General features: G+C 45.2%; 114 protein-coding genes, 1 pseudogene and 1 riboswitch (2 of these 116 only partly in view). Of the genes and pseudogenes, 55 read left to right on the top strand and 60 right to left on the bottom strand.

What is annotated here, in order from left to right:
- From glgB to VEA_RS20540, 3 genes are all read left to right on the top strand, one after another.
- Window positions 1–1884, top strand: the 3' portion of a protein-coding gene (glgB, locus tag VEA_RS20530; RefSeq protein ID WP_230198158.1) for a 1,4-alpha-glucan branching protein GlgB. Its footprint begins 312 nt before the window's first position; the window shows 1884 of its 2196 coding nt (coding positions 313–2196); the start codon falls outside the window, past its left edge; its stop codon occupies window positions 1882–1884.
- Between the two features lie 151 nt (window positions 1885–2035).
- On the top strand, window positions 2036–2713 hold the full coding sequence (gene mtgA, locus VEA_RS20535; RefSeq protein WP_006740807.1) for a monofunctional biosynthetic peptidoglycan transglycosylase: 678 nt from the start codon (window positions 2036–2038) through the stop codon (window positions 2711–2713).
- 180 nt (window positions 2714–2893) lie between these two features.
- Complete coding sequence (locus tag VEA_RS20540) at window positions 2894–4954, top strand: alpha-amylase (protein ID WP_006740806.1); 2061 nt, start codon at window positions 2894–2896, stop codon at window positions 4952–4954.
- A 67-nt stretch (window positions 4955–5021) separates the two neighbouring features.
- On the opposite strand, the gene VEA_RS20545 is transcribed toward VEA_RS20540, so the two are convergent.
- Window positions 5022–5738: a DsbA family protein gene (locus VEA_RS20545; protein ID WP_006740805.1), complete on the bottom strand. Its 717-nt coding sequence runs from the start codon at window positions 5736–5738 to the stop codon at window positions 5022–5024.
- Between the two features lie 96 nt (window positions 5739–5834).
- The gene (locus tag VEA_RS23645) at window positions 5835–6122 is read right to left on the bottom strand and encodes a hypothetical protein (RefSeq protein WP_006740804.1); all 288 of its coding nucleotides are present in this window, start codon (window positions 6120–6122) and stop codon (window positions 5835–5837) included.
- Window positions 6123–6570: 448 nt separating this feature from the next.
- On the opposite strand from VEA_RS23645, the gene VEA_RS20550 reads away from it, so the two are divergent.
- The 4 genes from VEA_RS20550 to VEA_RS20565 all read left to right on the top strand — a co-directional run bounded on the left by VEA_RS20550 (window position 6571) and on the right by VEA_RS20565 (window position 9449).
- The gene (locus VEA_RS20550; RefSeq protein WP_006740803.1) at window positions 6571–7308 is read left to right on the top strand and encodes a nucleoside recognition domain-containing protein; all 738 of its coding nucleotides are present in this window, start codon (window positions 6571–6573) and stop codon (window positions 7306–7308) included.
- The gene (locus tag VEA_RS20555; RefSeq protein WP_005396746.1) at window positions 7308–7775 is read left to right on the top strand and encodes a YjiG family protein; all 468 of its coding nucleotides are present in this window, start codon (window positions 7308–7310) and stop codon (window positions 7773–7775) included. Before VEA_RS20550 ends, VEA_RS20555 begins: the two co-directional genes overlap by 1 nt.
- Before the next feature lie 9 nt (window positions 7776–7784).
- On the top strand, window positions 7785–8909 hold the full coding sequence (locus VEA_RS20560) for a M20 family metallopeptidase (protein ID WP_006740802.1): 1125 nt from the start codon (window positions 7785–7787) through the stop codon (window positions 8907–8909).
- Window positions 8910–9074: 165 nt separating this feature from the next.
- Window positions 9075–9449 (top strand): YkvA family protein, encoded by a 375-nt coding sequence (locus VEA_RS20565; RefSeq protein WP_005396742.1) that lies wholly within the window; start codon window positions 9075–9077, stop codon window positions 9447–9449.
- Window positions 9450–9553: 104 nt separating this feature from the next.
- Here VEA_RS20565 and VEA_RS20570 read toward each other — a convergent pair whose 3' ends face one another.
- The 5 genes from VEA_RS20570 to VEA_RS20590 form a co-directional block, all read right to left on the bottom strand.
- Window positions 9554–10858: a dicarboxylate/amino acid:cation symporter gene (locus VEA_RS20570; protein ID WP_005397791.1), complete on the bottom strand. Its 1305-nt coding sequence runs from the start codon at window positions 10856–10858 to the stop codon at window positions 9554–9556.
- Between the two features lie 390 nt (window positions 10859–11248).
- A complete protein-coding gene (locus VEA_RS20575) occupies window positions 11249–12526 on the bottom strand; it encodes a DUF1835 domain-containing protein (protein ID WP_006740801.1) in 1278 nt (425 codons plus the stop codon).
- A 366-nt stretch (window positions 12527–12892) separates the two neighbouring features.
- Window positions 12893–15058, bottom strand: coding sequence for a polysaccharide biosynthesis tyrosine autokinase (locus VEA_RS20580; protein ID WP_006740799.1), 2166 nt, complete (start codon window positions 15056–15058; stop codon window positions 12893–12895).
- Window positions 15059–15113: 55 nt separating this feature from the next.
- Window positions 15114–15554, bottom strand: a complete 441-nt coding sequence (locus VEA_RS20585; protein WP_031780663.1) for an arsenate reductase/protein-tyrosine-phosphatase family protein — start codon at window positions 15552–15554, stop codon at window positions 15114–15116.
- Window positions 15555–15684: 130 nt separating this feature from the next.
- Complete coding sequence (locus tag VEA_RS20590) at window positions 15685–16803, bottom strand: polysaccharide export protein (protein ID WP_006740798.1); 1119 nt, start codon at window positions 16801–16803, stop codon at window positions 15685–15687.
- Between the two features lie 455 nt (window positions 16804–17258).
- On the opposite strand from VEA_RS20590, the gene VEA_RS20595 reads away from it, so the two are divergent.
- The gene (locus VEA_RS20595) at window positions 17259–18152 is read left to right on the top strand and encodes a hypothetical protein (RefSeq protein WP_006740797.1); all 894 of its coding nucleotides are present in this window, start codon (window positions 17259–17261) and stop codon (window positions 18150–18152) included.
- A 65-nt stretch (window positions 18153–18217) separates the two neighbouring features.
- Here the strand turns inward: VEA_RS20595 and nfsA are convergent, their stop codons facing one another.
- A complete protein-coding gene (gene nfsA / locus VEA_RS20600; RefSeq protein WP_006740796.1) occupies window positions 18218–18940 on the bottom strand; it encodes an oxygen-insensitive NADPH nitroreductase in 723 nt (240 codons plus the stop codon).
- Window positions 18941–19135: 195 nt separating this feature from the next.
- Here nfsA and VEA_RS20605 point away from each other — a divergent pair, with 195 nt between their 5' ends.
- Both VEA_RS20605 and VEA_RS20610 read left to right on the top strand, forming a co-directional pair.
- Window positions 19136–19777: a MarC family protein gene (locus VEA_RS20605; protein WP_005397799.1), complete on the top strand. Its 642-nt coding sequence runs from the start codon at window positions 19136–19138 to the stop codon at window positions 19775–19777.
- 179 nt (window positions 19778–19956) lie between these two features.
- A complete protein-coding gene (locus VEA_RS20610; RefSeq protein WP_005397800.1) occupies window positions 19957–20829 on the top strand; it encodes a patatin-like phospholipase family protein in 873 nt (290 codons plus the stop codon).
- Window positions 20830–20882: 53 nt separating this feature from the next.
- On the opposite strand, the gene gbpA is transcribed toward VEA_RS20610, so the two are convergent.
- The 3 genes from gbpA to VEA_RS20625 all read right to left on the bottom strand — a co-directional run bounded on the left by gbpA (window position 20883) and on the right by VEA_RS20625 (window position 24888).
- Window positions 20883–22346 carry an N-acetylglucosamine-binding protein GbpA gene (gbpA, locus tag VEA_RS20615; RefSeq protein WP_012842416.1) on the bottom strand — a complete coding sequence of 488 codons (1464 nt, stop codon included), beginning with the start codon at window positions 22344–22346 and terminating at the stop codon, window positions 20883–20885.
- 105 nt (window positions 22347–22451) lie between these two features.
- Window positions 22452–22552, bottom strand: a riboswitch (cyclic di-GMP riboswitch).
- A gap of 273 nt (window positions 22553–22825) precedes the next feature.
- The gene (locus VEA_RS20620; RefSeq protein ID WP_006740794.1) at window positions 22826–23326 is read right to left on the bottom strand and encodes a fasciclin domain-containing protein; all 501 of its coding nucleotides are present in this window, start codon (window positions 23324–23326) and stop codon (window positions 22826–22828) included.
- Window positions 23327–23406: 80 nt separating this feature from the next.
- Window positions 23407–24888, bottom strand: coding sequence for a cryptochrome/deoxyribodipyrimidine photo-lyase family protein (locus VEA_RS20625; RefSeq protein WP_006740793.1), 1482 nt, complete (start codon window positions 24886–24888; stop codon window positions 23407–23409).
- Window positions 24889–24996: 108 nt separating this feature from the next.
- On the opposite strand from VEA_RS20625, the gene VEA_RS20630 reads away from it, so the two are divergent.
- Window positions 24997–25302: a DUF6482 family protein gene (locus VEA_RS20630; protein ID WP_006740792.1), complete on the top strand. Its 306-nt coding sequence runs from the start codon at window positions 24997–24999 to the stop codon at window positions 25300–25302.
- A 70-nt stretch (window positions 25303–25372) separates the two neighbouring features.
- Here VEA_RS20630 and trhO read toward each other — a convergent pair whose 3' ends face one another.
- Entirely contained in the window at window positions 25373–26353 is a 981-nt protein-coding gene (trhO, locus tag VEA_RS20635) for an oxygen-dependent tRNA uridine(34) hydroxylase TrhO (RefSeq protein ID WP_006740791.1), read from the bottom strand.
- 322 nt (window positions 26354–26675) lie between these two features.
- On the opposite strand from trhO, the gene VEA_RS20640 reads away from it, so the two are divergent.
- Entirely contained in the window at window positions 26676–27167 is a 492-nt protein-coding gene (locus tag VEA_RS20640; protein ID WP_006740790.1) for a GNAT family N-acetyltransferase, read from the top strand.
- Between the two features lie 58 nt (window positions 27168–27225).
- On the opposite strand, the gene VEA_RS20645 is transcribed toward VEA_RS20640, so the two are convergent.
- The gene (locus VEA_RS20645; protein ID WP_006740789.1) at window positions 27226–28521 is read right to left on the bottom strand and encodes an alpha/beta fold hydrolase; all 1296 of its coding nucleotides are present in this window, start codon (window positions 28519–28521) and stop codon (window positions 27226–27228) included.
- Between the two features lie 210 nt (window positions 28522–28731).
- Between VEA_RS20645 and VEA_RS20650 the strand changes: the two genes are divergently transcribed.
- Window positions 28732–29889 (top strand): D-alanyl-D-alanine carboxypeptidase family protein, encoded by a 1158-nt coding sequence (locus tag VEA_RS20650; protein ID WP_006740788.1) that lies wholly within the window; start codon window positions 28732–28734, stop codon window positions 29887–29889.
- Window positions 29890–29972: 83 nt separating this feature from the next.
- On the opposite strand, the gene VEA_RS20655 is transcribed toward VEA_RS20650, so the two are convergent.
- Window positions 29973–32630, bottom strand: a complete 2658-nt coding sequence (locus VEA_RS20655; protein WP_006740787.1) for an alpha-amylase family glycosyl hydrolase — start codon at window positions 32628–32630, stop codon at window positions 29973–29975.
- A 129-nt stretch (window positions 32631–32759) separates the two neighbouring features.
- Window positions 32760–34223, bottom strand: coding sequence for a helix-turn-helix domain-containing protein (locus VEA_RS20660; RefSeq protein WP_006740786.1), 1464 nt, complete (start codon window positions 34221–34223; stop codon window positions 32760–32762).
- Window positions 34224–34390: 167 nt separating this feature from the next.
- Here VEA_RS20660 and nfsB point away from each other — a divergent pair, with 167 nt between their 5' ends.
- Window positions 34391–35044: an oxygen-insensitive NAD(P)H nitroreductase gene (gene nfsB, locus VEA_RS20665; protein WP_006740785.1), complete on the top strand. Its 654-nt coding sequence runs from the start codon at window positions 34391–34393 to the stop codon at window positions 35042–35044.
- A gap of 69 nt (window positions 35045–35113) precedes the next feature.
- Window positions 35114–35404, top strand: coding sequence for a putative quinol monooxygenase (locus VEA_RS20670; RefSeq protein WP_006740784.1), 291 nt, complete (start codon window positions 35114–35116; stop codon window positions 35402–35404).
- Here VEA_RS20670 and VEA_RS20675 read toward each other — a convergent pair.
- On the bottom strand, window positions 35401–36324 hold the full coding sequence (locus VEA_RS20675; protein WP_006740783.1) for a LysR family transcriptional regulator: 924 nt from the start codon (window positions 36322–36324) through the stop codon (window positions 35401–35403). The genes VEA_RS20670 and VEA_RS20675 overlap by 4 nt on opposite strands.
- Before the next feature lie 150 nt (window positions 36325–36474).
- On the opposite strand from VEA_RS20675, the gene VEA_RS20680 reads away from it, so the two are divergent.
- Window positions 36475–36693, top strand: a complete 219-nt coding sequence (locus VEA_RS20680) for a VF530 family protein (protein WP_005396617.1) — start codon at window positions 36475–36477, stop codon at window positions 36691–36693.
- 812 nt (window positions 36694–37505) lie between these two features.
- On the opposite strand, the gene VEA_RS20685 is transcribed toward VEA_RS20680, so the two are convergent.
- Window positions 37506–37958, bottom strand: a complete 453-nt coding sequence (locus tag VEA_RS20685; protein ID WP_005374933.1) for an acyl-CoA thioesterase — start codon at window positions 37956–37958, stop codon at window positions 37506–37508.
- A gap of 210 nt (window positions 37959–38168) precedes the next feature.
- Here VEA_RS20685 and VEA_RS20690 point away from each other — a divergent pair, with 210 nt between their 5' ends.
- A complete protein-coding gene (locus VEA_RS20690; protein ID WP_006740782.1) occupies window positions 38169–38933 on the top strand; it encodes a ferredoxin--NADP reductase in 765 nt (254 codons plus the stop codon).
- A 134-nt stretch (window positions 38934–39067) separates the two neighbouring features.
- Here the strand turns inward: VEA_RS20690 and VEA_RS20695 are convergent, their stop codons facing one another.
- The 10 genes from VEA_RS20695 to VEA_RS20740 form a co-directional block, all read right to left on the bottom strand.
- A complete protein-coding gene (locus VEA_RS20695; RefSeq protein WP_041853111.1) occupies window positions 39068–39739 on the bottom strand; it encodes a DUF2057 domain-containing protein in 672 nt (223 codons plus the stop codon).
- A 216-nt stretch (window positions 39740–39955) separates the two neighbouring features.
- Complete coding sequence (locus VEA_RS20700; RefSeq protein ID WP_005396613.1) at window positions 39956–41104, bottom strand: AI-2E family transporter; 1149 nt, start codon at window positions 41102–41104, stop codon at window positions 39956–39958.
- Window positions 41097–41783 carry a potassium channel family protein gene (locus tag VEA_RS20705; protein WP_006740780.1) on the bottom strand — a complete coding sequence of 229 codons (687 nt, stop codon included), beginning with the start codon at window positions 41781–41783 and terminating at the stop codon, window positions 41097–41099. Before VEA_RS20705 ends, VEA_RS20700 begins: the two co-directional genes overlap by 8 nt.
- A gap of 16 nt (window positions 41784–41799) precedes the next feature.
- On the bottom strand, window positions 41800–42690 hold the full coding sequence (locus VEA_RS20710; protein ID WP_006740779.1) for an HlyD family secretion protein: 891 nt from the start codon (window positions 42688–42690) through the stop codon (window positions 41800–41802).
- A gap of 12 nt (window positions 42691–42702) precedes the next feature.
- Entirely contained in the window at window positions 42703–42906 is a 204-nt protein-coding gene (locus VEA_RS20715; RefSeq protein ID WP_005462724.1) for a DUF1656 domain-containing protein, read from the bottom strand.
- Complete coding sequence (locus VEA_RS20720; RefSeq protein WP_006740778.1) at window positions 42906–44549, bottom strand: TolC family protein; 1644 nt, start codon at window positions 44547–44549, stop codon at window positions 42906–42908. Before VEA_RS20720 ends, VEA_RS20715 begins: the two co-directional genes overlap by 1 nt.
- 10 nt (window positions 44550–44559) lie before the next feature.
- Window positions 44560–46734, bottom strand: a complete 2175-nt coding sequence (locus VEA_RS20725; RefSeq protein ID WP_006740777.1) for an FUSC family protein — start codon at window positions 46732–46734, stop codon at window positions 44560–44562.
- Window positions 46735–47123: 389 nt separating this feature from the next.
- Window positions 47124–47993, bottom strand: a complete 870-nt coding sequence (locus VEA_RS20730) for a DMT family transporter (protein WP_006740775.1) — start codon at window positions 47991–47993, stop codon at window positions 47124–47126.
- A gap of 141 nt (window positions 47994–48134) precedes the next feature.
- Window positions 48135–49103, bottom strand: coding sequence for an HTH-type transcriptional regulator YidZ (gene yidZ, locus VEA_RS20735; protein ID WP_006740774.1), 969 nt, complete (start codon window positions 49101–49103; stop codon window positions 48135–48137).
- Complete coding sequence (locus VEA_RS20740; protein ID WP_012842418.1) at window positions 49078–50268, bottom strand: MFS transporter; 1191 nt, start codon at window positions 50266–50268, stop codon at window positions 49078–49080. The genes yidZ and VEA_RS20740 overlap by 26 nt, the downstream gene beginning before the upstream one ends.
- A 132-nt stretch (window positions 50269–50400) precedes the next feature.
- Between VEA_RS20740 and VEA_RS20745 the strand changes: the two genes are divergently transcribed.
- On the top strand, window positions 50401–50871 hold the full coding sequence (locus VEA_RS20745) for a GNAT family N-acetyltransferase (RefSeq protein ID WP_006740772.1): 471 nt from the start codon (window positions 50401–50403) through the stop codon (window positions 50869–50871).
- 25 nt (window positions 50872–50896) lie between these two features.
- Complete coding sequence (locus VEA_RS20750; protein ID WP_006740771.1) at window positions 50897–51352, top strand: GNAT family N-acetyltransferase; 456 nt, start codon at window positions 50897–50899, stop codon at window positions 51350–51352.
- Between the two features lie 10 nt (window positions 51353–51362).
- Here VEA_RS20750 and VEA_RS20755 read toward each other — a convergent pair whose 3' ends face one another.
- Window positions 51363–51875 (bottom strand): DUF2799 domain-containing protein, encoded by a 513-nt coding sequence (locus VEA_RS20755; RefSeq protein ID WP_012842419.1) that lies wholly within the window; start codon window positions 51873–51875, stop codon window positions 51363–51365.
- A gap of 343 nt (window positions 51876–52218) precedes the next feature.
- Window positions 52219–52893, bottom strand: coding sequence for a fructose-6-phosphate aldolase (locus tag VEA_RS20760; protein WP_006741998.1), 675 nt, complete (start codon window positions 52891–52893; stop codon window positions 52219–52221).
- A 214-nt stretch (window positions 52894–53107) separates the two neighbouring features.
- Here VEA_RS20760 and VEA_RS20765 point away from each other — a divergent pair, with 214 nt between their 5' ends.
- Window positions 53108–54037 (top strand): glycyl-radical enzyme activating protein, encoded by a 930-nt coding sequence (locus VEA_RS20765; protein ID WP_012842420.1) that lies wholly within the window; start codon window positions 53108–53110, stop codon window positions 54035–54037.
- Between the two features lie 2 nt (window positions 54038–54039).
- Window positions 54040–56463, top strand: coding sequence for a formate C-acetyltransferase/glycerol dehydratase family glycyl radical enzyme (locus VEA_RS20770; protein ID WP_006741995.1), 2424 nt, complete (start codon window positions 54040–54042; stop codon window positions 56461–56463).
- A 49-nt stretch (window positions 56464–56512) separates the two neighbouring features.
- Here the strand turns inward: VEA_RS20770 and VEA_RS20775 are convergent, their stop codons facing one another.
- The 4 genes from VEA_RS20775 to VEA_RS20790 form a co-directional block, all read right to left on the bottom strand.
- A complete protein-coding gene (locus VEA_RS20775) occupies window positions 56513–57595 on the bottom strand; it encodes a saccharopine dehydrogenase family protein (protein ID WP_006741994.1) in 1083 nt (360 codons plus the stop codon).
- A gap of 24 nt (window positions 57596–57619) precedes the next feature.
- Complete coding sequence (locus VEA_RS20780; RefSeq protein ID WP_006741993.1) at window positions 57620–58564, bottom strand: SDR family oxidoreductase; 945 nt, start codon at window positions 58562–58564, stop codon at window positions 57620–57622.
- 253 nt (window positions 58565–58817) lie between these two features.
- Entirely contained in the window at window positions 58818–59255 is a 438-nt protein-coding gene (locus tag VEA_RS20785) for a MerR family transcriptional regulator (protein ID WP_006741992.1), read from the bottom strand.
- A gap of 104 nt (window positions 59256–59359) precedes the next feature.
- A complete protein-coding gene (locus VEA_RS20790; RefSeq protein ID WP_006741991.1) occupies window positions 59360–59905 on the bottom strand; it encodes a TetR/AcrR family transcriptional regulator in 546 nt (181 codons plus the stop codon).
- 99 nt (window positions 59906–60004) lie between these two features.
- Between VEA_RS20790 and VEA_RS20795 the strand changes: the two genes are divergently transcribed.
- The 4 genes from VEA_RS20795 (at window position 60005) to VEA_RS20810 (ending at window position 61558) form a co-directional block, all read left to right on the top strand.
- A complete protein-coding gene (locus tag VEA_RS20795) occupies window positions 60005–60478 on the top strand; it encodes an HPP family protein (protein WP_006741990.1) in 474 nt (157 codons plus the stop codon).
- Window positions 60479–60617: 139 nt separating this feature from the next.
- Complete coding sequence (locus VEA_RS20800) at window positions 60618–60833, top strand: TIGR02450 family Trp-rich protein (RefSeq protein WP_005396585.1); 216 nt, start codon at window positions 60618–60620, stop codon at window positions 60831–60833.
- Window positions 60834–60951: 118 nt separating this feature from the next.
- Window positions 60952–61329 (top strand): PH domain-containing protein, encoded by a 378-nt coding sequence (locus tag VEA_RS20805; protein WP_005396583.1) that lies wholly within the window; start codon window positions 60952–60954, stop codon window positions 61327–61329.
- A gap of 10 nt (window positions 61330–61339) precedes the next feature.
- Window positions 61340–61558, top strand: a complete 219-nt coding sequence (locus tag VEA_RS20810) for a DUF6500 family protein (RefSeq protein ID WP_006741989.1) — start codon at window positions 61340–61342, stop codon at window positions 61556–61558.
- Here VEA_RS20810 and VEA_RS24580 read toward each other — a convergent pair.
- From VEA_RS24580 to fliD, 9 genes are all read right to left on the bottom strand, one after another.
- Window positions 61555–61842 (bottom strand): hypothetical protein, encoded by a 288-nt coding sequence (locus VEA_RS24580; RefSeq protein ID WP_031780567.1) that lies wholly within the window; start codon window positions 61840–61842, stop codon window positions 61555–61557. The two genes, VEA_RS20810 and VEA_RS24580, sit on opposite strands and share 4 nt — an antisense overlap.
- A 78-nt stretch (window positions 61843–61920) precedes the next feature.
- Window positions 61921–62913 carry a flagellar motor protein MotB gene (locus VEA_RS20820; protein WP_005396581.1) on the bottom strand — a complete coding sequence of 331 codons (993 nt, stop codon included), beginning with the start codon at window positions 62911–62913 and terminating at the stop codon, window positions 61921–61923.
- Entirely contained in the window at window positions 62913–63770 is an 858-nt protein-coding gene (gene motA, locus VEA_RS20825) for a flagellar motor stator protein MotA (protein ID WP_005396580.1), read from the bottom strand. Before motA ends, VEA_RS20820 begins: the two co-directional genes overlap by 1 nt.
- Before the next feature lie 10 nt (window positions 63771–63780).
- Entirely contained in the window at window positions 63781–64509 is a 729-nt protein-coding gene (locus VEA_RS20830; protein ID WP_005396579.1) for a FliA/WhiG family RNA polymerase sigma factor, read from the bottom strand.
- A gap of 12 nt (window positions 64510–64521) precedes the next feature.
- Window positions 64522–65022 carry a flagellar basal body-associated FliL family protein gene (locus VEA_RS20835; RefSeq protein WP_005398533.1) on the bottom strand — a complete coding sequence of 167 codons (501 nt, stop codon included), beginning with the start codon at window positions 65020–65022 and terminating at the stop codon, window positions 64522–64524.
- A 22-nt stretch (window positions 65023–65044) separates the two neighbouring features.
- Window positions 65045–66118: a flagellar hook-length control protein FliK gene (locus VEA_RS20840; RefSeq protein ID WP_006741987.1), complete on the bottom strand. Its 1074-nt coding sequence runs from the start codon at window positions 66116–66118 to the stop codon at window positions 65045–65047.
- Window positions 66115–66435 carry a hypothetical protein gene (locus VEA_RS20845; RefSeq protein ID WP_005398525.1) on the bottom strand — a complete coding sequence of 107 codons (321 nt, stop codon included), beginning with the start codon at window positions 66433–66435 and terminating at the stop codon, window positions 66115–66117. Before VEA_RS20845 ends, VEA_RS20840 begins: the two co-directional genes overlap by 4 nt.
- Window positions 66419–66805: a flagellar export chaperone FliS gene (gene fliS, locus VEA_RS20850; RefSeq protein ID WP_005398523.1), complete on the bottom strand. Its 387-nt coding sequence runs from the start codon at window positions 66803–66805 to the stop codon at window positions 66419–66421. Before fliS ends, VEA_RS20845 begins: the two co-directional genes overlap by 17 nt.
- Window positions 66806–66825: 20 nt before the next feature.
- Complete coding sequence (fliD, locus tag VEA_RS20855) at window positions 66826–68163, bottom strand: flagellar filament capping protein FliD (RefSeq protein ID WP_006741986.1); 1338 nt, start codon at window positions 68161–68163, stop codon at window positions 66826–66828.
- 388 nt (window positions 68164–68551) lie between these two features.
- Here fliD and VEA_RS24585 point away from each other — a divergent pair, with 388 nt between their 5' ends.
- Window positions 68552–68839, top strand: a complete 288-nt coding sequence (locus tag VEA_RS24585; protein WP_041853112.1) for a hypothetical protein — start codon at window positions 68552–68554, stop codon at window positions 68837–68839.
- A 282-nt stretch (window positions 68840–69121) separates the two neighbouring features.
- Here VEA_RS24585 and VEA_RS20870 read toward each other — a convergent pair whose 3' ends face one another.
- From VEA_RS20870 to VEA_RS20915, 10 genes are all read right to left on the bottom strand, one after another.
- Window positions 69122–70444 (bottom strand): 6-hydroxymethylpterin diphosphokinase MptE-like protein, encoded by a 1323-nt coding sequence (locus VEA_RS20870; protein WP_005398053.1) that lies wholly within the window; start codon window positions 70442–70444, stop codon window positions 69122–69124.
- Between the two features lie 55 nt (window positions 70445–70499).
- Entirely contained in the window at window positions 70500–71345 is an 846-nt protein-coding gene (lafA, locus tag VEA_RS20875; RefSeq protein ID WP_005398051.1) for a lateral flagellin LafA, read from the bottom strand.
- A 304-nt stretch (window positions 71346–71649) separates the two neighbouring features.
- Entirely contained in the window at window positions 71650–72420 is a 771-nt protein-coding gene (locus VEA_RS20880) for an EAL domain-containing protein (RefSeq protein WP_006741985.1), read from the bottom strand.
- 19 nt (window positions 72421–72439) lie between these two features.
- Window positions 72440–74530: a flagellar biosynthesis protein FlhA gene (gene flhA / locus VEA_RS20885; RefSeq protein WP_006741984.1), complete on the bottom strand. Its 2091-nt coding sequence runs from the start codon at window positions 74528–74530 to the stop codon at window positions 72440–72442.
- A gap of 31 nt (window positions 74531–74561) precedes the next feature.
- Window positions 74562–75689 carry a flagellar biosynthesis protein FlhB gene (gene flhB / locus VEA_RS20890; RefSeq protein WP_006741983.1) on the bottom strand — a complete coding sequence of 376 codons (1128 nt, stop codon included), beginning with the start codon at window positions 75687–75689 and terminating at the stop codon, window positions 74562–74564.
- Window positions 75686–76462, bottom strand: a complete 777-nt coding sequence (gene fliR / locus VEA_RS20895) for a flagellar biosynthetic protein FliR (RefSeq protein WP_006741982.1) — start codon at window positions 76460–76462, stop codon at window positions 75686–75688. Before fliR ends, flhB begins: the two co-directional genes overlap by 4 nt.
- On the bottom strand, window positions 76462–76731 hold the full coding sequence (fliQ, locus tag VEA_RS20900; RefSeq protein ID WP_005375036.1) for a flagellar biosynthesis protein FliQ: 270 nt from the start codon (window positions 76729–76731) through the stop codon (window positions 76462–76464). Before fliQ ends, fliR begins: the two co-directional genes overlap by 1 nt.
- Before the next feature lie 13 nt (window positions 76732–76744).
- Window positions 76745–77503, bottom strand: a complete 759-nt coding sequence (gene fliP / locus VEA_RS20905) for a flagellar type III secretion system pore protein FliP (protein WP_006741981.1) — start codon at window positions 77501–77503, stop codon at window positions 76745–76747.
- 18 nt (window positions 77504–77521) lie between these two features.
- On the bottom strand, window positions 77522–77893 hold the full coding sequence (gene fliN, locus VEA_RS20910) for a flagellar motor switch protein FliN (RefSeq protein WP_005398044.1): 372 nt from the start codon (window positions 77891–77893) through the stop codon (window positions 77522–77524).
- Window positions 77890–78708, bottom strand: a complete 819-nt coding sequence (locus VEA_RS20915; RefSeq protein ID WP_006741980.1) for a FliM/FliN family flagellar motor switch protein — start codon at window positions 78706–78708, stop codon at window positions 77890–77892. Before VEA_RS20915 ends, fliN begins: the two co-directional genes overlap by 4 nt.
- A 384-nt stretch (window positions 78709–79092) precedes the next feature.
- On the opposite strand from VEA_RS20915, the gene VEA_RS20920 reads away from it, so the two are divergent.
- From VEA_RS20920 to fliJ, 8 genes are read left to right on the top strand one after another with little or no spacing between them, the layout of a single operon-like run.
- Complete coding sequence (locus VEA_RS20920) at window positions 79093–80112, top strand: MotY family protein (RefSeq protein WP_012842421.1); 1020 nt, start codon at window positions 79093–79095, stop codon at window positions 80110–80112.
- Window positions 80112–81443, top strand: a complete 1332-nt coding sequence (locus VEA_RS20925) for a sigma-54 interaction domain-containing protein (protein ID WP_006741978.1) — start codon at window positions 80112–80114, stop codon at window positions 81441–81443. The genes VEA_RS20920 and VEA_RS20925 overlap by 1 nt, the downstream gene beginning before the upstream one ends.
- 15 nt (window positions 81444–81458) lie before the next feature.
- Window positions 81459–81815, top strand: a complete 357-nt coding sequence (gene fliE / locus VEA_RS20930; RefSeq protein ID WP_005375045.1) for a flagellar hook-basal body complex protein FliE — start codon at window positions 81459–81461, stop codon at window positions 81813–81815.
- A gap of 3 nt (window positions 81816–81818) precedes the next feature.
- A complete protein-coding gene (fliF, locus tag VEA_RS20935; RefSeq protein WP_031780427.1) occupies window positions 81819–83567 on the top strand; it encodes a flagellar basal-body MS-ring/collar protein FliF in 1749 nt (582 codons plus the stop codon).
- Window positions 83536–84549, top strand: coding sequence for a flagellar motor switch protein FliG (locus VEA_RS20940; protein WP_005394839.1), 1014 nt, complete (start codon window positions 83536–83538; stop codon window positions 84547–84549). The genes fliF and VEA_RS20940 overlap by 32 nt, the downstream gene beginning before the upstream one ends.
- Before the next feature lie 4 nt (window positions 84550–84553).
- Window positions 84554–85309: a flagellar assembly protein FliH gene (gene fliH, locus VEA_RS20945; protein ID WP_005394841.1), complete on the top strand. Its 756-nt coding sequence runs from the start codon at window positions 84554–84556 to the stop codon at window positions 85307–85309.
- Window positions 85302–86648 (top strand): flagellar protein export ATPase FliI, encoded by a 1347-nt coding sequence (fliI, locus tag VEA_RS20950; protein ID WP_005394843.1) that lies wholly within the window; start codon window positions 85302–85304, stop codon window positions 86646–86648. The genes fliH and fliI overlap by 8 nt, the downstream gene beginning before the upstream one ends.
- Before the next feature lie 24 nt (window positions 86649–86672).
- Window positions 86673–87113: a flagellar export protein FliJ gene (gene fliJ / locus VEA_RS20955; protein WP_005394844.1), complete on the top strand. Its 441-nt coding sequence runs from the start codon at window positions 86673–86675 to the stop codon at window positions 87111–87113.
- Here fliJ and VEA_RS20960 read toward each other — a convergent pair.
- Entirely contained in the window at window positions 87038–88129 is a 1092-nt protein-coding gene (locus VEA_RS20960; protein ID WP_006741977.1) for a S1 family peptidase, read from the bottom strand. The genes fliJ and VEA_RS20960 overlap by 76 nt on opposite strands.
- A gap of 125 nt (window positions 88130–88254) precedes the next feature.
- Complete coding sequence (locus VEA_RS20965; RefSeq protein WP_006741976.1) at window positions 88255–89145, bottom strand: LysR substrate-binding domain-containing protein; 891 nt, start codon at window positions 89143–89145, stop codon at window positions 88255–88257.
- A gap of 129 nt (window positions 89146–89274) precedes the next feature.
- On the opposite strand from VEA_RS20965, the gene VEA_RS20970 reads away from it, so the two are divergent.
- From VEA_RS20970 to VEA_RS20990, 5 genes are all read left to right on the top strand, one after another.
- Window positions 89275–90198 (top strand): DMT family transporter, encoded by a 924-nt coding sequence (locus VEA_RS20970; protein WP_006741975.1) that lies wholly within the window; start codon window positions 89275–89277, stop codon window positions 90196–90198.
- A gap of 99 nt (window positions 90199–90297) precedes the next feature.
- Window positions 90298–90744, top strand: a complete 447-nt coding sequence (locus VEA_RS20975) for an SRPBCC family protein (protein WP_005394850.1) — start codon at window positions 90298–90300, stop codon at window positions 90742–90744.
- A gap of 83 nt (window positions 90745–90827) precedes the next feature.
- Window positions 90828–91580: a phosphatase gene (locus tag VEA_RS20980; protein WP_041853158.1), complete on the top strand. Its 753-nt coding sequence runs from the start codon at window positions 90828–90830 to the stop codon at window positions 91578–91580.
- A gap of 155 nt (window positions 91581–91735) precedes the next feature.
- On the top strand, window positions 91736–92125 hold the full coding sequence (locus VEA_RS20985; protein ID WP_005394852.1) for a cytochrome b562: 390 nt from the start codon (window positions 91736–91738) through the stop codon (window positions 92123–92125).
- Between the two features lie 176 nt (window positions 92126–92301).
- Window positions 92302–92667, top strand: coding sequence for a hypothetical protein (locus tag VEA_RS20990; protein ID WP_081441254.1), 366 nt, complete (start codon window positions 92302–92304; stop codon window positions 92665–92667).
- Here VEA_RS20990 and gloA2 read toward each other — a convergent pair.
- The 3 genes and pseudogenes from gloA2 to VEA_RS21005 form a co-directional block, all read right to left on the bottom strand.
- Window positions 92647–93030, bottom strand: a complete 384-nt coding sequence (gloA2, locus tag VEA_RS20995) for an SMU1112c/YaeR family gloxylase I-like metalloprotein (protein WP_006741972.1) — start codon at window positions 93028–93030, stop codon at window positions 92647–92649. The two genes, VEA_RS20990 and gloA2, sit on opposite strands and share 21 nt — an antisense overlap.
- 30 nt (window positions 93031–93060) lie before the next feature.
- The gene (locus VEA_RS21000) at window positions 93061–93990 is read right to left on the bottom strand and encodes a LysR family transcriptional regulator (protein ID WP_006741971.1); all 930 of its coding nucleotides are present in this window, start codon (window positions 93988–93990) and stop codon (window positions 93061–93063) included.
- Window positions 93991–94067: 77 nt separating this feature from the next.
- Window positions 94068–94541 (bottom strand): annotated as a pseudogene (locus VEA_RS21005) (hypothetical protein).
- A 288-nt stretch (window positions 94542–94829) separates the two neighbouring features.
- Here VEA_RS21005 and VEA_RS21010 point away from each other — a divergent pair.
- The 4 genes from VEA_RS21010 (at window position 94830) to VEA_RS21025 (ending at window position 98560) form a co-directional block, all read left to right on the top strand.
- Entirely contained in the window at window positions 94830–95513 is a 684-nt protein-coding gene (locus VEA_RS21010; RefSeq protein WP_005384002.1) for a spondin domain-containing protein, read from the top strand.
- A gap of 9 nt (window positions 95514–95522) precedes the next feature.
- Window positions 95523–96218 (top strand): spondin domain-containing protein, encoded by a 696-nt coding sequence (locus tag VEA_RS21015; protein WP_005443001.1) that lies wholly within the window; start codon window positions 95523–95525, stop codon window positions 96216–96218.
- A 146-nt stretch (window positions 96219–96364) separates the two neighbouring features.
- Complete coding sequence (locus tag VEA_RS21020; protein ID WP_006741967.1) at window positions 96365–97096, top strand: response regulator transcription factor; 732 nt, start codon at window positions 96365–96367, stop codon at window positions 97094–97096.
- A 90-nt stretch (window positions 97097–97186) separates the two neighbouring features.
- Entirely contained in the window at window positions 97187–98560 is a 1374-nt protein-coding gene (locus VEA_RS21025) for a sensor histidine kinase (protein ID WP_006741966.1), read from the top strand.
- A gap of 30 nt (window positions 98561–98590) precedes the next feature.
- Here VEA_RS21025 and VEA_RS21030 read toward each other — a convergent pair whose 3' ends face one another.
- The gene (locus tag VEA_RS21030; RefSeq protein WP_006741965.1) at window positions 98591–99106 is read right to left on the bottom strand and encodes a superoxide dismutase family protein; all 516 of its coding nucleotides are present in this window, start codon (window positions 99104–99106) and stop codon (window positions 98591–98593) included.
- A 541-nt stretch (window positions 99107–99647) separates the two neighbouring features.
- Between VEA_RS21030 and VEA_RS21035 the strand changes: the two genes are divergently transcribed.
- The 11 genes from VEA_RS21035 (at window position 99648) to VEA_RS21085 (ending at window position 113343) form a co-directional block, all read left to right on the top strand.
- The gene (locus VEA_RS21035; protein ID WP_006741963.1) at window positions 99648–101057 is read left to right on the top strand and encodes an aminotransferase class V-fold PLP-dependent enzyme; all 1410 of its coding nucleotides are present in this window, start codon (window positions 99648–99650) and stop codon (window positions 101055–101057) included.
- A 62-nt stretch (window positions 101058–101119) separates the two neighbouring features.
- Window positions 101120–102052, top strand: coding sequence for a transporter substrate-binding domain-containing protein (locus VEA_RS21040; protein ID WP_005394865.1), 933 nt, complete (start codon window positions 101120–101122; stop codon window positions 102050–102052).
- Complete coding sequence (locus tag VEA_RS21045) at window positions 102049–104379, top strand: putative bifunctional diguanylate cyclase/phosphodiesterase (RefSeq protein WP_006741962.1); 2331 nt, start codon at window positions 102049–102051, stop codon at window positions 104377–104379. The genes VEA_RS21040 and VEA_RS21045 overlap by 4 nt, the downstream gene beginning before the upstream one ends.
- A gap of 212 nt (window positions 104380–104591) precedes the next feature.
- On the top strand, window positions 104592–105785 hold the full coding sequence (locus tag VEA_RS21050; RefSeq protein ID WP_006741961.1) for a glycine C-acetyltransferase: 1194 nt from the start codon (window positions 104592–104594) through the stop codon (window positions 105783–105785).
- A gap of 44 nt (window positions 105786–105829) precedes the next feature.
- On the top strand, window positions 105830–106861 hold the full coding sequence (gene tdh / locus VEA_RS21055; RefSeq protein ID WP_005394871.1) for an L-threonine 3-dehydrogenase: 1032 nt from the start codon (window positions 105830–105832) through the stop codon (window positions 106859–106861).
- A 377-nt stretch (window positions 106862–107238) separates the two neighbouring features.
- Entirely contained in the window at window positions 107239–107772 is a 534-nt protein-coding gene (locus VEA_RS21060; RefSeq protein ID WP_006741959.1) for a Csu type fimbrial protein, read from the top strand.
- Window positions 107773–108309 carry a Csu type fimbrial protein gene (locus tag VEA_RS21065; RefSeq protein WP_006741958.1) on the top strand — a complete coding sequence of 179 codons (537 nt, stop codon included), beginning with the start codon at window positions 107773–107775 and terminating at the stop codon, window positions 108307–108309.
- 39 nt (window positions 108310–108348) lie between these two features.
- Window positions 108349–109107 carry a fimbrial biogenesis chaperone gene (locus VEA_RS21070; RefSeq protein WP_006741957.1) on the top strand — a complete coding sequence of 253 codons (759 nt, stop codon included), beginning with the start codon at window positions 108349–108351 and terminating at the stop codon, window positions 109105–109107.
- A 31-nt stretch (window positions 109108–109138) separates the two neighbouring features.
- Window positions 109139–111514: a fimbria/pilus outer membrane usher protein gene (locus VEA_RS21075; protein WP_086027987.1), complete on the top strand. Its 2376-nt coding sequence runs from the start codon at window positions 109139–109141 to the stop codon at window positions 111512–111514.
- On the top strand, window positions 111511–112482 hold the full coding sequence (locus VEA_RS21080) for a Csu type fimbrial protein (RefSeq protein WP_012842427.1): 972 nt from the start codon (window positions 111511–111513) through the stop codon (window positions 112480–112482). Before VEA_RS21075 ends, VEA_RS21080 begins: the two co-directional genes overlap by 4 nt.
- Before the next feature lie 141 nt (window positions 112483–112623).
- Window positions 112624–113343 (top strand): carbonic anhydrase, encoded by a 720-nt coding sequence (locus tag VEA_RS21085; RefSeq protein ID WP_006741954.1) that lies wholly within the window; start codon window positions 112624–112626, stop codon window positions 113341–113343.
- A 72-nt stretch (window positions 113344–113415) separates the two neighbouring features.
- Here the strand turns inward: VEA_RS21085 and VEA_RS21090 are convergent, their stop codons facing one another.
- Complete coding sequence (locus tag VEA_RS21090; protein WP_006741953.1) at window positions 113416–114519, bottom strand: mechanosensitive ion channel family protein; 1104 nt, start codon at window positions 114517–114519, stop codon at window positions 113416–113418.
- Between the two features lie 300 nt (window positions 114520–114819).
- On the opposite strand from VEA_RS21090, the gene VEA_RS21095 reads away from it, so the two are divergent.
- On the top strand, window positions 114820–115167 hold the full coding sequence (locus VEA_RS21095) for a helix-turn-helix domain-containing protein (RefSeq protein WP_005375109.1): 348 nt from the start codon (window positions 114820–114822) through the stop codon (window positions 115165–115167).
- A gap of 91 nt (window positions 115168–115258) precedes the next feature.
- Here the strand turns inward: VEA_RS21095 and lldD are convergent, their stop codons facing one another.
- Window positions 115259–115343, bottom strand: the 3' portion of a protein-coding gene (lldD, locus tag VEA_RS21100; protein WP_005383962.1) for an FMN-dependent L-lactate dehydrogenase LldD. The gene runs 1055 nt beyond the window's last position; the window shows 85 of its 1140 coding nt (coding positions 1056–1140); its start codon lies off the right edge, out of view; it ends in the stop codon at window positions 115259–115261.

Below are 115343 nucleotides of genomic sequence, written 5' to 3' on the forward strand. Positions count from 1 at the left end.
TACCACAATATTTACCAAGAGTACGAGCATCTGCATACGCCCAAAGACATGTATCACTATATGGGCGCACACTTTGTCACGCTAGAACGTGGCGGTGAAAACATCTCCGGTGTTCGCTTCCTTGTCTACGCACCGCATGCATCGGCTGTTAGCCTTGTGGGTTGCTTCAACCAATGGGACGGTCGTCGTCACCCAATGCAACGTTTAGATTATGGCATTTGGGGCTTGTTCATTCCTGGCTTAGAAGAAGGCGTTCAGTACAAATTTGAGCTCAAAGGGCCAAATGGGGAAGGGCTGCCACACAAACAAGACCCTTGGGGTTTTTACTCTGAGCAGTACCCATCGTTCGCATCCATTACTTACGATCACAAGCGTTACCAATGGCAAGATGCGAAATGGCAAAATCGCGCAGTGACACAAAAGCGTGATGAAGCGTTATCGTTTTATGAGCTGCATGCTGGGTCATGGAAGCGCAACGAGAAAGGCGATTTCCTCAACTACCGCGAACTCGCGGAGCAGCTGGTGCCATACCTTGTGGATATGGGCTACACCCACGTTGAGCTGATGCCTGTGTCTGAGCATCCATTCTACGGTTCATGGGGCTATCAACCCGTTGGCTTGTTTGCGCCAACCAGCCGTTTTGGCTCACCTGATGATTTCAAATTCTTCGTGGATACATGTCACCAAGCTGGTATCGGTGTGGTGCTGGATTGGGTTCCGGCGCACTTCCCATCGGATGACCACGGTTTAGCAAACTTTGACGGCACACCGCTGTTCCACGACCCGGATCCGCGTCGCGGTTGGCACCAAGATTGGAACTCATACATCTATGATTTAGGCCGTGAGCATGTGCGTCGCTTCCTTGTATCGAATGCGCTGTATTGGTTTGAACAATTCCATATTGATGGCATTCGCGTGGACGCAGTCGCATCGATGCTCTATCTCGATTATTCACGTAGTCACGATCAGTGGGTACCGAACGTCGACGGTGGTAACGAAAACTACGACGCAATCGCAACCTTAAAATGGATGAACGAAGAAGTGTACAAGCACTTCCCGAATGCGATGACGATTGCGGAAGAGTCAACGGCGTTTCCGGGTGTGTCTGCGCCAACCTTTATGGGTGGGTTAGGCTTTGGCTTCAAGTGGAATATGGGGTGGATGCACGACAGTCTTTCATACATCAAAGAAGATCCTGTTCACCGCAAATACCACCACAATACCATCACATTCCCGTTAGTTTATGCGCATAGCGAGAACTACGTCTTGTCTCTCTCTCACGACGAGGTGGTGTACGGCAAAGGTTCTATTCACAACAAGATGCCGGGCGATGAATGGCAGCAAACCGCAAACCTACGTGCATACTACGGTTACATGTATGGTCAACCGGGCAAAAAGCTGAACTTCATGGGCGCGGAAATCGGCCAAACGGCGGAGTGGAACCACGATGATCAGTTGCAATGGTTCTTGCTGGAATACGAACGTCATCAAGGCGTTCAAAAGCTGATGCGCGATTTGAACCACTTGTACCGCAATGAAGCGGCGATGCACGATCAAGATTGTGTTCCTGCTGGTTTTGAGTGGCGTCTACAAGACGAGGCAGATGCAAGCATCCTAGCGCACGAGCGTATCAGTAAAGAGGGTGAGCGTATTCTCATCATCACCAACTTTACGCCCGTACCACACGAGCGTTTCCGTTTAGGTGTTCCAAATGCAGGTCAATACGAACTACTGCTGAACACGGACGACAGCAAATACGGCGGCAGCGATTTTAAAGTGCTGACTAGTGTGAAAACGGAAAAAGTCGAAAGTGAATCACTGCCTCAATCACTTGAGCTTCGTTTGCCTCCACTTTCAACCGTGTTCTACAAGCTGAATAAATAATTCAGTCTAATCAAATTCTAAGCCCGTTTTACATTGTAAATCGGGCTTTTTTTGACCTATTTTTTACCTCAAAAACTTGTTGTTCCTGATTGAATCAGGCAAGCTCGCTGGTTTGTTTATCATCAATCGCTAATGCATTGGGGAACTACACATGTTGAAAAGGCTTAAGTCATTTCTATTTAAAATGGTGTTGATATTGCTGATCGCCCCAGTCGTTTTGGTTGGTGTGGTGAAATATGTCGATCCGCCAATATGGGGATGGAAGTTAAGCCGCATTGTTGTGCCACCAAAGAACTATCCAGACAGCAGCCAACACGAATGGGTACCCTTGTCACGTATTTCAAAAAATATGCAGTTAGCGGTGATTGCGACCGAAGACCAAAAATTCCCTCATCACTATGGATTGGACTTCGAATCGCTATTCGACGTGATTGCCGAGGCAGGTGACAATGGCCCGTCGAGAGGCGCGAGCACGATTACCCAACAAGCCGCGAAAAATGTGTTTTTGTTTCCTTCTCACTCCTACGCTCGCAAGGCTTACGAGCTTTACTTTGCTTTGCTGATGGAGCTGATGTGGAGTAAAGAGCGCATTCTCGAAGTGTATCTAAATGTGATTGAATTTGGTCCCGGTATTTACGGTGCAGAAGCGGCGGCGCAGAATTATTTTGGTGTCAGTGCAAAGCAACTCTCGAAGTGGCAAGCAGCGCGTTTAGCCGTGGTGTTGCCAAACCCATATCGAATCAAAGTCTACCCACAAAGTGATTACACTGCTCGCCGCACAAGATGGGCGATGAACCAAATGAGCAATCTTGGCAGCGTGCAACTTTAACTCCCTCAATCCATTGCGCTTAAATAGAACTACGCCCCTATATCAATAAAATGTGAAGCGTCACAACCTTTGGGGCGTAGGCAATTAGAATGATGTGTTCAGTTTCTTATCTAGGCACAATTAGTGTGAATAAAACTAATAAATGTGCATGGTTACCATGTGCTGCCAATGGACTGAACGATGAAACTGAACCTGATTACCACTACTTTACTGCTTGCGTCGGCAGGTGCCATCGCCGAGCCTAACATCACCATTTCTACCACGACCAACAGCCGTGACTTCCCGCTAAGTGCAGAGCAGCCTTTGGTTGTGCCTCTAACCAAAGACGGATACACGCTTAAAATCACGGGCGTTGAAGGTGATTGCGTTGCACCCGATGGTCAGAAAGTGAAGTTCAACAAACCTCTTGCGCTGAACTGCGGAAAACCAACGGAACTGCCGTTAAAAATCCGCTTTACCGGCGATTACTCTTTTGCTTTTGATGCAGAAGCCAAAACACTGCGTTTTAAGCGTGAACCTAAGAAAGCCGCCAAAACTGAATTTAAACGCCCAATCCCACAAGTGCAATGTGAGGTTTACCAAGGCGGAGAAGTCACCATTGCGTTAGGTGATAGTTTCCCAGATGGTACCAAGTTGCGTGATGCCTATTCTGGTCAAATGGTCGAAGTAAAAGATCAGCAAGTATCGCTGACGCCAAGCAAAGACTCTGGCGGCCTAGTGCTTTTAGAGCCTGTACAGAAAACCAAAGAAGCGGTGCTATTTGATTACCGAAACGCGAACATTTACTTCGTGATGGTTGACCGTTTCAACAACGCAGACGCAAGTAACGACAACAGTTATGGTCGCAAAAAAGACGGCAAAGAAGAGATAGGTACTTTCCACGGCGGTGACCTTAAAGGCGTGATTGAGAAACTGGATTACATTAAGAGCCTAGGTACAGACGCGATTTGGTTGTCGCCAATCGTTGAGCAAGTGCACGGCTTTGTCGGTGGTGGCGATAGTGGTTCATTTCCGTTTTATGCATACCACGGCTACTGGACGCGCGATTTCACCAAGATTGATGAGAACTTCGGTAACGAAGAAGATTTGAAAACGCTGGTGGAAGAGGCGCACAAACGTGGCCTCAAAGTCTTGATGGATGCGGTTATCAACCATTCTGGTTACTCAACATTGGCGGATCTACAGTTCGATGGTATCGATGTGTTAAAGCCTAATGCCGATCTGCCCAAGAAATGGGGCGACTGGCAACCAAAAGCGGGTGAAAATTGGCATAGCTATCACCAGAATATTGATTATCAGAGTCCGAACTGGGCTAAATGGTGGGGCGGTGATTGGGTAAGAACCGGCTTGCCAGGTTACCCAGCTCCGGGCAGTAGCGACATCACCATGTCATTGGCGGGGCTGCCTGACTTTATCACTGAACAAGGCAAAGCTGTAAAACCAGCTCAGTGGCTATTAGATAACCCTGGCACTCGCGTAGAAGCTCGTGACAACTACACCGTGGCGGATTACTTGATTGAGTGGCAAACCGATTGGGTGAAACGCTTCGGCATTGATGGCTATCGCGTCGATACGGTGAAACACGTCGAAGGTGAAGTTTGGAAGCGTCTAAAAGAAGAAGCATCGAACAGCTTAGAACAGTGGCGTAAAGAAAATGGCAAATCAGGTCAGCCGTTCTGGATGATGGGCGAAGTCTGGGGACACACCGCGTATCGCAGCCCTTATTTCGATGATGGTTTTGACGCGTTGATCAACTTCGATATGCAGAAGAAGCTAGACAAAGGCGCGGCGTGCTTTAGCCAAATGGCAGACACTTACCAAAGCTATGCGGAAACTATCGCGAACGAGAAAGACTTCAACCCAGTGAGCTACATGTCTTCCCACGATACCGAGTTGTTCTTCTCTCGCTTCAAAGACCACGGCATGCAGCGTAACGCCGCGAATGCACTGCTTCTGAGCCCAGGTGCTGTTCAGGTTTACTACGGTGATGAAGTGGGTCGTAACATTGGTCCTTACGCGGATGATTTCCACCAAGGCACACGTTCAGACATGGTTTGGAAACTATCGGATGAGAAGCAAGCGCTGCTCAAACATTGGCAAACCCTTGGTCAGTTCCGTCAAGCACACCCTGCCATTGGCGCAGGTCAGCATCGAGTGATTGAACAGGAAGGCGCGTACGTTTTCTCTCGTTCGCTTGGCAATGACAAAGTCGTCGTGGCGTTTGTAGGACGTGATAAGTAACTAAACGCTCTTTATGTCGATAAATAAAAAGCCCTTCCTTGAGTTATCAAGGAAGGGCTTTGTTGTTTTAGTTCGCCAGTTCTTGGTCGATGACTTTTTCTAGCTCGTCAAACGGCACATAGCCAGGAATGACTTGATCATTAATGATCAACGCGGGCGTGCCGCGTAAACCAAGTTGCGTGAAATACTGATAGTTTTTATCAAGCAGCGCTTTGGTCTCTTTGTCGTCGACAAGCTGCGCTTCTGTCCCCGTTTTTTTCGCGATTTGTTTTAACGAACGTGCATCATGTGCGCCCGGTTTTTTCACCAGTAACTCATGCACTTGTTCGTACTTATCTCGCTGGTTTTGCCAAACATTTAATGCGTAACTTGCCGAGTTGTAGCCGTTTTTCTCGTATTGTTCTTTAAAAGAGACATTGAGGTTAAGCACTTTTATCTGCGGATATTCTTTGCCAACTTTGACCAGTTCTCCTTCTAAACGTTTACAAAAAGGGCAACTGTAGTCCGTTACGTTAATAATGGTTAACTCAGGGTTTTCAGCTCCAAAAGAGGAATGTTTGCCATCACTTAGATAGTGACGAACCTCCTTCAAGGTGTCTCCAAATGACTGTTGATACGCAATGTACTCTTGAAGGTTTTGGTGCAATGAATCAAGAATTTGAGGATTCTCTTTTAGTATCTGAGTAACTTCCTCTAGCTTTTGTTCTGCGGTCTTTTCTGATGCGAAAGATACGGCAGGTACGATAGCCATCATTAACGTCAAAAGTGTACGAGTGAATGTCATAATATTTCCTAAAACTTTTAGATTTCGTTGTTTGTTATGTGAAGTGAATAAAATACGTACAAAAGTCAGGCGATAAGGTCTTTCGCCTTGCTAGGTTTATTCTCTAAACACGCAAAGTTTTAGGTGAACCCGATACTTTTCCGATATCGGTTCTGTGTATTCCAGATAATGAATTGCTGTGGATGCCATCGGCAGCGCCACAATCAAAGCAAACAGAAAAAATGGAATAAGAATATGGTCCAACTGGTGTTGGTACGCTTGAACCAGCTTCTCTGAAAGGTCGCAAGATGGTGATAAATTCACACTTTCATCTTGCTGACTCTGTATTTGGTGAGCCTTAGGGCAGCTTTTCGAGAAGCCGGAGTTTTGGCTTAAACATACCATCACCACCCAAAACACGAGGGCGAGTGTCCACTTGGCTATTTTAGGTTGTGAGCGTAACAATGGGCTGCCTAGTCCTGTTGATTCTGGTTTAATCCGTTTGCATATGACCGGACAATCCTAACCTAAATTTCATTATGGAATGTTACTTTCGAGTTAATCGATATCGCCTCAATGCCAAAGTATGAAGTACGTCATGAATGTTGTAGAAAGCAATATTCGTCAGAATCATTGGTCGGGTTGATGAAGAAGTCCTGAGGTATCGATATAGATTAATATACCTAATTGTTAGCACAAATTTTTATTATCTTTCAAATGTGATTAAAATCATAAAACAAAACTTCATAACTGAGTCGCTAGAATGTTCGGCAGGCGGATTGATTTTGATCATCTCTCTAGCACATTATTCGAGTGAACATATGTGTCCTGTCCCACATGTGTAGGTAATGTTATGAAAAATCCTGTTCAAACCGAGCGCAAGGTTACGCTGGGGTGCTACGTTGCACTGGCGTTTGCTGTCGTCTTCTTTTCTGGTCTCATGCAATCGAATGAATGGTATGGCGTATTTGATTTCACCACGTTGAATGGCTCTTTCGGCAAGGTGGCTTATGGCGTCACCGAAACGGCTGACGGTGTGCAAGTTGCAACAACGTCGCTTCGTGGTACTGGTGGTAGCGGTGCACGTGACGGTTTCATTTTTGCACTTACTTTGATTCCTACCGTTATGTTCGCACTGGGTATGATCAATGTACTTGAGCACTATGGCGCGCTTGAAGCAGCTCGTAAGCTTCTTACTCCTCTTCTACGTCCTCTAATGGGCATCCCAGGTAACTCTGGTCTGGCTCTGATTGCTTCTCTACAAAGTACCGATGCAGGTGCGGCGATGACTCGTCAGCTTAAAGATGAAGGCCATCTTACCAAACGCGAAACCGATGTGTTCACTATGTTCCAGTTCACCGCTGGTGCCACCATTGTTAACTTTTTCTCCTCAGGGGCGGTGCTGTTTACGCTGACGATGGCGGATGGCTTGCTTGCCGTAACGTCTTCTATTGGTTTGGCGGTTGTGGTGATGTTCTTGTTCAAAATCGTGGGTGCGAACTTATTCCGTATCTACCTGAACATCACAGAAGGTAAAGAAGACAAGCAAGATCAAAGCAAATCTGAGAACTTAAAAGAGGAGACGGCGTAATGAGTGACGTAAAAGCAAGTAAGCCGATGGTGACGGATATTTTCGTTGAAGGCGCTAAAAAAGGCTGGGTTATTGCGACAACATCAACCGTGCCTAACGTTCTTATGGCGTTTGTCATCATTAAAGCGTTGCAGATTACTGGCGCGTTGGATTTGATGGGCTCGGTGTTTTCTCCAGTAATGGCAGTTTTTGGTTTGCCAGGTGAAGCAGCTGCGGTGCTGATTGGTGCTTGGATGTCGATGGGCGGCGCAGTTGGCGTGGTTATCACATTGTTTGACCAAGGCATCTTGAATGGTACGCACATCGCGATTCTTGCACCTGCAATTTACCTAATGGGCTCACAGGTTCAGTACATGGGTCGAATTATGGGACCTATCGGTACTGAAGGTCGTTACATCCCAGTCATGATTGCGATTTCCGTATTGAACGCATTTGGCGCAATGCTAGTCATGAACTTGTTTGTTTAAGGAGCAATCATGCAGTTTTCTCTCAATGAATATCTCGAGGAACTTCGTCCTCTCATTAATGTCGATTGTGGTACGTACACCACTGATGGCATTGAGTTCATCGCTTCTCAATTTGAAGAGAAGTACCAAGCGATGTCAGGTTGGAGCGTAAAACGCATCGACTGTGGCAGAGCGGGTATCGGTCTTGAAGTTCGAAACAAGCCTGAAGCTGAGCAAGTTGACGTGATGCTGATTGGTCACATGGATACAGTGTTCCCTGTCGGTACCGCTGGATTACGTCCTATGTCTCAAGACCCTGAAAAAGCGTACGGTCCGGGTGTCTCGGACATGAAATCTGGCTTGCTGAATATTGTGTACGCGATGCGTAACCTCGACCAAGCGGTGTTGGATAAACTGTCGATTTGTATCTGCATGAACCCAGACGAAGAAACCGGATCGTTAGATTCGGTCGACTGGATTCAATCTGTTGCAAAAAATGCGAAGAACGTATTGGTGGCAGAAGCAGCACGTGCAGACGGCGGTTTAGTCAAAGCGCGAAAAGGCATGGCGCGTTACAAAATCACGTTTAACGGCGTGGCGGCCCACGCTGGCAACGAGCCAGAAAATGGCCGCAGTGCAATTACCGAGATGGCGAACTGGATTCTCGCAATCAATGCCATGACGAACTTCGAATCTGGCACCACATTAAACGTGGGTATTGTGTCTGGCGGTAACGGCGCAAACATCGTCCCTGAACATGCAGAAGCGATTGTGGATGTGCGTTTCTGGAATAACGATGAGTACGATGATGTCGATAGCAAGCTAAACGGCATGCTGGAAACACCATTCGTTGATGGCGTTAGCATCGAGTTGGTTCGTGAAGCTTACAAGCCTTCTATGGTGCCAAGCGCGCGAACTGAAAGTCTGATGGCATTAGTTGAAGACGCAGCAAGTGAACTGGCTATCGACATCAACTGGAAAGAAGTGGGTGGCGGCTCTGATGCAAACAATACGGCAATTCTTGGCATTCCAACTTTGGATGGTCTAGGACCTATCGGTGCAGGTTTCCACAGTGACCAAGAGTACTTGTTGCTTGAGTCTATCGAACCACGTATCAAAATGCTGATGCGTGTACTGGAGAAGATAGCTCAGTAGCGCACTCAACAACTTAGTTCCCAACATCACGATCCCCAGACTTCGGTTTGGGGATTTTTCTATCTGTGTTTTTGTTTCACTTTACTATCATTTCTTGTTATTAATCTTGCGTTCAGGTTCGATTTATTAATATGTTGGCCACAGTCATAAATTTCGGAGGCAACGATGAGCACAACAATGTCTGTAAAATCGGCGCCGAAAGACGCCAAAGATCAAACGATGCAAGCGCCAGATGAGAAAACATTCTGGCGCAAAATGAAAGGGTCGGTTAAGAAAGCGGGTGAAGAAATTGCCGTTATGGGCATCAAATCATGGCTCGCGATGACAGATTCCAACACCGCCGTTCGCCATAAGGCGATTTTAGGTGGCGCATTGGCTTACTTCGTATTACCCACCGATATGGTGCCAGATGTACTAGCAGGAGTCGGCTTTACCGATGACATGGCAGCGCTTACCTTAGCCGCCAACTCTGTTGGCAATGCCATTACTGAAGAACACGAAGAGCAAGCTAGAGAAAAACTGAATTCGATGGCGGATTAGAAAGAGCATTTCTAGACGCGGAGAAAACAAAAGCCCCGATGTTTCCATCGGGGCTTTCTTTTAGACAGGACTATATAATTTCAGAATGGTAATCGTAGAACGATTTAGGCGTCAGCGCGTTTAAGATGCACTTCTTCTTCGGCTACGCCTGCCATTGGATCGTTGAAGCGAGCTTCATCCAATGCACCTTCTGATTTTGCGACAATGACGGTAACTGCACTGTCACCAGTGATGTTTACCGCGGTACGAATCATATCAAGAAGACGGTCAACGCCCATGATGAGCGCGATACCTTCAAGCGGCAGACCAACTTGGTTCAATACCATGGCTAGCATTACAAGGCCAACACCAGGGACACCCGCAGTACCGATAGATGCCAATGTAGCTGTCATGATTACCATGAGGTAATCGCCCATAGTTAAATCAATATTGAAGGCTTGAGCAATAAAGGCGGTTGCGACACCTTGCATGATCGCCGTACCGTCCATGTTCACGGTTGCACCAAGTGGTACTGTGAACGATGATACGCGGTTCTCAACCCCCATACGGTGCTTAGCCGTTTCCATTGTCACTGGAATCGTCGCGTTTGATGATGCGGTCGAGAAAGCAAACATGATCGCGTCTTCCATCTTACGTAGGAACGTAATTGGATTTAGACCAGTGAAACCTTTTAACATTAAGCTGTAAGTGACTAGGCCGTGCAGGACAAGCGTACCCGCCAGTACTAAGAAGTACTCTGCCAGATTGACGATCGCGCCCAGACCAAGGCCTGTAAATAGCTTCGCCATTAAGAAGAACACACCATAAGGTGCCAAGTTCATCAAAATCGCAACCAGTTTCATGATCACTTCATTCAGATCAGAGAAGAACGCTGCAATACGTTCACCAGGTTTGCCTGCTGCGCTGATCGCGATACCAAATAGCACCGCAAACACAATAACTTGCAGGGTTTTACCTTCAGCCATCGCACTGATAGGGTTGGTTGGGAACATATCGATGATCACCTGACCCAAAGATGGTGCTTCTGCTGATTTGAATGAACTTGCTGCGGTTAGGTCAGCGCCAGCACCTGGCTGGAACAGAGTACCCATAGTTAGAGCAAGCGTAATCGCGATAGCCGTTGTCGTAACGTAGAAAGCGAGGGTTTTACCACCCATGCGACCCAGTGTAGAAAGGTCTTTGAGGGAGCTAGTACCACAAACTAGTGAAACAAACACTAGAGGGACTACGAGCATTTTTAAGCTGGCGACGAAGATCTGTCCACCAACTTCAAATAATCCATTAACAATGTATGCGTCGACAAATCCGTTGCCGGCAAAAAGTGTGCGAATTGCAAATCCTGTCAAGATACCCGCTACCATACCCAAAATTACGCGGCTGGTTAGCGACATCGGTTTCTTGGTATTCATGAGAACACTCCTTATAGTTATGCACCTTGAGTTCACTTCAAAGCGGCGAGCAGAGTAGCAGTGGAGTGAGAAAATACGAAAGAATAATCCTCTAAATGGTTAATAGATGTGAACTTTATCACTAATAAAAATAGAGTTTTAACCAAACCTTAACTATTTGACTGGCCGAAAAGTTTGTATTTTAACACTTTTATCGAACATACAACCGATACGAAGGAGTGTTTACATTTATTTTTGGTAGTAAATGGAGTGCATATTATCTCTAAGGAGTGTTGCTCTTGCATAACTATCTAGATTTTATTCAGGCTAGAAGCCGTCTCTTTTTGACTGTTTTTGTGTTGGGCTGAACACAAGGGGCTAACGAGCCGTCTATGCCCCTGCTTATGTTACCTATCCGCTGAACCAATGATGGTTGGTCAATGTAGATAATTGGAGGTGATCCCAACTCCAATAATTCTGATTGGTATTGCTAATACCCCCAACCCAATAGCATTGCTTCGCTAGCATGAAGCCTTCCAAACAATGCTGACCAGCCTCAGTTATATGGACGCTCTGTTCCCACCAGTCCCTTTCACGTGACTCAATCGTGATTAAAGGCGTTTGACATTGTGCTAGAGGGAGGAGTAAGGCGTAAAACATCACATCGCCCAAGTAAGGTAGAGGTTCACGTTGTTGATATTGCTCAAACCAATCTTTGATGAGAATTGAACGATTTTGAGAACTTAGGACCTCTAATGCAATCTGCTGAGTCAAGCTTAATCCTGTTTGTGAATGAGGTAACTCTTGCATATGGCGTATTAGCACGTTGAGCATATTGGGTAAGCAATCTAGATCATGCTGCTCGATCAAATTAACCATAGAGATGGGTGTCGGTGATGTGACAGCGTGCCAGGAATGTTTAGCCTGACTGAATAATTTGGCTGTCACGGGTTTACGGTATCGCCAACAAGAACGAATAGCTTCTTCAGGCAACTGCCCAAAGCCGATGAATCGCTCAGTGCCCGGAAACTGGTTCAACTCAATGATCTCTATCACCTTGTTTTCTACATTCTCTAACAACGTTAGGGCACGAAGCAGCATTAATTGGTCATAGCTGTCATGTTCGACCCAAAAGACGATTCGTTCAAATGTATCACTGAGCAGCGTATCAATATTAGCTTGCTCAAATTTGACAATATCTTGCACTGAATCCTCACGCTTCATCACGGGCAGCAGAGTCTCTACGACATATTGGGCACGAATGGCAAGGAAGTTTTGTGGTGTTGCTGGGATTGGACCCATACAAAGCGGATCTATCAGGGCTAAAAATGTCCCCTCGAATCCGCTGTCTTTAAGCCGTTGCTGAATATCATGCCCACAGCGGACATGGAGCGTTTTTAGTTCGCTATCAAGAGGAGGGAAGTGTTTTTTGATGGCGTCTTTGTGAGCTTCTAACTCTTCGACATGCGCTTTTAATTTACTCCAACTTGGTAAACCTAATTCTCTGGCTAGCGAATGTTGAACGTCATCTAATTGAATTGTATTGGGAGCTAATGATTCTGGTTTGGAGTGAAATCGCTTAACTCGATCCAACATCTCATCATCGTGTTGACGTATAGCTTTGAGCCTTTTTTTAGCAACGGATTTTTGTTGGTTAATGTTGATTAAGAAGCTATTTGTAGAGTTCATTTTTCACCTTTCTTATCTCTTCCACACTCGCCTAAATAGAAGCTAAAAAGAAGGTAAAAACAGATTGTGCCTGCTACACCGAGCAGGGTAGAAGAGTTGCCGTGAACCAAGTTCTTTCCGCAAGTGTTGGGGGCTTTAGGCGTGAGCAGGCTGATAGTAGAGTTTCACAATCCATCATGCAACTGTTCATGAGAGAGCCGCATCACAAAATATCAGCCCCATTAAAGAAGTGCTGAATAGTTTGACAGCCAATGCCTATGTAGATGCTAACAACCATCCGTTTTCTAGTAGATATGCATTACAGGATCCAGTAATAAAAAAGCCCTGCTAGGTCTAGCAGGGCTTTGTAATACATGTAGATATTAATTACTCGCTCTTGTAAGCGTAGTTATAGTAACCGTAACCATATCCGTATGAGTTTGACGCTTTCTTCTCTACGGCGTTTAGAATTACGCCTTTTACTTCCACGCCGGATTGTTCAAAGCGACCTTGTGCGACTTCAATTTCCTTCAAAGTCGTTTGATCAAAACGAGCTACCATCAGTGTTGTTCCAGCGATTGCACCAACAATGCTTGGGTCGGTAACCGCGAGTACAGGCGGCGTATCGATGATCACAAGATCGTACTGCGCCGACATTTCGTCAACAAAACTCTTAAAGCGAGGATGCATCAAAAGCTCTGACGGGTTTGGTGGTACTTGGCCACGAGTAACCACATCTAGATTGTCGATGGATGTTGATTTAATGATATTGCTATGGGATGTCTTGCCGCTCAAATAATCAGAAAGACCGTTATCCCAACGTAAACCAAAACATTGCTGCAAATAACCTTTACGCATATCCGCATCGATAAGCAGTACTTTCTGACCTGTTTTTGCAGCGACGGCTGCAAAGTTTGTCGATACAAACGTTTTACCGATAGATGGTGCTGGACCTGAAATCATAAGAACATTGTTCTTCGCTTCCATCATCGCAAAGTGCAGGCTAGTACGAAGACTACGCAGGGCCTCGATGGAAAGATCGGCCGGGTTAGCTTCAGCAAGAAGGACTAGCTCATCGTTGCTGCCTTTGTTTCGTTTAAGCTTGTTTGCAAATTCCAGTTGTTGAATAGATTTTGGAACGCTAGCGTAAACAGGCATACCAATCTGCTCAATTTGATCTGGTGTTTCTACACCTCGGTGGAATGCCGCACGAATTAATACGAAAGCCACGCCTGCCATGCCGCCAAGCAGTGTTGCTAGCACAACGATAAGCGCTTTTTTCGGCTTTATTGGCTTAGAGAACGACTGAGCGTTATCTAAGATTCGAACGTTGCCAACAGTTCCTGCTTTAATGATGTTGAGCTCTTGAACCTTGTTCAATAGCTGGATGTAGATTTGTTGGTTTACTTCTACATCGCGCGTCATGCGTAGAACTTCACGCTGTGTTTTCGGTAACTTTTGAACTTGTTTATTAAGACGCTCTTTCTCTTTGAGTAGCGTCTCACGTTTATCAAGCAGAGACTTATAAGCCGGGTGATCTTGTGTAAAGCGCTGGCTGATTTCACTCTCTTTGAATGTAAGCTCATTTAACTGCGCTTCTAATTCAACCATCACTTTCAGAGTTGATTGAGCTTCAAGGCCTAAGTCGATAGATTCATTTTCTTGACGGAATCGATTTAAAACGTCTTCAGAAGCGGTCAGTTTTGTTTTGATGTCTGGAAGGTGGCCTTTCAAGAACTCGAGACTTTGCTCTGCCTCTGCTGAGTTTCTTTGAACGTTTTGCAAGAAGTAGTTCTGGCTAATGTCGTTCAAGATAGCTTGAATCTTAGCGCGATCTTCACCAGAGAAGCTTAAAGAAATAATCCCGGTTTGCTTACCACGTTCGCTTATCGATAAGTTTTCTTGAAGTTTATTAATTGCATCTAACTTGCTGACTTTACTCACGGTAAACGATGCGCCGTCTTGCGCTATCATTTCTGTAGCTAAGAATTGATAGCCGTTCTTTTCAATGAGCTCGCCAACCTTACCTTCTAAAATGACGTTATTGTCATCTTCTATAAGTCTGAACGTCTGTTTTTCAGAATCAATAACTTCGAGAGTTAGAGGAATTCCAACTGCGTAAGAAGGGGTATTAAATCGTGAAACGCTCAGACTGATTTGTTCGCCTTGCAGTCGAGCTAAGCCCTTACCGACGATAGGCATGTAATTCGGAGAGACGACCGTGGTTAAGTTGAACTTATCAACGGTACCACCCAAAATCATACGAGATTTAATGATCTCAATTTCTGTTGTCGCTGATGACTCTGCTGAAAACAGCTCTCCCATATCACCAACCATCGCTGAAATACCACCGGAGCTCTTACTTTCAATTTGGATAAGAGCGTCAGCTTTGTAGATAGGTGTTGATAGAATGGCAACGCCGACGCCTATAATTGAAAATAGGACTACGGTACATAGAATGAGCCATTTGGCATCAAGAATGATCCCAAATAACTTTCCCAAATCGATCTCATCGTCGGCTTGACGTGATTGCTTAATAGTTTGTGTTGTCATTACTTTAACTTCTTAAATACCTTGCCATTGGCGTTTATTTATTTAGCCTTGCGGCTTATAGTTTTTGAGACCACGCTTTTGCTGCTTTTTCTATAAGCGTATAAGCATGTTCGAAGGCTTCTCTACTTTGTCTGTATGGATCAGGAATGTTTTTTTCACTTATCCATTGTCCAAACAGCATCGTTTTGCCTCGTGCCTCAGGAGCGACTTTGGTTAAGGCTTCTAAATGACCTTTTTCCATAACCAATATCAGATCGTATTGAGCGCAAAGCTCAGGTGTTAATTGTCGTGCTTCGTGTCCATCTAAGCTTACGCCATGTTCGTTCGCGATGGTGGTTGCCATATCATCAGCAGCTTTTCCTGTTAAATGACTTTTATCCACCGCGATTCCCGCTGACGCGACATGTTTGTTTGGTAGTAAAGACTGCAAAAGCCGCTCTCCTGTTGGAGAGCGGCAAATATTACCTACACAGACGACAAGAATATTAGAAAACAAATGCTTACCCTATTTTAAATTGTATGCCTATGATCCCAACTGAATTGCTTGCTTCTTTATATTGCACAATTGAGCTACGTAACTATTGAATGCGTACCGCAAGAGATAACTTTCTTGCGGCACGTCGTTTTTACGGCCAAGTGCGTACTCGTAGTACACCTTCGGTTAATTCGTTAAAGCCGGAAATGGTTGGAACAAGTTGAGCAATAACGCGGTTCCAACGGCTAACAGGCGCAGCTGTTACGTAGACTATGTCGTATGGGTTGAGATCAAACTCTGTTCCAATCACCAAAGCAGAAGCATCAGAAACATCTAACTGATAGATGTCCGCCATTTTAGCTTCTTCTTTTGAACGTCTGATGACGAAAACGCCAGTAGCATCGGCGGAGATTTCATTAATACCACCAACGCTACTTAGAGCCTCAGTAAGGCTCATACCGCTGCGATCAATTTTGAGTAGTTTTGGATCGTTAACTTCGCCCATAACAAATACTTTTTGTGCATCGTTACGGGGAATATGAACAATATCACCTGGCTTTAGAAGACGGTTTTGAGTTAAGTCGCCTTGTTGCATCAGAGCATACAAAGAGACATTTTCAACGACACCGTTTCGCGTCAGTGTTGCATTACGCCAATCGGCTTCGGCTGCCAGTCCGCCTGCTCTATTCACGGCATCAAGAAGTGTAAGAGGAATGTTTGTGATTGGTTGTTGCCCTGGCTTGTTCACTTCGCCAGTCACATAAGTCTTTTTAGAGCGAAATGCTGCAACGCTTACATCGACTTGCGGGCTCTCAATGTATTTTGCAAGACGGTTGGCAATGTCTGCACGAATTTGGCGAACGTTTTTACCTTCAACGTGTACAACGCCAATGTAAGGGTAGAAGATCGTGCCATCCGAATGCACCCAGTTACCTGCTTCGGCTGAACTACGATATGAGCCAGCTGGGATCGTGAGCTCTGGGTGGTCCCAAATAGTAATATTTAAGATATCACCAGGTCCTACTTCGTATTCATACTTGGCGATTTCAATATCTAACTCTGGATTTGGCTTTGAAAAAGGATCTATTGAATTTAAAGAGGTCACTCGCTCCAAAGTTAAAGGATAAACCGTAACCTGCGATTCTATATCACTCGATTCAGTGCTCATTACTGTTTTGTCACTGACCGAAAGGTGGCTACCAGGCAGAGTACACCCTGTAAGAAGGATAGGAAGTACTGATATCCCCAAAAATTTATTAAATGTGTTCATTGGTTTATAACTACCGAAAGAAAGTTTGCCGACTGAAATTGATTCATTCTAATTGAACTGCATTTCATCAATGTTGACGATTTACTGCAGTTTTAAGCCTTTAGAAAGCGAGTCCATTCAGAATTATTTGTGTAATAAACACTCCAAATGGCTGCTAGCGACTTAGAGCTCTTAGTTTCATTTATGAAGGTGAAAAATCTACCCCACAAAAATAGTCAACCATTATCCATCTGGTTGCAATAAAGGCAACTACATACTTAAAAAATACTTACGAATACATGACAAAATTATGTCTATTTAGCGTTATTGAGATGAATGCATGATTTTGCACATGTAAACAGGCAGGAATGTGAAAAAACTCATGCCAAAGTTGTATGCATCCTATTTACACCATATGCAACTGCCGTTATGCTTCCTGTTGCGGTCGGATATAACAACAAATATTGGAGCTAATTTTGAAAATCAAACTTTTAACGGCAAGTGTGGCTGCAGTCCTACTAGCAGGTTGTGGTAGTGACAGCGATCCTGAGGTAAAAACATACTCAGTACAGGCTTATGATCCAGCTGTTATCGGCATGGAAGTCTCTTACGACTGTGGTGGAGATTTAAAAGGTAAGGCTGATGAACTGACAACAAACTACAAAGGTATGGTTGGCTATGCGCGCATTAGTCACATAGACGTAGTTAGTGCTCCAAGTGAGTGTACTTTCACATTAAAGCACACTGATAAGAGTGTAGATGCATCTAATGGTAAACGTATTACAACTGATTACAAAATTCCAAAAGGTCTAGCGCAAGCAGATGCACCTGTAACAGGTTCACCGTTTACTACTCTAGTAACGGATACTTTGGAAGAAGGTGCAATTTACACGCCAGAGGTTGCAGAGCAAGTGTTTGCTGATTTAGGTCTTGATGTCAATGCGATGGGCGTTTCAGTTAATGATTTGCTTCGCAATACTGAAAGTGTAGTTAAGCAGTTAGATGAGAGTGGTGATGCTGCAACAAAAGCATTAGCGACTAAACTGGTTGCTACAGCGAATGTAGTTTCAGATGTCATTAAAGCGAACCCTACGGCTTCTCCGAAAGCAATTTCAGTAGCAGCCAAAGCTGTAACTGAAGAGGTAATTAAGAAGAACCCAAATTACCCTAAAAATGATTCTGGTGATGTTATTTACGTAGAGGTATCTGAAGAAGATACTAAAGATGTTGTTAACCAGGTTGAAAAAGAGATCGAAGCAGGAAAACCTGTAGATGATTTCAAACCGGTAGTGCCACCGATTCCAGATGCGAAGCCAGGCAAACCAGTTGATCCTGTTGATCCGCCATCAGGTGGTTCAGGCGGTAACTAATTAACTGTACTGATAATTAAAAGGCCTCTTCAGAGGCCTTTTTTGATCCTATTGTACTGTGTTCATCACCTTTTAGTGAGCCCTTTACTGTTTAAGTAAGGCAGGATGTGCGGACGTGATTCGCCAGCTAGTTTACTGGTGACTTCTTGTGACCAAGTGCTTTGTTTTTGATTGCTCGAACGGTTTGCATAGTAGTTTTGCATGGTTTGGTCATAAGCCTGAATATCATCCAAATTTAGGTCTTGATACTGATTTTCATGCACCACGACATGAGCAGGTAGACGTGGCTTAACTTCAGGGGCTTGATCTGGATGACCAAGACACATACCAAATAAAATGGCGGTATTTTTAGGTAAGCCTAATAACTCGTCGACTTTTTGAGCATTGTTTCGTAAGCCACCAATATACACGCCTCCTAGTCCCATAGACTCTGCCGCAAGTAAGCAGTTTTGTGCCATGATGCCAGAATCAACAGCACCGATAAGTGTTAACTCGGTGAAATCAGCTTGAACATCAGGATTGATGCTGGCGTGGCGCTGGTAATCAATGCAAAACACCAAAAACTCAGCAGCGCTTTCAACGTACCCTTGATTCCCCGCATATTGTGCCAATAGCGTACGCTTTTCTTTATCAGTCACGCGGATAATTGAGACGACTTGCAACATACTTGATGAAGACGCCGCAAGGCCAGCTTGTAGAATCGTTTCTAATTGTTCGCTCTCAATAGGTTGTGAGGTGAACTTTCGAATTGAGCGGTGATTGAGAATTGTTTGTATCGTACTGTTCATGGTGACTTAACATCCCCTGTTACATGTAAAGGCTGAAGCCTCACCTTAGCGATATTTAATGAGTCGGTAAACTATCTCAAAAGAAAAACAATGCTTAGCGCATAAGTGTGAAGATGAATAGAGAATACATCACTCGTTCTGCTTGAGAGCGTATATACTGTTTTTAGAATCAACAATTTAACTGCAGTGGAAAATATGAAAGAACTCATCGTTCATACAGTCACGGTGTTTATGGGCTTCTTTGCGATCATGAACCCCATCGCCAATATTCCTATCTTTTTGAGTTTAACGGCAGATGAGGATAAAGAAACCGTGCGTTCCATGGCGCTTCGTTCTGTTTTTATTGCATTTGTCATCATTGCGATATTTTCGATCGCCGGTAAATTAATTTTTGATTTGTTTGGTATCACGCTGTACGCCTTGCGAATAACGGGCGGTATCTTGGTGTTTTTGATCGGTTTTAATATGCTTCAAGGTGATTCGACGCATCAGAAAACTAAAGAGAAAGCGTATTCTCCAGCGCAGCAGCAGGCGGCGTTGAGCATCGCCGTTTCTCCACTTGCAATGCCGATATTAGCAGGGCCTGGAACGATTGCTACCGCGATGAACTTTGCTACGGCGGGTGGTTTTGATCAAACCATTATTACCATCGTTTCTTTTGCTGTGTTGTGTGTTATTACCTATATATTGTTTTTATTTGGAGACAAATTGGTCAAAGCAGTTGGACCGAGTGCTCTGAACGTCGTGACGAAAATGATGGGCTTAATCCTAGCGGTTATCGGTACTCAAATGTTTATTGATGGCGCGGGCGAAGCCTATAAAACTGTTTTCTCATAGGCGTCTCCATCTCGTCTAAATCCACAACTACATTTCTAGCTGGTGTGGATTTTTTGAACTTTAGTTTTCACTTTCTAAGAAAGAAATAAATAGACTTCACCTATTTCAATAATAAGAATATTCAATTGTTTTGATTGCACGAATTTCATTACTCTTTTGGCAAGAATAATGGGGGAAATATGGCAACAAAAGCAATTGTAGTGGAAGGTGGCGCGATGCGAGGTGTCTTCGCAAGCGGAGTGCTAGATGCGTTTTTAGAGCAGAGTTATAAACCGTTTGATTTTGCCATTGGTGTATCTGCTGGCGCATCAAACTTGATTGGTTATTTGACCGACTATCCGCATCGCAGCATTAATGTCATTACTAAGCTGGCAACGAGTAAACGCTTTTTTGATCCGACTCGATTCGTTAAAGGTGGAGACCTCATTGATGTGAAGTGGCTGTTTGAAGAGTCTAATCGTTTGTATCCCGTCGATGAAAATAAACTGTTTAATGGCATTCCTTTTCTGGCAGCGACGACGAATGTAGATACAGGACAGGCAGATTATTATCGCGTGACGCGTGATAATTTTCATCATGCGATTGAAGCGACAACAGCGTTACCCATTGCATACAAGCATACCCCTTGCTTTTCTGGAGGCTGCTATACCGATGGTGGGGTTGCAGATTCTATCCCAGTGCGTGAGGCTTATCGTCGCGGGGCTCGCGACATAACCGTTGTGCTTTCTCACCCGCTGAATTATGCCAAGAAGCCAGTAAAAACCACATGGCTGATGAAGAAGTTATTTGCCGAACATCCTAAAATGGCGGACGCGATGTTAAGACGTGCAGATAACTACAATCAATCGTTGGAATTTATTCGTAATCCTCCACCGGGAACGCATGTCAGAGTGATTGCACCACCAGATAATTTTCCTGTTCAGCGCTTATCAATGCGACAAACCGTCCTATTGGAAGGTTATGAAATGGGGCTGATTGAAGGGCGGGCTCATTTGGCTAATTTGTCAGGTGTTCATGGTTTAGATCGGGAAAACTGCCATTTTTGCGTTTGATAATGAAAGAGCCTCATAGCGAGGCTCTTTTTACTTAACGTTCAAAGGGCGATTTAGTTGACTTTATCCCAAGCCATTTCCCAGTGTGAACCTGTTCCTGGTTCGTATTGGTTTGCGCTTTCTTTCCACTGTACACAGTAACCAGAGTATGGGAAGGGTTTACATTGGTAAATGGCACCGTCGCTTGCAAGCACTTTTGTGCCCGCCGTGTAGCTAGATAGCCCTTCAGGAAAGACAAAATCGTACTCGCCAGATGGTGGTGGCGTTACTGACTCTTCTTTTAAGTGAAAGTCGAGCGTTTGCTGATCCACCAAGTTGCCATCTTTGTCTTTAATACGAGTCACGAGCATATGGTGACCAGGCTCTGATTTGGTTAAAGCGAGCGATACAGCCTCCACCGAGCCGTCTTTCATTTCGTCTGCCCAGCTTGCAAGTGGCTCACGGTGGTGATTGTACACGGTGAGTTCTGCGTTTAAATCGCCTTCAGCAGTTAGTGTCAGATCCAACGTTGTCGGTGTTGACTCAATGATATACTCGTCTGCTAAGCCATCTACTGTGAGTGAGTACTCTGGAGCGGGAGTTTCTATCTTGTAGCCGATTTCTACACGCTCAAGGCCGCTATTAGCTTGCAGATACACCGGATTAGTACCATAAACAGGAGTGAATTTATCCTCGGTATACTGTCCAGCTTGCAGTTTAGTTTGCTCTTGGTTGATCTTCGTTGCTAGAGCGTAAGACCAGTTTTTCGCTTTGCCCATGACTGCATCGGTAATTTCTAGCTCGGTTCGATAAGCTATGTTTTCACCCGCCTGATCAAATACGCGCGTATAAACCGAATCTCCAACATTTAAATCCATCGTCGGAATAATTTGACCGCCTTGCGTCCAATCTGGAATGACTGGACTGTCGCCATCAAATTTCACATCGGTCACGTTATAAAATGAAGCCGCTGTGTCGCCAACATCCCATACCGCCAGAATGACGTGATACCCCTCGCGCGTAGGCACATTACATTGATGGCTCACCTGTTTTGGAGGTTGAACCATATTGCCATCGACTACACAGAAAGGAGTCAGATCAAACGAGTCGCGTGATAGTGAGGCATTTGGGTTCCAATCAGGTTTGGTGATGTAATATTTCCAGTCACGCGTCACATGGTTAGCGGTAAATGTCCATTCAAAAGTCTGTGTACCTGATTGAATAGGACGTTTAACCCAGCGGTCGGCAGTTTGTTCATCAAGAGCGGCAGCTAGAGCGGTTTCAGCACTTGCTATTTTTCCATCGCGAGGCCCTGTTTGTGGAAAACCATCAGGACCTTCAACACTTTGTGGCTCGTATTGAATGGCACCGCAGTTATTATTTTTTTCGTTAGTATCAGGTGTTGGATACTTACATAGTGCCGCGCGACTTGCAGCGACACCATCATTGGTTTCTGATACGTAGCCGTGAGCCGCAGCACTTGAGCTAATGCTTGCAAGTGCTAATGCAAGTACGGATTTGGTTGGGAAGGATTTCATCACATGTCCTCTGTTATGGCTGACAAATTAATGTCACACCTCGGCGCATGCTGAGCATGAAGCAACGCTGCATGAATCCATACTTTGGATAATGTAGTGTTGCAACATGGCAACCCCGCTATCATGAGCATTACTTTTGATGATGGAATGCTGACAGACCGGAAGCTTTGCGTCCCACCCTTTCGAATGGTTTGCCGAAATGTGATTGAGCAGCCAAAATTTAGCTCAAGAATTTACATGTGGAAAAGTAAACGACACTGACATGGAATCATGTTCTCAAATTGAAAGGTAACGGTACGCCAACCTCATTGATATTGTGCTTTTTTGTTTCTAAGATATTGGTTTTGATGTTGTTTTTGTCTTTTTGATAGTTGGAGTGAATGAGTGATTGGTTGTTGGGTCGAAGGTAGGGAAGGGGCAGTATTAAGGATAGAAGAAGCACCGTTTAAAGGGCGGAATATACCGCCCTCTGAATCATGTTATTTAGGCATAATGACGGTATCAATAACATGAATGACGCCGTTTTTAGCTTTCACATCGGTTGCCATTACATTTGCATCGTTGACCATGACTTTGTCGCCCATGGTTTTAATCATCACGTCTTGCCCCTGAACCGTAGTTGCTTTGTCCAGCTTAACAACATCGGCAGCCATTACTTTCCCTGGGACGACGTGATAAGTCAAAATGGATACTAACTTGTCTTTGTTTTCCGGCATTAAGAGCATATCGATTGTACCGTCAGGCAGTTTTGCAAAAGCGTCATCCGTTGGTGCAAAAACAGTAAATGGGCCTTCTCCTTTGAGTGTATCGAATAGATCAGCCGCTTTCACTGCAGCGACAAGTGTATTGAAAGAGCCGTTTTCAGTGGCAACGTCGACAATATCACCCTTCATCATGCCATGCTCATGAGCCTTGACGGGAAGCATAAAAGATAAAGTCGCCATCAATGTAGCCGTGATAACCAAGATACGTTTAAACATAATGTGTTCCTTACGAGTTGGGGGTACAACGGTTTCCCTAGAGAATGTCTTCGTTTGTACGCATCTAAATGAAAAGATGATCAACGAGCCCTGCTTTCTTTCGATGGCCTCACGTGTCGCGTTAAAATCCGTTTGCCTTCTTGTTTTACATCGGCCCGTTTCCGCCATGCCCATAGACGCTCCCTTGCGTCTTTAGCTGCGCTATTTAGGTCGACAATAGGCGCTAGGTAACGGCTATCCGGTTTCAAGTGGTACATGACGGTTTCCATCTGTGTCATTGTCCAGGGCTCGAACAATAGTGGGGTGGGGACCATTTGCAATTCAGGCACCCATTTATAGATGAACGCGCCATCAGGGTCATGTTCTTGGGCTTGCTTAACCGGGTTGTAAATCCGGATTGTATTGGTCCCAGTTACCCCGGCTTGCATTTGGAATTGTGGGTAATGAATACCAGGCTCAAAGTCGAGGAATAGTTGCGCTAAATGCGTCACGCCAGTTCGCCAATCCATGTTCATGTGATGAGTGAGAAAACTAACCAGCATGGCACGCATGCGAAAGTTTATATAGCCAGTCTGATGCAAACAGCGCATACAGGCATCGATCAAAGGTATGCCAGTATATCCAGATTTCCATGCTGCTAACTTTTCTTCATCGAAAGTGCTACTTTGTTTAATCAACGATTCGTAAGCCCGGTTAACACAGTAAAACTCCATGTCGTATTCCGACTCGAATTTCTGTATGAAATGGCAGTGCCAATGCAGCCGTGAAGACAACGCAATTAAGCTGCGACGAAACCCAACAACTTGCCAGTGTTTCAATAGGTACTGATAAACTTCACGCAAGGATATATTACCCCAAGCGAGGTATGGAGAAAGGCGAGTACAGGCTGTACGTGAGGCTGTGGGACTAGAAATGCTTCGATAGTAATCACGACCTCGACGATTGAAAAAGTCCTCCAGTGTTTTCCAAGCGAGTTGGCTTCCTCCCGTTTGCATTCCTTTGCATTTTGATAGCCAGGATGAAGGTGGCGAAAACGCGCAGCCGAGTGATTCTGCATCCAATGAATGCAACAAGTTGGTCTGCAGATCAAGAGGGCTTATGGAGGATCTCATGACCAAATCCCAATGTTTGTCCCAACCCTGCCGGTCTTTTGCTCCTCTAATAACAGCACCGTGCTCGAACTCAAACCACGTGATGTTCTGCTCATGCAGCCAGTCGGCAATTTGCTTATCGCGCTCAAAGGTGCAGTTGAGCCCTATTTCCTGATGAGAAAACACAGCGTTGATTTGATATTGCATTTGAATTGATTGAAAACATGCTAAGGCATCGCCAAACAGAACCGTGATGCGGTGTCCATAGGCTTTGAGCGTCTCATTCATGTCTTGCAATGATTGCCAAACAAATCGCCAGTGACGCTCAGAATAGTGAGGGTTGTTTAACAGCAACGGTTCAACAATATATAAAAGTACCGTTGGGTGCTTTGACGACAATGCTTGTGTTAAGGGCTGGTGGTCAGTCAGTCTTAAATCTCGCTTTAACCACACGACATTGATTGTTTGCATCGGAATCCTCTTTGTTTCCGATGTTGTACGCAAATGATCCGAAGAGATCTCACCTAATGATCGGTTTTGTTCATTAAAACGTAGAGGTTGCTCACAAGGAGGTGAGATATGTCGATACCACTGAGTAAGTTAGAAAAGTTCTTCTACGTAGATAAATTGATCATTCACTCGCTTGATCTCGCATTGTATCAAGCATCTGTCGTAGTTGATGGGAAAGCGCAATTCATCACTGACGACAACGGTATCTTTTTGAGGGCTCATTCCCTTATCGAGATGCAAAAGAAGTGCAAGAATATCAAAGCAAATAAGCAGGTTTTAGTACATCAAAGTGCTTATGATGAGATGGTGGGGCTACCCGAAGGCAAAAGAGACAATCAACTAGAGGTTTTGGTGAGAGATACAAAATTGTATTGAAAGAGTGTTGGTGCATAGTAAAAGCGAGCCACCTTACGGCAGCTCGCTTAAAATAGAATTAGGGTCGAGCTTAGTCTTGTTTACGCTGAGCGTCTTTTTGTGCATACTTAGCGGCACGTCGAGCTTCTCTTTGCTTGGCACTTTCGCCACCAACATGCTGCTCGCCTCGTTGTTCTGCAAGAACAATTTGTTTTTCACGTTCGCGGAATCGAGCAATTTGTTCTTCTGAGTGTGTGCCGTGACATTTCGGACAGCTCACGCCTTGCTCGAACATTTCTGACTGTTTGTCTTCTTCAGTGATCGGTAGACGACAAGCGTTACATAAATCGTAATCTGCTTTTTCTAGCTGGTGGTTGACTGCAACACGACCGTCAAACACATAACAATCGCCTTCCCACATACTCTCTTCCTCTGGTACCTCTTCAAGGTACTTTAGAATGCCGCCTTCTAAGTGGTAGACCTCATCAAAGCCCTGTTCTTTCATGTAAGCAGTTGATTTCTCACAGCGGATACCACCGGTACAGAACATCGCCACTTTCTTATGCTTTTCCGGGTCCATGTTTTCTTTTACATAGTCTGGGAATTCACGAAAGGTTTCAGTATTTGGGTTTACAGCGCCTTTGAATGTGCCGATCTCGATTTCGTAATCATTACGTGTATCGACAACAAACACTTCAGGATCAGCAATAAGATCGTTCCACTCTTGAGGTTTCACGTAAGTACCCACTACGTGGCGAGGGTCTATGCCTTCAACACCTAATGTTACGATCTCTTTTTTCAGTTTCACTTTGGTGCGATTGAATGGCTGGGTCTCAGAGTACGACTCTTTGTATACGGTGCCTGTCAAACGAGGCTCGTTGTTTAGCCACTCCAGTAGCGTATCAATACCTGCACGATCAGAGGCAACAGTGCCGTTGATGCCCTCACTTGCCAGCAGTAATGTTCCGCGAATATGGTGTTTTTCCATCAACGCAAGTAATGGCTCGCGTAGTTCTTGATAGTTATTCAGCTCAACAAACTTGTACAGCGCACAAACTACATACTGACTCATGAGGTTTCCTTTAAAAATACAGCTGGTCAACGACCTTAAAATTTTAGCGGCACGAAGTATACCTGACTAAATTAGTCGGAAATACGGACAAATTATATGGATATTATGAGTAGGCGGGGCCTGGCGGTCTTTGATAGGGGGAGCATGTCCGCAGGTGAAGCCGCTATGTGTTCAAATTATAAGCATTAATTGTAGAGAACAAGGTAAGTTGAACTCGACACTTTTGGTTTAAATTTGTACTGTGACTCCTTCTTCGGCTCTTCATTAAAGTTGTGCGCAAGAGCCACAAAATAATAATCGGATCAGTTGGCAAGGAAAGGACATGCAGCAGTTTTATATCAGGCGGCTGAGGGAAGAAGATGCTCCCTTGCTCAAACAATTACTCGTTGAACTCGATACATCGCACTATGAAGCTGAACCGAACTTCTATCGTCCACCCAAGGAATTGGCGCAACTAAGAGAATCATATAGCACCTTCGAAAAGTATTTTGACGGGAGCGTGAGCGCTTTTATTGCTTGCTCGCAAAGAAAGGTCGTCGGTTTTATCTCTGGTTCGGTTCGTAACGTTCAGTCGCTGATTTCACCAGAAAAACGCGTTGGCTTTATTAATGAGCTTATTGTTTCAGAGAACCATCGAAACTTAGGAATAGGTTTATCGCTGATGGATAAGATGGAAAGTGATTTGTGTGCTCAAGGAATAGAAGAAATCGGCTTAACCGTGGCGTCATTTAACCATGAAGGTGAGGATTTCTATCATAAAATGGGCTACCGGGTGATGACGAAACGTATGACCAAGCGCGTAAGAGATTCGTAAAAACAAGATGGTAGGAATGAAACGCCTCTTACCTCTAGAAGAGGCGTTTTTATAGTATTTATTTCAAATTAGCGGCGGTTTGATTCCCCATCGCAATTAACTTATCTAAAACGCGCTCACCGTCGGCACGTAAACCGTTGTGCTCGTACTCGTTAGTGATCCACGCTTTTGAGTTTGGGATTAACGCGAGCGTTTCTCGGCTGATATCCATTTCCACAAACATATCATCGGCGTAAACGGCGCAACTGACAGGCACTTTGTTTTGAGCCAGTTGTGTTTGATCGTACAGCGCAGTCCAATCTTCTTTCGCGGCCAATATTTCAGCGGCATCTTTTAGTGGCTTGAGGTTGACGTATTGATCGAACATCCATGGGAAGACCATTTCCCCCGTAAAGTAAAATGGCTTGCCAGGTTCATAATTAAACTCTGGTCGGGTTTGGCGAACACGGTGTGCACTCCAATTTGACGCAAAGCCTTGGCAATAAATCGATTCATGCAAAATGGCGTAAATCGGGTTGGTTTGGAAGTTTTGCTGCGCCAACATATCGTTCAAGAACTCATAACGAAGTTGTTGTTTGCCGTTCACTTCAATCAATGCACTTTCTAGCCAGTAATAAGTTGGCAAGAAGGTATCACTGACACCAAAGTTAATCCCAATTTGTTGGAACTGTTCGACAGTAAAACGCTGACCATTTGGCAGAAACTCTTCTTGCTCCAATAAGTGATTGGCAATGTTTTGGCAAAGTTGCTGTGCATTGGGAAATTGTTGGAAGAACGCTTGGTTTTTCTCCATGGTGCGTTTGAAGGTGGCTTCATACACATCGTCGGCATGACGCGAGACTGATGGCACGCCACCTGTGATGTAGCTTTGTAGCAAGCTGTCTGGGAACAAAGACAAATAGGTGAGGGAGCAAAATCCACCAAAGCTTTGACCTAAGATCGCCCATTTTTCGACGCCAAATTGCTCACGAATGTATTCCGCGTCGCGCACGATGTTATCCGCTCGGAAGTGGCTTAAGTACTCGGCCTGTTGTTGCGGCGTGAAATGAGCCAGAGTCTGATGATTAACCATCGAACTATTGCCCGTACCGCGCTGGTCGAGAAGCAAAACTCGGTACTCTTGCAGCGCGCGTTTTACCCAGCCGTTATTGCCGTTTTGACGCGGAGAGGGAAAGCCTGGCCCGCCCTGAAAGTAAACCAACCAAGGTTTGGTCGATTCTTCATCGCCAACTAGGCAAACCGCACGAGCGAAGACTTCAATGGTGCCTTTACTCACGTTTTGGTAATCCAGAGGAACGGTAAAACTGTGGGGAGTGTAATGCAATCCTGCGTCGATAAATGATTGAGCGTTCATTGTTATCTTTATTTCCTTATTGATGGGTAGCGCTACTTTACTGCGAATGGCGTGAAGAACCAATGCTATTTCCAAATCGCTTCGTCAGTTCTATACCTTGGTCAAATCAATGTAAGTTCAAGAAAATGAAACGATTAGCGACTGGTGCAACTGGTTGAGTGAGCTATGCTCAATAGAGTTGCGACAAAGTGAGAGCATGGAGGAAGTCGGATGAAAGTGTCACTGGCTCGATGGATTATTGTGACTTGTTTAATAAGCGTACCTACTTTTGCCGTTGTTACGCCCAACCCACCTCAATTAAAGGCGAAAGGTTACGTATTAATGGACTTTCAATCCGGTGCCATTATTGCCGAGCATAACGGGCGAGCAGGCCTTGCTCCGGCTAGTTTAACCAAGTTGATGACCGCTTACGTCGTTGGACAAGAAATCAAAGCGGGGCGTTTGAAATGGGATGATGTTGTCACCGTGAGCGAAAACGCGTGGTCGGCCAAGTTTCCCGGATCTTCTAAAATGTTCATCAAACCGAAAGATGAAATTAGTGTTGCGAACTTAATGCGCGGTGTGATCATCCAATCGGGTAATGACGCGTGCGTTGCACTGGCTGAGCACGTAGCTGGCAGTGAACGCGGCTTTGTCGCCTTGATGAATGGTTGGGCTGAGAAGTTAGGGCTGCAAGACACTTATTTTGTAAACTCCCATGGTCTCGATAGTGAAGGCATCCAAACCTCACCCACCGATATGGCAAAACTCATGCAGTCGATCATCAACGATGTTCCCGCTGTGTATGCGCTATATAGTGAGAAAGTCTTCAAGTGGAACGACATTACGCAGTACAACCGCAATAAATTACTGTGGGACAATTCCATTGACGTCGACGGGGGCAAAACCGGTTACACCAGCAATGCGGGATACAGTTTGGTGAGCTCCGCCAAAGAAGGGAAAATGCGGTTGATTTCGGTAGTGATGGGCACGCCAAGTAAACAGGCTCGAACGAGCCAATCCAAGAATTTGCTCAGTTATGGTTTTCGTTTTTATGACACCAAACAAGTTGCCAAACAAGGGCAGGTTGAGTCTAAAGTTCGCGTTTGGAAGGGAAATGCCAATCAAGTTGAGGCGATCTTCGCTAATGATGCCTATCTCACTCTGCCTCGTTCAATGACGGCTGGGCTTGATAAGAGTGTGGTGTTAAATGAACCATTGATTGCACCGATCGCGCAAGGGGATGAGATTGGTAAGGTCGTTTGGAAAAGCGATGACAGTACCGTGGCGAGTTATCCCTTAGTCAGCAGCCAAGCGGTAGAAGAGGGCTCGTGGTTCGCTCAGCTTTGGGACAGTCTGGTGCTGTGGGTGAAATCGTTCTTTAACTAGAATAAAAACTAGAGAAGTGTCTTTCTGCATTCTTTGGTTGATGACCGCCCAGCTAAACGCTGGGCGGTGTCTTATTTAACGGTTTATTCCGACAAGGTGATGATTGGTAAATCGTCCCAAATCTTACTTTCATCCGATGCGCCACCGGAGAAGTTCCAAGGGCCTTTGTTTTGTTCTAGCGGACGGTAAGTTGCCGAAAGGCCGTCTAAGTCCCAAGTCGTCACATAGAATCGAATGCCATCCAGTGAATCAGGTCGACCCAGCGCGTCACTCGCAAAGTCCATCGAAATAGTGTTATTGGCTTTGTCTACTGTCACTGTTGGTGCTGGCGTGACCGCTTCTCCCCATGTCGTCGCATTTGCTCCTTTGGTTTTGTAAATCGAGCTTTGCCAGCCAAAAACAACCGCATTACGACTCCAGGTTCCGCTTGGCATAGAAGCGTTGATCTTCGGTAGCTCAGACAAGTTAGTTGCGGCTTCTTCAGGTAAATCAATAAAGATGGTGAAACCCACGTGGTCGAAGCCGTTTGGTGGCAACCAAGTGTCGGTGATGTTGTCCATGGTGAAGGTCAAACGTACGTTACTGCCAACGGTAAACACCTCTGCTTTGTTGATTGCGAGTTGGCTGTTGTCTTTGTCGAACGTTGGATCGGTTGGTAATGAGTAGTTACCGTTAGGACCGCCAGTGCCGTCTTGCGCATCACCTGCGTCATCAATGGTGTCATCCGGCGTGTTTGACCAGTTTAGGTTCGAGACAAAACTCACGTCCTCGATGCCTGCTTTTTTCTCGGTGGAATAAATCGCGAAGCGGTGCTGTTGCTCGCCAATCGCAAAATGACGAGTCGACAGCGTGACGCTAAACTGACCATCAGCGCCTACAGTAATGGTTTGCGCTGTTTCCAAGTTACCATCGATGACGAGGTTCAACTTCTCGTTGGCGTTAGCAGTACCAGCAATCACGATGTCATCTGTGATGGTTTGCCCTTCCCAATCCTGCGCTAGTTGGATGTTGAGGTCTGGTGTATCTACCGATTGGGTGTCGTTAGTTTTCGAGTAAATCACGGCAGATTTGGCTGGTAGCTCAAGGGTTACGTGACCGTTTTCATCTGCGATTAGCTTCTCCGGAGCGTCTGCCCAGTTCGACATGATTTGTTGTTGGAAAACAGTGCCGCCCGCTTGCTCTACATCGAGTTGGTTCATCAACATCGGGGAATTCGATGTGTTCATTACCACTAAGACTTCGTCGTTATCCAACGTTCGGGTAAAAGCGAACACACCGGCGCCGGCTTTATCGCTGCCAATCACTTTCATTTCGCCGCGTGTCATGACTTTGTTTTCGGTACGTAACTTAGCAAGCTCTTGGATGAACAAGTACATCTCGCTGTTTTGGTCGAATGAGTCTACGTAGTCGCCGTCTTCACGGTAGCCGCCAGCAAACATCGCATCGCGCGCCGCTGACATCGCCTGTTCTGTACCTTGGTAAATCACAGGAATACCCGGCACGCTCATCATGGTGATCAGTGCTTGTTTCATGTCATTCACGCTACCTTGCGACAGAAAACGCGGCATGTCGTGATTATCAATGAAGTTCGGCATGATGTATGGATTTGGGAACATCTCCATCATTTTCTCAAGACGGAAACGTAAATAGTCGGTCGGTTGTCCTGATGCAAATACGCGCGTCATGGTCGCTTGCAATGGGAAGTTCAGTACCGAGGTTAGCTGTTTCGGTGAGCCACTTTCACCGATGTAAGTCAGCATCTTCTCTTCGCCTTCGGTGTTGTATGGCGTAGATGTTTCGAATACTTCACCAAAAGTGAGGAAGTTGTCACGACCGGTATCAACCGCTTGCGTCATCACACCATCGTCGGCGTGTAGGAAATCGTTCCAGAAATCGTGTTCAACAAACTTCACCGTATCGATACGGAATCCGTCGACGCCGACTTCGCGAATCCATTTTCGGTAGCTCTCTTTTAGATAAGCGCGTACTTCAGGACCGGACGTATTAAGGTCATCCAAATCAGAGAGCTGCCAGGTTTTTTCTTGTACCGGATCGTTGTGGTCGGTGATGGTTGGCGTCCAGTGGTAGCTGCCTGTGCCGTCTGTTTTACACTCGTTCATGTTGAGGGGGTACGGCAGCTCTTGCCCGGCGGGTAGTGCATTTTTAATCAAACGGAAGCCTTGGCAAGGTAGGCTTGGATCATAACTGTAAGGATCATCGTAGGTAAAGAAGTTGCCTACATGGTTGGTCACGATGTCCTGAATTAAGAACATGTTACGCGCATGCACTTCGCGTGCTAACGCTTGGTAGCTTTCCATGTCACCAAAGTGTTTATCCACTTTTTGGAAATCGCGCGCCCAGTACCCGTGGTAGCCGCCGTAGTTTTGCTCTGCATCCCACCATTGGTTAGCAACTGGCGGAGTAATCCAGATCGATGTGGCACCGAGATCTTCGATGTAGCTTAACTTATCACTCACACCAACGAGGTCGCCGCCGCTGAATTTTTTATCCGAAGTCGGATCGAATTCGTTTTGCCCTTGCTCATTAAGAGCGCTGTCGCCGTCGTTAAAACGGTCGATCATCAGGAAGTAAATGATTTGATCTTGCCAATCAGGAGATGCCACGTGGCTGCCTGTATCGATTGGTGTGGTTTCGTCGCTTCCACAGCCAGAAAGAGCAAGAGCGATCGCTAAAGGAAGTATTTTTATTTTATTCATTGGGTTAGGTAGAGTTTCAAACACAGTTTTTGCCTCCGTTATGCAGCAATGCAGAAACGATAAAGCAAAGGTTTGAAATTGAGGGTGTCATTTCACGCCAAAAAAGACGTGAAATGATGTCACGAAGCGGCGACTTTGATCTGACCGACAGTTTTAATTGAGCGGTTGCACAATAGGATATTGTATCGGGTAATGCTCTTTCGCGAGCTCGTTGTCGGATTCATCATAAAGGCGGAAACGGCACTGCTTTGCAGTTTGAGTGAGCGATAATTGCAGCACCCAACAAGCATAATGTAGCGAGTGTTTGGTCAAGCGCATTGCGTGAGGTGTGGGGTCATCATCGACGTAACAGTCAATCCTCGCAACGTTTTCAAGTCGGCATGCCAGTTCGATAAAGAGCGTGTATTGCGCCCCAATGTTAATAAGCTGCCGAGTCGGGACAATGTATTCCGTTGCGCCAATTAAAAGCCCTTTAGAAACCACATAGTCACGCTGGTGGTTATTCTCAATGTAACGTTCCCCATCGACTTCATAACACAGGCGAAAGGTAAGGGGATGCGCTACCGGAAGTTCGGTCGTTGCCCAGAGTTCGGTGCCATGACTTAAAAAACGCTCGAAGAAGGCGGGGTAGCGCCGCCATGCGCCATCACGGTCACGGCATTCTACCGAGACCACTTTCTCAAACGCAATATTGTCCACTTCCATCCAGATTTTGCCGACAGGTTGGTCGATGTGGTTATCGTCGAAGGTATTGGCTTTGGCGTAGTACAAGCGGATCGGTTGCTGATTTAGCTGAGTTCGGTTATCCAAACATTGTTGGCGATACTGCATGGGTGAAAACGGATACCAACGACGAAAAGTGCGGTGAAAGTTCGATGGTTCTTCGTAACCAAGTTGATAGGCGATTTGCTGCGTCGTGAGTTGGGTGTCGGCGAGCAAAGTGAGTGCTTGCTTTCTTTTAGCGAAATCAACGCATTGAGAGTAGCTCATTTGTTTTTCTTGTAGTCGACGTTGCAAGGTGCGTTTGGAGACGCCCAGTTGCCTTGCCGCTTGCTCTAACTTGAGCGCGTAATTGCTGTTTTTGATGAACAAGGCGTTCAAAACACTCAGCAATTCTGGTTGTTCAATTGGCTGGTGAGAAAGCAGCAAATAAACATGTTTCACCAAGTCAAACACGCTTGAACTCGTTTTAGAATCTCGCGTTTCCCCTAGAAAAATATCGGCCGCGAGTGGATTGTTGGCGTGAACCTGTACCTGTATTGATTCGCTTAGCTCAAGCATTTCCAACTGCATTTTGAGCAAGCCAAACACCGACTCCGCCCAATTTGGCATATCGGCCGTTCTGCATTCTACTTGCAGATGGATTTGGGCATCACCATGTTGAAATGTGACGTACAAACGGCGGTCGAATAATGAAACACTTTTACTCCACCACAGCAGGCCTTCTTGGAGGTCAGGCGCTTCCTTCAACATCATGCATTGCAAGGCAACCAACTTCTCAATGTGCCAATATTCGCCGGCAATTCTCAGGTGATTGTGACCGAGCTTTTTACACAGAAAGGATGTAATAACGTTATCTTGAGGCTGCATGAGTTGAGTTTGGTTGCGAGCAAACAAGCATTATTGCCGAAAAGATGAAGAAGTTCAGTGAGAACGCTCAAAGCCTTTCTTATCGTTTTATTTTCAAATTTATTTTGAAAATGTTTTTAATCGAAATCGGTTTTTCCCTTTATCTCATGAGGTTATGCTGTTACACAGCTTAAATTCATTAATTGGAGAACCTCATGGATATCGTACAAGCTGCAAAATCTCGTTACTCAACGAAAGTGTTTGACCCAACGCGCAAGCTACCTCAAGAAAAAATCGACGCAGTTAAAGAGCTGATTCGTTTTAGTCCATCGAGTGTGAACTCCCAGCCTTGGCATTTCATTCTGGCAAGCACAGAAGAAGGCAAACAGCGCATCGCTAAAGCGGCGCAAGAGAATTACGCGTTTAACGCGGCGAAGATTCTCAACGCTTCTCACGTATTGGTGTTTTGTGCAAAAACAGGCATTGATAACGACTACATTGAAGCGCTAATGGCGCAAGAAGAAAAAGATGGCCGATTCCCAACCGAAGAAGCGAAAGCGGCTGTGCGCGGTGGTCGTAGCTACTTTGTGAACATGCACCGTTTTGATCTGAAAGATGCGAACCATTGGATGGAGAAACAAGTTTACCTCAACGTGGGTACGTTGCTGTTGGGTGCTTCGACGCTAGAAATTGATGCAGTGCCAATTGAAGGGTTTGATCCCAAAGTGCTGGATGAAGAATTTGGCTTGCGTGAAAAAGGTTACACCAGTGTTGTGATCGTGCCGCTTGGCTACCACGCGGAAGATGACTTCAACGCGAAAATGCCAAAGTCTCGCTGGGACGCAGAAACCGTATTCACCGAGATCTAATTCGAGCTTACTTACAGGTGACGTAGAACCCTGTAATCAATATATAAATCGCAAAAGAGTGATAAAACGATGATCCACTTAGTTGCAGAAGTGAAAGCCTATCCAGATAGTAAGGATCAGGTGGTGAATTTGCTTGCTGGTTTACTAGAGCCAACTCGTCAAGAAGAAGGCTGTTGCCAATACGAGTTGTATCTCGACGAAAAAGTTGAAGGCCTATTTATGTTCCAAGAGATTTGGGCATCGCAAGAGGCCTTGGATAAGCATTTGCAAAGCCCGCACATGTCGACGTTTCTTGAAACATTAGAAGAGAACGATTGGGTTGAATATACCCAGATTCGTCCTCTTCGATTTATCGCCTAATGACAGAAGGTTGCCAGCACGTTGGCGCGTTGTTGGCAGCATTTTTGTTGGATAAAGTCGCGGAAAGTCCGAATCGTTGGCGTCAGTAAGCGACGATCGGCACACACCATGTAGAGTGGCACTGGGCCGCAATCCCACTCTGGTAACACTCGCACCAATCTTCCCTCGATTAAGTCTCGGCTGATGTCCATCAATGATTTATTCGCAATGCCTTTGCCTTTGATCGCTAACCGGTGTGGCAAGTCACTATCGTTGCTCATCAAGTTACCGCTGACCACGATTTGTTCTTTCTCGCCGTCACGCGTGAGCGTCCATTTGTTGTAGACCGAATCCGCGACCATATAGCACAAGCAGTTGTGTTGCGTTAAATCGGCAGGAGAGGTGAGTTCTGGATGTGTAGCTACGTACTCTGGCGATGCACATAATATCCGTTCGTTTGACCCACACAAAGCCAACACGACCAGATTGGAGTCGGCCGGCTCGCCGTAGCGAATAGCAATATCGACAGGCTTGGTGTACATATCCGTCAAGCTATCGGACAGCTCTAGTTTAATGGAAACATTTGGGTAGAGATCGATGAACTCATCCACCCAATCGAGCAACATATTGCGACCAAAATCGGAGGGTGCAGTAATGTGCAGCTGACCAGACAACTCCCCGCGCGCACTTGAGATCTGCTCCAACCCCTCTTGCAATGTTGCCAACGCTTGCGTGGTTTTGTCTAAAAATAGTTCGCCCTCTGAGGTTAAACGCAGGCTTCGGGTAGAACGCACAAACAGCGGGAAACCGATTTGCCCTTCAAGACGCTTAATCGATGCGCTAATGGCGGCAGGTGTCATGTCCATGCTGTTAGCGGCTTTTGAAAAGCTGCCTTGGCGCGCTGTTTCGACAAAAATATTGAGGTCGTTGAGGGCTTTCATCGTGAAAAGGATGTTTGTGAAGTTTGAGCTACTATAGGGGAGATGAGCAAAGTAATTCAAGCTAAACGCCTTTGAAGGTGAAAACATTAGGTTAAGTGGTCACTTTGAGTTAGATTAGCCCGCCACTTACATCGTTACTGGATCAACAACATGAGCAACGAACAGCCGAATAACCCTCTGCATGGGTTGAGTTTAGAAAAAATCGTCACCCGACTTGTTGAACACTTTGGTTGGAATGGCCTGTATGAGCGCGTTCGAGTGAACTGTTTTAAGAAAGATCCGTCGATCAAATCTTCTCTGAAGTTTTTGCGTAAAACGCAATGGGCGCGGGACAAAGTCGAAGCGCTGTATATCGAGACGTTTTGCTAACTGCTTTATGGTCAGCAGCAAGCGGTAAGTAGATTCTTAGTCTCACTTTGGCTCGCTAGAATGACGCAGCTTTTCTTATCGTGTGGGCTTGAAGAGTCGCTCTGCTGTTACGTCTAAAGCGTGATTCAGAATCTACCCTCAGATTGTATTGAGTTTATTCATAGCTCTATGGCCTGCAGCAAACGGTAAGTAGATTCTTAGTCTCGCCTTGGCTCGCTAGAATGACGTCACTTTTCTTATCGTGTGGGCTTTAAGAATGGCTCTGCTGTTACGTCTAAAGCGTGATTCAGAATCTACCCTCAGATTGTATTGAGTTTATTCATAGCTCTATGGCCTGCAGCAAACGGTAAGTAGATTCTTAGTCTCGCCTTGGCTCGCTAGAATGACGTCACTTTTCTTATCGTGTGGGCTTTAAGAATGGCTCTGTTGTTACGTCTAAAGCGTGATTCAGAATCTACCCTCAGATTGTATTGAGTTTATTCATAGCTCTATGGCCTGCAGCAAACGGTAAGTAGATTCTTAGTCTCGCCTTGGCTCGCTAGAATGACGCCACTTTTCTTATCGTGTGGGCTGGAAGAGTAGCTCTGCTATTACGTCTAAAGCGAGATTCAGAATCTACCCTCAGATTGTATTGAGTTTATTCATAGCTCTATGGCCTGCAGCAAGCGGTATGTAGATTCTTCGTCGCGCTTTGGCTTGCTAGAATGACGCTAGTTCTCTTATCGCGTAGTCTAGAAGATTAGCCCTACGTTATTCCCGACAGCGATGAAGAATCGCTGTCGAGAACCTCGCCTTTAATCTCTCGTTTCTTGCTACTCTAAATGATGCGTGCTACCCACAGTTCCTTCCAAGTCTAAAATCGACTGGCGAACGTGGTCTGGAATCGCCGCTTTTACGTTGTTCTTAAAATCAAACATCACACCAGTAGCGGTCGCGATGGTCGCAATCTTACCCCACTTCTTACTCAGCACTTGGTATTCCATCGTGATGCGATCTTCTTGCATGTCGATCACGCGCGAGCCGACTAATAACGTGTCTGGGTAAGTGACAGGCAGCTTGTAGCGGCATTGTGTCTCGCTCAGTACTGGTCCAATTTGTGAGGTTTGCAGGTCGACTAGCAGATTAATTTTGTTGAAGTAATCTAAACGCGCCGTCTCAAAGTAGCGAAAATAGACAACGTTATTGACGTGTTGCAGAGCATCCATTTCACCCCATGCGACTTTGATCTCTGTGATAACGGGAAAGTCCTTTAACAGTGTGTCCATTTTTAGTGCTCCTTTTTCATCTGCATTGCCACAAATTGCGACGCGACTTATCACTTTGAGCATTTATTCTAGATGTAATCATTTAATATGTAATAAAATTGTTTTTAAAATGTGAAATGAAATGGCAATCTTATTATGTAAACTAGAAACTTTACATAATCGAGTTGAAGGCGTAAGTTTAACTAAGAGTAACCAAATAGGAGGTGTCTCATGACTGAGCTGAAAGGTTTCAATCTAGCCAAGGTGGAAAAACGCATTGACTGGACTGGCGAGCTGTTCAGTTTAAGGGTCTCAGGCGCGCCTCTTACCTTTAAAGCCGGCCAGTTCACCAAGCTTGCTTTGCTTGATGATGAAGGCAAGCCGATCAGCCGTGCTTACTCTGTGGTTAATGCACCAAGCGAACAGTTCGATTGGTTGGAGTTCCTAATAGTAGCGGACCCTCAAGGACAACTTTCCCCAAGGCTCCAAAAGCTTAAATCTGGTGATAGTATTTATGTTGGTGAGACCGCACATGGTGACTTAATCCACGACTCTATTCCTAAACAGGCTCATGATCTGTGGCTGCTATCTACAGGTACAGGTATTGGACCGTTTTTATCGCTACTGGATGATATAAACTTACCACCCCATAATGAGCGAATTGTGCTTGTTCATGCGGTTCGCTACGAAAAAGATCTGGTCTACAAATATCTGATTGAGCAACTACAGCAACGATATGAAGGCAGATTAAAGTACATCCCGATAGTCAGTAGGGAAGTGGTGGATGGCCAGTTACAAGGTCGAATTCCCGAACTCATCGAATCGGGTAGACTGTCCAACGCTGCTGATGTGCCATTCTCTGCTCAAAGTAGTTTTGTCATGATGTGTGGGAACCCGCAGATGATCAAAGATACCTTGCCAGTCTTACAAGATCTTGGGTTGGAAAAGTATCGTCCTAAAACAGGAGGCAATATCATCTATGAGCGTTACTGGTAGCGTTTGGTTAAATTGATATAACCATATTGAACACATGATGATCACCAATACCAAAGTCGTTCAAACGTCCTAGCTTGTTCGATCAAAAAAGCCACATGAAGTGGCTTTTTTAATATCGATAGAGTCAATCAGACTTATTGTTGATTAACGTACGCTTTAAAGCGAGCTTTGGTTTCTGCGTCTGCTTTTTGGTACCAGAAGTGCAGCATCTCTTCTGCTGTCGAATCTGATTTAACCGCAGTCGCTCTTGCTTGTTGCATATCTTCAGGAATCTTTGCTGGTAGTGTGACTGGTTGAGCAACGGCTGCACCAGCAACAGCGATAGCAGCAACGCCGCCTGTTTTGTTGTAGCTTTCCACTTCACGCACGTAATCACGACCGATTTGCATACCCGGTTTGATCAATTTGTCTTGCTCAACGGCGACGGTGTTGCCTGAATCATCAACCAGTTTCCAATCTAAGTCCTTGATCTTTTCTTCCGCATCGCGAAGGTTGCGGTATTCTGGCATTTGTAGCGTCAGCTCGGCATTGGCAGCGTCAAATCGTGTAACGATAACATCGCTTTCAACACTTAAACGGTCATTACCTTGGTTAAAGTAAGGGGCGAAGCGAAATACGACTTGGTTAACGCCATCAGGTAACGTTAGTGTTCTTTCCGAGGCGAAAAAACCACCCGAAAGGTCTGCTTTTTCACCGTTAGCCGCTAATACTGAAACGTCGTCAGGAACACTCACGGTTACATCTGCGAATGCCATGCCACTCATTGCGAGAGCAAGCGCACAAGTTAAAGGCTTGATCAATTTCATTGTTTTTATCCTAAGCAAATTAGTGGTCATCGAGAGTGCATCGTTCATTGCCCGATTGCAACTCCCAAGTGTAAGAAGTATGAAAATTTAACAAGAACGTCATTTTTATCGCATTTATTACGGGGAAACTGTGATCCAAATAGAATCAAACCGCTGCAATAGAGCGGTTTGATATCATAAGTTATAGATTAAATTTCTTTCTAACTTATTGATTTATTATATGCCAGCACCGTGTCCAGGCTCTGATTGGTCATCAGAAGCGTCTTGTTGTTCTGCCATTTCTTCTTGCTGTTGTGCTTTCTCAATGCTCAACCACCAAACAAATAACTCATACCAAATCGCCAGGATAACAGCACCTAAGAACAGACCAACGATGCCGTAGAAAAGCATACCACCGATGGCACCGAGCAGAATCACAGGCATTGGTACGTCGACACCACGTCCCATTAACATTGGTTTGAACAGGTTTTCAGAAAGAGCTGCAACTACTACCCAGACAGTAAACATGGTGGCTGTCGTTGTATCTTGAGTCATGTACATAAAGCCAATCACTGGTAGTACGGCAAGCAGCGCCGGTAGCTGAGCGATACACAAGATCATCAGAATCAGAGTGAGCAAACCAGCTGCCGGAACGCCAAATACAAAGAAACCAGCACCGATCAATAGCGCTTGAATCGCCGCCACACCGACTACGCCAAGCAGTACGCTTTTAATGGTTGCTGCGATAAGCGTGGTCCAGCTTTTAGCGTTTTCACCAGCGGTACGAATAGCGATGGTTCTTAGCCCTGATGCTGCAGATTCAGAGTACGTCATAAAACCTGCTGCAATCGCAAGTGATAAGATTGAAAGCAGTAAACTTCCCAATACACCGCCAAGTGTGCCGAGCAAAGAAGTGAGCGCGGACTTTATCTGCGGCATAAAGGTTTGAATCGCTTGTTCAAGGTTAGTCGCGAATAGGGTCCACACCTCATAGAGCTTATCACCTACGACAGGCCAATCCGCAACGGAAGGTTTTGGACCTGGGATCTTCACTTGCCCGTTTTGCAATACTTCAAGCGCATGCGTTGCACCATCCACAATGGAACCTGACACCATAACAAGTGGTGTGACTAAGAGTGCAATACCAAGTAAAGCAATCGTCGTGGCTGCCAGGCCTCTGCGACCGCCATATGCACGCTCCAGCTTTTTTGTAAGTGGCATTAAAGCGACGGCTATAATTGCACCCCAAATAACGGGAAGAATGAAGGGTTTGATGATGTCGTACGTAAACATCAGCAAGACGAAGATCAAGCCAATGCGTATTGCCGATTCCACCATATTACTGATGAAAAGCTTACTGTCGATTTTTACCGATTGTTTATCCATTTTTGTTTACCTGATGATCAATGTTAGAACTGACGAGACTTGAAACAACAATCGCCATATAGAACACACCTGTAATGGCCTCTAAATACACCACGACTTGAGCCAGAGGTGTTAGAGGGCTGATATCGCCATAACCAAGCGTGGTTAAGGTGACGAAACTGAAATACGCCGCATTAGAGAAATTCTGCCCCCAAGAAATGGCTTTCATCCCAGTGAATGAGGTTGGCGAGAACTCTAGAAGAATGAGATAGGCAATTGCCCACATCAGACCAAGCAGCAAGAAAAGCGCGACTGAGCCAATGACTTTGTTGCTATTGACGTGACCAGTGAAAAGAATCTGTCTTGCGATGGATTTAAAAGTGCCGAAAAAGAACGCGAAGGTGAGGGCAAGCATCACTACATTCATCTCTCGGATGTTGAAAACGGTCTTGATCACAATCACAAGAACCCAAACGCCAAACAGGGTATAGAGGAAACGAGACCACATTTTGTCGAAGCGAAGGCTGGCAAAACAGACAATGAACGTGAGAACCGTGAACGCCTGCAGTATGTGTTCAATCGTGCCTTCACCCACCACTTGTGCCATCGCACTCCCTAGCAACAAAATCACCAGCGCTAAAGTTAGATAGAAGAAGTTGTTTTCTTCATTAATGTTTTTGAGTTTTTTACCAATGACCATGGTTCTTCTCACTTAGTTACTGTTCATTTTCTGCCGATGAATCTTTCATCACCATGATGGACGCAGAAAGCCCGAATCGAAGATCAACATCTTCTGGAAGTTCTTGGATTGAGATTCGCACCGGAATACGTTGTGCCAAGCGAATCCACTGAAAAACAGGGTTCACGTTTGGAAGAAGGTTGTAGCCGACCGTGCCGTCTTTCGGCGCAATACCCCAACCGATAGAGTCAACCGTTGCGTCAATTGGTGTGTCTGGGTGAGACATCAAAGTGACACGTGCTTGGCTGCCAGGTTCGATTTGCGCGAGTTGGTTTTCACGGAAGAAACCAAACACCCAGAAACTGTTCTTGTCGATCAGCGCCAGCAGTGGCTGGTTTGCGACCGCTTGCGTACCGTTTCGAATATCGAGGTTAGACACAAAACCATCGACGGTCGCATAAACTTTGGTAAAGCTGAGGTTAAGGCGCGCTGACTTTAATTGCTCTTCTGCAGATTTGATTTGCAGTAGCGATTCTTCGTAAGCGATTTCACGACGAATCAGATCCTTGTGAGAAACTGCGCCGCGGTCTTTCGCGCGAATATCTTTAAGGCGGTCGTATTCGATTTTTTTACCGCGAGAGCTAACAATGGCGCGCTCTAGTGCCACTTCGGCTTGAGACAAAGCAACTTCGTAAGTCGCAGGGTCGATTTCAAACAGTAAATCGCCTGTTTTCACTTCTTGGTTGTCTTGCACCGCGACATTTACAATTGGGCCTGATACACGAGGAGCTACTTTGATGACGTTCGCGCGCACTTGGCCGTCGCGTGTCCAAGGGTTATTAAAATACTCTTCAAATTTTTGATAGCCGAGCCAAGCTGCGCCACCAAGAATGACAAGATTGAGTGCGATTACGAATAGTTTTTTCATCTTGTTTGGCACCTAAAATTGAATATAAAAGCTGTCGATGGCCACCACATAACCGACCATGATGGCAATAAACGTCAGAGACGGAAAAGCAATGAAGCGAGACAGACGTGTCTTGTTCAATATCATCACCGTTATCCACGTTGCCGTGACGGCGAGAAAGAGCACCAGTAGCGTGGGAGAAAAGTAAATGTCTCCCCAAGAGAGTTCATGAGGCATTAGAGATCCTCCGTTTTGTTCTTATCGCCGTTTTCCGTCGGTGTTTCGATAGGCAAAGGTGGCAACGTACGGTTTTCTTCATCCAGATAACCGTCCCAATCGGTACGATCTTGCATCTGCTTGGCGATGGATTCTTCAAGGAATGGTTTCCCCGTTTGTGCCTGCCAGCCGCCGCCCAACGCTTTGTACAGCGCGATCACTTGGTTCGCGACATTGCCTTTGATCGTTGCGTAGCTGTCTTCTGCAAGGGTCATTTTCTCTACCGAGTTGAGCAGACGTTCAAAAGAGATTTGGCCGTTTTCGTACTGCGTCATGGAGATGTTGAATGCACGAATGGAAGAGTTGACCGATTGCAGACGTAAATCTTTTTGCTGCAAATACAGGTCATACGCTTCGATCGCATTGGTCACTTCGTTCACGGCTTGCAGCACTTTTTTGTTGTAGTTAGTCAGTGTTTCTTGGAAGCGAGCATCTTCGAAACGAATGTTATTTTTCACGCGCCCGTATTGGAAAATGTTCCAACTGAACGTTGGGCCAACCACCATGGTGAGCGAATCGCTAAAACTGAAACTGCTGCCATCGGGAACCGTACTGTCGATACCGATAGAACCGAACAACGAAAAGCTTGGGTACAGAGCGGTTTCCGCCACGCCAATTTGCGCACTCTGCGCGCGAGCTTGCATCTCAGAGACTTGCAAATCTGGACGTCGCATCACTAAGTTTGCGTCCACTTGGGTATCCAACAGCGGTGGGCGCGGCACAATGGAGCGCTCGTCGGTGCCCGATAACGCCGATTTTCTGCCTGTCGATTTGAACTGCGCTTCATAGTCAGCAATTTGCTGTGTCAAACCGTCCGATTGCAGCAATTTCTCTACTTCTTCAGGCAGTACACCCAACAGCAAAGCAAGTGCCGTGCGCGACTGCTTCATCGCCACTTCGAGGCTCGGTAGCGCTGCTTTGGTGGTGTAGAGTTGGTTTTTAGCTTGTTGAACGTCCAATTCTGTAACGTTGCCAGAGTCGAACTGCACCTGAGTAATACGTACGACACGCTCTTGAATCTCGATATTGCGGCGAGACAGCAAAATACGTTCTTGGAATGTGCGATAGTTGATGTAATTGCGCGCCACTTCGGCGGTTATGGTGACCATGATGTCGTGATACGATGCGATGGATGCGTAGTAACCCGCTTCTGCCGACTCAATACCGCGAGCATACTTGCCCCAAACATCCATTTCCCAAGCAGCATCAAACGACAAAGTGGCGTTATTCACGCCCTGATCATTTACGTAGGCACGCGCTAGGTTTCCTGACACGGTTTGAACTTGCGGGTATTGCAAGCCCGTCGAAATGCCAAGCAATGAACGTGCTTGTACAATTCGTAGCCCTGCGGCTTCTAAATCGAGGTTTTGTTTGCTCGCCAACTCAACCAGCTGATTAAGAGTTGAGTCATTAAATTGCTGCCACCATTGTTGTAGCTGTTGCTCTGATTGCTGCGTATCTTTGGCTGCTTTTTGCACCGACCAGTCACTTGGCAGTGGCGCCTGCTTTGGATGAACATAATCTGGTCCTACAGTGGTACACGCACTGAGTCCGATCAGAGAAAGTATGGCGAGGCTTGGTTTAGTTAGTTTTGGAAGCATCATATCCCCACCTTTAAAAACGCTTCTGTTGTAAGTTCACCCAATCGATATCCTCGTAGGTTTGCTTGCAATGCTTGATTGCTTCGAACACGTTCCGTTTTAAATTCAGCAAGATATAAAAACCGGCTATCTCAGAATAAGCGTAGTCAGATAAATCCAACTCACTAAAAAAATCTTCCAGTTTATCTTCGAATGTTTGGTAATCCTGACTGTATTGGTCGAATACGGAATCGAGTTCTTGTGTTGCTTGATGGCTGGCTAAAGCGCCCGCCATCAAAGGAATGATGGAATCGCGGTGTTGTTGGCGAAGTTGAGTAATCAACGGATTGGTCAGCAACTTTTTCTCGGCGGCCATTAAGATGTTGATATGACTACTGAGTACATCACACGCTTTGCTAAACTCGCCAATCGCTTCTGGCGTGGTTTTGTCAAAGTGTTTGTGGTTGATTTTCGAACCCCAGACTTTGAGCTTTTTCGATGAGACATTGAGCGTCACCAAGTGCAAGGCCCGTTTGAGCAGCGTAATAACCGAGCTAGACTGCTGTTGATAGGTAGTGAACAGCTCTCGGGTATGTCGGAAGTAGCGTTCTTTTATGGTCAAAAAGAGGTGTTCTGGTCGTGAGCTAAACGGGAAGTAGTGCGCGAAAATAATCATGAACACCACCATGTAGAACAACAGCATGATCGTCATGAGGATCCCGAAGTGATAGAACATGTTGTTGTCTAAACCGAGAACAAACAAGCCCACCATGTAGAAAATCGTCACTGGCCCGTTGAACAGATAAAAGCCGATAAAAGTGTAGATAAAGATGAATAGGCCAAGCTCTAACCCGAGATCCAATTGGGGAAGAATGAAGACGTAAGAAGGCACCGCGAACAAAAAGCCGAAAGTGAACAGCACAAGCAACAAAATCGGGTGCACAGGCACGAACGACAGCAAAGACATAAACATGGTCGAGAAGACCACGAACGAGTAGCCGCCTGGTGGATTGAAATAAATCCAAATCAGTCCTGCAACCCAATAAGTGACAAAGGTTTTGACCGCGGTTTTAAAGTTTTCTGCGTCCCACCATAGAAACTTGCCTTTCGGTTTCGGCAGCGGCACGTCAAAGGAGACATTGTTCGTCACAGAGTCAATGCAGCTAATGCTCTCCGCTAAACGCGACAAGTTTTGATGCATGAGCCCCAAGAGGTGCCCCAGCATAAGCGCAGAGCCTTTCTCTAGGTGCGCCGCGTCTTCAAGCAACGCCTGGTTGTATTCGACTTTGAACTCTTGAGCACGAAAAGCGGGCTCTTTTTCGTCCCAGACTTGTTGGCAGGTATCAAATAGCGCGTCAATTTCCGCAACGGCTTGATCAAAGTTGCTGATGCTTTCACGGTCTTGCTGGTGGCTAAAGTGGCTGTGCGCCGCGACGGTCAATTGTTGCGTTACTTGCTTGTTCAAATGAACCGCCAAGCGCCACTCTTTCATGTAGGCCGACACGTCGCTGCATTCCACACTGACTGTGGCAAAACGCTGTTCGAGCGCATTTTGGGCGGCAAACATCTGTTCGATAAGAGAATCCACGCTAGGTTGTGGCTCTTCAGCTTCTGGATTTTCGACTCCCTCTTCTTGAGGAGAAACTTGCCCTGCCGATTTTTGCTCGAAATTTTGCAAGACAGCGGTGAACAGCGCGCGTTGTGCTTGGTTGAGTTGTTCGATGAGTTGTCTTAGGTTTTGTTCTGTTTTGGTCGGGAATAAGAAAGTCCCCACGAGTGTGTAAACCACCACCCCAAACACCGTCATATAAGCGCGGTCAACGCCATAAAGAAACGCACCTTCTGCGTCACCGCCATTGGACATCATCAGCGTCATGACGCCGGTCAGCATGAGTAGCGTTGGATCTTTTTGGTAGGCATTACGGAAGTAAAAAATGAAAGAGACCACAACCGACACGCTCAGCATGTACAGCAAGCGGTCTTGAGCAAATAATCCCACCAGTAACAAGCCAACGACGGCGCCAACCAACGTACCGAACACACGTAAGGTACCTTTGGCGAGGGATTCACGACGACTGCCTGTGGATGCAATCAGCATCACTGTGGTTGCGGCCGTCGATGCTTGCGGCCAACCCATGGCAAACGGGATTAGATAAGCCAGAGTCAGGCTAAGCGATACTTTAATAGCGAATTTTATTTTGTCGTTCATAGTGTCAAAGTTTGCTCAGGCTTATCGTTATAAGTTGATGAATTTCTTATGTGAATAATCAGAATCTTGTTCTGAATAAATTCGGGGGGGCGGAATATAGCGGGTGAAAAAGTGTGCTTTGTAAACCCTTTGTCAAAACACAAAGTGCGTATTTGGCTCGATCTCGCGCTAGCCCTTGGCGTTATTGATGAAACGCCTAAAACGAGCAAAATCGCGATCTGTGACGATTCTCACTTTTGAAACAAAATCGTCGTGTTGTGTGAGCCAATTCTCACCTTATATCCTTCGCCTGATACTAAAGCAGGCCACTCGTACCATCTGCAATGAGCTTTGCTGCTTTAAAAAGCATAGATGATGAATGGGTATTTGAGAGGGAAAGTTATTATTTTTTATCGGCTTGCCGATTGTTCGCTTGTTTTTTTGGATCGAGATAAAAAAACCAAAGCGATACCACCAAGAATGATGCCACTGGTTAAAAGTGTATGCAGCGAAAGAGACTCGTGGAGTACGATGCTGCCGAGTAGTAAAGCAATGGCTGGCACGGAAAGTTGGCTGACGGCGGCTTGAAGTAAAGAGAGCTTACGCATGACTTGATACCAAAGTGTATAACCAAGGCCAGATGCAATGGCGCCAGACGTGATAGCGAGCAAAATTCCGCTCAGAGAGAGATGGATTGAGGACAGCATCAACGGTGATAGGAGTATGCCAATTATAGATGCAGCGATAAACCCCCATGTGATGCCACTACTTGGAGAAGGCGCTTGTTTGCCGAGCGCAGTAAACGCAGCCCAACAAATGCCAGAAATCAACATGAGAAGTGCAGAACTGATATCGGGGCGAGTGGCAGATGGCAACATTAACCAAACAAAGCCAACAATCGAAAGGCCGATACCGATGATTTCGAGAAACTGAAAGCGCTCACCTTGCCACCAATAGATTGCCAGTAATGTAAGTTGCACGGCACCAAACAAAAGCAAAGCACCGGTTCCTGTCGCCAGTTGTAAGTACGCGAAAGAGAAAAGGGCAGCATAACCAAATAACGCCACGCCAGCAAAAAAGCGAAAGCGAGAAGTTGGCCGATCGGTTTTCCACTGACCTCTCACGACAAGCAATGCGATTAAGGTAATCGCGCCAGATATCAATCGAACGAGAGTGAAGCTTCCTGCATCAATCAACCCTTCGGCCAATGCAAGTCGGCACAATAATGAATTGGCAGCGAACGCCAGCATCGTAATAGCAGTGAGTAAAAAGGTCGACATCCTTGGCCCTTAACGCAGAAATATGGATTGAGTGTAGCGTCAAACGACCTTTTTCATTAGTTGATAAAGTGATTAGTTATAGCTGTCAGAGCGAGAAAATCAGCAAAAATCACCAGAGAAAACCTGATCTTAGCCTAAGTGTTACTGTGGTAGGGAAGGTTGTTCATACAATGACTTGATGGTGTTTTTCAACCATAGCAATTTGGGATTGTACGCATTGCGTTTATGCCAAATCATGGTAAATGGAATCAGTAACTTGTCTTGTTGAGTTTGGTCTAACGGAATTGGCAAGCACACCAAATCGAGATGCAGCTTTTCTGTGTAGCTTTTGCAATAGTGCGGCGCGGTGGTGATCATGTCATGCGTCGGCTGCGCTGCCATAAAAAGGGATTGCTCAAAGTTGGACATCGTCAGCCCGATAGAGCGCTGTAGCCCTAGTTCCGTTAACACTTCATCCAACGCCCAAGTTTCACTTTTTTCCCAAACAATATTGATGTGTTGGTAGCTCAGAAAGGTCTCGAGATTCCACTCTTGCTGTAATGCCGGATGATTTTTATGTAAATACACCATCGGCAGGTCATAAAATAGAATCTCAAAATCCAAGAAATATGGCAGAAGATCCAACGACTCTTTCGATCTCGGGTGACTTTCTCGGCCGGTAAAACCGATATCCGCCTCGCCTCGAATGATGGCGTCGAGTGAATCGTAATCCCAGTTACTGGTTTTTACTTTCGCTTCAGGGTATCGCTGGTGGATAGCGACGATGAGCCTGTCCAGCACCGTGAGCACTAATGGCGACTCAATCGTGATATCAAAACGCACTCCTTTAGGCGTAATATCGCTGCGTTTTTCTGCAATCTGGCTGCCAATTTGCAGCCATTCTGCTAGATCTTGCTCCATGCTTTGCGCCAAAGGCGTTGGCGCAAGACCTTTAGGTGTTTTGACAAACAAAGGATCATCGAACCAATGACGAAGTTTGTTGAGCGACTTACTTACGGTAGAGGGCGTAACGTTCAGCTTTTTCGAGGCTTTCGAGACGCTTTGCTCTTGCAGCAATAATTGCAGAGTGAACAGTAAGTTTAAATCAAGTCGCGCTAGGGATTTCTTCATAATGGGTATCGTGAACAGGCTTTGGAATCAATAGTATTAGAGCAAGGCTGATTACGCTACCTAACACTAAGATAAACACCAACATATTCAGTGCACTAACGCCGATGAAACCCATAAACCAAATATAGAACGCGGAACTACAAACTTGAGCAATGCCCAGTAGTGAGCTCGCCACGCCAGCTTGTTGAGAGAATGGGCTGAGCGCTTGGCTCATGGCCACGCCAAAGCCACAAGCGAAGCCAGCGCAAATCAGCCCAAGTCCGAACACATAGTAATGAGATTGTCCATCATGGAAATGGGCAGCACTGAGCACGATGGCTGCACAAGCGAGCAATACTTGAGAGGTCATCATTAAGGTTCGCTGCTTAAAAATCCCCAATGCCAATGGCGCCGAGAACGAAATCAACATACTGATCGTCGCAGTCCCTGCCATGATGGAAGAATAGCCACCGCGATCAAAACCAAGCATGCTCATCACGACAATTGGTGAAGCGTTAACAAAGGTCAGAATGGTGGTCACTCCAAGTGCAGTAATGATAAGCCTACTGATAAAAAATCGCTCGAAGAAAGTCTCTTGATGGATCTCTGGCGCTGTCTGTTCTTCACCTTGTTGGCTGGGTAGTGATTCCTTGAGCACAAAAATGGCCAATACACTGACGAGAATGCCCATTCCTGCCATCGTGGTAAACAAACTCGGCCAAGGAAATTTCAGCATAATCAAGTGACCAATCACGGGTGCGATCACTGGAATGATACAGGTGATGCCATTGAGCATCGACAATACTTTCGCGCGGCGTTCATCGTCTAACGTGTCGCGTAAAATCGCGAACGCGACGACATAGCAAGATCCAGCCCCGATGCCTTGGCAAAAGCGAGCAATCAAGAAAGCGTTTGGTTGCTCAGCCATTCCGCCGAGAAAAGATGCGAGCACGAAGATCATCGCGCCGACGACGGCAACAGGCTTTCGTCCCACAGAGTCTGCAATTTTTCCCGCGAATAACATGGTGGTAGCCATGCCAGCTAAATAGATCGAAAACGCAATATGCAACTGAGATTCACTGGCGTTGAGATCTGACGCAATTTGAGGCAAACCAACAAGATACAAATCAATGGCAGTAGGGTAGAGTAAGACGAGTGCAAAACTGCAAAGTAAAAAACGGGACATGGAAACCTCTCTATCGAATGGGGAGGATAATAGAGTGCTAAACGTTTGCCTACGAGTGGGAAATACGACACCAGGTATTTCTATTTACGACATACCCTGTATGAATTGAGCGTAAAAACAACAAGGAAGATTATGATTACCATTGAAAAGTATTCGCCTGAACGACATGAACAAACTTGCGAACTTAGCGTGCTAGAAGAGCAATCGCAGTTTACGGTCGCGGATGTGGGTGAAATGCTTACACGTCTTGAACCTACAGAGCTTCCGCATCTGATTTTGGCAGACGATGACGTGGTTGGCTTTTTTCTATTTGATGCAGCTTACAGCGAGAAATACGATTTTTGCTCGAAAAACAGTTTAGGCGTGCGTGCTTTGCTGGTGGATCACCGTCATCAAGGCAAAGGCATCGCCAAGCAAGCCATTCAACAGTTTGCCGATTTCGCCAAACGCCATTATCCCGAGTTTGATGCGCTTTATCTCACCGTTAATTGCCGCAACATACCCGCTTATCAGTGCTATTTAAAATCAGGGTTTGAAGATACCAATGAGCTTTATCACGGCGGCCCCGTTGGACCGCAACACATTATGAAACAGCCGCTTTAACTAGGAAAACACCAAGGATGGAAATATGAGAATTGAAATTGACGATTTAGAACGGCCGCAGGTGCTTGCGTTGTTGGAAGAGCATTTACAGGACATGTACGCTACATCGCCACCAGAGAGCGTGCATGCGTTAGATGTAAGCAAGTTGAAGCTGCCTTCAATCACGTTTTGGACGGGCTGGGATGGTGAGCAGCTATTGGGATGTGTGGCAATGAGCCAACTAGAAGATGGTCACGCAGAGTTGAAATCGATGCGTACGACGCCGTCGGCGAGAAAACAGGGTGTGGCATCCCGCTTACTCAATCACGTGATTGAGCAAGCGAAACATCAGGGGATACAACGTCTAAGTTTGGAAACTGGGTCGATGGCATTTTTTGAACCCGCGCATCGCCTATATGAAAAACATGGCTTCGCGTACTGCGAGCCGTTTGGCGACTATCAACCTGCTCCAAACAGCCGCTTTATGACCCTAGCGTTGTAGCCCGTCGCGACTAAAAGTTAAAGTAGTAATTAGCTCCTGGCGAGATGAGTGATGCACGCTCACGCGCCAGTTGTTTTCTTCTCTCTCTAATACGCTTCGCGTTGTCTTTATCTAAGTTTGCATCCAATTGATGATCAAGGCGTGATATCTCCGCATCTAATGCGTTAATGCGTTGTTGACGCTGATATTCTTGATGGCCTAACTGATAGTTTTTAAGGAAAAGATCGTTAGAGCAAACGCCATAGTAGGTTTTTCCTTCTACACCCACCGTGTAACCATTGTCTGGCGAACAGTAAAGAATAGTGCCTTTATCAAAACCGTCTTGCCACTCAACGTGATTTGGCGTTACGCCTGCTTCGCGACAGTCTTTAATGTATTCGTACAAAATGTTTGGGTTGTTGCCTGTGCGGCCATCTTGGTAGCCGACGCGATACCAATCTGCGGTTTGGCATTGTTCTGGCGACATGCTGCTACAACCAGAAAGTAATGCAAACATGGCAAAGAGAAGCGCAATGCGTTTCATGAAGTGGATTCCTTGTTACTGCGTTAGGTTCGCTGATTATAAATGAACAGTGTTCATTTCCAATAGATAAAATTAATAATTACCGACTTATTGATGCGTTGAGATTGTGAGTTTGTCGGCTTGAAGCAAAAATTTTTTGCTTGTGGAACAAGCGTTGTTCGTCAGTAGTGATGTTACGAATAGAGTACTTTGCGTGAAGGTAGAGGCGAGATTAGTGAGGTGGGAATCTCTTCGTAAGCCGCATCTATAAACAGTTGCCTGCGCGAATGTTACTTTTTCTCAGAGATTCCCATATCAAAAGCCCCTCGATCGAGGAGGAATGGGATTTTCGATAATTTTATGCTTAACTTTCAAATGAAAGTTTGTTGCCAAACGCGGATTTCCAGTCTTTATCAAATTGATCGACAGCCGGCTGAACTGCTGGATGAGAAAACATCTGTGCGGCCACATCGACAGGTAAGGTGATCGCTTCAATACCTAACTTCATCACTTCCATCGCTTGTTGGGTATTCTTAAAACTCGCTGCCAAAATTTTTGCAGGCAGTTGGTTTTGATCCAGTAGCAATTGCAGGTCTGCGACCACTTCTACACCGTTTCCGTTCATCGCATCAATACGGTTCACATAAGGCGCAAGATAGTCAGCGCCACACAATGCCGCAAGGAAACCTTGCTGAGCAGAGTAAATAGCAGTTGCGAGCACTTGAATTCCCTCTTTTTTCATTAACTTAATTGCCGCTAAGCCCGTTTCGGTTGCTGGCACTTTGACGACCATATCATAGGGTAATTCATGGATTTGGCGCGCTTCTTCTACCATGCCTTCTACAGTTGTGCTCACCACTTGAGCATGGAAACGGGGTGTGCCCCCTAACGCTTCTTGCATACCAGCTAAGGTTTGGTTCAAGCCTTGTTTTGACTTCGCCAAAATACTTGGATTTGTGGTTACCCCTTTCAGAGGTAGGCATTGGTTAAAGCGTTTTACTTCTGCCACGTCAGCAGTATCTAAATAGAGTTCGATCATGGGTTCTACCTTATACAAAATCTTCGTTTTGATGATGGGATCACTATAGATCTGACAATCCGTCGAGATCTTGATTTTGATCAATTGAAATTTCAATTGAAACTATAATAATTTCATAAAGCGAAAGTTAAGTGCCAATATTTCATTATCAAATGAAGCTTTCAGAAAAAGAAAAGCGTGAAAAGTAGAAGAGCAAACCAAGAGGCGGACAGCAATGTATTTCAATATTCAGAGGTTCTCGACCCACGATGGTGATGGTATTCGCACCATTCTGTTTCTGAAGGGATGCAGTCTGTCCTGTCCTTGGTGCCAAAACCCAGAAAGCCGCAGTGAAAAGCACTCTCTGCTGTTTGATGAGCGCAGTTGTATGGCGGACTGCCAGCTTTGTGTGTCGGCTTATAAACAAACCGTAAACGGCGACATGGCGAGCGATGGTATCCGACGCATTGACGATCAAATCATCATCAATCGAAAAGCCATGAGCGAAGCGCAGATCATAGCGCTGCGAAACGTATGTCCAACACAAGCGCTCAGCATATGTGGAGAAGCCGCGAAATCGGACGACCTGTTTGAAGTGTTGATGAGAGACAAGCCTTTCTACGATCAAAGCCAAGGTGGCGTGACGTTTTCTGGTGGTGAGCCACTCATGCAAGCGGATTTGGTGGCAGAACTCGCGCAGCGTCTGCATGACAACCAAGTCTCTACCGCCATTGAATCGTGTATGCATGTGCTGTGGAAGAACGTCGAAAAAGCCGCGCCGCATATTGATTGCTGGTTGGCGGATTTAAAACACACCGATGAAGAAAAGTTTCTTAGCTGGACGAAAGGTTCACTAAAACGCATCAAAGACAATTTCCGAAAACTGGCACCTATCGCGAAACGCATTGTGATTCGCGTGCCGGTTGTGCCGGGCTTCAATGACACCATTGATGAGCTCAAAGCGATCATTGATTTCGCTGCTTCTTTAGAAAGCTGTCAAGAACTTCACTTGCTGCCGTATCACACCCTCGGCATCAATAAATACCGTTTGCTCGATATGCCTTACGAGTGTTCTGACAAACCATTAAACAAACCAGAACTGCTAGAAAACGCAATGCAATACGCAAGCGAACATACTCAACTTAACGTGATTGTTAGAGGTTAACCATGGACCTACATACCCTTCCTGAGCGGATCAAAGCGCACAAATCTGCACTGGTCAACATCGTAACGCCGCCTATCTGTACTGAGCGCGCAGAGGCTTACACTCGGGCGTATCAGGCAAATGAAGACAAACCTGTGATTGTGCAACGAGCGTTGGCGTTACAAGAGCACTTAAGCACTCGTACCATTTGGATTAAGCACGACGAGCTGATTGTCGGTAACCAAGCGAGCAAAGTACGCGCTGCGCCGATCTTCCCTGAATACACGGTGCGTTGGATTGAAGCGGAAATCGACGAACTGGCCGACCGACCTGGGGCTGGTTTTGCGGTAAGTGAAGAAGACAAACAAAGCATTCACGCCATTACGCCATACTGGCGCGGTAAAACGGTTCAAGATCGCTGCTATGGACTCTTTACCGACGAGCAGCAAGAGATCTTAGCCAGCACCATCATTAAAGCCGAAGGCAACATGACTTCGGGCGACGCGCACCTTGCGGTGGATAACGAAAAAATCCTGAAAGTCGGTATGAACGGTCTGCTGGATGAGGTTCGTCAGCATCGCGCTAATAACGACGTGTCGACGTATGAAGGGTTGAAGAAAGAGCAGTTTTATAAGTCCGTCGAAATTGTCTTGCTTGCGATTCAGGAGCACATCGTAAGTTACGCCGATCTCGCTCTGGAAATGGCACAAAACGAAACTCGACCAGAGAGGAAAGCGGAACTGGAGACAATCGCAGAAAACTGTCGTCATGTGGCTTTCCATGCGCCAACCAACTTCTGGCAAGCTCTGCAACTGAGCTATTTTGTGCAGTTGATGTTGCAAATTGAATCGAATGGCCACTCTGTTTCATTCGGTCGGATGGACCAGTTCCTAAACGACTACTATGTGCGTGATCTTGAAAGTGGTGCGATGAACAAAGCGTTCGCCCTTGAGCTATTGCAAAGCTGTTGGTTGAAATTGCTTGAAGTAAACAAGATTCGCTCTGGTGCGCACTCAAAAGCATCAGCAGGTTCTCCTCTGTATCAAAATGTCTGTATCGGTGGCCAAAAGCTGAATGAGAATGGAGAACCTGAAGATGCCGTAAATCCGCTATCTTGGGCGATTTTAGAGTCTTGTGGTCAGCTACGTTCCACACAACCGAACTTGAGTGTTCGCTATCATGAAGGTCTGAATCAAGAGTTCTTGATGGGCTGTATTGAAGTGATCAAATGTGGATTCGGTATGCCTGCATTCAACAACGATGAAATTGTCATTCCAGAGTTCATCAAGCTTGGCGTTGAGAAAGAAGACGCTTACAACTATGCGTCTATTGGCTGTATTGAAACCGCTGTTCCAGGCAAATGGGGTTACCGTTGCACGGGTATGAGCTTCATTAACTTTGCGCGTATTTTGCTGGCGGCGCTTAACGAAGGTGTGGATGCAACCACGGGCAAAGCCTTCTTGCCGCATGATAAGTCGTTGGCAAAAGGCAACTTCGAGAGTTTTGATCAAGTCACCGCTTCTTGGGCGGAGCAAATTCGCTACTACACACGTAAATCGATAGAGATCGATACTGTAGTCGACAGCGTGCTTGAGCAGCAAGCGCAAGATATTTTCTGCTCATCGCTGGTGGATGACTGTTTGGCGCGTGGTAAAACAGTAAAAGAAGGCGGAGCGAAATACGATTGGGTATCTGGCCTGCAAGTGGGTATCGCCAATTTGGGTAACAGTTTGGCGGCGATCAAACATTTGGTGTTTGAAGAAGCACAAATCAGCCAAACGGAATTGGCAAAAGCATTAGAAGAAGACTTCGATGGTATTGAGAACGAACAACTTCGCCAACGCTTAATCAACTTCGCGCCAAAATACGGCAATGACGACGATTATGTCGACCAACTGCTGGCCGATGCTTACCAAGTTTATATCGATGAGTTGGCGCAATTTGTCAACACACGTCATGGGCGCGGACCAATTGGTGGTGGCTACTACGCGGGAACATCGAGCATCTCTGCCAACGTGCCATTTGGCGCATCCACGATGGCAACACCAGATGGTCGAAAAGCGAAAACGCCACTGGCGGAAGGCGCAAGTCCAGCATCGGGCTCTGACCGTTTGGGACCAACGGCTGTGTACAACTCAGTCGGTAAAATTCAAGCCAATAAAATCTTGGGTGGTGTGCTGCTTAACCAGAAGTTAAGCCCAGCGGCTGTCGCTTCAGAAGGAGATAAGCTCAAGCTTTCAATGCTGATTCGTACCTTCTTTAATCACCACAAAGGTTGGCACGTGCAGTACAACATCGTCTCTCGTAAAACCTTGCTGGCAGCGAAGAAGAACCCTGAGCAATATCGTGACCTTGTCGTACGAGTCGCGGGCTATTCAGCTTTCTTTACCGCGCTATCACCAGACGCGCAGGATGACATCATCGCTCGTACCGAACACGAGTTGTGATGGCCTCAACCCCTGTTAATGCAGAAGGCACCGATAGGTGCCTTTTTGTTTACTCTTCAATGGTTATGTCACTAGAACCGGGAAGCTGCGACACAAAACTGGAGCCCATGAGCTTAGAGGGTGTGTATACACCGGCTTCAGGCTTTGTATGTAGCAGGTGTTCTACAATCGCCAGAGATCCCGTTACGGTTAAGCTGTAGCCATTGGCCGTTTGTACTCGTGCTGTTTTGCTTTGTCCGAGTTTGTTGCTTGCTTTACCCCACACATATGTGGGTAATTGGTTTCTTTGCTCCTCATTCGGCCCTTTTACGGTTCTTTCAATACGGCTTTTTATGAGGCTTTGTACCCAGGTTATGCCGAGAAGGGGGCGAACCCAATTCGCTCGTTTAGCGTTTTTTATCATGTTCGGCGATCCGGGAACAAAAACATCAATATTCTCAATCCCCGTGGTGTAATAGGCGGTTGAAACATCGCCCCACGGAATGGTCATAGCAAGTTTTTCGCCGTCACCAAAATCAATGTTGCGAACTTTATACGCTAGCGGAACGGTGGTGATTTTTCCGTTAAGTCTCACTTTTCCGCCTTGAGCCAAACCTTCGACAGACGTTTTCGCTGTGCCCGGAGAAAAACCAGAGCGAGAGTCAAAACCGAGAGACAAGTGTGTTGCATCTGGTAGCTCAGCTTTCAATGTGGCTGCAATACAATCCGTTGGAATAACATCAAAACCAACACCAGAGCACAATACGACACCAGCTTCCTTTGCTTGTGATTGCAGCGTTTGTGCAAACTCAAACACAGAGATCTCACCTGTAATATCGAGATAATGTGCGCCTGCTTCTAGGCACGCTTTCATCATCGGTTTTGCCGTCGAAGAAAAGGGGCCTGCGCAGTTTAATACCAGTGAGGAACCCGAAATATGTTGGACCGCGCTGTTTTTATCCTCAAGAGAAAAAGCAAGACTTCGCAGCCCTAGTTCAGCCGCTAGGCTTTGTACTTTCTCTAAACTTCTACCTGCAAGGATTGGGTGGTGACCCCGTTTTACGGCCTCTCTCGCAATCAGCTCGCCGGTATAACCATTGGCTCCGTATATGATCCAACGCTCTGGGGATGATGCCGGTGTGTTATCTTTCATCAAAAAGCTCCTATCAATGCCTGCTTAAAGAAGTTTCTGGTCATTGGCTTTTTCTTGTTGAATTGTGGTCAAGCCTTGTTCGAATGTGGTGATTTTAAAATCTGGAAAACGAGTCTGAAACTTATCCGAAACGAAAAGGTTGTCAGATTCGTAGCGGGGCAAAAGCTCGGCTGCATCTCGAATGGTTTGATTAAATCGCCCAGCTAGCCACAATTGCCAGCGCTTGATGACTTTGTATTTCGGTTGAACGTTAAAAACCTTTGCTGCAACAGCGATAAACTCCCGATACGTCAGTCGACAATCATCGCAAGGCAAATGCCAAGTTTGTCCGTAAGCATCGGGCGTATTCCCAATTAGCGCCATGGCTCGGCTTGCGTCTGGCGTATAAATTAAGCTGCGTTTGGTGTCATCACGTAAAAACACTTTTGCGCTCTTTTGGTTAAGTAGATTATCTATAATGGCGGAATTAGTGATGCTTTGCGTTTTCCCCGGGCCGTAAAACTCCGGAGCGCGACAGATAACGGCTTCGATTTCTCCTTTATTCATCGATTCTAGCAGCATGTCAGTAATGACCGCACGAATTCGACCTTTTTCTCCATTGGGTTGAAATGGTGCATCTTCTTGTTGAGGTGTATCTGTTTGCGGGTACATGTAGGTATTATCAAAGTAAACAAGCTTTGCTTGATGAGTTTTACATGCGGCGATGACATTACGCATTATTGTTGGCCACTGTTCCACCCACAGTTGGGTATCCATTGGTAGCCCTGCAGTAAGGTAAACGATACTAGAACCTTTTACGGCATCTGATGTTTGTTTCGCGTCGAGCAAGTCCGCTTTTACCAGTTGATCCGTCTCGTTGACTCGATGCGGATTGCGGCTCACTAAACGGATGTCGCTCGTAAAGTCTCGTTTTAGGCTTAATGCTAGCTCACGGCCAATTTGCCCACTTGCACCCAATATCGTTTGCATTCACCAATCTCCTGCTGTGTTGCTTTGATATTCATCCTAAGATTAAAGTTAGGTTTAAGGTCAACCCACATTTTGAAGATAAATTGGATTGATTTTTTATTGATTATAGAAACAAGGAGGCGGTACACCTGAGCTAAGAGCGAATGGTTTTTACAGACTCAATTTAGTGGCTAGCAGGGGAATTGGCGAATCTCTAACCCAACATCAAGAGTAAAGCTTCGCTTGTTAACATTGCTTTGATTTGCTGACGGCTTTACTTTTTATTTGACGGGTTTTCTTTGGTCAGAATCGTTTGTCCAAGCTGAGACATGACGCGTTTTGCATTCATTGCACAGTCCATGTCATCTGGCTTAGCTTCAATCTCTTTAAGTACTTCTTTTAACTTGCTTTTACTCTGCGCGATTTTTCGCTCAAGCTCGTCGAGCTCTTGGACTTTTTGCTGCAAGGTCGTCAATAACTGGTGATGATCCCAGTTAGAAAGGTCGGATGGCAGTAACGCACTTAGTTCATCCAAACTGAATCCAGCTTGCTGACCCGTTGTGATCATGTCCAGAATCATTAATGCTTCTTGCGGATACTCGCGGTACCCGTTGGCTTTACGGGTCACGGTTTTTAGCAGTCCGATGCGCTCGTAAAATCGAATACGCGAGGGAGCAAGGCCCGTTTTTTGTGCCAGTTCGCCAATTTTCATATCAAGCGTGTCTCATTAGGTGGATAAAATAACCTTACCATTTCTGAACATTCTTGCCAGTTTGGATCTCGGTCGATTCGTTGCTTGCTTTCTTACAGTTGCGGTTACAGTTTGCGCAAAATTTCCACGCATTTCTTTGTGACGTCGTCGTACTCTTTTGTCATGTAAGCGGTGGTAATGGCACCTTCTTTCATGATGCAAATGGCATCGAGTAATGATGTGTTGTCTGATTTGAGATAGCGTTGAATTAGCTCTCGAACCTGTTGTTTATGGTGGCGGCAATACGTTGCGAGCTCGCTGCTGTCGTCACTGAATTCGGCGGACGTGTTGATGAAGAAACAGCCGCGAAATTCGCCCAATTTTTCCTCAGAACCATGAAACCAGCCGTTAAGCGCGGTAAACAACTGGTCGATCACGTCTGTGCTCGATTGTGTTGGTGATAGTTTCTCCTCTAGCCACGCCATGAAGATTTGGTGGCGTTGTTCTAGTGCGGCGAGGATGAGCGCTTCTTTGCTTTCAAAATGGCTGTACAGCGTGCGTTTAGCCACGCCAGATACTTTAAGGACTTCATTGATGCCAATGGAGTTGATGCCCTGTTTGTAAAACAGCGACAAAGCGGTGTCGATCAATAACTGTTTCTTTTTGTTCATAACTACGCCCTCAAAAAAGTTCTACAAACACATATTGACAAAGGTAGACAGGTTTGTCTATTTTAATTTGTAGACAATTCGGTCTACTTTGAGGTGTTTATGAATAATTTAATTTTATCGTTGGTCGCGGGGCTTGGTGCGACATTGGCTATTGGTGTGTTGTCTTACGCCGAGGTGTCTCTTACTGAGGTTGTACTTCTCATGGCGCCATTTGGCGCTACGGCGGTGTTGGTGTTTGGGGTGCCTAGCAGCCCTCTCGCTCAACCAAAAAATGTGATCATTGGTCACTTCATTACGGCATCTATCGGTATTGCGTTTAGCCAATACGTTGAGATCACGCCAATCACGCTCGCGATTGCGACTGGGTTAGGAGTGTCAGCAATGCTGATTACGAAGACAACGCATCCACCTGCGGGCGCAAATCCTATCTTGATCATGGCCTCTGGGCAGGGGTGGAGCTTTTTGTTCACGCCAGTACTGATCGGCGCGGTGGTGATTGTGCTGGTTGGTAAGGCGTTGCAGTTACTACAGAGTCAGTACTTAACCCCTCGTTTGAACGGTCAAAAGACCTAATTGGGATGCAAGTAAGGCCGCATTAGGGGATGACCTCTTTTGCGGCTTTTTCTTTTCGTGGAGGCTTAAAAATAAAATCTGATTCTCTCTTGTTATTCAGTCGTATACATAAAGATGTTAGTTAAATTGGTATACCACTATGAATAAAATTCACCCCAAGAAGCTATTGCACAGCAAATGGACGGCGACGTCACCTAAAAATAAAGAGAAGCACTTTGTCGTAACAGAAATGGAGCTGGATGAAGAAGGCAATGTTGTGAAATGTGTCATTGAGGCGGTTATGAGTAAACGTGAGCAAGAGATGAACTGGCAAGAGCTGAAAGACCCAGAGCTATGGCGGCAAGGATGGAAGTAATGCACTTTGTTGAATTTTTTCCTAGGTTTGAAATCGAAAGATGGTACTTAGCTGATAGGCAACGGTCTGTGTATTTGCTACGTTGAGTTTGTTCGCTATCAACTAAAAAGGAATGACTATGATCGATTTCGACAATTCATCAGTGTTTAAGCTTAAACCCATTGAGGTATCAAAAGTTAGGGAAGATTTTCACAAGTTTCTTATTGATGGCGAGTCGGTATTTGCGGGCTTTAAAACGGTTCGCGACCAAGTGGTGTTCACCAACAAGCGAGTGATTGCGGCGAATGTGCAAGGGATTACGGGCTCAAAAGTGGATTACACGTCGCTGCCTTATAGCAAGATCAATGCATTTTCTATCGAGACGTCTGGTACTTTTGACTTAGATTGTGAAATTGAGTTCTTCATGAGTGAGGTGGGAAGAGTACGTTTTGAAATTAAAGGCTCGTTTGATCTGATTTCTTTCAACCGTATGGTTAGTGAGTATGTACTAGCGTAAGGGAATAGAAATGAGAGCTTCATTGAGAGACAAAATAATAGAGGTCTGTGACAAAAAGATCGAAAGCAAAGGTGAGCAGGTTGGGCTCTCATTTTATGCGTTTTTCGCCAACAAAAATGATGATCCAGAACGGTTGATGGAGGCGGCTACGTGGTGGATTCAGACCCATCGGCTCGACCACTTCGAAAAAGCAGTAAAAATAAAGTCAATGGTGGAGTCTGGTATCTAAATTAAAAAAAAGAAATAAAGAAAGCAGACAAATGCCAACAACGTCGCGGATAAAACAGGGTAGATAATATAAGAGTCCTGTTTATTGGTTCTTTGAAAGCATAGAGAAACGAGTAAGACGTTGTAGACGACGAGCAGCATACTGATCATGGTCCCACTGTTAAGCGTTAAACTGGACAGCTGAGTTAAGAAAAACGCCAATAAAAGGTAGTCGAAGACAATTAACCATAAAAAGGCTTTCTTCAACAGATCGCGTTTTTTGTTTTCGGAAGGTGTTATGTGCATATAGAACTCAACTAAAAAGTCACAGTAACAGAGGTTTCAGTTAGAAAGGTCACCATCAGGCGAGGTGACCTTTTGAGGTTATAATTCTTGAATATTTACTTCGTTGGTGGCCGTATCACCCGAGTAATTGATGACTTCTTGTCGAATGACTGGTTGGTTAAATTCGGCTTTATCTTTCGCTTTTTGCAGTTCACTTTCTTGGTGGTTACCAAAAAGAGTTTCGAGTACTTTGGCTGCTGGCGTCGTTAAAACGAACAGCTCGATACGGCGGTTTTCGCTTGAATCTGGTTCATCAGGGTTAAGCAGTGCTCTATCCGACATGCCTGTGACCTGCATGACTCGATCATCCGGCATGCCACCTTCAACCAGCGTATTTCTTGCGACATCAGCTCGAGATGCAGATAGCGCCCAGTTTGATTGACGACCAAAGCGTTTTTTAAATGGAATCGCATCCGTATGTCCGCTGATGATCAGTGGGTTGTTCACACGCTGAAATACAGGCGCAAGTGCAAGTAATAAGTCTTCGAAGAAAGGGGTCAGCTCTGCGCCACCACGACTGAACATATGCTGTTTGTAATCATCTTGAAGGACGATACGTAGGCCTTGTGGGGTCACGGTGACGTTGACATTTCCTTGTGCGTTAATCTGAGCGGTCATTCGTTCAATGACTTTCGCCAACGCTGCAAGTTGCTCCTGAGTATCGAAGTTACCAGGAATCAACGAGTCGATTTCTGGCCCATCGCCGTCACCTCGAAAGTATGAGCTTACCACGTGGTTGGAATTGTGTTTACTTGGCACAGAAGAGTCCTGTGCCAAGTCAATAGGAGAGATACTTTGTGAAGTATCAAATGGATTACCGTAACTCTTGTCGAATACGCTTGAGCTATGTAAGTGGGCGACAATTGCTTTACGCTCTTCTTTGTCTACCACCTGCATAACCCAAAGCACAAGAAACAGCGCCATTAGGGCGATCATGAAGTCAGCAAACGCGACTTTCCACGCGCCGCCATGAGGTTCATCATGGCTGTGTGCTTTGGCACGTTTGAACACTACATGCTCTTGTTTTTGCATTATCCCTCCTGTTCAGCTAACCACTTCTCCATTTGGTTGAATGTTGGTTTGATGTCTAGCTGAATATGTTTACGACCAGCGTCAATGGCGAGCAATGTCGGCTTCTTCGCTACGTAGGCAACCAAGGTTGCGCGTACGCATTCAAAAGCAGTCATATTACGTTTTACTCGCTGAGCCATGGCGTTACTTAGTGGGTCTAAACCACAGTAACAACCGAAAATACCAATGAATGTACCGACGAGAGCTGCTGCAACGTGATAACCAATCATAGCGATTGAGCCATCAATGGCCTGCATGGTGATAATGATGCCACCAACTGCTGCAAGAATACCGAAGCCAGGTAGTGCTTCTGCTGTACGCTGTAGTGAGCGTGAAGGCAAAAGCATTTCGTTTTGGATAGCTTCAATTTCTTGCTCTAGCAGTCCCTCTAATTCATGAGGCGACATTTGTCCCATTGCCATTAAACGTAAATTATCAGTAATGAAAGAAATTAGGCGATGATCCTCAGCAATCGTCGGGTAAGCGAGAAACATAGAGCTCTGTTCTGGCGACTCAATGTGAGAGTCGAGAAACTTATAACCACGGTTGCGCGCTGTCTCGAGCAAGTTATTGAGCAGAGCCATTAATTCCATATAGTACTCATGCTCTTCTGTCGGGCCTTTGATGGTCGCAGGCACTTGGCGACGCATTTCTTTCAGTACGTGAGGTGGGTTACCGATGATCAAAGAACCAGCAGCAGCGCCAATGATGATAAGGAATTCGGCTGGTTGCCAGATAGCGCCTAAGTTACCGCCGGCCCACATGTATCCACCGAAGACGCACACCAGGATAGTGAGGACTCCAAAAAACTTTTGCATCTTGTGACTCCTAAGAGGACATTAATTGGTTGAGTTGTTTCAGCGCTTGTTTGTGAAGCTGACATATACGAGGTGGTGTCAGATCCAATACCAGAGCTATTTCGTGTAAGTTGAGTTCATGTTGATAGAACAGAGTAAGCAGCAATTGATCACGCTTCGGCAATTTGCCTAAAGCGCTATCTAAACTGCGACGAATATGCTCATGTTCCATGCCATCATATTGCCCGCCAATATAACTATCACCACTGCTTTCCATCAGTTGGTCAAGGCTTTGCATCTCTCCCGCAAGGGCGGCATTTTGGCGGTTATAATAGTCCTGCTCATTCGTCCCCAAAGCTTGGATGATTTCTGCATCCGTGGGCATCCGACCTAAAGAGCGTGTGAGATCTCGAGTCACGTCATTGAGTTCGTGAGCCTGTTGGCGAGTTTTACGTGAGCGCCAATCTAGCCGGCGTAATTCGTCTAAAATTGCACCTCGAACGCGACACACGGCAAAGGCAGGGAAATGAGGATCGTCAACATCGCCGTATCGGCGTCCAGCTTCAACTAGAGCGATAAGGCCAATTTGCTGCATATCTTCAATACTACAGTGAGAAGTGGCATGAACACGTAGCTGGTTAACGACGCGTTTCACCATAACTTGATGACGTTGCAGCAGTGCATTTTCGTCAATTGGGCGTGATGGTGTCGTCACTTCCTCTTCTGTGGTATAGGTGTCTTGTATATTCATGTCTAACATGGTTGTGCTCCGTTATTGCACAACATATTTAGTCAACAAAACATCGTCGATTTCGCGAACGATGTCTGTCTTAGCAAAAGCCAGTAAAAGCGTTTGTTTTACTTCGTTTTGCAGAATATCGATGGCACCTGCTTGCTGTAACTCATCAAATGTTTTGTCGCTAAACAATTTTAATAATGAGTTTTGTACCATTGGCATGTACTCATCAATGTCTTTGATGCGCTCAGGACGGCGTGTTTCAATTGCTAGTTCTAGCATGACAAAGTGAGTCTGTTTTTTACCTTTTACGGTCAAAACGACTTTGTCTAAAGGATGGAAGCTAGGACCTTTGCTTGTCGGTTCTTCTGTGACTAAAAATGACAATGGAGAATCATCGATCAAGGAACCAGAGTCAGGTGACTCTTGAGCGTGTTTGTTTAAGTACCAGATTCCGCCCATAATCGTGGCGGCCGAAACGAGGGCGCTGGTGATGATCATGGCGATAAACAGGGCGATCATTTGTTGTTTGGTCATAACCTTTTTCCTCGAGGATTAACTAGGCTTGAGTGTTCAGCCAGTGTTCAGAATAGTTTGTTGTTGTAGTTTGGAATGCACCAGATTCTCGTGCTGCGAAAATAGTGGCGTCTTCTTCATTTGTATGTTGGTCATTGCGACTCTGGCTTTGATCAGAGCCCACGTTGACATCGACATGGACGAAGTTCTGCTCTTGCAGTTCTGTGCGTAGACGCTCAGACACTTGCATTAAAGCTTCCCGTGTTGCGGCTGCATTGGCATTGATGTGCACGCTTAGTCGGTCGCCTTCAACACGTACAAGTAAATCCAGCTTACCTAAATCCGGTGGGTCGAGGCGGATTTTGGCTTCTTGTACATTTTGTTGCGCTTGAAGAGTCACACGGTCATGCAGAACTTGCATCATTTGCTCTCCCCATTTCCCAGCACTGGTGTCAACGCGCACAGCCGCCCACTCAGAGCCTTGAGTTTGAATATGACTCGTGGCAACGGCGGTGTTTGGGGCTTGTGGCGTTGGTGTTTGCCCTTGGAGTGGTGAGGCCGTTGGTTGCCCTTGAGCTGGTTGACTCAATAGGGTCTGAAAGTCGGCACTGGAGATTGATAGACGCGAGTTCGATGACATCGGTTGGCTTTGTTGCACCTCTTGTTGCTTTGGAGAGGTGTTTAGCAAGGCGTTATTTGAGTCTTGTGTTGTAGACTTAACATCGTTAGCTACCGATAAAGGCGGAGTTTTTCCGAACTGACCCGACTGCTTTTCTGCCATAGTTAGCATACTCTGGGTTAGAGCCTGAGCTTGCATAGCAAGATCAGGTGATTCTGTTGAACCCAGTGTACTTGTCAGGTGAGCATCTGCTTCAGAAGCCGAGTGTTCGTCAGTATCCAAACCACGAGCATGCGCTTTTTCTTCGCTGTCCAAAGCTGGAGCGGTAAGATGAAAACTCGGCACGGTTGAAGCTGAGGCGAAACCTTGGCCGTCATACTGGCTATGCTCAGACATAGGGTTATGAGAAAAACCGTGTACAGCTCTTGCTTGTTTTATGTTGCCTTCATGGCCAGGTGATGCATTGCCGGATATTTGAGTTGAAGGAGATACGATCATTGAGTTAGCTCCATGGTCATCGCTAATTGATAGGCCATAGCGCGCTCTTGATGGTCATTGACCATGTTCATCTCTTTTTCTAACTCGTTCTTCGACTTTTCTAATCTAGCGAATGCATCAGCATGAACGGTTTTGGCACGTTGAATTTCAGGTGCAAGCTTAGGATCCTTCAAAAAAGGTTTGTGACTGATCAATAGCTCTCGCAACTGCAAGTCATAGCGCTTAAGCGCATGCCAATCTGCTGTTTTTGTAGCGAATTGGATGAGCTGAGATAAATGACGAAATCGCTCTGGCGACACTTTATGCTTGTTGTCCAAAATTCATCCAACCTTCACGAATATTACCCATTACACGCTCGACATTAACCAAGCGATTCGCATCGTTCTGCACGCTGGCGTAATAAAGCTCAACTTGGCAGAAGTCATACAGCTGGCGTAAATTTTCAGCAATTTCGCCACCATTCTCATCATCTAGAGCGCTTGTGAGCCCAATTAAGATGTTCATACATTTGTTGATTCCGTTACCTTTCTCCGCCAAGCGATTCGCAGCCAAATGGCCACGAATACGTTCAACTTCATCAAGTAAGCCATCGATCAACATAATGACTAATTGGTGTGGGTTTGCTGCTGCCGCTTGCGCGTTGAGGTCTACTTGCTGGTACGAGTCATAGCCAGAGTCCATAAGCATGAGTTTTTTCTCCTAAAGGCTTAGCCAAACATCGACATGGTTTGGTTCATTTGGGTCATTAACGCGTTCATTTGTGTGAACTGTTTGATGTAGCGTTTGTACGACATATCGTATTTACGCTCTAATGTAGATTGTTTATCTTCTATGCGATCCAAGTTAGCTTGAAGCGCATTTTTACGGGATTTGAATGCGCCTGATGAAAACTTCAGAAATGGATCAATCATCGCGTCCATTGAGTCAAGTAAGGCATCGTCGCCATTAAACATTGCTTCCAAGCCCACGCTGTTATTCTTTTGAACTTCGGCGAATTTTTCGTGGTCGACTTTCATTTTCCCATCACGATCCAAGCTCACACCGATTTCACTCAGACGCATACCACCGTGTTCCCCTCGAACCAAATTAGTTAATTGGCTCTCAATGGAGCGAAGTGTTGGATCACTTGCTAACACTCCACGTTTTTTGTCTTCACTACCTATTTGGGTGTGCTGGTTCATTGCGCCAATAAGAGTGTTATATGCGTCAACAAACTTATCCAATTGCTCTTTAGTTGCTTCGCTGTCAGAGCCTATATCAAGGCCAACAGGTGTTTCACCAGAAGCTTGAGCTTTGGTTAGAGTAATATCTACACCGTCGATTACACCTTCAAATGTATTGCTTGCGTTCGTCAGTTTGAGACCAGAGTCTTTAGCTCCCAACCACATTACAGCATCTTGCGGGGCGCTAATTTGGTTTAGATTTGTGAATGCATCTTCAAACCAGGCTTGGCCAGTACCAGACGCCGATACGTTGATTTGGTTAGCAACACCAGTTTCAGTGCTTGATAACATAAAGTGAGTTTGACCATTTGAGCGAACTAAGGTGGCGTTTACTCCAGGGTTATCGCTGTTGTTGTTGATTGCTTTTGCTAAGTCACTGACTGTTGCTGTGCCATCACCGTCTGAATCAACAGTCGATAGATCTAGCGTCATTGTTTCGCCATTGATCGTGAACTCGAGAGAGCCAGTTGTTGGGACTTCAGTTGTTGCTTCTAGATCAGCAGGCATCCCTGTAGAGACTTGATGAGACGTGGCAACTTGCTCAACAAAAATTTGGTAGTTGCCTGTGAGGGCCTTAGCATCTGCACTGGCTGTAAAGTAACCTTCCTGAGATAGGGTTGCACTGTTCTTAATGATGGTGTTTGTGCTGCTGTTCATTTCGTTTAACGAATTACGAAAGTCTCGTAATGCCGTTTCAACTTTACCTAGAGCGGAAAGTTGCGCTTGATATTTGCTGGCTTGTAGCTGATAGCGCTGTTGAAACGGTTGAACGTCAAAAGTGGCAAATTTAGTAGCCATTGTAATTGGATCTAATGAACTCATGAGGTTACTCCCTCTCTCATATATACGGCTTAAATAGCTTATCTGCTATGCCTTGGTTTAACAGTTCATCGCAAGATGTGTGCCGTATATAAATGGCTATATATAACAATGCTTTGCGATGTATTATTTCATAGAGAGGAAGCTGTGGTTCCACCTTTTGTGTTCCGCTTTCCTCTAGAAAACAAGTAGCGTTTTCCTATAAGACAAGGCGACTCAAGACTCGTAAATGTTTAATAGAATTTCTAAGTGGAGTTGAAAGGGAGGAAGGGACTCAGAACAGATATTTCGGTGTTTACTTCTAATGAATTAAGATAATTCTTACATCGTATTTATATGCTTCCTGTTATCTTTTCATCAAATTGGAGTATCGGAAAGAAAAACAACAATTATGAACGAATTTGCCTTACGACTAATGAAGTGTGCTCGCGAATATGAGCGCTTTATTCACGCTAAATTACTTAGCAAGCAGAGTCTTAATTCTGACGAGTTGGCAAGTATCCAAAAAGAGGCCATATCAAAATTTCCTGAGTTAAAACGCTATCAGTTCGATAATAGTCCTGAGCCAGTGGAACTAGAGTTATTTAACAAAGTGTTAAGGAATATTATGCTGAAAGTAGGTTTTAGATTGCCAGACTCTCATTGGGATAATAATAGTTCTATTTACATCAGGCGATAAAAAAGCCTCAATGATGAGGCTTTCTAGAGCTAATAGCGTTCACTCAACGCTTTTATGTTAGGCGCAATTTCATACCTTAGAATATCTGCAAGTGCGGTGAAGTCATGAACTTCTCGGGCGGTATTTATTCGCGAAAGTATTTCGAGAACAGACGTGCGCTCTGACTGAACGGTGAATAATTTTGTTAGGAGATTTAGACATCTCCCTAACATTAAGTCGCCTGTCAAGTGGTCACCGTATGAGTAAACCTCTGAAGTTTTAATAAAAGTGTCATAAACAGAGTTAATCTCGGTTGCCATATAGTTCCTCCACATTGAAATATTCAGCACCAATAATTTTTGCACCAATACGGCTCCAATTGTAAAACTTGGTCTGTGGTGATGCTGCTATTAGGTTCTCAACACCGCTTCCAAACATGCGGTAGGCTGGTGAGGTTTTGATCATCTCACCATAACCATTCTCTACTCGTGCTGTCATCGTCGCGTTCGGGTCGTCTGGTCTGTTTTCGCGTCCTGAATGGATGATATCTCCAGGGAAACCAAAGTCGCATCCGATTAGTGATACTTGGGTAGCACCTTGTAAAAGGGTGAAGTGGATTAGAGGATGGATTACCGAACCAAACGAGTAAGGGCGATATTTAACCGGTAGTTTGCTTGCAAATCTGTCGTATGTGAAGTCACCCAAGTGTAAGTAATACTTCTCGCCATGCCAGTTTTGGAAAATACGGCTAGGCATATGGCTACCAAACACCAAAATAGTATTTTTGGCGATCTCATATGGAATATGTTCGTCACCTAAATTTAAATCTACAGCAAATACGACATCTGGTTTGATGTTATTTTCAATTAAGCACTTGCATGCAGTTGATGCAGCAATAAGCTTGGGACGATTTGGTCGGTTATAGACTGTTTTTAACTCTTCAATATGATGCTGGAGTGATGGGCCAGCACCAATACAAATAGCGTCGTCTACTTGATACATAAGATAATGATCAGAAGAGTTTAGGCGTTTTAAAAGAGGTTCGTTTTCTTTCTCTCTTGTGAGCAGTTCTTCATCGCTATGTCTATAGCTAGCGTTTGCATAGCCGATCAAAACACGGTTTTCTAAGCGGAAATAAAGCCATTGATGAGTATGACGCGAAATGGCTCTGTCGGCATTGAGAATGATACAATCATCCCAAGTAAGGCTCGCGAGTTTTCTACCTATATCGCTTTGGTCTTCTGAGACGATGATCAACGAAACACGAGGATCGGATATCCATTGTTGTGGAACGAGAGAAAGCACCAATTTTGCTAACGGTAGGTTATAAAGATAAACACGAATTGATCGAGCATTTTTATCTTGTGTTAACAGGGATGGGACATTGCCCATACCGATGCCCCAAATATGATAATCGTCGCTAGACGTTAGGCTTCGGTACTGGAAGGCTTCTTCGACCGGGTCATAAGCACTGCTAAGTTGAACTCCGTTGACTTTTAGGGTCATCGCTGCTTTTTCAACTACTTCAAAGTGTAAGTCGCTAAAGTCTGCACTGTCTAAGGCTTTTGCTACGTCAGGCCAACGAGAGCGAATGATATCAATATGTTGAGAATAAACTGGTGTCATAATATTCAGATAGTAAAAAACCCCACCGGATGGGTGGGGTTATAAGCTTCAATGATTAGCGTAGTAGAGACATTGCCATGCCAGGAAGCTGGTTAGTCTTAGAAAGAACTGTTGTACCTGCTTGCATAAGCATTTGGTTCTTAGTCATGTTTGAAGACTCTGTAGCGAAGTCTGCATCAGTGATACGGCCTTTTGCTGCAGAAGTGTTTTCAGTCATGTTACCAAGGTTAGTCATTGTGTGCTCTAGACGGTTGATGTTAGCACCAAACTGAGCACGTGCTGTACCTAGATCTGCTAGCATACCGCCAGAGCTTGAAAGGTTTGCAAGAGCTGTAGAAGCTGCAGCAGCAGTGCTGATGCTTGTCAGGCCAGCAATTGCTGTCGAGATGTCGTTTAGCTGTGTTTTTGCATTTACAGCTAGTTTCTCTGCACCAGTCGCACCAATTTGGTAAGTAACGCTGCTTGCACCAAAACCGCCGCCTTCAGCTAGAAGTTTTTGACCACCAAATGAAGTGTTTTCCATGATGTTGCCTAGCTCAGATGCTAGCTGTTTGAACTCTGCATCCAAAGCTGCACGGTCTTCTTGACTGTTTGAGCCGTTCAAAGATTGTGTTGCTAGGTCGTTCATGCGGTATGTGATGTTTGTCATCTCATCCATTGCACCTTCAGCAGTCTGCATCATAGAGATGCCGTCCTGTGCGTTACGCATCGCTACATTCATACCACGAGTCTGAGCTTCCAGACGAGTTGCAATTTGTAGACCCGCAGCGTCGTCTGCTGCTGAGTTGATGCGGTAACCCGTGCTTAGACGCTCCATCGCAGTGTTTAGAAGACCGCTTGTGTTGTTCAGAGTGTTTTGAGTTACAAGCGATGCGTAGTTAGTGTGCATTGATAAAGCCATCTTAGTCTCCTTAGTTAGTCACTATATCTTTCAGGCCTCGGGATATTCCCTAGTCACTAACTAGAGGCGGTCGGTCAGCTTTAATGATTAATTTGAAAATTAAAAAATTCCTAAAAAAGATCAAAATTGATGATTTTTAGTGACTTGTATTCCATGAAAATACAGATATAACATCAAATAACCTGAATAAGCCTGACTTAATCAGGGAAGCAGTCATCTATCAATATTGTCGTTCTTCGTTATAAATAAAAAAACAGCGCGAATAATTCGCGCTGTTTTATAAAGATTAATAGTTAGGATTCTGTCATTCCTCACCAAAAGATTGAAAAGAGAGGGAGGTCGGGATGTCACTGAAATAACCAAAGTAATAATTGGCCCCTAACAAGCGATAGCGGTTTAGCTCTGTTTGGCTCGCTACCCGCCCGGCTACCCAAGGGTATTTGTGCTTTCTTAAGAACTTAGCAATCGGTAGGAAAGCATGTCTTTCTTCTTTATCCTCTAATGTGACTGATAGTTTGATCATATCGGGACTAAAGTCAGCGACTCGTTCGAAGTTCACTTGTGATGTAGCGACTTCAAACCAAAGTGAGTAGGCGTTTTCTCTTAACTTCTCTATCAGCGCTGAGACTTTATCATAGGCGCATAGCGTTTTGTCTGCTTGAAGAGAAGGAATCACATGTTGAAAAGCGCAAGAGTGAAACTGAATCATCTGTTCGAGAAAGTATATGCCTGGTTCCCATAGTAATGCGTCAATTCTTATCGGCACGACGACGTTACTGATTAAGTCGGGGTGAAAGGCTTCTAGCTGAAACTGTGTTTGTCGCAATGCGAGATAAAGGCTGAACAAATCTAGGCAGTACTGCATTTGTTCAGAGAGTTCGAATTGATAGACGCTTTGTTCGCCACGCGTGCCAAATCTCAACGTCAGGTGTTGGAATTCTACCTCTCCTGATTGAGTCTTGCGAATGGCTTGGCACGCGTGTTGAATGTCATTGTGCTTTAAAGCATCAAATACTAATTGATCGTCATCCGTGACGATATGTTGTACTGCGAGACCAACCAAATGTTCGTACATCGCATGTGTTGAAATAAGATTAACCAAGGTTTCCTACCACATTGATTTGTTTGTTTTCTGGAATTTCGTTGTAAGACAATACTGCCAGTCCTTGCGTAAATGTGCGTGCGTAACGAGCCAGAAGTGGACGTAACTGAGGCATAACGAGAAGAATCGGAGGTAATCCCTGTTGTTTGAGCTGTTGTCTTATCAGTGGCAAGTTTTGTTGGAACTGACCAAGAATATTTGGCTCAATTGGGAAGCTGTCTAACATTACTGTACCAGAAGATTGTGCTTGTTGTAGCGAAGTCAGTAGCATTTGTTCTAGTTCATCAGAGAGAGCATAGACATTTAATTCGTTTTTCTGTCCCGCAATCAGGTTTACGAGCGTGCGTTTTAGTGCGCAACGCACATCAGATGCCAGTAAAATCGGGTCTTTAGTGTTTTCTGCGGATTCCAACATCGTGTTAGCAATCGTGCGAATATCTTTTAGTGGCACTTGGTCTAGTAACAACTGGCGATATACTTTGAGTTGCTGCGCAGGGTTAAGTGCCGCGGCTAGGGCTTCGGCTAACTTCGGTGCTTGCTGTGTCAAACGTTGCGTCATGGCTTCAACATCGTCGTGCGTAAACAACTCAGCAAGGTTTGTTTTCATTATCTTGCTAATATGAGTCGCGATGACCGTGCCATCATCGACCACTTGATAACCCATGTTCAGCGCTTTCGCTTTGTCTTGATGTTCAATCCACACTGCTGGTAATTGGTAGGCAGGATCACTGCCCAAAATACCATCTACCTCACCGTACGTTTCTCCGACTGCAATCGCCATCAAACGTTCTGGCTCGATAAAGCCTTGTTCGATCACTTCGCCATTGAGAGAAATTGTATACTGATTCGGTTTAAGGCTTAGGTTGTCTCGAATACGCACCTCTGGTAATAAAAAGCCGACTTGTTCAGATAGGTTACGGCGCACACCGCGAATACGCTGTGATAAAGGTGCACCTTGTTCTTTGTTGACTAGGTGAACGAGACGGTAACCCAGGGAAAGCGACAACGTTTGAACATGAGGAATATCTTCCCACGTAAGTGGTGTATCGTCCTCTTGCATGGCTTGTGAAAGTGCTTCGACCTCCTCGATTTGGGAGTCTTGCACGGGCTTTTTCGTTTGACGCCAACCCGCGAAAGCTAAAGCACCCGCGAAAGCAAAAAAGGCCAAATGTGGCATGCCTGGTACCATGCCTATCACAGCCATGATGCCTGCGACGGTAAACAGTGTCGCCGGGGTCGCCAGCAATTGTTTTTGCATGGTTTCCGACATGCCATTATCGCTATCATTAATTCGCGTAACGATAATCGCTGCAGCCGTTGCCAATAGAAGTGACGGAATTTGAGCTACTAAGCCATCACCGATTGTAAGTAGTGCGTAGGTTTTAAAGGCGTCAGATGCTGCGAGTCCATGTTCAAAGACGCCGATGCTGATACCACCAATGATGTTGATAAACAGAATCAGCAAACCAGCGATAGCATCGCCTCGCACAAACTTTGAGGCACCGTCCATCGAGCCATGGAAATCGGCTTCGTTAGCGACTTCTTTACGACGCAATCGAGCGGTTTCCTGATCGATAAGACCGGCATTTAAGTCGGCATCAATCGCCATCTGTTTGCCCGGTAAGGCATCCAAAGTAAAGCGCGCTGACACCTCAGAGATACGTTCGCCACCTTTGGTAATTACGACGAAGTTGATGATCATCAAGATAACAAACACCACCATACCAACGACGTAGTTACCGCCAATAACGACTTCACCGAACGCTTGGATGACTTTACCTGCCGCATCCCCCCCATTATGTCCTTCTAGGAGTACGATTCGTGTGGAAGCGACGTTCAGTGTAAGACGTAATAATGTCGCGACTAACAAAATCGTTGGAAAAACTGAGAAGTCTAATGGTCGCTTTGCGGTAGTGCTGACCAGCAATACTAGGATTGCTAAGACGATATTGAAGGTAAACAACGCATCCAATAGCAGGGGAGGCAAAGGTAAAATCACCATTGCCAAAATCATTAGCAAGACAATTGGAATGCCAATGTAGCCTTTGGTTGATGTTTGAAGTTGTTTTAACCGGTTAAGCATACTTTCGTGTCCTTGGATAAACGCGGGTTAATCAGTGCTGCAAATGCTTTGGAATCGAAAAATGAGGCAAAGGAGTTGGCTCTTTTCCTTCACCTTTACGGAAGGCTTTCAATTGCAAAACGTAAGTAAGAATATGTGCCACGGCAATGTACAGTTGGCTTGGGATTGCTTGTTCAATCGCTGTGGTGTGATAGATCGAACGAGTCAACGGTGGTGAGTTGATGATCTCCACCTTGTTTTCTCGGGCGATTCGTTGAATGTGCATGGCTGTTTCGTCTACGCCTTTTGCAACCACAAATGGAGCATCAGAAAGTGAAGGTTCGTACTTCAGAGCGACAGCGTAGTGAGTTGGGTTAGTGATGATCACGTCAGCCGTTGGTACCATCTTATCGATTTTACGGCGTGCAAACTGCTGTTGAATTTGACGGATTCGCTGCTTTACTTCTGGGCGGCCTTCGTTGTTCTTGAATTCCTCCTTCAGCTCTTGTTTGGTCATACGCAGCTCTTTTAGGTGCTCCCAACGTTGGTAGGGAATGTCTACAACACCAAATAACAACAACGCAAACCCCATCAACAGTAAGCCTTCAAAGAGAATAGACATCACCAGGGAAAAGCCTTGGCTTAAAGGTAAGTTTTGCATACCTAGCAGAGGCTGTAAGTGGTTGTCTAAATAGCCATATAAGATGCCGAAGATCACGGCTACTTTGAACGTGGACTTTAAGAGCTCAACCACTGAGCGTGTCGAAAAAATGCGCTTTATCCCACTTAAAGGATTAATTTTGCTCAGCTTTGGCATCACGTTCGCCGGACGGAACATCCAACCGCCTAGTACAAGGCTGCTACCACAGGTCACGATAATAATGACGGTAAACAACGGTAATAACATGTCGATGATTACCGCTAAACTTTGTCCTAATTGCTCGACAAGCTGTTTAGGGTTTTCTAGGTCGGCTCGCGTCAGCATCATGTTGTAGCGAAAAATACCTGACATACTTTCCCAAATGCTATTGAGCTGAGAGTAAAAGTAGAGCGCTACCGCTAGAAATATCACCGCAGTAGTAAACTCTTTTGCTCGAGGAATTTGTCCTTCCTGACGTGCTTTTTTTACTTTCTGCGGCGAGGCTTTTTCAGTTTTGTCCTGAGACGATTGATCGCTCATGCGCCCCCCAACATAAAGTTACTCAAGTGTCTGATGGTGTCGTGCACAAGCGCGGTGTAGCGACCCGGCACACCAGATACTGAAATTAATACGCTGAACAGGCCAAGAAGCATCGTCATTGGAAAACCTAAGGCATACACGTTGAGTGAGGGGGCGGCGCGATTCATCACACCAAAACTGATGTTGGCTAGGAGCATTGAAACAATAGCAGGCAACGCTAGTGCTAAAGCAGAGGCAAACATCCAACCGAAAATATTTACAACGCCTTGCAGAGAAAGCGATGTGATGCCAGAACCGACCGGCCACACGACAAAACTTTGAATCACGATATCAATGACGAGCAAGTGTCCTTCTAGCGCGAGAAATAACAAGGTTGAAAATATAAGAAATATACGGCCCAAAATGGCGACAGAAAGTCCGTTGATAGGATCATTCATCATTGCCATACCCAATCCCATTTGCAGAGAAACGACCTGACCAAGCATGGTGAAAACGTTAAAGAGCATGTGCAAAATTAGCCCAAACATCACGCCCCAAATCGCTTGCTCAAAAGCAAGGAATAGAGACGTCATGGAGAACAATTCGACTTGTGGCATTGGTGGCATCAATGGTGCGGTAATCACGACGATCGAAAGTGCCAGTAAGGTACGGATCCAAACGGGAATGATTGCATCACCAAAGAAGGGCATCGAAATAAATACGGCTCCCACACGAAAAAACGGCCACCAGAGTTGACCGAGTATCGCTGAGAGCTCTGCAAATGTGATGGCCATTAGCCAATCATCCCCGGTATGTTGTGGAATAAGAAATCAAACAGTTCCATGATTTTTCGGAGCATCCAATGACCCGCAAAAATCACCATCAATAGCGTAACGAGCAAACGTGGTAAAAAGCTGAGTGTTTGCTCGTTGATTTGTGTGGCGGCCTGGAAAACGGCGATACACAAACCGACAATTAAGCCAGGAACAACCAGTACCGCAACCATCAAAATGATCAGCCATACTGCATCGGAAAATAACGTTACGGTTAGTTCAGGGGTCATAGCATGCTCCTATTTAACCGAAACTGGCAGATAATGTGCCAACCGTCATTGCCCAGCCATCCACGAGTACAAACACCACCAGTTTAAAAGGGAGTGAAACAATCAAAGGCGATAGCATCATCATACCCATTGCCATGAGCACACTGGCGACAACCAAGTCGATAACCAAGAAGGGGATGAAGAGCATAAAGCCAATTTGAAAGGCGGTTTTTAGTTCACTGATGACAAACGCAGGCAAGACAACCGCAAACGAAATATCTTCAACCTTTTGGTCGAGCGGTTCATTGGCAATACGCAGCATTTGCTCAAGAGAGCTTTGATGAGTTTGTGCCAGCATGAACTCTCTCACTGGTTTCTCTGCTACAGAGAATGCTTGTATTAGCGTGATTTCACCATTGTCATACGGTTGAAATGCATTTTCATGAATATCGCTCCAAACAGGTCGCATGATCAGCAAGGTCAATGCCAAAGCAATCCCAACCAATACGCGGTTAGGAGGACTTTGTTGAAGACCAAGGGCTTGGCGCAAAATCGCGAGGACGACGATAATCCGAGTAAAGCTCGTTGCCATCAGAATGAATGCTGGAAGAAAACTGAGCGCCGTCATCAACAACAGAATTTGCAATTTAACGCTGTATTCTTGCTGTGTGTCGCCATCAGAAACGGACAAGATAGTTAAGCCGTTGTCTGCCGCCATGGTTGGGAAAGCAAACAAAAGTGACACCAGTACCAAAAGAGGTAACCAATGGTGCCAAGCGCTCAGATTTTTCATTGTGATGCCTACCTAAGATTATTGACCAACGCCACTCAATGCAGAGTCATGTACATCGATCAGACGAAGTCCGTACTTATCATTAACGACGACGACTTCAGCGTGACCCATTAGAGAGCCGTTTACCTTTACGTCTAAAGGCTCACCATTGAGCTTTTCAAGTTCGATAACCGTGCCTTCTCCGGCTTTCATTAAGTCCCCAAGTGGGATTTCTTTGCTTGCAACTTCCAGCGTGACAGTGACGGGAATACTTTTGAAAAAGCTAAGATCACGTTCCGCAGTTGCTGGTTCTTGTTGGAGCGTACTTTCAGCTTCAAAGTCTTCTAATTGAAAGTCGTCAAAGTTCAATTCTTCTGCGTCGAATGCATTCGTTTCTGGCGCTTCGCTCATCGCTGCGGTTCCTTATCAGGGTTAAAGATCAAAACAAGTTGGCCGTCTTGCTCAGCAATACGACCTGTAAATAAAGATTGGTTACCAATGCTGACTGGAACCGTATTAAGAAGCTCAATTGGTAAAATATCGTTAGGTTGTAAGCCAACAACGTCGCTCAACGGCATCTTCTTTTTACTTAAAACAACATTCAGTCGAACAGGCGTTGTCTCTAAAGAGCGACAGAATGGTTGGTACAAATCCGTATCGGGCTGCAGTTCAAGCTGCTCGATCAGTGTTTGAATAAGGTGGCTATCTAGTTTGAGATGAATTGAGCCTTGGTGATCGTCAAACGCGATGTTTAATTGCACGTTAATTCCAATCCCTCGGGGCGCTTCGTACTCACCCATTTCCCACATCTCACCTGGTGCAAGCCAACCAATAATGATACGACTGATTCGTTCTTGTAAGCGGAGGTCACTTGCTGTCAGTGTTGTTGCTGAACGCTCAGTGCTGGCGCCATAGAACCGATCTGCCAGTTTTATTAACGTGTGAGAATCTCCATGAACAAATACCATGCCGCCCTCTTGGTGTTGATAGGTTGACGTTTGGTCTTTATCCATTTTTATTGGTGTAAAGCGATGCAAGTCTACAGAGGTTAAGCTAGCTTCCACTTTACTCGTACTGAGCCAATTTTGTAATTCAATCGTAAGGCTGGAACAAGACTCTGAAATCAAGCCTTCAAGCTTTTCACGAATGATATGAATAGGTTTGCCTAATAATTCTACATCAAGTAGTTGAATATCAGAAATAGGCTCGCTAACTCTATTTTCCATTTATATTTTACCGTGCGTTAACAATCGAAACTGTTTTAACTTAATGGCGTGTAGTCTACACAGAAATTTTAATGATCTTTTAGTTTCAAACTCTAAGATTGTGACTTTAGTTCACATGTTGCCTTGAGCATATAGTCTTAATCTTTTAATAAAATTTAAAAAGGGTTAGTTTCCTTTATAAATTGCTTAATAAGAAAATATAAAAATATTAAGCGTTTTTAGTTGTTATTAACTTTTTAAAACCATCTTCATGGTGTAACGGCTAATTTAGATAATTAAAATATAAGACATTGTTTTTAAAGCTTAAATCTTGATTTTAAAGGTTTGGCTATGCTCTTGTGAGTATTTTGTAACCAGTTTCAATATTCAGAATAGGTAATTAACATGATTAGCTATGCCAGTTATCACGGCTTAGTGGCATATTTAATTAAATTGATAAGGTCATGGAATTGTAAGATATACATGATCCCTAACGGTTTAATAAATTGTAAAATATTTATTTTTGTCAGTTTGCTAGTGTCTAAGGTGACATATTCAGGTGAGGTTGTGACCATCCCCATGGACCTTTCAAAGTGGACATATAAAGGAAACAACTTTGAATGCAACTTATTGCACTCAAGCACGCCGTATGGGAAGTTTTATTTCCGTTCGGAACCTAACAATAAAACTTATTTTATTTCCGATATACATTATGAAAATAATAAATGGAAAACGATTGCTCTAATAAGTCAAAGTGCTCCTTGGTCTGGTGAGCTTTATAGAAAAGAGTTTGCCACCCTTGATTTTACTAAGCCATCCCAACGATTTGTCTTCAGCAAAGGTGCTGATGAACTCATGGATTCAATTGCTGCTGGTAATTGGGTGACGTTGTCACTAAAGGGAAGTAACGCTTCCTCTTTGTCAGAGATTGTGATTCCGACTATTCAAATTCAAAACGCGCTCAAGTCATTTAATGCCTGTCGAGCGCGTTTGCCTAAGCTTTCGTTTTCAGAGGCACGAAATCTTGTTCTGTCTTTTGACTTTGGTCAGAAGGTGCTAAGTCGTAAGCAGCAAGAAACGCTCGCAGCGTTAAATAGCTATGTATCTGTTGATGATCGCGTGACCAAGATTTTAATTGATGGCCACACCGATAACGTTGGTTCTAGTTTGGCGAACCTTTCAGTATCACGTACTAGAGCAGAGCAAGTTGCCGAGGCCTTAGTTGAACTTGGTATTGATAAATCGATGATCGAAACAAGAGCGCATGGTTCTCGTTACCCAATTGCCAGCAATAATTCGACGAAGGGCCAAGCGAAAAATCGACGTGTAACGTTGCGCCTAGTTAGAGATAACGAGCGAACGGCAGTGAAACACCACCCTGATGTACAACAACAAAATCAACAAACGAAAGTTAAGGTTCAATGATGACGAAAACGAAAATTTTGTTGGTTGAGCCGAATGAAGCTCTTGCTCAACCAGTATTGGATGTGTTGCAAAATGCAGGTTACACCGCAAAACACACTCGTACTGGCCGAGGCGCATTACTTGAAGAGCGAGCAGAAATCACTCTTGTGAGCTCTACTTTACCGGACATGTGTGTCCGCGAGTTTGTTGCTTGCCACCAAAAGCAACGTAACTCTGGTGTTGTTATCGCTATTGTCGATCAAGAGCAGGGAATCTTGGCGGCTGAGACGATGAAATCGGGAGCAACCGATTATCTATTACGTCCATTTGAAGCGAATCAGCTGCTCAATTTACTTAAGCGCGTTGAAGCGCTAGGTAAGCCAATGGCCAACATTGTTGCGGAATCTTGGCGAAGCAAGCAGGTACTGCAATTGGCGCATCGTGCCGCTTGCACCAGCGCCAGTGTGTTAATTACAGGCGAATCGGGAACGGGTAAAGAAGTGCTGGCTCGATATGTGCATGAGCACTCTCCACGTATTGATGGTCCATTTGTGGCGGTTAACTGCGCCGCCATTCCAGAGTCGATGCTAGAAGCGGTTCTATTTGGTCATGTAAAAGGTGCCTTCACAGGAGCGACTAACTCTCAAAGCGGTAAGTTTGAAGAAGCGAATGGCGGGACGATTTTGCTAGATGAAATCGGAGAAATGTCCCCTGCAGTTCAAGCCAAGTTATTACGCGTTCTTCAAGAGCGTGAAGTGGAACGCGTAGGCAGCCACAAGGCGGTGAAGCTTGATATTCGTGTTATTGCGGCAACCAATAAAGACTTACGTGAAGAAGTTCAAAAAGGCACATTCCGTGAAGACCTTTATTATCGATTGGATGTTTTGCCTCTGCACTGGCCGCCTTTGCGTGAAAGAAAAGAAGACATTTTACCGATCAGCCAATTCTTTATTGAAAAGTATCAAGATAGCAGTCGCTGTCATCTATCCCAAGATGCGATCAGTGCGCTGAGTCAGTATCACTGGCCAGGCAATATTCGCGAGTTGGAAAATGTCATTCAGCGTGCATTGGTCATGCGTCATGGTGACTACATTACTGCCCATGATCTGATGCTGCCTATTGAACTTGTTGCGCCAGTTCCATCCGCTGAGCCAGCTTCAAGCTTTGGTCATGTAGAAGCGAAGAAGCAGGCCGAATATCAATTTATTTTAGAAAAATTACGTCAGTTTGGTGGAAACCGAACGAAAACCGCAAACGCGCTTGGAGTATCAACTCGAGCGCTACGCTACAAACTCGCAGCCATGCGAGAACATGGTATTGATTTACAGTCGGCACTAGGCTCGGCTGCCTAATAGGAGAAAAAATAGATGGCAAGTCAACCTACTCATGCGGTCTCGGCAGAGCAACTTATGTTGTCAAAAATGCAGGCGATGCAGGCACAAGTGCAGCCGCCAGAGTTTATCGTGAGTGCAAATCCTTTAGATCAACAATCACTAAACGCACCATTATCGTTCTCACAAGCGATGACAAATGTGTTGGATACAGTGAATCAACATCAATCAGTGGCTAGTCAAAAAATGACGGCCGTAGAAACAGGAAAAAGTGATGACCTAGTTGGTGCGATGGTCGCTAGCCAAAAAGCCAGCTTATCATTTAATGCTTTGATGCAAGTGCGCAACAAAGTCGTGACCTCATTTGAAGATATTATGAAGATGCCGGTGTAATTCATGTCAGAACTAACCCCCCAAGTCGCCGGAAATACAGCCATGACCTCCGGCTCAGCACAGACATTTTCTACTGCGAATAGCATGGACGATGTAACAACGAAGCTGAAGCAAATCTGGTCGAGTAGCCAGAGAAACCTAGTGTTATCTGCCGTACTCGCTGCGATTGTTGCGGCAATCATTGTGGTCGCTCTTTGGAGTTCCTCACAAAGCTTCCGTCCACTGTATAGCCAACAAGAACGTTTTGATATCGGAGAGATTGTCTCGGTATTAGAAAGTGAAGGTGTGAGCTACCGTATGCAAGAGCAAAATGGCCAAGTTCTTGTGCCAGAAGGCGAAGTTGCGAAAGTTCGCATGTTGCTTGCGTCAAAAGGTGTTAAAGCCAAACTGCCGACAGGTTTGGATTCGCTTAAAGAAGACAGCTCTCTCGGTACAAGCCAATTTATGGAAACGGCGCGTTACCGTCATGGTTTAGAAGGTGAGTTAGTACGCACTATCATGTCTCTGAATTCAGTGGCGAATGCGCGTGTTCACTTAGCTATTCCTCGTCAAACCTTATTTGTTCGTCAAAACAGCGAGAACCCTTCAGCGTCAGTGATGCTTGAGCTGAAACCTGGCGAAGACCTCAAGTCTGAGCAAGTTGAAGCAATCATCAACTTAGTGGTTGGTAGCGTGACGGCGATGAAGCCTGAATTTGTATCTGTTATCGACCAATATGGCCGTTTACTCAGTGCAGATGTTGCTTCGGCGGAAGCAGGTAAAGTCAATGCAAAATACCTTGAATATCAAAAGAACGTTGAGAAGCAGATCATTCAACGCGCAGCAGACATGCTTACGCCAATTGTGGGTCCGAGTAACTTCCGTGTGCAAGTCGCTGCTGATATGGACTTTAGCCAAGTTGAAGAAACGCAAGAGATTTTGGATAACGCACCTGTCGTACGTAACGAGCACACCATTCACAACAACTCAGTTGACCAAATTGCGCTAGGCGTACCAGGTTCTCTAAGCAACCAACCGCCGGTAACTGGTGAAGAAGTAGAAACGAACGATAGCCAAAACACCAACGCACGCTCTGAAGTAAACCGTCAGTATGCAGTGGGGAGTAGTGTTCGTCGTACTCAATACCAACAAGGTCAAATTGAGAAAATGAGCGTGTCGGTACTGTTGAACTCGAAAGCCTCTCCGGATGGTGTTGCTTGGAGTGAAGCAGATAAAGAGCAGATTTCAAATATGATCATGGATGCTGTCGGTATTTCTGCGGCACGAGGTGACAGCTTAAGCTTGATGAGTTTCAACTTCACTCCAATTGAAATTGATGCGCCTCCTGCGCTGCCGTGGTGGCAAGACCCTACAGTACAGCAGCCAATACGTTACGTTATCGGTGGTTTGTTAGGCTTGGCGATGATCTTCTTCGTACTACGCCCATTGATCATGCACCTCACAGGCGTTGATAAGCCAGTACCAGAGTTAGACTTTGCAGAGCCGCAAGAAGAGCCTGATTATGACAACCTGCAAACGCGTGAAGAGCGTGAGCATGAAGAAGTGCTTGATCGCCGTCTATCAGAAAAAGGTATCTCAGCCTCTTCCGGCTTAGATGTAAACAGCGACATGCTGCCTCCAGCCGGTTCGCCACTAGAGATTCAATTGAAACACCTACAGCTTATTGCCAATGAAGAGCCAGAGCGCGTAGCCGAAATACTGAAACAATGGGTAAACATCAATGAACACAGTTCCATCAAAGCAGACGCTTAGTTATGTTGAACAAACCGCGCTCGTGCTATTAGGCATGGGCGAGGATGCCGCTGCGAAGGTTTTACAGCACTTTAGCCGTGATGAAACCCAGCGGGTGACTCGTGCAATGGCGAAGTTGAATGGCATTAAGAGCGATTCCGCTCGCGGCGTTATTCAAACTTTCTTTGAAGACTTTCGTGAGCACAGTGGCATTCGTGGAGCTTCTAAAGAATATTTGTCTAATACGCTACGTAAAGCATTGGGTAATGATTTGGCAAAAGGGCTGCTGAATACGCTGTATGGTGATGAAATTCGCAACAATATGCAGCGCTTACAGTGGGTAGAAGCAGAAACGCTTGCTCGTTTCATTGTGAATGAGCACCCGCAAATGCAAGCGATTTTTCTTGCCTATTTGCCAGCCGATAGCTCTTCAGCGGTGTTGAAGCACCTGCCACAAGATTACCATGACGAAATCTTGTTCCGAATTGCTCAGCTGCAAGACATCGATCATCAAGTTGCTATTGATTTGCATGAGCTCGTTGAGCGCTGCATTGAAAAAGTATCTGCAAGCCAAAGCACACCGCTATCTGGTGTCAAGCAAGCTGCTGACATCATTAACCGCTTTGAAGGTGATCGCGGGTCGTTGATGGAAATGCTGAAGTTGCATGATGAAGATGTCGTTAATGCCATTGAAGAGAATATGTTCGACTTTATGGTTCTTGGTCGTCAGCGTGAAGAAACCATGGACATGCTGGTGCAGCAGATCCCACTAGAATTGTGGGCAGTTGCACTTAAAGGTTCAGAAATTACGTTACAGCAAGCCATTAAACGTTCTATGCCTCAGCGTATGGTGAAAGCACTGGAAGACGATATGGAAGCGCGCGGGGCTGTTGCGCTAAGTCGTGTTCAAAAAGCGCGTCAAGATATCATGCAAATGGTGCGTGAATTGGATGAATCTGGTGAAGTTCAGTTGCTTCTTTATGAAGAGCCAACGGTGGAGTAACGTCATGGTAGAGACAAAATCAAGTACGATGCGACTGCCGCCGAGTGGATACCGTTTGCACCGTTTTCCGCCTTTGGCGCAGCCTAAGGCTATAGAAGACGAATTCGGGCTAGATAACCAAGGTTGGCAAGAGCCGCAAGTTGATATTCAACAGCAGCTTGAAGCCGGTTTTCAACAAGGTTTACAACAAGGGCATGAGGAAGGCTTACGTCAAGGTATCGAGCAGGGTAAGCAACAAGGTCTACTAGATGGGCAAAAAGAAGGCTTCCAAAAAGGCTTTGTGTCTGGTGAGCAGTCAGGAAAACAGAGTTTTCTAGAGGCGGCGAAACCCGTGAACGAGCTCTTTCATGCGCTGTCTCGCTGGCAAGACGAAAAAGAGCAACAGCAACGCCATATGATTTGTGAGCTGGTACAAAAAGTGGCTCAGCAAGTGATTCGTGCTGAGCTCACTTTAATGCCTCAACAGATCCTTGCCTTGGTGGATGAGACACTGTCTGCCATGCCTGGCAAAGCGGAAACCGTAACTGTGCATTTAAATCCGCAGGATTTAGAACGAATTACTCACATTAATGCTGATCTGCCACAATCTTGGAAACTGGTGGCTAATACGGAACTTCCGATTGGTGGCTGCCAACTAGTGACCGATGATGCAGAGGCGGATGCAAGTTGCGACTCTCGTTTAGAAGCCTGTATGGACAATGTAAAACAACACCTTTTGGATGAAGTTAGTATTCCGCAGGTAGAATCAGAGCATGAGTAATACCTTAAGCCATGAGCTATTGAGTGAGCGTTTGAGCGAAGCATTGGCTTCGCTCGATTCAATCCCTGTTGCTCGCGTGACAGGGCGCTTGATTAAAGTAAACGGCTTAATGTTACAAGCCGTTGGGTGCCGGTTTAAACTGGAGCAGCGCTGTCTCGTAGAAACCGCAGAAGGCGACATGATCGAAGCGCAAGTGGTGGGCTTTGAGCACACTATTGCTTACCTAATGCCTATTCGGCGCTTAGGTGGCTTATTTGCTGGTGCGAAAGTCATTCCTCTGGACGGTGACAGTACCGTGCAGTTAAGTGCTCAGTGGTTAGGGCGAGTGCTGAATGGTTTAGGTGAGCCGTTGGACGACGGGGCACCGCTTAAAGGGGGAGATCGTGTTTCACTTGAACCAAAACCGATTAACCCATTGAAGCGACGTCCTGTTGATACCCCACTCAACGTTGGGGTGCGCGCAATCAATGGACTCTTGACCGTCGGAAAAGGTCAACGCATTGGCTTAATGGCGGGCAGTGGTGTCGGTAAAAGTGTTTTAATGGGGATGATCACCAAAAACACCGAAGCCGATGTGATTGTGGTCGGTCTTATTGGTGAGCGAGGCCGAGAGGTACGCGAGTTCATCGAACGAAACTTAACCCCAGAGGCGCGCAAGAAGGCGATTATCATCGCAGCTCCTGCTGATGAATCCCCGCTGATGAGGTTAAGAGCGACACTGCTTTGTCATCGCGTTTCCGAGTATTTTCGAGACCAAGGCAAAGATGTTCTGTTGTTGATGGACTCTCTCACTCGATATGCCATGGCACAGCGTGAAATCGCTCTTTCGCTTGGCGAGCCTCCGGCATCTCGCGGTTATCCGCCCTCTGTCTTCAGCGTGTTACCGCAACTCCTTGAGCGTGCGGGCAACAGTGAAAATCAGCACGGTAGCCTAACCGCAATTTATACCGTGTTGGCGGAAGGGGACGACCAGCAAGATCCTGTCGTGGATTCTGCGCGTGCTATCTTAGATGGGCACGTCGTATTATCGCGTCAACTTGCCGAGCAAGGGCACTACCCTGCCATTGATATTAATGCGTCTATCAGCCGTTGTATGAGCACCTGTACACAGGAGGCGCATAGCACGATCGCGAATAATTTCCGCCAGATGTACTCCAACTATCTTCAGGTGAAAGAACTGCTGCCGTTAGGAGGCTATCAACCGGGGCAAGATCCTGAATTAGATCAATCTGTTGCTATGTATCCAAACTTACGTGCGTATTTACAACAAGCCGCCAATGAGTCAGTGGATTACCCAACCAGTTTGACCGAGCTCGCGCAGCTTTTTCAAAGTGCTTAACCAAGTGGGAGTGGTATCGTTGAGATGAAATCCAAGTTAAAAGCAGTGGGTAAGCTGCAACAAATGGAAGAAAAGCAACGTGATCGTGTGGGTCAGCAACTTGATGCCATGCGTCAACGTCACTCCCATCTTTCAATGCAGTTGGAACAATTGTCAGCATTGAAAGGCCATGCGGGACAATCAACCAGAACTGTTCCAACACTGACAAGCGCAGCGCTGATGAACTTTAATCGTGTCGATCAAATGCTGCAAAAAATGCTTCGCCACCATGAGCATGAACAAGCCGTCATGCAAGCGGAATGCGCGTCTGTACAAAAAACGCTGGAGCACAAACATGCTCGTGTTCAAGGGTTAGAAAAAGTGCTTGAACGATGGCGTACTAAGCAAAATTATGAAAAAGCGAAAAAAGAGCAAAAAATAATAGAAGACATCATCAACTCTCGTGTTAAGCGCAAGATATTATGATGTCTTATCGAAGCTATTTGGAGCGAATAATTTCTTCGGCGTCTTAGCCAACCAAACCAGCCCCCAAGCATGATCATCCCTGCGCCAAGTGCGCCACCACTACTGCCATTATCCTCAAAGCCAGATGTGTTGGTATCTTCTGGTTCAAAGCCGGAATCACCTTCACTATGATAATCTTCTGTGCTTGCTAAGAGGGCATTGTAACGAGTCTTCACTCCCGAACTGGTTTGGGATTCAATCCATGTTGTGTAATTTAGAACCTCAGTAAACACACTCGGAATCGCAGCGGATTCACAAACAGAAGAACCATAGCTCACAATACCGATTTGTTGATATATTCCGTTGTTGTCTTGATAGGTGAGAGGGCCACCAGAGTCACCGCTGCAAATACCGGTATAACTGCGCTCAGGAAACCCATTGGCACATAAGCTTTCTTGAGCATTAAACCCCGTCACTAAAGAAGCACATTGCGCATCAGTGAGTGGTTTTACTTCCGCCCATCGCAAATAATTTGGTCCATTTTCATCGTTGGTCGAGGTTTGCCCTAAACCGAATATCTGATAAACCGATTTGCTGCTGTAATCACCAAAATCTTGCGGCAACGTAATGGATTGAACGTTGTCGGTGATCGGATGGGTAAGTTCAAGTACGGCGATATCATTAATCCATAAATCACTAGGCTCGTAATTTGGATGAATAGTGATAGAGCGAACATCTTTGAATTCCTCAACAAACACATCGTTCATTGTCGGGTTTTTTACTAAGACTCGCAGATCATTGATTGTCCATCCATCAGAAAAAACACTCGGCTCTACACAATGAGCGGCGGTTAAAATGAAGCGGTCATTAACAATCGTGCCGCCACAAATGTTGGCAAATTGATTCGCGCCAGTTTTGTGTAGAATGAGTCGTGCGAAAAAGGGCAATTGATTTTGAGTGGCTTGCTGGCCGCCTATGATTGCCGTTGAGATGCCTTGCTCTGAATGAGCGTCTTCACTTTCAGCGACTGCACTCATGGGTACTGTGAGGCAGAGTACGCTTAACCATATTTGATACCGCTTCATAAACCATCCTTGGATGAAAAGTGCTCTTTCTAACTTTATACTAATTTTTCAATGAATGTGCTTAACAAAAGGTTTCTTTAATTGAATGATTGTTGCAACCACGAGCGCAGCAGATGAAACGATTCCAACTTTAGCTTGTGTGGTGGGCAAACAAAGTAAAACTGTTGGTTAGGATTAATGACGGGTTTACCCAGCTCGATTAACTGGCCATATTTGATGTCATCTTTCACAAACAAGCGATGAGTCACCAATAAGCCTAAACGACGAGTCGTCGCCTGCACGGCTTGTATCGACATATTAAAAGTGATTGGTTTTTTGCTTTTAGGTCGCAGGATGCCAGTCGCATTCTGCCACACGTTCCAGTCATTTTTTCTTCGTTCGTTAGTGACTTCAATGATGGGATACTGCTTTAACAGTTGAGCTATATTTGAGTCATTCGTCTTAGCTATCAATTCAGGGCTACACACCAAAACCAGTTCATCTTCACTGAGCTTTTCACAGTAATAATCTTGCCATTCCTCGGTGTTTCCATGCACGAGGGCAGCGTCGATACCTTCTTGCTCTAAATTAAACCTGCCAGACAGGTTGGATAAACGAACGTCTAATTGCGGAGCAAAGTCCTGCAAACTCGACATTCGCGGAATCCACCAATGCAGCGCCAAGGAATTCACCATATTAAGCGTAATACGTTGCAAGTTTTGGTCTTGGATTAGCGCTTCTGTGGCATCGACAATTTGTTCTAAAGCTGGCGCAACCTTTCGATAATATTTTTTACCGTCAGCATTAAGTTGAACTTGTCTGCCTACGCGATCAAACAGAGGTTTGTTGACCTGAGTCTCCAGTGATTTTATCGCCTGACTCACCGCCGAATGACTCACACTTAATATCTGCGCTGCTTCTGTCATGCTGCCAGATTCCGCTACAGCGACAAATGCATAGATGGATTTTAGAGGGACTAATTTACGCATATTTTAGAAACCGTAACATGATGAGAGATAAGTTAACCTGTAAGTTTTTCTTACATTAATGGTTAATATTACTCGCTATTTACAATAAGTGATATCTCATAAAATACTCCATATATTAAGGAGTATCGAATGAATGCAGTAAATAAATCTATCATTTTCATGCTGATGTCTACGTTAAGCTTATCTGTTACTGGGTTGTTAGCAAAGCAGTTGACAGGTGAACTTTCCGTCACACTGTTTAGTTTCTTACGCTTTTTGGCTCCTGCACTTATTTTGCTTGTCTTACTTCGTTTCAAAAATCTTACCTTTCCTAAAGCTGGGACGTTAAAACCGATTTTGCTTCGCGCCTTCTGTATCGGCTTATCACAGTTGTGTTTCATCGCGTCATTACAAACGTTAACGCTGGTAGAAGGGGTGGTATTGTTTGCCACTGGCCCATTATTTATTCCTTTGGTTGAAAAGCTGTTTATGGGAGGCCACATTCGCGTTTCAACATTGGCGGCTTTAGCAATGGCGTTTACTGGAGTGGTTATGTTGGCGGGAGTTGGTGGGGAGTTTACTTGGCGCTCGGATTTATTACTCGGTCTAGCTGGTGGACTCTTCAATTCCGGCTCTCAGCTTACGCTATATAAAGTGAGTAAAACTGATATGTTGCCATTAGAAATCAACTTTTGGGCGTTTGGGTTTGCTGCCGTATTTCTGTTACCGCTAACGTTGTTTAACGACATCGATGTTTTCCTCAAAGCCAATGTGATGGAATCTACTGTTTCTTCTAATATGCTGTGGCTCGGTGTGATGTCCCTGATGATCATTAACACCCAAGTTTTCCGCTCCAAAGCGTATCAACTGGCAAGCAGCGGCTCTCAACTTGCACCACTTATTTTTACTAACCTACTGTTCACTGCGGTTTGGCAGAGTGCGTTTTTCGATGACCGAATGAGCCAAAGCCAAATTATCGGGATGAGTTTAATCGTGCTCGCAACCATACTGAACACATGTTGGGTTCGCTTTACGGCGCATCGTGGTGGCAGGTTACAAGCGAGAACTTCTTAGCCTGTCGGAAAATAGAGGATTAAGTTAGGCAAATCAGAGGTGTGGTTTGATTTTTTCTGACAATGAACTAGCGTCAAGAAAGGTTCAGGGAGAGAAATAATGCTTACGCTAAATTATTACGTCGAAATTTCAGCTACACCGCAACGGGTGTGGGAAGTGCTAACCGATGCTGAGTTATACAAACGCTGGGCACAGGCTTTCTCACCCCAGTCTCAATTTGATGGGATATGGGAAGAAGGGCAAGACATCACTTTTTTTGATCCCGATATGGGCGGAACGCGAGCGACTATCGATATCGTGCAACCGCAACAGCGCCTTGAATTTCATCACATTGCCATTTTTAATCCGGATAATAGGCAGCAACTGGATGGAGATTTAGCATCTAAGTGGATTGGATCACGAGAGATCTATCAGATCGACACCAACAGTGATCGTTTGTTACTCAATGTCACCATTCATACGCACAGCGACTTTGTTTCTATGTTTAATCACGGATGGGAAAAAGCGTTGCCCCTAATAAAAGCCATCAGTGAGGAGCAAGCTTAAGTCTGATACTCATCTTGGGCTGACGGTACGTCACGTGTAGGTATACAATAGCACGCAAGATAGCGCACCTAAGAGAGTGGATGATGGAATTTAAAGTTGATACCCATACACATACGTACGCCAGTGGTCATGCGTACAGCACCTTGATTGAAAATGCAAAATTGGCGAAAGAGAACGGCTTGGATATGTTCTGTACGACTGATCACGCAGAATCAATGCCGGGCGCGCCGCATTACTGGTTTTTCTCCAACCAAAAAATCCTGCCTCGATTTTTAGACGGTATCGCGATCATTCGGGGTGTGGAATCCAACATTCTTAATACCGAAGGCGACATCGATATTCCGCTGAGTGTCGATCGTAACCTAGATTGGGTTATTGCAAGTTTCCATGAACCTGTTTTTCGTCCTGCAAACAAAGAAACTCATACGGAAGCGCTCATTAATGTGATTCAAAACGGTCGTATTGATGCGCTTGGCCATCTTGGGAATCCAAATTTCGACTTTGATTTTCAGGCCGTTTTAGCGTGCGCGAAAGAGTATAATGTTGCGATTGAAATCAATAACACCACGCTAAAAGGGAATAGCCGAGTGGGTAGTGTAGACCGTTGCCACGAGATTGCACAAATCGGTAAAGAGCTTGGCGTCTTCTTCACAACAGGAAGTGATGCACATTTCTGTCATGATGTTGGTAATCTGGATTTGGTTGGAGAGCTAATGGATAAAGTGGGTATCGATAGCAAAAAAGTGATTACTCACACCGCTCAGCAGTTTTTGTCTTTCTTAGCTCTGAGAGGCCGTAAGCCAATTCCAGAGTATGACGACATTCGCAACGCATAAACTTGATTACATTTTAGGTATGCACCTGGCGTAAGATTGCTTTACACTGCGACCCGGAAATACTCAACTAAGCTAGTTTGTCGCCTTTTATGGCGTGGGTTACTTGGGTAAATAAAGCCGACACAGAATTCGGCACTATAAATGGAGAAGTGAAAATGTTACGTCCTTTAGTCCTAGGGTGTGCGATTGCGTTTGGCTCAACATACGCAATGGCAGAAGCGGTTGATTTAAAACAAAACATGAAGCAGATGAAGATGGAATTCAAACAGGCGGCAGAAGCGTCGGATGTTGAAACCATGAAGTCTGCAATTGATAGCTTGCAAGCAATCGTCGAGCAATCTAAGCGCGGTAACTATCCACCAGAGAAATTCGATACCTACTTAGAAGGCTTTAATAAACTAACGGTAACGTTAGACAAGATTGAAGCAGACTTAGACGCTGGTAACCTGCAAGACGCGAAAGCACAATTACGTGAAATTGATAGCCTACGTGAAGAATACCATGACAAGCGTAACCCAAGTATTTGGAGTAAGCTGTTCGGCTAATCGCGATAAAAGCTGACAATAGAATATGAAAATAGCCTGCCGTTTTGGTGGGCTTTTTTGTGTCTGTCAATTGCGGTATTGAAGAAAAGCTGTGAGGTGGCAACCACTTATTGATCCTGTTTTTGAGCTAGCACTCAGAATTAGTTACGCTGAATTAAATTTGTTAAGTCACCGTTATGCGTAGATTAATTCCTTTTTATCGCTCCATGCTATTTGCTAGTGCTCTAAGTTGGGCGCTAGTGACGCTGATGCCTGTTATCAATGCTCATGGTAACAGCATGGGCGTGTGGGCGACGCTATGTACGCTTAATGGTTTTGAATTGGTTCAAATCGAAGAAAGTGACAATGCCGTCAGCCATAAAGGCAAACCTTGTCCTTTTAGCCACTTTTCGACTTTTCATAACGATACACTTCCAACTACACCAATACTTCCACAACTGAGCTTGGTCATTTCTGAAAGCTACACTTTTTTGGCTCTAAGTGTACGATTTGAAACGCCAGTTCCTCGTGCCCCACCAAAGTTAGCGTTGATAAACTTCTAGCGGCAAGCCATCTGGATCTTTGAAAAAGGTAAACGCTTTGCCTGTAAATTCATCGATGCGAATGGGCTCTACCTCAATTTCTCTCGCCTCTAAATATTCTTTAACATGCTCGACATCATCCACTTGAAAAGCAAGGTGGCGTAACCCCTGAGCTTCAGGAAAGCTCGGTCTCTCTGGTGCGCCCGGAAAGCTAAACAGTTCAACTTGGCTGCCGTCGGGTAAAGCGAGGTCAAGCTTGTATGAGTCTCTGGCTTCACGATAGTTTTCAGCAATGACTTTTAACCCCAACACTTCAGTGTAAAAGCGTTTTGACCTTGGGTAGTCGCTGCAAATGATCGCGACGTGATGAATGGCATTAAACATGGTTAGCCTCTTCAAACATGGCTCGTATCCTCAAGCATGGTTAGTGTCCTCGGAGACTAAATGCTCCTTAACGAAGTCGATAAACACGCGCAGACGAGCAGGCATGTATTTGGTTTGTGCATACTGCATCGCGATAGCGCCGTGGTAGTTACTCTTGATCATCCAATCCGGCAATACCTCCACCACTTCTCCTTGCTCTAACGCGTCTTTGATCACGAAGTCATGGAAGATCCCAATTCCTAAGCCAGACTTAACCCCGTTCAAGCGCATTTGAGAGTGGTTGACGGCGTAGCGTCCACTTACTGCAATCGAATGAAAGGCTTCCTCTTTAAAGAACGACCAGATGTTGTCTTTGTCATTCTCGGCGAGGTAAATACAGTCGTGCTGCTCAAGCTCGGTTGGGTGCTCAGGCATACCGTGTTTGGCTAGGTAATCTGGAGAGGCACATAAAACGAGATTGGTCTTGCTGATCTCTTTAAGTACCAGATTCTCATCGGGTTTGTCGGTGAGCTTAAAGGCGACATCAATTCCTTGGCGGAACAAATCGATCTCACCATCTGCTGCACGCAGCTTAAGCTGAATGTTTGGATAACGTTCTAGGAATGGCAACACAAATGGCTGAAGCACCGAATTAAGAAACGCTTCGGGTGCAGCAACTGTGAGTGCGCCTGTTGGCTCGGCATGCTCTTCTGCAGATAACTCAACGGCTTGCTGCGCGGCATTCGCCATTGCGATGCTTTGGTCGTAAACCTTTTGCCCAGCTTGAGTGATGATCAACTTACGAGTCGTGCGCTCAAACAGTTTGACCGAGAGGGCTTGTTCCAACCGTGTGATCAACTTACTTAAAGCCGATGGCGTCACGCCGAGTTGTTTGGCTGCAGCGGTAAAACTGCCTTCGTTTACCACTAAGATAAACGAAGCAAGATCAGGAAGTAGGGCTATGAGTTTTGGATTAACCATAATTGTTCAGTTCTGCGCAGCGGAATAACGATATTGTCTGGTACGGTTTCACGAGGTTCAAGTGTCACCGTCTCGCTTTAACGATATTTTGCCAAAAATGCATTGAGTGCAGGCAAGCCAGATTCACCAGTATGGTATTGCTGCCAACAGTGATAAATGGCCGTTTCGTGGTCTGCAATCAACTCGATAGCTTCTCGCTCAGCGATTGAATACTGGTGTGAAGCTTTCACTTCTTCATGCCACCCTCGATACTTGACCTCATAAGGTTCTACCCACTTCAGAAGAGTCGCCACCAACTCTTGCCATGGTAAACCAATCTACTTGGTTGCATCTGCCAAGCCTTTATCAAACATCTCTTGGTGTCGACTTTCGATATCCATGCCATTTGTCAGCAGTACAGGTTTGAGCTTTTCTGCGGTGAGTTCTTCTACTTCAATCAAGGTTTGCCACAGTGTTTGTTGTTCACTTTGGGCGTAATGGCTCAAGTAGTGGTTGAAAAAAGCGATGCCGTAGATTTCGCCATAGTAGGCAGACAGAACGTTATGAATCATGGTGAGAATCGTGATTTAAACAGAGAATACCGCATTGTAGGAGGGGAAAGCGCGACGTGTAAATACCTGATTAAGAGTAAAAAAGTGCTGCTGGCAGAATTCGAACAGAACTTGTGAGAATTTTATGAGAATTCGATGAAGTTGCTGATAGATTTGCTCGTCATTCTTAGATGCAAGAACGCAAAACGTTCGAAACGTAATGCTTAACCTACTCAAGTCACGAACAAAGAAGTAAAGCCGTACACATGGGCTTGGGTAGTTCAACCCTCATTAAAGGATGGAATCACAATGAAAAAACGTACCCAACTCGGACTCGTCATGACTTCAGTCGCAATGGCATTAGGCTCTGCATCAGTGAATGCGGCGGAATTGGAAATCACCGTGACAAACGCAACCAAAGGCATCTACTTTACGCCACTTATTGTTGCTGCACATGGCTCTGACCTTCAAATGTTCAGAACGGGTCAAGCAGCAACGCCAGAACTAGAAGCAATGGCTGAAGGCGGTGATATCTCTGGTCTTGCTAGTGTGATTGGTAACGCTGGTGGTGCGGTGGTTGAGAACCCTGCTGGTGGCATTTTGAATCCGGGTGTTGCAACCACCTTCACCTTAGACAGTGGCGACCACGGTTATCTTTCTCTGAGCGCGATGTTGTTGCCAACCAATGACGGTTTTGTCGGCCTAGATAGCTGGAAGATTCCAACGGAAGCGGGTACATACCGAGCAACGCTAAGAAGTTACGATGCCGGTACAGAAGCGAACGATGAACTTGCGTCTAGCATGCCAAACCCACCTTTCATTACCTTTGGTACTGGCGGCACAGGCGTTGAAGCAACGGTAACTAACGACAAAGTTCACGTGCATCCGGGTAACCTTGGTGATAGCGATCCAACCGGCGGCATCAGTGACCTAGACAGCAGCAGCCATCGTTGGTTAAACCCAGTTGCAACCATCACAATCGTTGTGAAGTAAGGGGGATGTATGAAATACAGAATCTTACTAGTAGCAGCTTCAGTCGGCTTGCTCGCCGGTTGTCCAAGCGATGATGATAACGACGTAGTGAAATCGTACCGCTACACCGTCAACGTGGCGAACTTGACTGCGAATCAACCTATGTCTCCGCTTGCGGTACTCACTCACAATGGTGACTACCAATTGTTTGAAATTGGACAAGCGGCATCTGTTGAACTTGAGCACCTTGCCGAAGGCGGTAGTAACGCTGAGCTGATTGAGTTGATGAACAGCAATGACAGTGTTTACCAAGGTATTTCGGGTAATGGATTGGTGTTGCCGGGTGCATCGGACGAAGTCACCATCACGGTTGACCCTAGTCGTTACGGTTACTTGTCTGTGGCGTCTATGTTTGTGAATACCAATGATGCCTTTGTTGGCGAAACGGGGCTATCGCTCAAATCGCTCGCAGTGGGTGAAAGCTACGAAATGAGCATGAACGTTTGGGATTCTGGCACGGAACTGAATGATGAACTTGCCGCAACCATCCCGGGCCCAGCAGGTGGCGGTGAGGGCTTCAATGCCGCTCGTAATGACAGCAGTGATGTTGTTGCATTCCATGCGGGTGTTGTTAGCCAAGATGACGGATTAGCAAACTCAGCACTTTCTGCGAACCATCGTTTCTTGAACCCAGGTGCGAAAGTCACCATCACTCGAGTCGAGTAACACAGGCTCCGATGACGTCTCCTTTCCAAAGCGCTTGTAGCCGAGCGCTTTATCCCTCATGGCGTCATCGGAACCTTTTTTGAAAGAATTTCTAATTTGTTCCGGTCATGTGCAAAGTGAGGATACTCGAAGGCAAGGAAAGGACCATGGAACAACAGGCAATCAATTTAGTCGCGAACATCTTGTTGGTGGAAGATGACGATGATTTGGCAGAACTGGTTCAGATGCATCTCAAGTTTCAAGGACACCAAGTATCGCGAGCCACAAATGTCGCCGATGCTAAAGCGCAATATCAGCAACAACCCTTTGATTTATTGATCCTTGACCGAGGTTTACCAGATGGTGATGGTCTAGATATCTGCCATTATTTGCGTCAGCAACAAGATTGGAGCCCAGTGCTCATGCTGACAGCCAGAGACGGTGAAATGGACAAGGTTGACGGTTTAGAAGCGGGCGTTGATGACTACATCACTAAGCCATTTAGCGTATTAGAATTCCAAGCACGAGTGCGAAACGTGCTGCGCAGAGTCAGCCAAACCGCAGAAGCCAAAGTAGCAAATGAAGTTCTCGATGATGCGATGGATTTTGGTCCGCTGAGAATTATTCCGGAGTTGCACCAAGTATCCCTAAACGATAAAGATGTCACTCTTACCGCGACAGAGTTTACTTTGCTGCAGTTTCTCGCGACTCGTCCGGGCAGAGTCTACAGTAAAGATGAATTGCTCGATCACGTTTGGAACACCAGCCATTCTGGTTATCACCACACTGTGTGTAGCACCATAAACCGTTTACGCAGCAAGTTGTCTTTGTCTGATTCTGATCATCACTTCATTCAAACCGTGTGGGGTGTTGGATATAAGTTTCAACCAAGACACTAATGCAAGACAGCAAGTCGGCAGTTGTTTTCACCGTCATTTTTCAATCATCACGGGTGTTTCAAAAACATCGCTGTTTAAGGAGGCGATAGGATGAGCTTCAAATCTCGCTTGGTAGTATTTACTAGCTTGTGGTTCTGCCTCGCGGCGGTGGTGATTGCACTGACTTACAATTGGCAAAAAGAAACCATTGAGTTGCGCACCAAGCAAAGCCTGCATAAAGAGCTAGCCAGCCATATGCGTGATGATAATCCGCTGATGATCGGTACGGATTACAACCCTAAAGCACTCAAGTCGATTTTTCACACGCTCATGCTGATCGGCCCTGACTTTGAAATCTACTTCCTCGATAGCCAAGGCAATATCACCACCCATGCAGCGCCAGAAGGGGCGGAGATCATGGGGAAGGTGGATCTCAATCCCATAAAGCAATTTTTAAATGACCAGCCTTTTCCTATTTTGGGTGAAGACCCACGTAATCGTGGTGAGCACAAAGTCTTTTCTGTCGCGGCGATAGAAGAATTAGGCTCAACGGTCGGTTATCTCTACGTGGTGATTGGCAGTACCCGACATGACGCCATTGCAAATGCTCAAGTCGATACCCCTTACATCGCGCTGGCAGGATTGGTCTTAGTGTCCATTTTAGGCTTTGCCTTCGGGGCTTATGTGCTGGTGAAACGTAGCCTATTGAACCCGATTGAACGTGTGACCAAGCAACTTCAACAGCAAGCCGAACATGATTTCCGCCTGCAACCTGATTTTACTCACCAAGTTCCGGAGCTCGTGCTGATTGCGCACTCTTATCAGATGATGGCGAAGCACATTCAGCAGCAGTTTTTACAGTTGGAGTATCAATCGTCTCATCGTCGTCAAAGCTTGTTGCAGCTTAGTCATGATTTAAAAACGCCGTTATCGAGCGTGCTGGGCTATTTGGAAACGTGGCGTTTGCAGCATCCGGAATCCGATCCTTTGATTGATGTCGCGTTCCGAAATTGTGAGAAGCTTTCAACCCAATTACATTCTTTATTAGACGTCGCGCGTAAAGAGGAACCAATGCCAAACTACGAGTACCGCCCCGTGGATCTGGGCGCTTTGATGGCAGAATGTGCTGAAACGATGGAGAGCCAGTTTTCTCGTAAAGAAGTGGTGTTGAAAGTGGATATCGATAGCGAGATTCAAACTGTGGGTGATAAAGGACTCTTAGAGCGGTTGGTATTAAACCTGCTTGAAAATGCCTTACGCCACAGCCCAATCGGCTCGGAAGTGCATTGTCAAGCGCATTTGAGTGAGGATAAGTCGCGAATCCTGTTCACTTTTGTCAATCGAATTGATAAAGATGCCGTCGGTGGCGCATTAGGAATTGGTACAAAGATAGTGCAGTCAATTTTAATGTTGCACCACAGCTACTTAGAGACGTGTGAGACGGACACTGAGTATCAACAAAAATTCGCACTTCTCGCTACTTGAGGAGAAGCGCGAATTTGGCTTATCGAATGACTACTTAATAACGCCACATACAACGCGCGCACCGCCGCCGCCTAATTTAGCAGGATGGTCGGAATGATTGTCACCACCAGCATGAATCATTAATGCTCGACCTTTTAAATCTGATAATTTTAGGCGAGGCGCGACAACGGGCTGATTGGCATTGCCATCCATGTCCACGTAGAGTGGAGGCAGGTCGCCTAAATGATTGTCATCGGTCCAAGGGTAGCCATGTTTCCCTGTGTCGCTGGGGTCATAGTGACCACCTGCTGCACCGCCAAGGACGGTTTTGCCATTCTTCTCCGCGCTATCGCACGATGGATTGGTGTGAACATGGAAGCCGTGCACCCCTGATGACAAACCTGATAACTGAGGCATAAATACCACGCCATAGTCACTTTGTGAAATCTCAATGGTGCCAGCGCTCTTCTTACTGTTGAGATCGGTCATCGCGACAGTCTGCGCAAGTACGTTAGGAGCGGCTACGAGAGTGGCAGCAACTGAAATGCATAGCAATCCTTTTAACATGGGACTTCCTTCTTTTTGGTTGTACGCTCAAGCACATATTAGTGAAAACTTCTCTTCCTTATGTCTGTTGAGCGGTGGGTTTATGTCAGAGAGTGATGTGTCTCACTCTATGGTCTTAAACTGGTATCTATCTGCGAAACCAGTTCTCCTTTATTAAGACTTAACATATTGAGATTGTTCAGATATAAAAAGAATAGACGTCAATCAAAAAATAGCCTGAATATTTTTAAATTAACGCAAAGTTAAATTTTTAATGACTTTATAACAAAGCTCATAATTGATTTATAAAGAAGTTGTCGGAATTGTCTTCTATAAAAAATAATCAATTTAATGAATATTTTAATGTGAACATGGTTGTTTATAGGTTTGTGGTCAAACTGTTGCTTATATCATCAAATAAGATAAAAAATTGGAACTAAAGTCACTTAATGGCAGAGGAAAAAATTAAACTCTGGTTTTAATGGGTAATAATGTTTTAGTAACAGATAGTTACGCACTTAAAATTAATAATATGGCTAATTTCCGACAAGGATTGAAAAAGATGAAAGACAAGGAATCTATTCAGACTAATAGCAGCCGCCGTAATTTTCTGAAAGGCGCAACAGGAGCTGTTGTTGCTGGTGTGAGTGCTTCCGCTTTCTCGGGCGCAGTTCAAGCACGAGAACAGAAAATTGATTGGAGCAGCCGCGGGCTAGGTAGAAAACACGATAAGCGCTTTTGGCGTAAAGTGCAACGACAGTTCGTTTTGGATAAACGTACGACTTACATGAACATTGGCACAACGGGTTCTATGCCAAGACAAGTTCTTCAAGATTACGAGCATAACAACAAGTTGGTGGCTAAGTATCCTTGGGATATGAAGGGCAAATTTGGCTCTTGGCCTTATGTCTCTGAGATGGTTCAAGAAGTAGCGCCTGGCTTTGGTGCTAACCCAGAAGAAATCATTCTCAGCCGCAATACTACTGATGGTCTATGTTCGATCATTAACGGCTTACACTTTGAACCAGGCGATGTGATTCTAACGACGCACCATGAGCATATGGCTGCAACATCACCGATGAACGTCGCAAAACATCGTTTTGGCGTCGATGTTGTTGAAATTCAACTACCAGTATTTACCGGTACTGAAGACGTTTCTGAACAAGATTACATCCAAGCTTTCCGCGACGCGCTTGATGCGCATCAAAACGTTCGCCTCATCATGTTCTCTCATATCACCTATAAAACGGGAACGGCGTTACCAGCCAAAGCCATTTGTGCTTTAGCGAAAGAATATGGTGTGCCTACGCTTGTAGATGGAGCGCATACTGTCGGTATGTTTGACCTCGATTTCCATGATATGGACTGTGATTTCTATGCAGGTTCTGGTCACAAATGGCAGTGTGGTCCTGGCGCAACCGGTATTTTGTACGTACGTGATAACGCCAATCGCTTGAATGAGTATTGGAGTGATCGTGAAAACCCGTTGTGGTTGATCAACTCTTCACTTTCTCATGCGGATTACTTAGGCAAGCAGTTACAGATGCAGTACATCGGGAACGACAACTATCCTGCGAAACAAGCGTTAGTTGATAGCTGCAAAATGTGGGATGAGATTGGTCGTGACCGCATTGAGGAACGTGTTCTAAGTCTTGGTAGTTTGTGTAAAACCTTACTACAAGAGTACTTGCCACAAGCCCAAATGTACTCGCCAAACGTGGAAGGTTTAACGAGTGGCTTAACCACAGTTAACCCATTCTCTGATGTGACGAATGAAGACATATTGACTGAATTCAGAGATCGTCTGCGTGAAGAATATGGCTATATCATTCGAACAACCAGCTTTAAGCTGCATAAAGATGATGACTTTGATACTTACGCACTCCGTATCTCCACGCACTTGTTCCATGACGAGCAGGATGTTGAAGGGCTCGTGGTGGCGATGACGAATTTGTATTACTCGTCGTTCTAACATCGTTGTTTATCACTCAAGCGCCCATGATTGGGCGCTTTGTGAAAGGTAAGGATATTATTATGTCAGTCAAAACATTCAAAAGAACTTTAGCGGCGATGGCGCTTATGGCGGCCTCTGTTATGTCCTCTTCCGCTTGGTCAGACGACTTACAACAGATCCGTGATCGCGGAGTGTTGCGCCATATTGGTGTGCCGTACGCTAACTTCGTTTCTTATATTGAACAAGGTGAAGTGGAAACCTTGACTGGCTTAGATGTAGAGATAGTCAAAGGCTTTGCCAAGTCGTTGGGCGTTAAGTACCAATATGTTCCAGCTCAGTGGAGCGATATGGTCGGTAAGCTGACGGGCCAAGATGTTCAATACCATAATAAGCAAGCCGTCGTGGGAGAAAGTGTTCCAATCGAGGGGGACTTGATCGCAAATGGCGTTACCATTCTTGACTGGCGTTCTGAAGTTTTAGACTTTTCACAAGATTACTTCCCGTCAGGTGTTTGGTTAGTTTCCAGAACAGATTCCACGCTGAGTCCGATTAAACCCAGTGGGTCGGTTGATGAAGATGTAAAAACCGTCAAGCAGCTTATTCATGGTCGCGAAGTGTTGGCGTTGGAGCACTCTTGCTTGGACCCTAACCTTTATGACTTATATGACACAGGCGCAAAAGTCATACTGCCTGATGGGGCTCGTCTTCTGAATGAGATGGTGCCAGCGATAATGAAAAATGATGCGGAAAGCACATTACTAGACGTCGCCGATACGTTAATTGCATTAGAAAAATGGCCAGGTGAAATAAAAGTCATTGGTCCAGTATCCGAAAATCAGAAAATGGCTGTTGCATTCCGGAAAAACTCGCCGGAATTACGCAAAGCATTTGATCGTTATTTAGATTCAATAAAGAAAGATGGAACCTACGAAAAATTAGTAAAAAAATACTATCCATCTATTTACTACTTTTATAACGATTACTTCATAGAAGATAGTAAGAAAACCCGATGAAAAAGGCCGTTAAAAAAATATCCAGTAAAAAATTTATTGCAATAAGCGCAATATTAGTCTCTATTTATTTAGCTATGCTTATTGTTGTGACAAGTTTGGGGCAAAATAAATTAAAAGAATCCCAACATAGGGAACTCGGTTTAAAAGTAAAAAGCTACGCAAGCACACTCGATAATTTATTTACCATTGCCAGTGAGGATGTTGATAATTTATCTACAGATAAAACAGTACAAACCTTCTTTGCTAATTTAGCCTCTGGCATGTCAATGGAGTACGGATTAGGAGCGAGTTTAATTAACTTGAAGCGTCGTTTCGATGAAAAGATAGATGGTAAGTTAATTAATAGCAGCCAAATCTATAAAAAGCTCACACTGGTAGGAAGTGATGGCACAACGATTGTCACGACGGGCTCTGAAGACAACATAGAGCATAAGATGGATATCCAAACCTTAATGACTCAACATGGGCATCCCGAAGAGGTTTGTGCAACTCGATATAACGACGACGTGCGTATTCAAGTCATTAAGCAAGTTAAGTTCTCTGGAAAGCCAGTTGCCTTTCTAATTGCAGATCTCAATAAAAACATTGTTATTGATCAGCTCACTAATCAAGAGCACGAAGACAGTTATAGCCGGATGGTGCTCAAAATAAAAGACGTTGAGATGGTCGTATGGGATACAATAAATAAAACGTCTTCTCATAATAAAGATGAGAATTATTTAATATCTGAAGCCGTTGATGGAAAGATATATTTTGAAGTGCCTGTTGAAAAACATCACTTCAAACTTATGGCTTGGTTTGAGCCTTTGAGTGAGCGAGATATTTTCACATCACGGATCTTCATTCTCGGTTTGAGTATTCTTGCTGTTATGGTTGTTATTGCGCTGTGTTATGCGTTCATCACAAACAATAATAGAATTGAATTGAAAATTAAACTTGAAGAAGAGAAAAAGCGAAAAGACATTCTTTCTCAACAGAACCAAAAACTAACTAACGAAATTGAACGCCGAAAAGCGTCTGAAAAAGAACTCGCCTTCCAAGCTAAATACGATACGTTGACTAACTTGCCTAATCGCAGCTACGGTTCTGAGAGACTGGCTTTGGAGTTGATTAGAGCGTCACGTAGTGGCTCAAAAGTATTGGTCATGTTTATTGATTTAGACCACTTTAAGCAGATTAACGATTCAATGGGTCACTTTGTTGGCGACGAGATCCTTAAACTTAGTGCTCAACGACTGCATCAAGTCGCGAGAAAAACAGACTTACTGGCGAGAATTGGTGGGGATGAGTTTTTATTAGTGATTCCTGACTTGCCTGATAATGACACCGCGAAGCGCGTTGCTTCAAGCGTGCTTTCGGCGTTTAACGATCCATTTGTATGGAACAACCATGAATTCTTCTTGAGTAGCAGCGTCGGAATGTCTGTATTTCCGGATGATGGAGATAATGCCGAGCAGCTCCTCGCCTGTGCTGACATGGCGATGTATCGCGTGAAGCAAGATGGACGCGATGCCTTCTGCTTTTATAACCACAATATGAACCAAGACTTGCAACGCTATTTGGATTTGGAAAATCGACTAAGAAATGCCATCTCTAGTCAATTACTAGAGTTGTATTATCAACCTATTATTGAGCTGAGCAGTGGTAAAATTGTTGGCGCAGAAGCGTTAATGCGTTGGAATGATGAGAAGTACGGATTCGTAAATCCTGAAGAGTTTATCTCTATTGCTGAGAAAAATGGCTTGATTCATCAAATTGGTGAATTCGCTATCCAGCAAGCGTGCCGCCAAGCGGCGCAATGGCAAAGTCTGACGCCGCTGTTTGTTTCTGTGAATTTCTCCAGTGTTCAATTTAGGTATTGTGATCGCTTACTTGCGTTTATTAAGAAGAGCCTTGAGGAGTCTGGTCTTCCATCAGATAAGTTCGATATTGAAGTGACTGAGAGCCTTCTCTTTAACCACGACTCAGAGCTATTAGACATGCTCAATAACTTAAGAGCGTTAGGCACTAAGCTTACCATCGATGACTTTGGTACTGGCTATTCTGCGTTGAGTTACTTACAGAAATTCCCGTTCGATCGCCTTAAGATTGATCGCAGCTTTATGCAAAATATGTTCGAAAACGACTCCGATCGTGAGCTCGTCAACGTGATCATTGCAATGGCGAAAGCGCTGAACCTTAAGATTGTTGCTGAAGGCATTGAAGAACAGCGTCATGTCGATTATCTAAAAGGCTTAAACTGTGAGTTCGGGCAAGGTTTCCACTATAGCCGCCCGTTACCAGCCAAAGACTTTGAAGCACTACTTAAACAACCAACTGGGCGATAACTCCTTTTATTACAATAATATAGGAAAGCATTAATTGAATTCGTGCCTTGAATTCATTAATGCTTTTCCACCTTAAGGGATAATCCTTCTTCCTTCCTTGAATTACACTACAATTAATTGATGAGTGATAGCCCGTGATGCCCGTCACATAAAGGCTCAACCTAATTCTAAACGAGTAAATACTCGCCAAAATAACCAGGAAGGAATTTCAAATGTCTTCTGCATTCTACCAACAGATTCAGCAGCAAATTGAAGAAGTGAAGACTGAAGGTCTTTACAAATCAGAGCGCGTAATCACGTCTCAGCAGCAAGCGGCTGTTAAAATCTCTACCGGTGAAGAAGTATTAAACTTCTGTGCAAACAACTACCTTGGTCTTGCTAACCATCCTGCGCTAATTGAAGCGGGTAAAGCGGGCATGGACGAGCACGGCTTTGGTATGGCTTCAGTACGTTTCATCTGTGGTACTCAAGACATCCACAAAGAGCTTGAGCAGAAGTTGTCTAAGTTCCTAGGTAAAGAAGATACGATTCTTTACACCTCTTGCTTCGATGCAAACGCAGGTCTGTTTGAAACCATTCTCGGTAAAGAAGACGCAATTATTTCAGACGCACTAAACCACGCGTCAATCATCGACGGTGTTCGTCTATGTAAAGCAATGCGTTTCCGTTACTCAAACAACAACATGGAAGAGCTAGAGCAACAACTGATTGCTGCGAAAGAAGCAGGCGCACGCCACATTCTTATCGTTACTGACGGTGTGTTCTCAATGGATGGCGTAGTGGCGAACCTTCCGGCTATTTGTGACCTAGCTGAAAAATACGGCGCACTGACCATGGTTGATGACTCTCACGCGGTTGGCTTCATGGGTAAAACGGGTGCAGGTACGCACGAATACCACAACGTGGTTGACCGTATCGACATTATTACAGGTACGCTAGGTAAAGCAATGGGTGGCGCTTCAGGCGGTTACACGTCTGGTAAAGCGGAAGTGATCGACTGGCTACGTCAGCGTTCTCGTCCATACCTATTCTCTAACTCTGTTGCACCAGCAATCGTAAGCGCTTCTATCCGAGTTCTAGATCTACTAGAAGAGAGCGGTGACCTACGTGACCGTCTATGGGAAAACGCAGCACACTTCCGCGCACGTATGGAAGCTGCTGGTTTCACAATGGGCGGCGCTGACCATGCGATCATTCCAATCATGCTAGGTGATGCGAAAGTGGCAGCAGAATTTGCTGAACGAGCACTAGAGAAAGGCATCTACGTAATCGGCTTCTCATTCCCTGTGGTACCAAAAGGCCAAGCGCGTATCCGTACTCAAATGTCAGCAGCGCATTCTCGTGAGCAGCTAGATCGTGCAATTGATGCGTTCATCGAAGTTGGTAAGGACATGGGTCTTATTTAAGACTCTAGGTCCTAGATAATAGGGCCTTTAATGAAGGTTACATTATGAAAATTAAAGCATTATCAAAGCTAAAGCCTGAAGAAGGCATCTGGATGACTGAGGTTGATAAACCTGAAGTTGGCCATAACGATATTCTGATCAAAATTAAGAAAACCGCTATCTGTGGTACAGACGTACACATCTACAACTGGGACGAATGGTCACAAAAGACAATTCCAGTTCCTATGGTTGTCGGTCACGAATACGTGGGTGAAGTGGTTGCGATTGGTCAGGAAGTTCGTGGCTTTGAAATCGGTGACCGCGTATCTGGTGAAGGTCACATCACTTGTGGTCACTGCCGTAACTGTCGTGGCGGTCGTACTCACTTGTGTCGCAACACGATCGGTGTGGGTGTAAACCGTGAAGGCGCATTTGCAGAATACCTAGTGATTCCTGCATTTAACGCGTTTAAGATCCCTGACGAGATTTCTGACGATCTAGCATCGATCTTCGACCCGTTCGGTAACGCGGTACACACTGCGCTTTCTTTCGATCTAGTCGGTGAAGACGTGCTCATCACTGGTGCTGGCCCAATCGGTATCATGGCAGCTGCAGTCGCAAAACACGTTGGTGCTCGCCATGTGGTTATCACAGACGTTAACGAATACCGTTTAGAACTTGCTCGTAAGATGGGCGTAACACGCGCAGTAAACGTTGCAGAAGAGAAGCTTGAAGATGTAATGGCTGAACTAGGCATGACAGAAGGCTTTGACGTAGGCCTAGAAATGTCTGGTAACCCAGCGGCATTCAACTCAATGCTAACCACAATGAACCACGGTGGCCGTATTGCATTACTCGGTATTCCACCATCAGATATGGGCATTGATTGGAACCAAGTGATCTTCAAAGGCTTAGTTATCAAAGGCATCTATGGTCGTGAAATGTTCGAAACATGGTACAAGATGGCTTCACTGATTCAATCTGGTCTGGATCTATCACCAATTATTACGCACCACTACAAGATTGATGACTTCCAAGAAGGCTTCGATGTCATGCGTTCAGGCATGTCTGGCAAAGTTATCCTTGATTGGGAATAATCTGCTCAAATAAGAAAGCGCTCCGAAAGGGGCGTTTTTTTTCGTTTTTTAAACGGTTAGATTTTTTATTATTTAGCTCACACCCTATCTCTTTTCGTTTCTAAAAGCTGTCTAATTCAGAAAAAACTGCCTTCTTCGTGTTTCAACGTATGCAGAATACACTAAAGACCTTTTATTTAATATGGTTAATTGGTGGTTTTATATTCCAACCTAAAAGAATATCTCGGTGTAAAGCACTGCTTTTCTTTTGACAACTACAATGAACTGACTTCTTTTTATCTTTTTAATCTTGATATGCACTTTGTTTTATTTGTTGAGCTATAACTAATAATACAATCATCTGTATAGAGTTCACAGAGATAGAAATGGAGCTTCATATGAAAATTTTTTGTTTGATTATTCCCTTGTTATTTACAGTGTTGAGCTTACAAACGAGGGCAGAGACAATTAGCGGTACGATAGACGTTTCGATCAATTTAGTGGAAGGCTGTGTCATTAATGGCAACAATGCGGTGAACGGTTCCAGTAATATTGGTTTTGGCTCATTAAATTTTGGTGACGTTCCGGCCATTTTTACTGAGCAAGAAGCAGTCTTGACTGGGGAAGGTGGTACGGGGATCGAAATACTTTGCAGCAATGGAGTCACGCCTACTTTCTCTTTAGTCAGTGGTGCCAACGATCCCAGTTCGACGACAGGTAATCACGCAATGACCAACGGATCCGAGTTTGTGGATTACACTCTCTTCACTGATTCAGATCGTTCTACCCAGTTTACCTCGAGTAACCCTATAGCACTCTCTACATTTAATGGTGTTGATTCAGAGACCATTAATTTGTACGCCACGGCATACGGTACCAGCAGCGTCGCAGGGAGTTATGTTGATACACTAAACGTAACTCTGAGTTGGTAAGTGAACTCTATATTACTCAAAGTATTTTTATTCACCGCGTGTGCCACTTTTTCCAATCCTATTTTTGCAGCGCAGAGTGAAACTTTCCAAGTGTCAGCGACCATTGATACGGGGTGTCTGATCAATGGTGCGCTGACAGAAGAGAGTAACACTCAAATTGGAACAATAGGAGAGTTAAACTTTGGTGAACATTCAGCTATTTATGCTGCGGAAGTAGAAGGCAGCATCACCTACAACGGTGGGCTTACGTTAAGTTGTACTCCAGGCATAGCCATGAATATTAAGATTGACGGTGGTTTGAACGCTTCGGTAGGGGTGCGCAAGCTGAAGCACACAGAACAGTCGAGTACGGTGGATTATTTATTATTTGAAGATGCAGAACACTCTCAAGTATTAGACATTGATACCCCCTATTCTGCTGGAACTAATGAAGACCCTGACAACATTCAGGTGCCAATTTGGGCAAAGGCGATATTAAATGGAAATGAAATCGCTGGTATTTATACAGATACTCTTACCTTAACGCTTGAGTGGTAAGCGCTGTTTCGAAGAAATGATAACCTTCGGAGAAATTAAATGGATTTAATAATAAAAAGACTGGTTTTCGTCATTATTTTCTTATCAACGTTAACTTCACAGGCCTATGCTAATTCTCTCCTTATTTGGCCTATTTACCCTAAAATATCTTCTGAATCGAATGCGACATCAATTTGGATGGTTAATCAAGGCACTGAAGATTTTTATTTGCAGGTTCGTATTTTTCAGTGGGGACAGAAGGATGGGCAGGATACATATGCGCAGCAACGACAACTGATAGCTACGCCTCCTTTTGTGAAAATTGCACCTGGTGCCAAGCAACTTATTCGTATATTAAATCAAGATGGAGCGCTTTCGAATAAAGAGTACGCATATCGTATTATCATCGATGAACTCCCGCCAGCTAAAGGGCCTCAAGATGAAAATAAAGAAAATGATCTGGCAGTAAAAGTGAGAATGAGATATTCCATACCATTGTTTATGTACGGTAAAGGGATGAAAAGACAATCCCAAGGAACAAATGAAGTTTGGAGCGGACTACAGGCAAAGATTATAAAGAGTAAAGATAAGAACCTTATTCATATAGAAAACACCAGTAATCACTATGTCAGATTAGTCAACCTAGCAGTGACCGCGCCAAACCAATCGCCTTTTATCGTTTCGAAAGGGTTAGCAGGGTATATATTACCTGAGCAATATAAAACGTGGCCTATTTCTTACTCCAATATGAAAAATATAAAAGTAAAGGCGGATATTGAAGGTAAGCGTTACGTTATTCCACTCGAACAAAATGAATAAGATTTTATATCTATCTTGTTTATTTACCAGTATGACGCCTGGCGTGGGTTGGTGCGACAACGTAGTGACCCATTTATCGCAGTTACCTAGTCCTGAAAACTTTTCTTATGAGAACTTTGAAAATATTCATTTGTCGTTAGAACTAGTAATTAATCAACGACCGACTGGTTTAATCGCGGATGTTGAACGTAAAGGCGAGCGCTACTTCGTGTATAGAGACGATTTACTGTCTGCTGGCGTGGTCGCGGATGTATTACCTGGGACGCAAGAGAAGTTAGACATAACATCAATATCGGGTGTAGAGGTCGATTATTTGCAATCGTCACTGCAATTATTAATCACAGTGCCTCCTAATTGGTTGCCGATGCAACGCTTTTCTGCGCAGAACAGGAGGCGTTTTTCGCCCGCTAAATTCGGAACTGGTGGGTTATTTAATTACAGTGTGTTTGGTGTTTATGATCACGATAGTAGTCAAAAAGAAGTATCTATTAAACACGAATTGAGAGCCTTTTCCGAATTCGGCGTACTTTCTACGACGGGAATATTTAAATCTAACCTTCATCGAGACGTTCAAGCGCAACAAAGTAATAAATATACGCGCTTCGACACGAGGTACGAATATGTTGATCAAAGTCGTCGATTGCGCTTTGAAGTAGGGGATTACATTGTGAGGCCCCTTGCGTGGAGTCAACCAGTTCGAATGGCTGGTATTCAACTGTCACATGACTTCTCTATGCGTCCAGACGTGGTTACCGCACCTTTACCTGCATTTTATGGCGAAGTAACTGCTCCCACGACGTTAGATTTATTTGTAAACGGATTAAAAACCGATTCAATGTTTGTGGGGCCGGGACCGTTTGTTATCAATGATATTCCAATGGTATCGGGAGCTGGTGAAGCGACAGTGATTGCAACGGATGCCCAGGGAAGGCGGACTGCAATGACCAGTCCATTTTTCCTTTCAGCTAACTTGCTGAAGGCTAACTATACCTCTTACAACGCTAGTTTTGGTGCTTTACGCCGAAACTATGGCAACGCTTCAAATGACTATGGCGATGGTGCTGTTGTCGCAGCTGCGAGGCACGGAATGACAAACTGGCTAACGTTGGAGGCACAAACCGAAGCGAAAGATGACTTAATTGTTGCGGGAGTCGGTTTTGTTACCAACCTATTCAATATGGGAACGATTGATGGGGCGGTAAGGTTTAGCAATTATGAGCAGAGAGCGAGTTCCTATTCAGTTGGTTATAGTTATCAATCTCGAATGTTTAGCTTTGCCGCTCGTACCCAAGTTGAGAGCGAGGGATTTTACACCCTCTCCCAAACACCAGAGAGCTTGAGAAGTGACGGCACTAACGAGCGAGAGAATTTGTCTCGGCATGTCTCTCAGATAAATGTTGGCGCCCGGCTGAATGAGTTGGGTTCGTTATCAGGGGGATACTTTGATGTTCAGCAAACCGACTCTCGATCGAGAATACTTAATGTAACTTACAGTCGCTCGCTTCCGTTCGATATCAACATGTCATTATCGTTTAATCGGAGCATAGGTGGAGAGGCCGTTACGCTAGCACAATTCTCATTACCTTTGAGCGCCTTCTCTGGTAGCGCGGGATTAACCATGAAGCGTGAAAGCGATGGTCATCTTAGTGGCCGTGCTAGTGTTAGTCGACTTGCGCCGATTCGAGGTGGTTGGGGAATCAACTTAGCGCATGATATTAATGAAAAGCCTGACAATAGAAAGCAGGCCGATGTTACTTACCGAGCCTCTTGGGCGGAGTTCCGAGCGGGCTTAAACGGGACGAGTGGTAATTACGATTATTTTGCCGAAATGTCGGGTTCGGTTGCGTCACTCGATGGTGAAATATTCCCTGCAAATAATGTGTACGATAGTTTCGCTGTTGTCAGTACTAGCGGTTTTGAAGGTGTGCCCGTCAAATATGAGAATCAAGTCGTTGGATTGACTGATGATGACGGTTACTTACTTGTGCCGTGGGCAATGGCATATTACACCGCAAAATATGAAATTGATCCGCTTAGATTACCAGCCAATGCTTTTTTCCCAACAACAGAACAATACGCGTCGATACATTCTGGGTACGGCTATTTGCTCGAGTTCCCAATAGCTTTGCAAGTTGCGTTGAGTATGGAGGTTGTTGATGAAAATGACGCCTACTTGCCGTTAGGAACTTATGGTCAATCAGATACTGGAGTGGTTGGGCAAATTGGTTGGGATGGAGTAACGTATTTTGAGGGGCGTAATGTAGGTGAGTACATTATCTTTTACCCCGAAGGCTTTCCACCATGTAAAGTATTTATAACGGGACTCTATCAAACGCGGAGCGAGAAAATACAGACATTAGGTAAACAAGTCTGCACGAAAGAGCAAAAAGCAGAGGTACAATTATGAGTCGGTATTCTCGTTATCTTTGGTTTTTTCTTCTTTTTATATCGTCCGGTAACATGGCTTGTGAGCTCACTGCGCCGACGCCTTTGATTCAATTTGGAAGCGTTTCCTCGTTTACCGTTTCAACTATTCAGCAACAGAGCTCAGCCCAGCCTCATGCTGGGATAACGTGTGACTTTTCTACACTTGTTTCTTTGTTGAGTGGCGATTATGTGTCTGCAACGTTTAACAGCACTAACGATGGGCGGTTGCTTAATGCGGCGGATATCAGCTCGGAACTTAGCTATCAGATTTTTGGAGACCCAAGCCTTTCGCAAGAGTACATTTTTGGCCAAACTTACAATTTTTTTGAAATTGGGCTGCTCGATTTACTAGGTTTATTTGGCACTCAAGCTGAATTTCCGCTTTATGCCCGGACAGGAGCTGGTAGTAATCTCTCTGCAGGGACTTATCGAGACCAAATTACGGTGTCTTGGATTTGGAATTATTGCTCAGGAATTGGAGTTGGAGGCGTATGTCTTGGGCGAGAAACAGGCAATGCACAAAGCTTGATTACGGTAGAGTTAGAAGTCACTCCCGATTGTATGATCACGGCGCCAGATATTAATTTTGGTTCATCACCATTGGTGGCAGGTTTTGACCCTGTCAGTCAGGTTATATCATTAACCTGTACCAAGAACAGTGCTTTTACCATTGGTTTAAACGACGGTGTGAATGCCTCCGGAGGCCAACGACGCATGGCATCTGGCGGTAACTATTTGGAGTATGAAATCTATAAATCCTCATCGACGGAGCGGTGGGGGGGTACTGGTTCTGAACGTCGTGAACAGAGCGATGTGGATACGGGTGACACCATTCCCGATGGCATCACTCCGCAGAACTTCAATTATCGCGCAGAGATAATAACAAGCCAAACCACCCCACCATCTGGCACTTATACCGACTCGATAATCGTTGATGTTCAATTTTGAGCATCATATCAATTGCATAACTAGAGGCATCTATTCCAAAAAACTTTTGTAATCATAGTTTTCACTCTATTCCCGCTTAATTCTGTGCGATTAGTATGGTTTTGTTTTCACAACATTTAACTTGAAGGAATAAGGAAAACTATGAAGAAGTCACTGGCAGCACTAGGTTTGGCGTTGGTATTTACAGGAACAGCTTACGCAGCAAGCTGGGGTTACGAGGGGAGTCACGGGCCTGAGCATTGGGGCGAGTTTGCGTCTGAATGTTCCAAAGGTCAAAACCAAAGCCCAATTAATATTGTCTCCGCAGCAGAAGCGAAGTTAGACAAATTGCAGTTCGACTACCATGGCAAAGCAATCTCATTGCTCAATAACGGCCACACCCTGCAAACCAGCCTAGAGGGTGACAACACACTGTTGATTGATGGCAATGCATTCACGTTAAAGCAGTTCCACTTCCATACCCCGTCGGAAAACCATGTGGATGGCAAAGAATACCCTTTAGAAGCGCACTTTGTGCATGCTGATACAACTGGCCATTTGGCGGTTGTGGCCGTGTTTTTTCAATCCGGAAAAGCGAACCCAGATTTAGCGAAGTTACTGGCAAACATACCAAGTAAAGATCAAGCTGTAGAGATTAAATTGCCATTTGAAGCGGATGCACTGCTTCCAAAAGACAAAGCGTATTATCGCTTTAATGGCTCACTAACGACACCACCATGCTCTGAAGGGGTACGTTGGTTAGTGATGAAAGAAGCACAAACCATTTCCCCTGAGCAGATTAAAGCGTTTACGAAAGTGATGGGGGAAAACAATCGTCCCATCCAACCATTGAATGCTCGTATGGTGTTAATGCAACACTAACCAATCCAAGCAAATAAAAAATGAAAAAGCCCGCTTGAATAAAGCGGGCTTTGTTATTGGTATTGGTGGAAATTAGAAGCCGTGATCTTCTTGCTCTTCAGCTTTTATCATTTGAATTGGATCGAGCTTGAGTGTTTGAGTTGGGAAGGCGATATCTGCTTCGTGTTCTTTAATGATGTTAATTACTTGAAGAAGAACATCCTGTTTAACCTCATGGTATCTCACCCAATTCACGGTTTTTGTGAAGGTATAAATGAAGAAATGCAGTGACGATGGACCGAACGTATCGAAGTTGACGATAAGCGTTTGGCGTGCATCAATATCTTTGTGATTCTTAAGCATCTCTTTCACCGCTGTAATGATTTGCGGCATTTTTTCGGCGTCGTCGTAACGAAGTCCAATTTTTTCGTAGATGCGTCGGTTTAGCATGCGAGATGGGTTTTCTACGACTATGTTGCTAAACACAGAGTTTGGCACATAAAGAGGACGCTTATCGAAAGTTCGGATGATGGTCATTCTCCAGCCAATTCGTTCTACCGTACCTTCAATTTGGCGATCTGGAGAGCGGATCCAGTCGCCAACTTTAAACGGACGATCGAAGTAGATCATAAGGCCGCCAAAGAAGTTCGACAGCAGATCTTTCGCCGCTAAACCAACGATTAAACCACCGACACCACCAAAGGTGAGCAATCCTGACAGTGACAAGCCAAACGCCTGCATCACAGTGAGAATTCCGACGGTAATAAAGAACAAGCGCGCGACTTTAGCTATCGCTTGCACTGTGGTTTCATCTCGGTTTTTTTGTTCTAGGACGTACTCTTCAACATTGGTGATGAGTCGCATAACGGTCCAGACGAAGATACTGATCACCAAAATCAGTTTCAGCGTGCTTAACCAGTTTATTTTATCGTTGAGCTCGCTCTCTAATATGATGCCGATAGAGACGGTTGCTGGCCAACACCAAATGAGTGTACTGACTGGCGCTTTTAGCGCATCAAGCAACATGTCATCCCAGTGGAAAGGGGTTTTCTCTACTAGTACAGCGAGACGAGAGCGGATCAGTCGCCAAGCTATCCAAGCAATAAAGCTGGCGAGTGTAATGAAAAGGACACTCCCACTCCAATCTTGATGAGATGTTTCAATATAGCTTTGCAAATCGGTAAACCACTGTGACATATGTAACTTCTTTCTAGTGAACCATGGAAGGAAAGGTAGCAGATATTACTCCTTCACCCCAGTGATTTCCTTTAAATCATTTACTTATGTATAAATCGCCTGAGGTAGGCTATCTCGTGAGGTGAAAAGTGAGTGGTCGAAACTGGGTGATGAGCTGCTGTTCCATTCGTGTGCGGAGCTTCGTCATCTCCGATATGCGTTGATATTTGAACGATCAATTATAACTTCTCTGACTTATCGCTAACATTTATCTTAAGTAAGTGTGAGAGTGTATTGGCTCTTGAATTAGCGGAGGCAGATATGGAATTTACAGAGCTGGATCGAAACGCGCTCTACGACATCTGGATGTCACAAAAAGCCAAAATGCACATCACTCAAATGGAAATGGCGAAGCGCCTTGGTTTGAGTCTACACGAGTTTTCTGGCTTGTTACGTGGTAATTCTCCACTGACGCTAGGTTTTGTAAAACAGCTATGCGAGCAGCTACATGTACGTCCTGGTCAGGTGATTCCGTCTTTGACGGAGCGTGATCTATCTGCATCTGGTACGGTTTATTTACAAAATCGTGTGACGGTGGATGGTGATATCAGTAACGTGTTTATCGACGGCAACCAAGTCGTGATTGAGTACGTTCACCAAGTAAGCTAGCTTGCTCGTCAAATTATCGGGTTGAATAGCAATAAAAAACGAGCCAATTGTGGCTCGTTTTTTCGTTTCTGTTTTTAATCGCCTGCAAAGATTATGGGATTTTCACTAGCGAATCGCGAGAAAGATCCGCGATAGACTTCGCGCCTGTCAGCGTCATAGCTACACGCATTTCTTTA

The organism is Vibrio antiquarius, from assembly GCF_000024825.1.
Lineage (GTDB): Bacteria > Pseudomonadota > Gammaproteobacteria > Enterobacterales > Vibrionaceae > Vibrio > Vibrio diabolicus.

Bases quoted from the DNA above. Each gene is read 5' to 3' on its own strand.
- VEA_RS20625 (WP_006740793.1), bottom strand. From the start codon at position 24,888: ATGCAAACAATCAATGTCGTGTGGTTAAAGCGAGATTTAAGACTGACT.
- VEA_RS20560 (WP_006740802.1), top strand. From the start codon at position 7,785: ATGCAGTTTTCTCTCAATGAATATCTCGAGGAACTTCGTCCTCTCATT.
- VEA_RS20590 (WP_006740798.1), bottom strand. From the start codon at position 16,803: ATGAACACATTTAATAAATTTTTGGGGATATCAGTACTTCCTATCCTT.
- VEA_RS20830 (WP_005396579.1), bottom strand. From the start codon at position 64,509: ATGTTAGACATGAATATACAAGACACCTATACCACAGAAGAGGAAGTG.
- VEA_RS20630 (WP_006740792.1), top strand. From the start codon at position 24,997: ATGTCGATACCACTGAGTAAGTTAGAAAAGTTCTTCTACGTAGATAAA.
- gloA2 (WP_006741972.1), bottom strand. From the start codon at position 93,030: ATGTTTAATGCCATTCATCACGTCGCGATCATTTGCAGCGACTACCCA.
- VEA_RS20775 (WP_006741994.1), bottom strand. From the start codon at position 57,595: ATGAAAGATAACACACCGGCATCATCCCCAGAGCGTTGGATCATATAC.
- trhO (WP_006740791.1), bottom strand. From the start codon at position 26,353: ATGAGTCAGTATGTAGTTTGTGCGCTGTACAAGTTTGTTGAGCTGAAT.
- VEA_RS20745 (WP_006740772.1), top strand. From the start codon at position 50,401: ATGATTACCATTGAAAAGTATTCGCCTGAACGACATGAACAAACTTGC.
- fliN (WP_005398044.1), bottom strand. From the start codon at position 77,893: ATGAGCGAAGCGCCAGAAACGAATGCATTCGACGCAGAAGAATTGAAC.
- VEA_RS20680 (WP_005396617.1), top strand. From the start codon at position 36,475: ATGAGCAACGAACAGCCGAATAACCCTCTGCATGGGTTGAGTTTAGAA.
- VEA_RS20790 (WP_006741991.1), bottom strand. From the start codon at position 59,905: ATGAACAAAAAGAAACAGTTATTGATCGACACCGCTTTGTCGCTGTTT.
- VEA_RS20800 (WP_005396585.1), top strand. From the start codon at position 60,618: ATGAATAAAATTCACCCCAAGAAGCTATTGCACAGCAAATGGACGGCG.
- VEA_RS21000 (WP_006741971.1), bottom strand. From the start codon at position 93,990: ATGGTTAATCCAAAACTCATAGCCCTACTTCCTGATCTTGCTTCGTTT.
- VEA_RS21020 (WP_006741967.1), top strand. From the start codon at position 96,365: ATGGAACAACAGGCAATCAATTTAGTCGCGAACATCTTGTTGGTGGAA.
- gbpA (WP_012842416.1), bottom strand. From the start codon at position 22,346: ATGAAATCCTTCCCAACCAAATCCGTACTTGCATTAGCACTTGCAAGC.
- VEA_RS23645 (WP_006740804.1), bottom strand. From the start codon at position 6,122: ATGGTATGTTTAAGCCAAAACTCCGGCTTCTCGAAAAGCTGCCCTAAG.
- VEA_RS20725 (WP_006740777.1), bottom strand. From the start codon at position 46,734: ATGAACGACAAAATAAAATTCGCTATTAAAGTATCGCTTAGCCTGACT.
- nfsB (WP_006740785.1), top strand. From the start codon at position 34,391: ATGGATATCGTACAAGCTGCAAAATCTCGTTACTCAACGAAAGTGTTT.
- VEA_RS20690 (WP_006740782.1), top strand. From the start codon at position 38,169: ATGACTGAGCTGAAAGGTTTCAATCTAGCCAAGGTGGAAAAACGCATT.
- VEA_RS20545 (WP_006740805.1), bottom strand. From the start codon at position 5,738: ATGACATTCACTCGTACACTTTTGACGTTAATGATGGCTATCGTACCT.
- VEA_RS21045 (WP_006741962.1), top strand. From the start codon at position 102,049: ATGAAAAAGGCCGTTAAAAAAATATCCAGTAAAAAATTTATTGCAATA.
- VEA_RS24580 (WP_031780567.1), bottom strand. From the start codon at position 61,842: ATGCACATAACACCTTCCGAAAACAAAAAACGCGATCTGTTGAAGAAA.
- VEA_RS20805 (WP_005396583.1), top strand. From the start codon at position 60,952: ATGATCGATTTCGACAATTCATCAGTGTTTAAGCTTAAACCCATTGAG.
- flhA (WP_006741984.1), bottom strand. From the start codon at position 74,530: ATGCTTAACCGGTTAAAACAACTTCAAACATCAACCAAAGGCTACATT.
- VEA_RS20785 (WP_006741992.1), bottom strand. From the start codon at position 59,255: ATGAAAATTGGCGAACTGGCACAAAAAACGGGCCTTGCTCCCTCGCGT.
- fliP (WP_006741981.1), bottom strand. From the start codon at position 77,503: ATGAAAAATCTGAGCGCTTGGCACCATTGGTTACCTCTTTTGGTACTG.
- fliF (WP_031780427.1), top strand. From the start codon at position 81,819: ATGTCAGAACTAACCCCCCAAGTCGCCGGAAATACAGCCATGACCTCC.
- VEA_RS20975 (WP_005394850.1), top strand. From the start codon at position 90,298: ATGCTTACGCTAAATTATTACGTCGAAATTTCAGCTACACCGCAACGG.
- VEA_RS20555 (WP_005396746.1), top strand. From the start codon at position 7,308: ATGAGTGACGTAAAAGCAAGTAAGCCGATGGTGACGGATATTTTCGTT.
- VEA_RS20550 (WP_006740803.1), top strand. From the start codon at position 6,571: ATGAAAAATCCTGTTCAAACCGAGCGCAAGGTTACGCTGGGGTGCTAC.
- VEA_RS20610 (WP_005397800.1), top strand. From the start codon at position 19,957: ATGGCAACAAAAGCAATTGTAGTGGAAGGTGGCGCGATGCGAGGTGTC.
- fliJ (WP_005394844.1), top strand. From the start codon at position 86,673: ATGAAATCCAAGTTAAAAGCAGTGGGTAAGCTGCAACAAATGGAAGAA.
- VEA_RS20565 (WP_005396742.1), top strand. From the start codon at position 9,075: ATGAGCACAACAATGTCTGTAAAATCGGCGCCGAAAGACGCCAAAGAT.
- yidZ (WP_006740774.1), bottom strand. From the start codon at position 49,103: ATGAAGAAATCCCTAGCGCGACTTGATTTAAACTTACTGTTCACTCTG.
- VEA_RS21060 (WP_006741959.1), top strand. From the start codon at position 107,239: ATGAAAATTTTTTGTTTGATTATTCCCTTGTTATTTACAGTGTTGAGC.
- VEA_RS21015 (WP_005443001.1), top strand. From the start codon at position 95,523: ATGAAATACAGAATCTTACTAGTAGCAGCTTCAGTCGGCTTGCTCGCC.
- VEA_RS20540 (WP_006740806.1), top strand. From the start codon at position 2,894: ATGAAACTGAACCTGATTACCACTACTTTACTGCTTGCGTCGGCAGGT.
- fliD (WP_006741986.1), bottom strand. From the start codon at position 68,163: ATGAGTTCATTAGATCCAATTACAATGGCTACTAAATTTGCCACTTTT.
- VEA_RS21040 (WP_005394865.1), top strand. From the start codon at position 101,120: ATGTCAGTCAAAACATTCAAAAGAACTTTAGCGGCGATGGCGCTTATG.
- VEA_RS20765 (WP_012842420.1), top strand. From the start codon at position 53,108: ATGTATTTCAATATTCAGAGGTTCTCGACCCACGATGGTGATGGTATT.
- fliR (WP_006741982.1), bottom strand. From the start codon at position 76,462: ATGGCCATCACATTTGCAGAGCTCTCAGCGATACTCGGTCAACTCTGG.
- VEA_RS21075 (WP_086027987.1), top strand. From the start codon at position 109,139: ATGACGCCTGGCGTGGGTTGGTGCGACAACGTAGTGACCCATTTATCG.
- lafA (WP_005398051.1), bottom strand. From the start codon at position 71,345: ATGGCTTTATCAATGCACACTAACTACGCATCGCTTGTAACTCAAAAC.
- VEA_RS20820 (WP_005396581.1), bottom strand. From the start codon at position 62,913: ATGCAAAAACAAGAGCATGTAGTGTTCAAACGTGCCAAAGCACACAGC.
- VEA_RS21080 (WP_012842427.1), top strand. From the start codon at position 111,511: ATGAGTCGGTATTCTCGTTATCTTTGGTTTTTTCTTCTTTTTATATCG.
- VEA_RS20650 (WP_006740788.1), top strand. From the start codon at position 28,732: ATGAAAGTGTCACTGGCTCGATGGATTATTGTGACTTGTTTAATAAGC.
- VEA_RS20670 (WP_006740784.1), top strand. From the start codon at position 35,114: ATGATCCACTTAGTTGCAGAAGTGAAAGCCTATCCAGATAGTAAGGAT.
- VEA_RS20730 (WP_006740775.1), bottom strand. From the start codon at position 47,993: ATGTCGACCTTTTTACTCACTGCTATTACGATGCTGGCGTTCGCTGCC.
- VEA_RS21090 (WP_006741953.1), bottom strand. From the start codon at position 114,519: ATGTCACAGTGGTTTACCGATTTGCAAAGCTATATTGAAACATCTCAT.
- VEA_RS21070 (WP_006741957.1), top strand. From the start codon at position 108,349: ATGGATTTAATAATAAAAAGACTGGTTTTCGTCATTATTTTCTTATCA.
- VEA_RS20770 (WP_006741995.1), top strand. From the start codon at position 54,040: ATGGACCTACATACCCTTCCTGAGCGGATCAAAGCGCACAAATCTGCA.
- VEA_RS20835 (WP_005398533.1), bottom strand. From the start codon at position 65,022: ATGACCAAACAACAAATGATCGCCCTGTTTATCGCCATGATCATCACC.
- VEA_RS21085 (WP_006741954.1), top strand. From the start codon at position 112,624: ATGAAGAAGTCACTGGCAGCACTAGGTTTGGCGTTGGTATTTACAGGA.
- VEA_RS20880 (WP_006741985.1), bottom strand. From the start codon at position 72,420: ATGTACGAACATTTGGTTGGTCTCGCAGTACAACATATCGTCACGGAT.
- VEA_RS20920 (WP_012842421.1), top strand. From the start codon at position 79,093: ATGATTAGCTATGCCAGTTATCACGGCTTAGTGGCATATTTAATTAAA.
- mtgA (WP_006740807.1), top strand. From the start codon at position 2,036: ATGTTGAAAAGGCTTAAGTCATTTCTATTTAAAATGGTGTTGATATTG.
- VEA_RS20575 (WP_006740801.1), bottom strand. From the start codon at position 12,526: ATGAACTCTACAAATAGCTTCTTAATCAACATTAACCAACAAAAATCC.
- VEA_RS21095 (WP_005375109.1), top strand. From the start codon at position 114,820: ATGGAATTTACAGAGCTGGATCGAAACGCGCTCTACGACATCTGGATG.
- VEA_RS20760 (WP_006741998.1), bottom strand. From the start codon at position 52,893: ATGATCGAACTCTATTTAGATACTGCTGACGTGGCAGAAGTAAAACGC.
- VEA_RS20810 (WP_006741989.1), top strand. From the start codon at position 61,340: ATGAGAGCTTCATTGAGAGACAAAATAATAGAGGTCTGTGACAAAAAG.
- VEA_RS20710 (WP_006740779.1), bottom strand. From the start codon at position 42,690: ATGAAAAAACTATTCGTAATCGCACTCAATCTTGTCATTCTTGGTGGC.
- VEA_RS20740 (WP_012842418.1), bottom strand. From the start codon at position 50,268: ATGTCCCGTTTTTTACTTTGCAGTTTTGCACTCGTCTTACTCTACCCT.
- VEA_RS24585 (WP_041853112.1), top strand. From the start codon at position 68,552: ATGAACGAATTTGCCTTACGACTAATGAAGTGTGCTCGCGAATATGAG.
- fliE (WP_005375045.1), top strand. From the start codon at position 81,459: ATGGCAAGTCAACCTACTCATGCGGTCTCGGCAGAGCAACTTATGTTG.
- motA (WP_005396580.1), bottom strand. From the start codon at position 63,770: ATGCAAAAGTTTTTTGGAGTCCTCACTATCCTGGTGTGCGTCTTCGGT.
- VEA_RS20620 (WP_006740794.1), bottom strand. From the start codon at position 23,326: ATGTTTAAACGTATCTTGGTTATCACGGCTACATTGATGGCGACTTTA.
- VEA_RS20640 (WP_006740790.1), top strand. From the start codon at position 26,676: ATGCAGCAGTTTTATATCAGGCGGCTGAGGGAAGAAGATGCTCCCTTG.
- VEA_RS21010 (WP_005384002.1), top strand. From the start codon at position 94,830: ATGAAAAAACGTACCCAACTCGGACTCGTCATGACTTCAGTCGCAATG.
- VEA_RS21035 (WP_006741963.1), top strand. From the start codon at position 99,648: ATGAAAGACAAGGAATCTATTCAGACTAATAGCAGCCGCCGTAATTTT.
- VEA_RS20965 (WP_006741976.1), bottom strand. From the start codon at position 89,145: ATGCGTAAATTAGTCCCTCTAAAATCCATCTATGCATTTGTCGCTGTA.
- VEA_RS20750 (WP_006740771.1), top strand. From the start codon at position 50,897: ATGAGAATTGAAATTGACGATTTAGAACGGCCGCAGGTGCTTGCGTTG.
- VEA_RS21025 (WP_006741966.1), top strand. From the start codon at position 97,187: ATGAGCTTCAAATCTCGCTTGGTAGTATTTACTAGCTTGTGGTTCTGC.
- VEA_RS20940 (WP_005394839.1), top strand. From the start codon at position 83,536: ATGAACACAGTTCCATCAAAGCAGACGCTTAGTTATGTTGAACAAACC.
- VEA_RS20685 (WP_005374933.1), bottom strand. From the start codon at position 37,958: ATGGACACACTGTTAAAGGACTTTCCCGTTATCACAGAGATCAAAGTC.
- VEA_RS21030 (WP_006741965.1), bottom strand. From the start codon at position 99,106: ATGTTAAAAGGATTGCTATGCATTTCAGTTGCTGCCACTCTCGTAGCC.
- VEA_RS20780 (WP_006741993.1), bottom strand. From the start codon at position 58,564: ATGCAAACGATATTGGGTGCAAGTGGGCAAATTGGCCGTGAGCTAGCA.
- VEA_RS20755 (WP_012842419.1), bottom strand. From the start codon at position 51,875: ATGAAACGCATTGCGCTTCTCTTTGCCATGTTTGCATTACTTTCTGGT.
- VEA_RS20915 (WP_006741980.1), bottom strand. From the start codon at position 78,708: ATGGAAAATAGAGTTAGCGAGCCTATTTCTGATATTCAACTACTTGAT.
- VEA_RS20870 (WP_005398053.1), bottom strand. From the start codon at position 70,444: ATGACACCAGTTTATTCTCAACATATTGATATCATTCGCTCTCGTTGG.
- VEA_RS20980 (WP_041853158.1), top strand. From the start codon at position 90,828: ATGGAATTTAAAGTTGATACCCATACACATACGTACGCCAGTGGTCAT.
- VEA_RS20700 (WP_005396613.1), bottom strand. From the start codon at position 41,104: ATGGATAAACAATCGGTAAAAATCGACAGTAAGCTTTTCATCAGTAAT.
- VEA_RS20580 (WP_006740799.1), bottom strand. From the start codon at position 15,058: ATGACAACACAAACTATTAAGCAATCACGTCAAGCCGACGATGAGATC.
- VEA_RS20985 (WP_005394852.1), top strand. From the start codon at position 91,736: ATGTTACGTCCTTTAGTCCTAGGGTGTGCGATTGCGTTTGGCTCAACA.
- VEA_RS20570 (WP_005397791.1), bottom strand. From the start codon at position 10,858: ATGAATACCAAGAAACCGATGTCGCTAACCAGCCGCGTAATTTTGGGT.
- VEA_RS20695 (WP_041853111.1), bottom strand. From the start codon at position 39,739: ATGAAATTGATCAAGCCTTTAACTTGTGCGCTTGCTCTCGCAATGAGT.
- VEA_RS20705 (WP_006740780.1), bottom strand. From the start codon at position 41,783: ATGGTCATTGGTAAAAAACTCAAAAACATTAATGAAGAAAACAACTTC.
- nfsA (WP_006740796.1), bottom strand. From the start codon at position 18,940: ATGAACAGTACGATACAAACAATTCTCAATCACCGCTCAATTCGAAAG.
- VEA_RS20715 (WP_005462724.1), bottom strand. From the start codon at position 42,906: ATGCCTCATGAACTCTCTTGGGGAGACATTTACTTTTCTCCCACGCTA.
- flhB (WP_006741983.1), bottom strand. From the start codon at position 75,689: ATGAGCGATCAATCGTCTCAGGACAAAACTGAAAAAGCCTCGCCGCAG.
- VEA_RS20840 (WP_006741987.1), bottom strand. From the start codon at position 66,118: ATGATCGTATCTCCTTCAACTCAAATATCCGGCAATGCATCACCTGGC.
- VEA_RS20990 (WP_081441254.1), top strand. From the start codon at position 92,302: ATGCGTAGATTAATTCCTTTTTATCGCTCCATGCTATTTGCTAGTGCT.
- VEA_RS20795 (WP_006741990.1), top strand. From the start codon at position 60,005: ATGAATAATTTAATTTTATCGTTGGTCGCGGGGCTTGGTGCGACATTG.
- fliS (WP_005398523.1), bottom strand. From the start codon at position 66,805: ATGCTTATGGACTCTGGCTATGACTCGTACCAGCAAGTAGACCTCAAC.
- VEA_RS20925 (WP_006741978.1), top strand. From the start codon at position 80,112: ATGACGAAAACGAAAATTTTGTTGGTTGAGCCGAATGAAGCTCTTGCT.
- VEA_RS20970 (WP_006741975.1), top strand. From the start codon at position 89,275: ATGAATGCAGTAAATAAATCTATCATTTTCATGCTGATGTCTACGTTA.
- VEA_RS20605 (WP_005397799.1), top strand. From the start codon at position 19,136: ATGAAAGAACTCATCGTTCATACAGTCACGGTGTTTATGGGCTTCTTT.
- VEA_RS21050 (WP_006741961.1), top strand. From the start codon at position 104,592: ATGTCTTCTGCATTCTACCAACAGATTCAGCAGCAAATTGAAGAAGTG.
- fliQ (WP_005375036.1), bottom strand. From the start codon at position 76,731: ATGACCCCTGAACTAACCGTAACGTTATTTTCCGATGCAGTATGGCTG.
- VEA_RS20960 (WP_006741977.1), bottom strand. From the start codon at position 88,129: ATGAGTGCAGTCGCTGAAAGTGAAGACGCTCATTCAGAGCAAGGCATC.
- fliI (WP_005394843.1), top strand. From the start codon at position 85,302: ATGAGTAATACCTTAAGCCATGAGCTATTGAGTGAGCGTTTGAGCGAA.
- VEA_RS20675 (WP_006740783.1), bottom strand. From the start codon at position 36,324: ATGAAAGCCCTCAACGACCTCAATATTTTTGTCGAAACAGCGCGCCAA.
- VEA_RS20720 (WP_006740778.1), bottom strand. From the start codon at position 44,549: ATGATGCTTCCAAAACTAACTAAACCAAGCCTCGCCATACTTTCTCTG.
- tdh (WP_005394871.1), top strand. From the start codon at position 105,830: ATGAAAATTAAAGCATTATCAAAGCTAAAGCCTGAAGAAGGCATCTGG.
- VEA_RS20645 (WP_006740789.1), bottom strand. From the start codon at position 28,521: ATGAACGCTCAATCATTTATCGACGCAGGATTGCATTACACTCCCCAC.
- fliH (WP_005394841.1), top strand. From the start codon at position 84,554: ATGGTAGAGACAAAATCAAGTACGATGCGACTGCCGCCGAGTGGATAC.